The sequence below is a fragment of the Bradyrhizobium sp. S3.3.6 genome, from assembly GCF_040546905.1.
GTDB lineage: Bacteria > Pseudomonadota > Alphaproteobacteria > Rhizobiales > Xanthobacteraceae > Bradyrhizobium > Bradyrhizobium cytisi.
In genome coordinates this window covers 57516-172858 of record NZ_JBEPOT010000013.1, presented here as the reverse complement: position 1 = coordinate 172858, position 115343 = coordinate 57516, and the positions used below count along the sequence as shown (strand labels likewise).

General features: G+C 62.8%; 90 protein-coding genes (2 of these 90 cut by a window edge). 42 read left to right on the top strand and 48 right to left on the bottom strand.

Annotated elements, in window-relative coordinates; genetic code table 11:
- The 12 genes from ABID59_RS30340 to ABID59_RS30285 form a co-directional block, all read right to left on the bottom strand.
- Window positions 1-343: the 5' portion of a (2Fe-2S)-binding protein gene (locus ABID59_RS30340; RefSeq protein ID WP_354085800.1), read on the bottom strand. 134 nt of this gene lie to the left of the window's left edge; the window shows 343 of its 477 coding nt (coding positions 1-343); its start codon is at window positions 341-343; the stop codon falls past the left edge of the window.
- A gap of 6 nt (window positions 344-349) precedes the next feature.
- Entirely contained in the window at window positions 350-1168 is an 819-nt protein-coding gene (locus ABID59_RS30335) for an FAD binding domain-containing protein (RefSeq protein WP_354085799.1), read from the bottom strand.
- Window positions 1169-1612 (bottom strand): SRPBCC family protein, encoded by a 444-nt coding sequence (locus tag ABID59_RS30330; RefSeq protein WP_354032187.1) that lies wholly within the window; start codon window positions 1610-1612, stop codon window positions 1169-1171.
- 5 nt (window positions 1613-1617) lie between these two features.
- A complete protein-coding gene (locus tag ABID59_RS30325; protein ID WP_015686997.1) occupies window positions 1618-2055 on the bottom strand; it encodes an SRPBCC family protein in 438 nt (145 codons plus the stop codon).
- A gap of 10 nt (window positions 2056-2065) precedes the next feature.
- Window positions 2066-4966 carry a flotillin family protein gene (locus tag ABID59_RS30320; protein ID WP_354032041.1) on the bottom strand — a complete coding sequence of 967 codons (2901 nt, stop codon included), beginning with the start codon at window positions 4964-4966 and terminating at the stop codon, window positions 2066-2068.
- 26 nt (window positions 4967-4992) lie between these two features.
- Complete coding sequence (locus tag ABID59_RS30315) at window positions 4993-5826, bottom strand: phosphoenolpyruvate hydrolase family protein (RefSeq protein ID WP_148755464.1); 834 nt, start codon at window positions 5824-5826, stop codon at window positions 4993-4995.
- A 3-nt stretch (window positions 5827-5829) separates the two neighbouring features.
- Window positions 5830-8046 carry an ABC transporter permease gene (locus ABID59_RS30310; protein WP_354085798.1) on the bottom strand — a complete coding sequence of 739 codons (2217 nt, stop codon included), beginning with the start codon at window positions 8044-8046 and terminating at the stop codon, window positions 5830-5832.
- Complete coding sequence (locus ABID59_RS30305) at window positions 8039-8821, bottom strand: ABC transporter ATP-binding protein (RefSeq protein WP_354085797.1); 783 nt, start codon at window positions 8819-8821, stop codon at window positions 8039-8041. Before ABID59_RS30305 ends, ABID59_RS30310 begins: the two co-directional genes overlap by 8 nt.
- Complete coding sequence (locus ABID59_RS30300; protein WP_354085796.1) at window positions 8814-9902, bottom strand: branched-chain amino acid ABC transporter permease; 1089 nt, start codon at window positions 9900-9902, stop codon at window positions 8814-8816. The genes ABID59_RS30305 and ABID59_RS30300 overlap by 8 nt, the downstream gene beginning before the upstream one ends.
- A gap of 1 nt (window position 9903) precedes the next feature.
- A complete protein-coding gene (locus ABID59_RS30295; protein ID WP_148755460.1) occupies window positions 9904-10914 on the bottom strand; it encodes a branched-chain amino acid ABC transporter permease in 1011 nt (336 codons plus the stop codon).
- 201 nt (window positions 10915-11115) lie between these two features.
- On the bottom strand, window positions 11116-11943 hold the full coding sequence (locus ABID59_RS30290; protein WP_148755459.1) for an AraC family transcriptional regulator: 828 nt from the start codon (window positions 11941-11943) through the stop codon (window positions 11116-11118).
- 131 nt (window positions 11944-12074) lie between these two features.
- Window positions 12075-13325: an ABC transporter substrate-binding protein gene (locus tag ABID59_RS30285; RefSeq protein ID WP_148755458.1), complete on the bottom strand. Its 1251-nt coding sequence runs from the start codon at window positions 13323-13325 to the stop codon at window positions 12075-12077.
- A gap of 371 nt (window positions 13326-13696) precedes the next feature.
- On the opposite strand from ABID59_RS30285, the gene ABID59_RS30280 reads away from it, so the two are divergent.
- The 3 genes from ABID59_RS30280 (at window position 13697) to ABID59_RS30270 (ending at window position 17525) form a co-directional block, all read left to right on the top strand.
- Window positions 13697-15277 (top strand): sugar ABC transporter ATP-binding protein, encoded by a 1581-nt coding sequence (locus tag ABID59_RS30280; RefSeq protein WP_354085795.1) that lies wholly within the window; start codon window positions 13697-13699, stop codon window positions 15275-15277.
- Window positions 15274-16266, top strand: coding sequence for an ABC transporter permease (locus ABID59_RS30275; RefSeq protein WP_354085794.1), 993 nt, complete (start codon window positions 15274-15276; stop codon window positions 16264-16266). Before ABID59_RS30280 ends, ABID59_RS30275 begins: the two co-directional genes overlap by 4 nt.
- 104 nt (window positions 16267-16370) lie before the next feature.
- On the top strand, window positions 16371-17525 hold the full coding sequence (locus ABID59_RS30270; protein WP_354085793.1) for a substrate-binding domain-containing protein: 1155 nt from the start codon (window positions 16371-16373) through the stop codon (window positions 17523-17525).
- 80 nt (window positions 17526-17605) lie between these two features.
- Here the strand turns inward: ABID59_RS30270 and ABID59_RS30265 are convergent, their stop codons facing one another.
- A complete protein-coding gene (locus tag ABID59_RS30265) occupies window positions 17606-18400 on the bottom strand; it encodes a DeoR/GlpR family DNA-binding transcription regulator (RefSeq protein WP_354032048.1) in 795 nt (264 codons plus the stop codon).
- A gap of 230 nt (window positions 18401-18630) precedes the next feature.
- On the opposite strand from ABID59_RS30265, the gene deoC reads away from it, so the two are divergent.
- The 13 genes from deoC (at window position 18631) to ABID59_RS30200 (ending at window position 33582) form a co-directional block, all read left to right on the top strand.
- A complete protein-coding gene (deoC, locus tag ABID59_RS30260; protein ID WP_354085792.1) occupies window positions 18631-19659 on the top strand; it encodes a deoxyribose-phosphate aldolase in 1029 nt (342 codons plus the stop codon).
- Window positions 19660-19661: 2 nt separating this feature from the next.
- Complete coding sequence (locus tag ABID59_RS30255) at window positions 19662-22052, top strand: aldehyde dehydrogenase family protein (RefSeq protein WP_354085791.1); 2391 nt, start codon at window positions 19662-19664, stop codon at window positions 22050-22052.
- A gap of 81 nt (window positions 22053-22133) precedes the next feature.
- Window positions 22134-22589 (top strand): RbsD/FucU family protein, encoded by a 456-nt coding sequence (locus ABID59_RS30250; RefSeq protein WP_354085790.1) that lies wholly within the window; start codon window positions 22134-22136, stop codon window positions 22587-22589.
- 5 nt (window positions 22590-22594) lie between these two features.
- On the top strand, window positions 22595-23518 hold the full coding sequence (gene rbsK, locus ABID59_RS30245) for a ribokinase (RefSeq protein ID WP_354085789.1): 924 nt from the start codon (window positions 22595-22597) through the stop codon (window positions 23516-23518).
- Between the two features lie 7 nt (window positions 23519-23525).
- Entirely contained in the window at window positions 23526-24401 is an 876-nt protein-coding gene (locus ABID59_RS30240; RefSeq protein WP_148755450.1) for a carbohydrate ABC transporter permease, read from the top strand.
- A complete protein-coding gene (locus ABID59_RS30235; protein ID WP_148755449.1) occupies window positions 24398-25435 on the top strand; it encodes a carbohydrate ABC transporter permease in 1038 nt (345 codons plus the stop codon). The genes ABID59_RS30240 and ABID59_RS30235 overlap by 4 nt, the downstream gene beginning before the upstream one ends.
- Before the next feature lie 49 nt (window positions 25436-25484).
- Window positions 25485-26924: an extracellular solute-binding protein gene (locus ABID59_RS30230; protein ID WP_246230370.1), complete on the top strand. Its 1440-nt coding sequence runs from the start codon at window positions 25485-25487 to the stop codon at window positions 26922-26924.
- Between the two features lie 86 nt (window positions 26925-27010).
- Complete coding sequence (locus ABID59_RS30225; protein ID WP_354085788.1) at window positions 27011-28102, top strand: ABC transporter ATP-binding protein; 1092 nt, start codon at window positions 27011-27013, stop codon at window positions 28100-28102.
- 348 nt (window positions 28103-28450) lie between these two features.
- Window positions 28451-29401 (top strand): PDR/VanB family oxidoreductase, encoded by a 951-nt coding sequence (locus ABID59_RS30220; protein ID WP_354085787.1) that lies wholly within the window; start codon window positions 28451-28453, stop codon window positions 29399-29401.
- 17 nt (window positions 29402-29418) lie between these two features.
- On the top strand, window positions 29419-30759 hold the full coding sequence (locus ABID59_RS30215; RefSeq protein ID WP_354085786.1) for an aromatic ring-hydroxylating dioxygenase subunit alpha: 1341 nt from the start codon (window positions 29419-29421) through the stop codon (window positions 30757-30759).
- Complete coding sequence (locus ABID59_RS30210) at window positions 30756-31232, top strand: aromatic-ring-hydroxylating dioxygenase subunit beta (protein ID WP_354085785.1); 477 nt, start codon at window positions 30756-30758, stop codon at window positions 31230-31232. Before ABID59_RS30215 ends, ABID59_RS30210 begins: the two co-directional genes overlap by 4 nt.
- Before the next feature lie 8 nt (window positions 31233-31240).
- Window positions 31241-32851 (top strand): ATP-dependent acyl-CoA ligase, encoded by a 1611-nt coding sequence (locus ABID59_RS30205; protein ID WP_354085784.1) that lies wholly within the window; start codon window positions 31241-31243, stop codon window positions 32849-32851.
- Between the two features lie 2 nt (window positions 32852-32853).
- A complete protein-coding gene (locus ABID59_RS30200) occupies window positions 32854-33582 on the top strand; it encodes an SDR family NAD(P)-dependent oxidoreductase (protein ID WP_354085783.1) in 729 nt (242 codons plus the stop codon).
- Between the two features lie 4 nt (window positions 33583-33586).
- Here ABID59_RS30200 and ABID59_RS30195 read toward each other — a convergent pair whose 3' ends face one another.
- Genes ABID59_RS30195 through ABID59_RS30180 form a run of 4 tightly spaced genes read right to left on the bottom strand, consistent with a single transcriptional unit; the run spans window position 33587 to window position 38278 of the window.
- The gene (locus tag ABID59_RS30195; RefSeq protein ID WP_354085782.1) at window positions 33587-34069 is read right to left on the bottom strand and encodes a MarR family winged helix-turn-helix transcriptional regulator; all 483 of its coding nucleotides are present in this window, start codon (window positions 34067-34069) and stop codon (window positions 33587-33589) included.
- Window positions 34069-34560: a MarR family winged helix-turn-helix transcriptional regulator gene (locus tag ABID59_RS30190; RefSeq protein WP_354032060.1), complete on the bottom strand. Its 492-nt coding sequence runs from the start codon at window positions 34558-34560 to the stop codon at window positions 34069-34071. The genes ABID59_RS30195 and ABID59_RS30190 overlap by 1 nt, the downstream gene beginning before the upstream one ends.
- Window positions 34557-36122, bottom strand: coding sequence for an indolepyruvate oxidoreductase subunit beta family protein (locus ABID59_RS30185; protein ID WP_354085781.1), 1566 nt, complete (start codon window positions 36120-36122; stop codon window positions 34557-34559). The genes ABID59_RS30190 and ABID59_RS30185 overlap by 4 nt, the downstream gene beginning before the upstream one ends.
- Entirely contained in the window at window positions 36119-38278 is a 2160-nt protein-coding gene (locus ABID59_RS30180) for a thiamine pyrophosphate-dependent enzyme (protein WP_354085780.1), read from the bottom strand. The genes ABID59_RS30185 and ABID59_RS30180 overlap by 4 nt, the downstream gene beginning before the upstream one ends.
- A gap of 127 nt (window positions 38279-38405) precedes the next feature.
- Here ABID59_RS30180 and ABID59_RS30175 point away from each other — a divergent pair, with 127 nt between their 5' ends.
- From ABID59_RS30175 to ABID59_RS30155, 5 genes are all read left to right on the top strand, one after another.
- Window positions 38406-39419, top strand: coding sequence for a carbon-nitrogen hydrolase family protein (locus ABID59_RS30175; RefSeq protein ID WP_354085779.1), 1014 nt, complete (start codon window positions 38406-38408; stop codon window positions 39417-39419).
- A gap of 190 nt (window positions 39420-39609) precedes the next feature.
- Complete coding sequence (locus ABID59_RS30170) at window positions 39610-40716, top strand: cupin domain-containing protein (RefSeq protein WP_354085778.1); 1107 nt, start codon at window positions 39610-39612, stop codon at window positions 40714-40716.
- A gap of 45 nt (window positions 40717-40761) precedes the next feature.
- The gene (locus ABID59_RS30165; protein WP_354085777.1) at window positions 40762-41670 is read left to right on the top strand and encodes a fumarylacetoacetate hydrolase family protein; all 909 of its coding nucleotides are present in this window, start codon (window positions 40762-40764) and stop codon (window positions 41668-41670) included.
- Window positions 41670-42107 (top strand): acyl-CoA thioesterase, encoded by a 438-nt coding sequence (locus ABID59_RS30160; RefSeq protein ID WP_354085776.1) that lies wholly within the window; start codon window positions 41670-41672, stop codon window positions 42105-42107. Before ABID59_RS30165 ends, ABID59_RS30160 begins: the two co-directional genes overlap by 1 nt.
- The gene (locus ABID59_RS30155) at window positions 42104-42811 is read left to right on the top strand and encodes a hypothetical protein (RefSeq protein ID WP_354085775.1); all 708 of its coding nucleotides are present in this window, start codon (window positions 42104-42106) and stop codon (window positions 42809-42811) included. Before ABID59_RS30160 ends, ABID59_RS30155 begins: the two co-directional genes overlap by 4 nt.
- Before the next feature lie 266 nt (window positions 42812-43077).
- On the opposite strand, the gene ABID59_RS30150 is transcribed toward ABID59_RS30155, so the two are convergent.
- Window positions 43078-43359 carry a hypothetical protein gene (locus ABID59_RS30150; protein ID WP_354085774.1) on the bottom strand — a complete coding sequence of 94 codons (282 nt, stop codon included), beginning with the start codon at window positions 43357-43359 and terminating at the stop codon, window positions 43078-43080.
- 237 nt (window positions 43360-43596) lie between these two features.
- Here ABID59_RS30150 and ABID59_RS30145 point away from each other — a divergent pair, with 237 nt between their 5' ends.
- Window positions 43597-43785 carry a hypothetical protein gene (locus ABID59_RS30145; RefSeq protein ID WP_148755431.1) on the top strand — a complete coding sequence of 63 codons (189 nt, stop codon included), beginning with the start codon at window positions 43597-43599 and terminating at the stop codon, window positions 43783-43785.
- A gap of 1438 nt (window positions 43786-45223) precedes the next feature.
- On the opposite strand, the gene ABID59_RS30140 is transcribed toward ABID59_RS30145, so the two are convergent.
- From ABID59_RS30140 to ABID59_RS30120, 5 genes are all read right to left on the bottom strand, one after another.
- Entirely contained in the window at window positions 45224-46390 is a 1167-nt protein-coding gene (locus ABID59_RS30140; protein ID WP_354085773.1) for a beta-propeller fold lactonase family protein, read from the bottom strand.
- A gap of 348 nt (window positions 46391-46738) precedes the next feature.
- Window positions 46739-47452 carry an ABC transporter ATP-binding protein gene (locus tag ABID59_RS30135; protein ID WP_354085772.1) on the bottom strand — a complete coding sequence of 238 codons (714 nt, stop codon included), beginning with the start codon at window positions 47450-47452 and terminating at the stop codon, window positions 46739-46741.
- Window positions 47449-49218, bottom strand: coding sequence for a branched-chain amino acid ABC transporter ATP-binding protein/permease (locus ABID59_RS30130; protein ID WP_354085771.1), 1770 nt, complete (start codon window positions 49216-49218; stop codon window positions 47449-47451). Before ABID59_RS30130 ends, ABID59_RS30135 begins: the two co-directional genes overlap by 4 nt.
- Window positions 49215-50258, bottom strand: coding sequence for a branched-chain amino acid ABC transporter permease (locus ABID59_RS30125; protein WP_354085770.1), 1044 nt, complete (start codon window positions 50256-50258; stop codon window positions 49215-49217). The genes ABID59_RS30130 and ABID59_RS30125 overlap by 4 nt, the downstream gene beginning before the upstream one ends.
- Before the next feature lie 42 nt (window positions 50259-50300).
- Window positions 50301-51449, bottom strand: a complete 1149-nt coding sequence (locus tag ABID59_RS30120) for an ABC transporter substrate-binding protein (protein ID WP_354085769.1) — start codon at window positions 51447-51449, stop codon at window positions 50301-50303.
- A gap of 635 nt (window positions 51450-52084) precedes the next feature.
- Here ABID59_RS30120 and ABID59_RS30115 point away from each other — a divergent pair.
- The 7 genes from ABID59_RS30115 to ABID59_RS30085 are packed head-to-tail and all read left to right on the top strand — an operon-like array spanning window position 52085 to window position 59471.
- The gene (locus ABID59_RS30115; protein WP_354032070.1) at window positions 52085-52894 is read left to right on the top strand and encodes an aspartate/glutamate racemase family protein; all 810 of its coding nucleotides are present in this window, start codon (window positions 52085-52087) and stop codon (window positions 52892-52894) included.
- Window positions 52895-52897: 3 nt separating this feature from the next.
- On the top strand, window positions 52898-53326 hold the full coding sequence (locus ABID59_RS30110) for an organic hydroperoxide resistance protein (protein WP_354085768.1): 429 nt from the start codon (window positions 52898-52900) through the stop codon (window positions 53324-53326).
- A 22-nt stretch (window positions 53327-53348) separates the two neighbouring features.
- Entirely contained in the window at window positions 53349-54527 is a 1179-nt protein-coding gene (locus tag ABID59_RS30105; RefSeq protein WP_354085767.1) for a thiolase family protein, read from the top strand.
- A complete protein-coding gene (locus ABID59_RS30100) occupies window positions 54524-55765 on the top strand; it encodes an SDR family NAD(P)-dependent oxidoreductase (RefSeq protein ID WP_354085766.1) in 1242 nt (413 codons plus the stop codon). Before ABID59_RS30105 ends, ABID59_RS30100 begins: the two co-directional genes overlap by 4 nt.
- 34 nt (window positions 55766-55799) lie before the next feature.
- Window positions 55800-56582, top strand: a complete 783-nt coding sequence (locus ABID59_RS30095; RefSeq protein WP_354085765.1) for a cyclase family protein — start codon at window positions 55800-55802, stop codon at window positions 56580-56582.
- 57 nt (window positions 56583-56639) lie between these two features.
- Window positions 56640-57797, top strand: coding sequence for an ABC transporter substrate-binding protein (locus ABID59_RS30090; protein WP_354085764.1), 1158 nt, complete (start codon window positions 56640-56642; stop codon window positions 57795-57797).
- 9 nt (window positions 57798-57806) lie between these two features.
- The gene (locus tag ABID59_RS30085) at window positions 57807-59471 is read left to right on the top strand and encodes an ATP-dependent acyl-CoA ligase (RefSeq protein WP_354085763.1); all 1665 of its coding nucleotides are present in this window, start codon (window positions 57807-57809) and stop codon (window positions 59469-59471) included.
- A 13-nt stretch (window positions 59472-59484) separates the two neighbouring features.
- Here ABID59_RS30085 and ABID59_RS30080 read toward each other — a convergent pair whose 3' ends face one another.
- Entirely contained in the window at window positions 59485-59991 is a 507-nt protein-coding gene (locus ABID59_RS30080) for a MarR family winged helix-turn-helix transcriptional regulator (protein WP_354085762.1), read from the bottom strand.
- A 357-nt stretch (window positions 59992-60348) separates the two neighbouring features.
- Between ABID59_RS30080 and ABID59_RS30075 the strand changes: the two genes are divergently transcribed.
- Window positions 60349-61527 carry an acyl-CoA dehydrogenase family protein gene (locus tag ABID59_RS30075; protein ID WP_354085761.1) on the top strand — a complete coding sequence of 393 codons (1179 nt, stop codon included), beginning with the start codon at window positions 60349-60351 and terminating at the stop codon, window positions 61525-61527.
- Window positions 61528-61545: 18 nt separating this feature from the next.
- Window positions 61546-61977, top strand: a complete 432-nt coding sequence (locus ABID59_RS30070) for a RidA family protein (protein WP_354085760.1) — start codon at window positions 61546-61548, stop codon at window positions 61975-61977.
- 108 nt (window positions 61978-62085) lie between these two features.
- Here the strand turns inward: ABID59_RS30070 and ABID59_RS30065 are convergent, their stop codons facing one another.
- The 6 genes from ABID59_RS30065 to ABID59_RS30040 all read right to left on the bottom strand — a co-directional run bounded on the left by ABID59_RS30065 (window position 62086) and on the right by ABID59_RS30040 (window position 69096).
- Complete coding sequence (locus ABID59_RS30065; RefSeq protein ID WP_354085759.1) at window positions 62086-63465, bottom strand: FGGY-family carbohydrate kinase; 1380 nt, start codon at window positions 63463-63465, stop codon at window positions 62086-62088.
- 136 nt (window positions 63466-63601) lie between these two features.
- Window positions 63602-64717 (bottom strand): autoinducer 2 ABC transporter substrate-binding protein, encoded by a 1116-nt coding sequence (locus tag ABID59_RS30060; RefSeq protein ID WP_148749197.1) that lies wholly within the window; start codon window positions 64715-64717, stop codon window positions 63602-63604.
- A gap of 51 nt (window positions 64718-64768) precedes the next feature.
- Complete coding sequence (locus tag ABID59_RS30055) at window positions 64769-65758, bottom strand: ABC transporter permease (RefSeq protein ID WP_354085758.1); 990 nt, start codon at window positions 65756-65758, stop codon at window positions 64769-64771.
- Window positions 65755-66741, bottom strand: a complete 987-nt coding sequence (locus ABID59_RS30050) for an ABC transporter permease (protein WP_354085757.1) — start codon at window positions 66739-66741, stop codon at window positions 65755-65757. The genes ABID59_RS30055 and ABID59_RS30050 overlap by 4 nt, the downstream gene beginning before the upstream one ends.
- A complete protein-coding gene (locus ABID59_RS30045; protein ID WP_354085756.1) occupies window positions 66738-68282 on the bottom strand; it encodes a sugar ABC transporter ATP-binding protein in 1545 nt (514 codons plus the stop codon). The genes ABID59_RS30050 and ABID59_RS30045 overlap by 4 nt, the downstream gene beginning before the upstream one ends.
- Window positions 68283-68286: 4 nt before the next feature.
- The gene (locus ABID59_RS30040) at window positions 68287-69096 is read right to left on the bottom strand and encodes a DeoR/GlpR family DNA-binding transcription regulator (RefSeq protein ID WP_148749193.1); all 810 of its coding nucleotides are present in this window, start codon (window positions 69094-69096) and stop codon (window positions 68287-68289) included.
- A 186-nt stretch (window positions 69097-69282) separates the two neighbouring features.
- Here ABID59_RS30040 and ABID59_RS30035 point away from each other — a divergent pair, with 186 nt between their 5' ends.
- The 5 genes from ABID59_RS30035 to ABID59_RS30015 all read left to right on the top strand — a co-directional run bounded on the left by ABID59_RS30035 (window position 69283) and on the right by ABID59_RS30015 (window position 78488).
- Window positions 69283-71379: a bifunctional rhamnulose-1-phosphate aldolase/short-chain dehydrogenase gene (locus ABID59_RS30035; protein ID WP_354085755.1), complete on the top strand. Its 2097-nt coding sequence runs from the start codon at window positions 69283-69285 to the stop codon at window positions 71377-71379.
- Window positions 71376-72674 (top strand): L-rhamnose catabolism isomerase, encoded by a 1299-nt coding sequence (gene rhaI / locus ABID59_RS30030; RefSeq protein WP_354085754.1) that lies wholly within the window; start codon window positions 71376-71378, stop codon window positions 72672-72674. The genes ABID59_RS30035 and rhaI overlap by 4 nt, the downstream gene beginning before the upstream one ends.
- A 1228-nt stretch (window positions 72675-73902) precedes the next feature.
- On the top strand, window positions 73903-74961 hold the full coding sequence (locus ABID59_RS30025; protein WP_502916840.1) for a calcium-binding protein: 1059 nt from the start codon (window positions 73903-73905) through the stop codon (window positions 74959-74961).
- 204 nt (window positions 74962-75165) lie between these two features.
- Window positions 75166-76992 carry a type I secretion system permease/ATPase gene (locus tag ABID59_RS30020; RefSeq protein ID WP_354085753.1) on the top strand — a complete coding sequence of 609 codons (1827 nt, stop codon included), beginning with the start codon at window positions 75166-75168 and terminating at the stop codon, window positions 76990-76992.
- A 5-nt stretch (window positions 76993-76997) separates the two neighbouring features.
- Entirely contained in the window at window positions 76998-78488 is a 1491-nt protein-coding gene (locus tag ABID59_RS30015; protein WP_354085845.1) for an HlyD family type I secretion periplasmic adaptor subunit, read from the top strand.
- A gap of 57 nt (window positions 78489-78545) precedes the next feature.
- Here the strand turns inward: ABID59_RS30015 and ABID59_RS30010 are convergent, their stop codons facing one another.
- Genes ABID59_RS30010 through ABID59_RS30000 form a run of 3 tightly spaced genes read right to left on the bottom strand, consistent with a single transcriptional unit; the run spans window position 78546 to window position 82215 of the window.
- Entirely contained in the window at window positions 78546-79166 is a 621-nt protein-coding gene (locus tag ABID59_RS30010) for a hypothetical protein (protein WP_354085752.1), read from the bottom strand.
- Window positions 79163-80185, bottom strand: a complete 1023-nt coding sequence (locus ABID59_RS30005; protein WP_354085751.1) for a TAXI family TRAP transporter solute-binding subunit — start codon at window positions 80183-80185, stop codon at window positions 79163-79165. The genes ABID59_RS30010 and ABID59_RS30005 overlap by 4 nt, the downstream gene beginning before the upstream one ends.
- Window positions 80186-80229: 44 nt before the next feature.
- Window positions 80230-82215 carry a coiled-coil domain-containing protein gene (locus ABID59_RS30000; protein WP_354085750.1) on the bottom strand — a complete coding sequence of 662 codons (1986 nt, stop codon included), beginning with the start codon at window positions 82213-82215 and terminating at the stop codon, window positions 80230-80232.
- A gap of 242 nt (window positions 82216-82457) precedes the next feature.
- Here ABID59_RS30000 and ABID59_RS29995 point away from each other — a divergent pair, with 242 nt between their 5' ends.
- Window positions 82458-82970 (top strand): DsrE family protein, encoded by a 513-nt coding sequence (locus ABID59_RS29995; RefSeq protein WP_148749185.1) that lies wholly within the window; start codon window positions 82458-82460, stop codon window positions 82968-82970.
- Window positions 82971-83020: 50 nt separating this feature from the next.
- Here ABID59_RS29995 and ABID59_RS29990 read toward each other — a convergent pair whose 3' ends face one another.
- The 7 genes from ABID59_RS29990 to ABID59_RS29960 all read right to left on the bottom strand — a co-directional run bounded on the left by ABID59_RS29990 (window position 83021) and on the right by ABID59_RS29960 (window position 92684).
- Window positions 83021-84403 (bottom strand): oligosaccharide flippase family protein, encoded by a 1383-nt coding sequence (locus ABID59_RS29990; protein WP_354032090.1) that lies wholly within the window; start codon window positions 84401-84403, stop codon window positions 83021-83023.
- A 59-nt stretch (window positions 84404-84462) separates the two neighbouring features.
- A complete protein-coding gene (locus tag ABID59_RS29985; protein WP_354032091.1) occupies window positions 84463-85287 on the bottom strand; it encodes a hypothetical protein in 825 nt (274 codons plus the stop codon).
- A gap of 53 nt (window positions 85288-85340) precedes the next feature.
- Entirely contained in the window at window positions 85341-86867 is a 1527-nt protein-coding gene (locus ABID59_RS29980; protein WP_354085749.1) for a hypothetical protein, read from the bottom strand.
- The gene (locus ABID59_RS29975) at window positions 86864-88840 is read right to left on the bottom strand and encodes a tyrosine-protein kinase domain-containing protein (RefSeq protein WP_354085748.1); all 1977 of its coding nucleotides are present in this window, start codon (window positions 88838-88840) and stop codon (window positions 86864-86866) included. Before ABID59_RS29975 ends, ABID59_RS29980 begins: the two co-directional genes overlap by 4 nt.
- Before the next feature lie 33 nt (window positions 88841-88873).
- Window positions 88874-90280, bottom strand: a complete 1407-nt coding sequence (locus tag ABID59_RS29970; protein WP_354032094.1) for an O-antigen ligase family protein — start codon at window positions 90278-90280, stop codon at window positions 88874-88876.
- Window positions 90281-90495: 215 nt separating this feature from the next.
- Entirely contained in the window at window positions 90496-91401 is a 906-nt protein-coding gene (locus ABID59_RS29965; RefSeq protein WP_246229610.1) for a hypothetical protein, read from the bottom strand.
- A complete protein-coding gene (locus tag ABID59_RS29960; RefSeq protein ID WP_354032095.1) occupies window positions 91386-92684 on the bottom strand; it encodes a glycosyltransferase in 1299 nt (432 codons plus the stop codon). Before ABID59_RS29960 ends, ABID59_RS29965 begins: the two co-directional genes overlap by 16 nt.
- An 816-nt stretch (window positions 92685-93500) precedes the next feature.
- On the opposite strand from ABID59_RS29960, the gene ABID59_RS29955 reads away from it, so the two are divergent.
- Both ABID59_RS29955 and ABID59_RS29950 read left to right on the top strand, forming a co-directional pair.
- Window positions 93501-95642 (top strand): type I secretion system permease/ATPase, encoded by a 2142-nt coding sequence (locus tag ABID59_RS29955; RefSeq protein ID WP_502916387.1) that lies wholly within the window; start codon window positions 93501-93503, stop codon window positions 95640-95642.
- Complete coding sequence (locus ABID59_RS29950) at window positions 95629-97053, top strand: HlyD family type I secretion periplasmic adaptor subunit (protein ID WP_354085747.1); 1425 nt, start codon at window positions 95629-95631, stop codon at window positions 97051-97053. The genes ABID59_RS29955 and ABID59_RS29950 overlap by 14 nt, the downstream gene beginning before the upstream one ends.
- A gap of 159 nt (window positions 97054-97212) precedes the next feature.
- Here the strand turns inward: ABID59_RS29950 and ABID59_RS29945 are convergent, their stop codons facing one another.
- The 7 genes from ABID59_RS29945 to ABID59_RS29915 form a co-directional block, all read right to left on the bottom strand.
- A complete protein-coding gene (locus ABID59_RS29945; RefSeq protein ID WP_354085746.1) occupies window positions 97213-97869 on the bottom strand; it encodes a helix-turn-helix transcriptional regulator in 657 nt (218 codons plus the stop codon).
- 233 nt (window positions 97870-98102) lie between these two features.
- On the bottom strand, window positions 98103-99362 hold the full coding sequence (locus ABID59_RS29940; RefSeq protein ID WP_354085745.1) for a polysaccharide biosynthesis/export family protein: 1260 nt from the start codon (window positions 99360-99362) through the stop codon (window positions 98103-98105).
- Window positions 99363-99404: 42 nt separating this feature from the next.
- Window positions 99405-100412, bottom strand: a complete 1008-nt coding sequence (locus ABID59_RS29935) for an SDR family NAD(P)-dependent oxidoreductase (protein WP_354085844.1) — start codon at window positions 100410-100412, stop codon at window positions 99405-99407.
- Window positions 100413-100431: 19 nt separating this feature from the next.
- On the bottom strand, window positions 100432-101118 hold the full coding sequence (locus tag ABID59_RS29930) for a sugar transferase (RefSeq protein WP_148749176.1): 687 nt from the start codon (window positions 101116-101118) through the stop codon (window positions 100432-100434).
- Complete coding sequence (locus ABID59_RS29925; protein WP_354085843.1) at window positions 101115-102251, bottom strand: DegT/DnrJ/EryC1/StrS family aminotransferase; 1137 nt, start codon at window positions 102249-102251, stop codon at window positions 101115-101117. Before ABID59_RS29925 ends, ABID59_RS29930 begins: the two co-directional genes overlap by 4 nt.
- 78 nt (window positions 102252-102329) lie before the next feature.
- Complete coding sequence (locus ABID59_RS29920) at window positions 102330-103049, bottom strand: nucleotidyltransferase family protein (RefSeq protein WP_148749175.1); 720 nt, start codon at window positions 103047-103049, stop codon at window positions 102330-102332.
- Window positions 103050-103526: 477 nt separating this feature from the next.
- On the bottom strand, window positions 103527-104333 hold the full coding sequence (locus ABID59_RS29915; RefSeq protein WP_148749174.1) for a LuxR C-terminal-related transcriptional regulator: 807 nt from the start codon (window positions 104331-104333) through the stop codon (window positions 103527-103529).
- Between the two features lie 677 nt (window positions 104334-105010).
- On the opposite strand from ABID59_RS29915, the gene ABID59_RS29910 reads away from it, so the two are divergent.
- Entirely contained in the window at window positions 105011-105664 is a 654-nt protein-coding gene (locus ABID59_RS29910) for a LuxR C-terminal-related transcriptional regulator (protein WP_354085744.1), read from the top strand.
- Window positions 105665-105797: 133 nt separating this feature from the next.
- On the opposite strand, the gene ABID59_RS29905 is transcribed toward ABID59_RS29910, so the two are convergent.
- On the bottom strand, window positions 105798-106037 hold the full coding sequence (locus ABID59_RS29905; protein ID WP_148749172.1) for a DUF6894 family protein: 240 nt from the start codon (window positions 106035-106037) through the stop codon (window positions 105798-105800).
- A gap of 628 nt (window positions 106038-106665) precedes the next feature.
- On the opposite strand from ABID59_RS29905, the gene glmS reads away from it, so the two are divergent.
- Entirely contained in the window at window positions 106666-108492 is a 1827-nt protein-coding gene (glmS, locus tag ABID59_RS29900; RefSeq protein WP_354085743.1) for a glutamine--fructose-6-phosphate transaminase (isomerizing), read from the top strand.
- Between the two features lie 390 nt (window positions 108493-108882).
- A protein-coding gene (locus ABID59_RS29895) for an alkaline phosphatase family protein (protein WP_354085742.1) crosses the window boundary here: on the top strand, window positions 108883-115343 show its 5' portion. The gene runs 1942 nt beyond the window's last position; 6461 of the gene's 8403 nt are visible here — the first part of the coding sequence; it begins with the start codon at window positions 108883-108885; its stop codon lies beyond the right edge, outside the window.

Below are 115343 nucleotides of genomic sequence, written 5' to 3'. Positions count from 1 at the left end.
GGGCCTTTGCGGCCATCAGCATGCCCGGGGTGCAATAGCCGCACTGGGCGGCAAAATTGTCGGCGAAGGCGCGCTGGAGCGGATGCAGGTTCGGGCCCTGCTTCATGCCGTCAAGCGTCTCCACCGAACGGCCGGCGACGGTTTCCGCCAGCGTCAGGCAGGAGAGGTGAAGCTCACCGTCGATCAGCACGCTGCAGGTGCCGCAGCCGCCCTGGCCGCAGCCGAATTTGGGCGTCATGTCGCCGACCAGCTCGCGCAGCGCGACCAGCAGATTGGTGCCGCCGTCGACGAAGATCGCGACGTCGCGGCCATTGTGACGAAATTGCAGGGGGATCTTGGACATGACCGTTTATTCCTGTCCTGACAGCAGACGGCGCAGATGGACGCCAACGATCTCGCGGCGATACCAGGCGCTGCCAAGCGCATTGTCGGATGGCGATGTTCCTTCAGTGACGGCGGATGCGGCCGCCGCTATGGTTGCGGCATCCAGCGAGTGGCCCTCCAGCGCCCGCTCGGCGGCGCGGGCCCGGATCTGGGTCGGTGCCATCGAGCCCAACGCGATCCGCGCGCCAGCGATCCGGCCGCCGCTGATCGGCAGATGCGCGGCCAGCGTGATGACAGAGCCGCCCTTCGGCTTGATGCGCGCGATCTTGCGATACCGAAACGCTTCGGTGCTTGCGGGACGGGTGCAGGAGACCGACAGGACCAGCGTGCCGGCTTGACGGTCGCGGGCCTGCAAAAACTCCTCAATCGGAATGTCGCGCGCGCCAAAGCCGCCTTGCACGGCGACGGTGGCATCGAGCGCCAGCAGCGCGACGGTGAAATCGCCATACGGGTTCGGGGCGAAGAGATTGCCGCCGACAGTCCCCATGTTGCGCACGGCCGGGCCACCAATCGAACGGGCAGGGGCGTGAAGGAAGCCGAGATCTCGCTCGGCAAGGACGCGCGCGAAAGTGACGCCGGCGCCCAGCGTGATGCGCGGGCCGGAGGCATCGATCCGGGTCAGCGCCTGGTCCTGGGCGCGAACGACGGTCGAGATTGTGACGTCGCCCTCGTTCAGCGCGCGCATCACCAGCGTGCCGCCGCCGAGATAGCGCGCGCTGCGGTCGGTGGACAGCGCGCCCGCCGCCTCACTGGCGCTGGTGAAAGTCTTCACTGTCACGCCCATTTATGCGGCCTCCTTCAGATGGCGGCGGATTGCCTCGAACCCGGCCTGATAAATGTCTTCGGCAACCATGTGGGTGATGCGGTCGCGGTCCTCGGGCTTGGTCGTGAAGCGCGACTCCCAATGCCAGAAGGTGCGATCGCCGTCGGTGACCGGCAGCAGGCGGACATGGGCGACGTAGTTGAACATCGGGATCGGGGTATCGAGCAGACAGTAGCTGAAGCTCTGTTCGAGGTCGGACAGCGCCAGCAATTGCTCGCGCAGCTCTGCGCCGTCCTTGAGCTTGAACCGCCTGACGCAGCCGATCTTGTCCGGGGAATGTGCGCGCTCGATCGAGGAGGTCGCAACCGCCGGATGCCAGCGGTCGTGCCCGTTGAAATCGCGCAGCAACGACCACGCCGCATCGGTCGGCGCGTCCAGGATCGTGCTTTTGACGATATGCGGCACCGCCATCACCCTCCGAACACGCGCTTGAGGGCATCGAAGCCGCCCTGGAACACGCCGCCGCCGATGTTGCCGACGAGCTCCGTCTCCCGCTCCGGCGCGCAGTCGAACTCGGCGGTCCATTCCACAAAGGTCTGGTCGCCGTCGGTGACGGGCGTCAGCCGCAAGGTCGCGACGTAGTTCTCGACGCCCATCGGGGATTCCAGGATCGAGTAGGTGCAGAACATGTCGTAGTCGGAGAGGCCGAGAAGCTTCTCGCGGATGCGGTCGCCGTTGCGCAGGCGAAAATCCCTGACGCAGCCGATCTTGTCGGAGGGCTCGCCGCCCTCGATGCGGCTCTCGGCGATCGCCGGGTGCCAGTTCGGTAGGCCATTGAAGTCGCGCACGCGCGCCCAGACGCGGTCATTGCGCGCATTGACGACGGTGGAGACGTAGACGCGGGGCATGGGTCAGACCTCAGCTCTTCTTCCGCGGACCACGCTCGGCCGGCGGTTCGCCGCCCTCAGCTGCAGGCGGAGGGGCTGCGGTCTTGTCGCCGCCACCGCCCTTGCGCGCGGACTCCTTGATGCCCTGCATGTCGCGGGCCTCGCGGATCAGGCCGGGCATTTTTGCGAGGCTGCCACCCTCGACGCCGATGTCCGCCAGCAGCGAATCGATCAGCGGCGCCTGCACGCGGTAGCGCAGCGCCGAGTCGATCACCTCGTCGGTGGCGCTGCGGCCGCCATTGCCGCCATGGCCATTGCCATTGAGCCCGTCGACCTGGAGGATGCGGATGCCCTCGATCTTCTCCATCGGCTTGACGCTCTCGCGCACGATGCCCTCGATCCGGTCGAGCAGTTTTCTGCGGAACAGCGAGTAGCGGGCCTGGTCGGTGAGGACGTTCTCGGCCTCGTTGAGCATGCGCTGGGCTTCGGCTTCGACGGTGGCACGGACACGCTCGGCGTCCGCGGCAATCCGGGTCTCCTCGGCCTGCTTCTCGGCAATCATGATTTCGACGGTCTTGCGGCGTTTGGCGATCTCGCTCTCGCGCGCGGTGATGACGCGCTCGGTTGCCTCGGTGGCCCGCATCCGCGCTTCCTCGGCCATCGCCTTGGCAGCGGATTCTTCCAGCGACTTCTGATGGATCGCGATTGCCTTCTCCATCAGGACGGTTTCGACCTCCTTCTCGCGGTTGACCTCGAGCTTGCGCAGCTCGCGCTCGCGACCGACGCGGGCTTCGTCCAGGCCGCGGTCGGAGGAGATGCGCGCGCGCTCGACCTCCTCGCGGGAGGCGATCTCGGCCTCCTGCAACGACTGGACCCGGGCGACCTCGAGCTGCTCGATAGCGCGCCGGCGCTCGAGGCGGGCAGCTTCCAGCGCCTGCTCGCGCGAGACGTCGGTGGTCTCGACCTCCTTGCGGGCGACGATCTCTGCCTGCCGGACCTGGCGGTCGGCATCGATCCGCTCCGATTTCTTCGCGGAGAGGGCGATGACGCGGTCCTCGTCAGCGATCTCGATCGCCTTCTTCTGCTCGATATTGAGCACCTCGCGCTTCTTGGAGGAGTTTATCCGTTCGGCTTCCAGGGCAAGATCGACCACGATACGCTGGCGCTCGATGGCGTCGCGCCGTTTCAGTTCGGCGGCCTCCAGTACGCCTGTGCGCTCGATTTCCAGCGAGCGGGTATCGCGCTCGGCCTGGATGCGTTCGGCCGCAACGGCCTTCTCCTGCGCGATGCGGGCCGCCTCGATCGCTTCGCGGGAGGCGATGTCGGCTTCCTCGACGGCGCGATTGCGCGCGATCTCCAGCGAACGCACGCGCTCCTCCTGAGCGATGCGGCTCGCTTCGGTCGTCTCGCGTGCGGAGATGCCGGCAACTTCAAGGGCCTGGTTGCGCTCGATCTCCAGCTGCCTCGTGTTCTGCTCGGCAGCGATGCGCTCGGCGGCGAGCATCCGCTCGCGGGCGATGCGGGCCGCCTCGACCGCGCGCTGTGCCTCGATCTCGGCCTCCTGGATGGTGCGGACCTGCTGGATCTCCAGCGCGCGGGTGCGCTCGTCTGACGCGATACGCTCGACATTGACGATCAGCGTCTGCGCGATGCGCGCTTTCTCGGTGGCTTCGCGGGCGGCGATCTCGGCTTCGTCGATGGCGCGGGTGCGCTCGATCTCGCGGCGGCGCGTTTCCTCTTCGTTGGCGATGCGGGCATCGGTGACGACGCGGTCCTGCTGGATCCGGGCCTTCTCGATCGCCTCGCGCGCGGCGATCTCGGCTTCCTCGACGGTCCGCATCCGCTCGATCTCGCGCTGGCGGACCTCGCGTTCCGACGCAATGCGCGTCGTGTCGATCGAGCGCTGGTTGGCGATCCGCGTCTTCTCGATCTCCTCGCGCGCCAGCAGCTCTTTCTCCTCGATGGTGCGGGTGCGCTCGATCTCCTTCTGGCGGGTCTCGCGCTCGGAGGCGATACGGGCCTCGGCAATCGCCTGTTCATTGGCGATCCGCGAGCGCTCGATCGCCTCGCGTGCGGAAATCTGCGCCTGCTCGGCCTCGGTCTCGCGCAGGGCGCGTTCGCGGGCGACTTCCGTGCGCTGGAGCGCGCGGCGCATCTCGATGTCGCGTTCCTGCTCCAGCCGCGCCGTCTCGCTCTCGCGCTCGATTTCGAGTGCCTGTCGCTCGGCCTCCAGATTGCGGGTGCGGATCTTGATCATCGAGTCCTGCTCGATGTCGTTGCGCAGCTTGCGCCTCGCCTCGATGTCCTCCATCAGCTTGGTCAAGCCTTCGGCGTCGAAGCGGTTCGAGGGGTTGAAGAATTCGAGGTCGGTCTGGTCGAGATCGGTGATGGCGACGGATTCGAGCTCGAGCCCGTTCTGGGCGAGCGCCTCGGCCGCATTGGTCTTGACCCGCGCGACGTAGTCGCCGCGACGTTCATGCATCTCTTCGAGGGTCATTTCGGAAGCGACCGAGCGGATCGCGGAAATGAACTTGCCGGCCAGCAGCGCGTGGAGCTGTTCCGGCTCCATGGTGCGGCGACCGAGCGTTGCGGCGGCGATCGAGACGGCTTCGCGAGTGGCCTGGACCCTGACATAGAAATCGGCCTCGATATCGACGCGCATGCGATCGCGCGTGATCACGGCGTCCTGCCGCGAACGCACGATCCCCATCGGCAGCACGTTCATGTTGACCGACGTGTAATCGTGAATGAAGGGCAGCACGAAGGCACCGCCGTTGATCACGACGCGTTCGCCGAGGAAACCGGTCCGGACGAACGACACCTCCTTGGAGGAGCGGTGGTAGAGCCAGTTGACGATGTAGACGCCAACCACGATCACGATGATCGCGACGATCAGCCAGAGAATAAGCTCGCCGACCAGGATCCCTGACATGTTTCCCTCCCTCAATCTTACAGGCGTTATCGCGCGCCGATCGCCTTGAATTTGCGTACCTGCTCCGTCAACGCCCGCTCCACCGGCAGCCGCTCCATCGAGGAGGCACCGTAGAAGCCGTGGCAGTAGCGGGTGTTCTTCATGATGAAATCGGCATCCGCCGGATCCGCGATCGGGCCGCCATGGGCAAGCACGAGAATGTCCGGATTGACGCTGAGCGCGGCGGACGCCCAGGTGTCGATGCGCGCCGGGCAGTCCTTCAGCTTCGGTGCGGTCTGCGCGCCGATGGTGCCACCGGTGGTGAGCCCGAGATGGCAGACGATGATGTCGGCGCCGGCGATCGCCATCGCGGCGGCTTCCTTCTCGCTGAAGACGTAAGGCGTCGTCAGCAGGTCCTTCTCGCGCGCCTTGGCGATCATGTCGATCTCCAGCGCGTAGGACATGCCGGTCTCTTCGAGATTGGCGCGGAAGACGCCGTCGATAAGGCCTACGGTCGGGAAGTTCTGCACGCCGGCAAAGCCGAGCGCCTTGAGCTGGTCGAGAAACACATCCATGTCGCGGAACGGATCGGTGCCGTTGACGCCGGCGAGCACCGGCGTCTTGCTGACCACAGGCAACACTTCGCCGGCCATCTCCAGCACGATGGCGTTGGCGTCGCCATAGGGCATCAGCCCGGCAAGCGAGCCGCGGCCGGCCATGCGGTAGCGGCCGGAATTGTAGATCACGATGAGATCGACGCCGCCGGCTTCCTCGCATTTGGCCGACAGGCCGGTGCCAGCGCCGCCGCCGACGATCGGCTCGCCGCGTTTCGCCATCTCGTGAAACCGTCTCAACAATGGTGCGCGTTCAAACCGGGCCATCGGTCACCTCGCTAGTCTCCGGCGTGCCCCGGCGCGGCCGAACAATGTTCGGAACGCAGCTGTGATGGTCGAGGCGAACTCGGGATCGTTGATGTTCTGCTTGACGCGGATCAGTTGGCGGTTGCCCGTCGAACGCACCGTGCGCTCCAGCGTGCGGAACAGGGCGGCGTCGGCCTCGCCATCCCAGAACGGCTGGCCGCGGGCATCGAGCGCGGAGACGCCCCCCTCGGGCAGGAAGAAACGCACCGGCCCGTCCATCTGGTTGAGCCGCTCGCCGATCCAGCGGCCCATGCGCTCGTTCTCCTCCACCGTCGTCCGCATTAGCGTTACCTGCGGATTGTGGACGTGGAATTTGCGGCCGCGATAGCGTTCGGGGATGGTGTCGGGCGCGCCGAAATTGACCATGTCGAGCGCGCCGACCGAGCCGATATAGGGCAGGCGGGTGCGGATGATCGCGCCGAAGCGATCCTCGGTCGCCGGAAACACGCCGCCCATCAGGAGGTCGCAGATTTCGGTGGTGGTGAGGTCGATCACGCCGGCGAGCTGGCCAGAGTCGACCAGCTTCTCCATCGAGCGGCCGCCGACGCCGGTGGCGTGGAAGACGAGGCATTCGAAATCCTCGCGCAGATCGGCCGCGATCTTCTGTACCGCCGGCGTCGTGACGCCGAACATGGTGATACCGACCGACGGCAGCGCGGCGCTGGCAGCCCGTTCCCTGTTCTCGCGCTGGTCGAGCCGCGCCTTGACCATGCCGGCGATGGCGTTGGCGCCGTTCGACAGCACCGCGCGCGAGATCGAGTTGAGGCCCTGCACGTCGGTGACCGAATGCATCATGGTGATGTCGGCGGGCCCCACATAAGGCCCGACGTCGCCGGAGGCGACCGAGGAGATGATCAGCTTCGGCACGCCGACGGGGAGGGTGCGCATGCCGGGTGCGACGAGAGATGCCGCACCCGAGCCGCCGGCCGAGATCACGCCGGCAACATTGCCCTGCCGCTTGATCCAATTGGCGAACGCGTCAGCCATCGCGGTGACTGCAGCACCGCGATCCGGGCCGAACACGGCCGAGCCGCCGCGACCGTGGTTCAGCGCGATCTCCTGGGCGGAGACATCGCAGGTTGCGTGCTTGCCGCTGGTGGAGACGTCGACCAGCCGCGTACGCAGGCCGCCTTCCACGATGATGTCGCGGATGAAGCGAAGTTCCGTGCCCTTGGTGTCGAGCGTGCCGACGACCAATACGACCGGAGGGCCGGAGGTCTGCGCCGTCACCGGCTCACGCTTGCGCCGCGCGGTCTCGTCGAGGCGGGGAACCTGCGTCGAGAGCGTGCGTGCGGCGGCCTCGATGCGCCCGATCGGGACCGGCTGCGACCACCGTGTCGGCGGCGTCGGATTGGAGATGTAGATCCGGATCGGTCCGCTGGCGCGCGTCGGTTGCGGGAGCGGCTTCGTTTCACTACCGGCAGCCGGCACATCGATTTCGGGTTCGAGCTCGGCGTGCAGTCCGACGCCGAGCAGGCGCCGCTGCAGCTCGCGGTCGGCGGACAGCCGGCCAGAGTCGATGATGCGGTTGATGCGGCCGTTGACCATGATCGCGACATTGCGCGAGATCGCAGTCGCAACCCCAATGTTCTGCTCGATCACAAGCACGGACATGTCGCCGTCCTCGCCGAGCTGCTGCAGCATTTCCTCGACCTGGGCGACGATGACGGGCGCGAGCCCCTCGGTCGGCTCGTCCATGATCAGCAGCTGCGGATTTGTCAGCAGCGCGCGCGAGATTGCGAGCATCTGCTGCTCGCCACCGGAGAGCTGGCCGCCGCCATGATCCCGGCGTTCGGCGAGCCGCGGAAAGGTCTCGTAGATGCGTTCGACGGTCCAGGCACCGGACCGCATGCCGCCGGCGAGCCGCAGATGCTCGTCGACGCTGAGCGAGCGCCAGAGCCGCCGGCCCTGCGGCACATAGCCGACGCCGAGCCGCGCGATATGCGCGGGTGGCCGCCGTGTGATGTCCTCGCCGCGGATTCGGATCGAGCCGCCGCTCACCTGCACCAGGCCCATGATCGCCTTGCACAGCGTGGTCTTGCCCATGCCGTTGCGGCCGACCACGGAAAAAACGCCGGCATCGAGCGAGAGGTCGACACCCTGCAACGCGTGCGAATGGCCGTAATAGACGTCGAGGCCGCGGACCTCGAGCGCTGCGGCGGAGCGGCGGACCTCATTCATGGCCGCCTCCGAGATAAAGTTCCTGCACCTCGGGGTCGGACTGGATCTCCTCGGGCACGCCTTCCTTGAAGATGCGGCCGTTGTGCATCATCGTCACGCTCTCGACGACGCGCAGCGCCACGTCCATATCGTGCTCGATGATGATGTAGCCGATATGCGCCGGCAGCGAGATCAGGATCTCGACCAATTCGGCCCGCTCGGTCGGTGAGAGGCCGGCGGCGGGCTCATCGAACAGCACGAACCGCGGGGCGCCCGCCAGCGCCAGCGCGATTTCGAGCTGGCGCTGCTGGCCGTGTGCGAGCTCGGCGACGCGCTGATCCTTCACCGCGGCGAGGTGCACGGCTTGCACCAGGCTGTCAGCGGCGTGCATCAGCGCATCGGTCTGGCCCGGACGCAGGAACGAGAAGCGCCCGCGCGAGACGCCACGGCAGGCGAGATAGACGTTGTCCTGGACGGTGAGGCCGGGGAACAGCGCGGAGATCTGATAGGTCCGCCTCAGCCCGCGGCGGATGCGCTCATAGGGCGGGAAGTGCGTGACGTCCTCACCGAAGAAGCGGATCGTGCCCGATGTCGGCAGGAAGTCGCCGGTGATGCAGTTGAACAGTGTGGTCTTGCCGGCGCCGTTGGAGCCGAGCACGGCGCGCCGCTCGCCGGGGCGCACGGTGATGGTGACGTCGGTCAGCGCCGCCAGCGCGCCGAACAGCCGGGTGACGCCGCGCAGCTCGAGTGCTGCACCGGCACCGACCGCGGAGAGACGCCGGGCGACGCTATCCATGGCCGCGCCCTCCGCCCGGGTGATCTGGCTGCGGACGTTGGCTCTGGCGCCAGCGTTGCCATAGGCCGATCACGCCGTCTGACGACCAGAACACGATGGCGAGGAAGCCGAGGCCAATCAGCAGCCGGAACCGGTTGCCGTCGAGCCCGATCCTGACCAGGAAATCGAGCGCAAACGTGCGCAGGAGGACGAAGACCAGTGCGCCGATATAGGGACCGATCGGCCGGGTAATGCCGCCGACGACGGCGATGATGAGAATGTCGATGCAGGCGCCGACGCTGACCGAGCCGGGCGAGATCTGGCGGTAGTTCCAGACCTGGAGCACGCCGGCAAGGCCTGCGATGAAGGACGCTACCGCATAGGCCGCGACGCGGTGCGCATTGACGTTGAAGCCGAGCGCTGCCATGCGGCGCGGATTGTCGCGCACGCCCTGCAGCGCCAGGCCGAACGGTGCGCGAGAGATGTAGTCGACGGCGAAGTAGCAGATCGCGGCGACCGCGAGCACGACATAGTAGAAGGGAATATCGCGGCGCCAGTCGACGCCCCAGAAATGCGGCGTCGAGACATTGTTGATGCCGGTGTGGCCGTTGAAGATCGCCCAGTTCTGGTTGGTGAAGTAATAGAAAGCAGCGCCGATCGCGAGCGTGATCATGATGGTGTAGATGCCCTCGGTCCGCACCGCGAGCGCGCCGCCGAGCGTGCCGAAGATGGTCGCGAGCGTCAGCGCCATCGGCACCGCCAGCCACCACGGCCAGCCCAGGCTGATATTGGCATTGCCGCTGACGCCGAACACCGCGACCATGTAGGCGCAAAAGCCGGCGATGGTGAGCTGCATCAGGCTGACCATGCCGCCATAACCGGCCAGGAACATCAGGCTGAGCGCGATGGTGCCGAGGATCAGCGTCGTCGCAAAAATTTCGATCAGGAAGAAGCCGTTGGCGATCAGTGGCATGATCAGGAGGATGGCCGCCACGATCCAGACCGCGGGATTGTTGGCGTCGGGCCAGCTTCGCGCGGCCGGCCGCTGTGCCGCGGCGGCGGGGTTGTGGATCTGGACGCGAGCGTCGTGGGTGACGGACATGTCAGCGCCTCGCGAGCAGGCCCTGCGGCCGAAGCGCCAGCACCAGCACCATGATCAGGAACGTCACGACGATGGCGTAGGTCGGGATGTAGACCGAGCCGAGTTGCTCGGCGAGGCCGATGATCAGCGCGCCGAGCGCGGCACCCGGGATCGAGCCCATGCCGCCGACGATCACGACCACGAGGGACGCGAGCAGGAAACGGATGTCCTCACCGGGGGAGAGTGACTGGAAGGTGCCGCCGACCACGCCCGCGATGCCGGCAAGCCCGGCACCGAGCGCGAAGACGAGCACGAAGACGATCTGGATGCGCACGCCGGTTGCGGCGAGGATGTCACGATCGTCGACGCCGGCGCGAATGATCATGCCGATCCGTGTGCGGTTGAGCGCGAGCCACATTGCGATGCCGATGATCACGGATGCCAGGAAGATCACAAGCCGCACCAGCGGATAGCGCAGGTAGACCGGTTCGCCCGAGGATTTCACTGCGGTGATCAGCGGCAGCTCAATCGGACCGATCAGCCAGTTCGGTGTCTGGACTTGATAGAAGTCGCCACCGCAGGCCCACAGCATGAGATCGGCGAACACGATCGAAAGCCCGATCGTCACCATGGTCTGGCGCAGATCCTGGCCCTCCATGCGGCGGAACACAAGGAGCTGAAGCAGGACGCCGACCAGCGCCGTCAGGATGAAGGCAACGATGAACGAAAGAATCCAGGAGCCGGTCGAGGCACTGATGGCGTAACCGACATAGCCGCCGAACAGGTAGAGCGAGCCATGGGCGAGGTTGACGTTGCGCATCAGGCCGAAGATCAGCGTGAAGCCGCTGGCGACGAGGAAATAGAGACCGCCGAGCGTGATGCCGTTGAAGAGCGCGTTGAGGAACACCCGTTTGCGGCCGATCGCCTCTTCAAGCCCCGGTGGCCATACCGCGAAGATCAGCCACAGCGCCACTGCGACAGCGATGATGATGATCAGCGCCCATGCAGGATGGCGCTCGACAAAGCGGGTCATGATCGCCGCTCCGTCGTCACGTCCCTCCAGCCCTCTGCTTTCAAGCGAGGCGAGGTCGCACGCAGACCGTTGGCGGCCGCAAGCCCTGCCATGAACGTACGCTCCCTATCGACCGCGATCCTCTTGTCGGGATCGCGTTCCGCACATCCTAATGGGACGCACGGGAGCGCGTTTGATCGTGAGTATCTTTTCGCGTGCTCGTCAGCCGCGCAAAACCTTGGCCGCGCGGCGATAATCGGTCGGCGCCATCCCGACATTGGCGGCGAAGAAACGGGTGAAACCGCTCTGCGAGGAGAAGCCGAGATCGAAGCCGATATCGGCGATCGGCGCTTCGCTCGCCACCAGCGCCTCCAGCGCCTGCTCCATCATCAGCGTGTTGAGATAGAGGTGAGGGGTAACGCCGGTCTGGGTGCGGAACAGCCGGTAGAAATGGGGGCGCGACAGGCCGGATTCGCGCGCGATGGTGTCGAGCTCGATCTCGGCGCCGGGGCTCTCCGACATCATCTTGATGCATTTGCGCACGCGAAAATCGGTGACGGAGCCGCTCGCGCGTGGATCCCGCGTGAGCTCGGCCTGCTGCCAGCTTTCGTCGTAGCAGATGTCGATCAGGCTTCTCAGCTCGCCATCGAGGCTATTCAGCGAGGGTGCGCCGCACACAAGGGCGGCTGCGTGCCTGATATGCTTGTCCAGCGCAACCGACCGCGTGAGCTGGGTGCGGCCAAACCGCAGGCGGTCGGCGCCCGGCGCGTCGGGCGCGAACCACTCTGCATTGACATAGAGCACGAAGAACACGGCGCCGCCGTCGAGATCGGACGGCAGGAAATTATGCGGCTCCCATGGATTGACTGCGACCACGGAACCTTCGGTGAGCTCGTAGCGTCCATCGTTGACATCGATGCATGCGGGACGCCCCCCGACATGGAAGATCAAATGACCTTCGCGATGTGCGTGGATGTTGAAAGGGCGGTTCAACTGATAGACCGTCGCCCGGCCAAAGCGGCCGTGGAAGACGGCGAGCGCCCGGCTCATGCCTTCTCTCCCAGAAGCTCTCGTCTTTTTTTGATAGCGTTCAACAACCAAGGAGAGAATGCAAGGGCGCACGTATCGCGCACTTTGCAAATCTCTCCCCGGTCAGTCATGGCGTTGCTGATAAGACTACGTCAGTACTTCTTACATTCCGGTACCGTACGGCTTGGCAAACCGATCTTGGCGAACACGGCGGGGTCGTAGCCCAGCGTCTGGTTCACGTTCGGGATCACCTTCACGACCTTCGAGAACAGCGCGCCCTTGCCGTCGTCGACGACTTCGGTGACGAAGTTGGTGCCGATCGCCTGGCGGTTGGCGTCGAGCTTGATCTTGCCGTTGGGCGCATCGAGCTCGATCTTGGCCAGTGCAGCCTTGTACTTGGACTGGTTGTCGCTGAGATCGCCATTGACCTGACGCAACGCCAGGACCAGCGCCATGGTCGATCCGTAATAGTTGGTGGCGAGCAGCGACGGGCTCGGGAAGCGCTTGTTTGGCGGGAAGGCGTCCTGATAGTCCTTCACGAACTTCTGCCAACCCGGATCTTCCCAGGTGTCGGCCTGGCCGCTCGCGGCCAGCGTGCCGACCAGCGCGTTCTTGGCATTGCCCTTGGACGACAGGATGGTCTGATCGATCATGATCGACCCGCCCATTAGATGCGCCTTGCCGCCGGCCTGCTGGTACTGGTTGAGGAAGTTGACGGCGTCAGCGCCGCCGAGGCCGAGATAGATCGCATCGACGTCGTCGGGCAGGGCGGCGATGACCGAGGCAAAGTCCTTGGTGCCGAGCGGCACCCATTGCCGGTTGGTGACCTGTCCGCCGGCGCCGCAGAACTCCAGCACGAGGCCGAACACCTGGGTATAGATGAAGGAATAGTCCTCACCGACGGTCGCGATCTTGCGATACTTCTTCTCGTCATAGGCGTATTTGCCGAGGCCCACCTGCCACTGCGCGCCGTCCATATTGTAGCGGAAGAAGTTCGGGGCCGGATCGACATAGGTCGTTTCCTGGGCCCCGGAGGCCGCGTTGATGAAGGTCAGCTCGGGATGGGTCTTTGCAAAATTCTTGACCGCGATGCCCTCGTCGCCTGACAGCGGCGACAGCAGGATCTGCACTTTGTCCTGCTCGATCAGCTTTCGCACCGCACGGACCGCAGAGTCCGGCGTTGCGTCAGTCGAGGCGATGACGAATTCGAGCTCCTTGTCGCCAACCTTCTTGCCGAGCACGTTGAGCGCGGTCTGGAAGCCGCGGATGCCGTCCTCGCCGAGCACGGTATAGGTGCCTTCGAGCGTCGCGGTGACGCCGACCTTGATCTTCTCCTGCGCGAAGGCGGTGCCCGACAACAACAGGCTGCTCAACGCGATCAGTCCTAGACTGCCTTTCAACATTGCTCTCCTCCCTGGGGCGTTCTTGTCGTTGTTTTTCACTCGTTGTTTTTCACCGCATCCTCGCGCGTCCGCCGCGCGGTGCGACGTTTTGCAAGGCCAACGGTTCTTGAGGTGGAGGCTAACCGAACTCGGATGCGGCGCACGCGTCGGAGCCATGCGCGGCTTAACGGGCAGTCTCATTTTGAATGGTGCGTCGCAAATCGTTCCTCACCGCCCGAAGCCCGATCGGGGCGGCAGTCATTCAGTCGGCTTCAATACGCGATCTACCATTGACAGGCCGCCCGAGGTGATAGAATTATAACAAGATAAGTTGTAAAAATAACAATATGTCACCATCGTACCAGCATCTCGCAGGGCGACGGGAGGAAGGTTTGGAATTGTCCGGTTCGGGTACGGCAGAGCCAGGGACGTCGACCTCGCTTGTGATGGTCAGTGCCATCAACAAGCGTTTTGGCGGCGTGCGAGCGCTGCGCGACGTCAACCTCGAGGTTCGCGCCGGCGAAGTGCACGCGCTGCTGGGCGAGAATGGCGCGGGAAAATCCACGCTGATCAAGATCCTCAGCGGTGTTCATGCCCTCGACAGCGGCACGATCGAGATCGCCGGCAGGCCGGTGGAATTTGACAGCCCGGCGAAGTCGCGCGAGGCGGGGATCGCTGTCGTCTATCAGGACCTCAGCCTCGTCGAATCCTTGAGCGTCGCGGACAATCTGTTGCTCGGCCGTGAGCCGCGTGCGCGTTTCGGCTTCGTCCGGCAGCGCGCGCTGATGGCCAGGGCCGAGGCGTTCCTGAACGAGCTCGGCATTCCCCTGGATACGAGAGCGACTGTCGGCTCGCTGCCTTTCGCCTATCGCCAGATGACGGAAATCGCCAAGGCCCTGATGGGCGAGGTTCGGCTTCTGATCCTCGATGAGCCGACCTCTTCGCTGACATCGGATGAGGTCCGGATCCTGTTCGATGCGATCGGGAAGGCAACGCGTCGTGGAGTTGGCGTGATCTATGTGACCCATCGGCTCAATGAGGTCTTCGAGATCTCGCAGCGCGTGACGGTGCTCCGCGATGGCGCTAACGCCGGCACGTTCGTCACCACCGAGACCGACATGAAGCGGCTGGTGAACGCGATCGTCGGAGCCGATCGATCGGCGCCCACGGGCCCGCGCACCGAACCCGCCGCGAAGCGTGAATTGGATCCGTTGCCGGTCTTGTCGCTGTCGGATGTGTCCAACGACCGGCTTCGCGCTGTCGATCTGTCCGTGCTGAAGGGCGAGATCCACGGCCTCGCCGGGCTGATCGGCAGCGGACGCACGGAGATTCTGGAGACAGTGTTCGGTCTCCGGCCGCTCGAGAGCGGCGCAATCGAGATCGAGGGCCGGCGATGGCTGCCGGGAGGAGCTGCCGATGCGATAGAGCAGGGCATCGCGCTGGTGCCGGAAGACCGGCACGTGCAGGGTCTGGTCCTGGACCATTCGATCGAACGAAATGTCACTTTGCCGCGGATTCCCCATTTCTCGCGCTGGGGCTGGATGCAGCAACGCGCCGCTGCCAGGCGGGCCGAAACCGCTGTCGCCAGGCTTTCGGTGAAAGCGCCAGGCGCGTTCAGCCTGGTCAGGACACTCTCCGGCGGCAACCAGCAAAAGGTCGTGTTCGGAAAATGGAATGATCCGCGGCCGCGCGTGCTGCTCCTGGACGAACCGACGGTCGGCGTCGACGTGGGCGCACGCGAGGAGATCTATGCCGTGATCCGGAATGCCGTCCGCGACGGCAGCGGGGTCCTGGTCGTCTCGTCCGATCTCGTCGAGTTGATCGAGCTCTGCGACCGCATCTCCGTGATCGTCAACGGGCGCGTGGCTCGTACGCTTTCGCGCGGCGAGATCGATGATGCCGAAGAGCTGCATCATCTCCTCCAGATCTACCAGGCCTCCGGGCCAGGCCACTTGCAAGAGCTTCCCGCATGACAGAACTGACTGCTCCCAACGTGGTCGCCTCGTCGACCCGATCCGATCGCCGCCGCAAGATTCTCCAGAATCTGCTGCGGGGCGAGCGGCCGTACATGCTGTACATCGCCTTCGTGATCCTGCTGGTCGTGTTCAGCCTGTCCTCGCCCTGGTTCCTCTCGGTCGACAATTTCCTGAACATCGGGCGCCAGACCACGCTGGTGTCGATCATCGCGGTCGGCATGACCTTCATTATCATCGCGCGTCAGATCGATCTGTCGGTTGCCTCGACATTGGCGCTATCAGGCATGGCGGCCGCTCTCGCGATGAGCCAGATCGACAACAGCTGGATCGTGGGCGCCGTGGCCGGGCTCGGCACCGGTGCGCTGGTCGGGTTGCTCAATGGCATCCTGACTACGCAGCTGTCGATCCCGTCGTTCCTGGTGACGCTGGGCTCGCTGAGCATGGCGCGGGGACTGGCGATGATGGTGACCAACACCAAGCCGGTGATCATCACCAACGAGACTTATTTTGCGATCTTTGGGGAAGGTACGTTCCTCGGCATACCGGTTCCGATCGCCTGGACGTTGGCGGCGATGATCATCGGCATCCTGCTGCTGCACTACAACGTGTTCGGCCGGCGCATCTATGCCGTTGGCGGCAATCCGACCGCGGCGCTCTATTCCGGCATCAACACCAAACGGATCACGACTTCGGCCTTTGTCCTGACCGGCACGCTGGCCGGATTAGCGGCGCTGGTGCTGTCGGCGCGTTCACACGCCGCGCGGCCAGATGTCGTGCAGGGCATGGAGCTCGACGTCATCGCCGCGGTGATCCTCGGGGGCTGCAGCCTGTTCGGCGGGCGCGGCTACATCCTGGGAACGCTGTTCGGCAGCTTGATCATTGGCACGCTCAACAACGGCCTTGTTCTGCTCGGCGTGAGCTCGCCGATGCAGCTCGTGATCAAGGGCGCGATCATCGTTGCCGCCGTTGCTTTCACGAAACGCTAGTCGAAGTCAGGCGCGGCGCATGAGCCACAAGTTCATCACGCTGCGTGGGTAGGGGCAAGGTCGCTGGCCCTCTGGTGAATCGGCGACCAAAAATGGAGGAAACAATGAAACCAATCTTGCGACAGACCTTGCCTTTGACTGTGTTGATGGCCGCTGCTGCGGTCGTCTCGATTGTCCCCTCGGCCCGCGCCGAAGTGCCCGCGACCTGCGTCAAGGGCGTCGATCTCGCTACGCTCGGGCCGAAATCGATCGTCGGCCAGGGCCCCCACGGCGAGAAGGCGGCTTCCCCCGAGGTGCTTGCGCTGTCGGAGGCCGACGCCGCCAAGGTCAAGGAGAAGCACTTCAAGGTCGGCATCTCCATGCAGACGGTCAACCTCGACTGGTCGCAGCTGCAGATCCAGGGCATCACCGATACGCTGAAGAAGTACGGCGTGACGGTGACGGGTGTCGCATCCGCCGAATATCAGGTGGACAAGCAGATCGCTGATATCGAGAACACCATACAGCAGCATCCTGACGGCATCATTTCGATCCCGGTCGATTTCACCGCGACCGCGCCGACCTACAAGAAGATCGCCAAAGCCGGCATCAAGCTTGTGCTGATGGACAGCATCCCGACCGGACTGAAGCATCCCGAGGAATATGCGACGATGGTCTCGGCCGATAGCCAGGGCAATGGCCAGATCGCGGCACAGATCCTGGCGTCCTGCGTGGCGCAGGGCGGCACCATCGGTCTCGTCAATTTCGGCGTCGATTATTTCAGCACCAACGAGCGCACCAAGGGCGTGCGGGAGTGGATGAAAGCAAACCGGCCCGACATCAAGATGAAGCAGGTCGATTTCACCGATCCGCCGAAGGTCTCGCAGATCGCCGGCGACTTCCTGACCGGCAATCCCGACGTCAAAGGACTGTACGCGGTGTGGGATCAACCGGCGCTCGACACGTTGAGCTCGATGCGGGCCCAGGGCATCGACATTCCCATGACGACGGTCGACCTCGGCCTGCAATCGGCCATCGAGATCGCCAAGGGCGGGCCGCTGAAGGCGACCGGCTCGCAGCGTCCCTACGACCAGGGTGTCGCCGAGGCGATGGCGATGATGAACGCGCTGCTGGGTAAGGAAACGCCTGGCTGGATCGGTGTGCAGTCGCTGCCGGTGACGCAGTCGAATGTGCTGGAGTCCTACAAGACCGTGTTCAAGAAAGATCCGCCGGCCGAGCTGGCGGATGCCTGCAACAAGGCGAAGCCTGCCTGCAACTGAGCCTGTCATACAATGCGTGGTCCCGCGGGACCGCGCATTGTTCGGCGGACCTGATCCGGGCGAACCAGCCCCCGTCCGGATCAGGCTGCGCTGGTGACGTATTCGACCGGATGGCTGCGGAAGTGCTTGCGCGTGTCTGCCGGCACGGAGCCGCCGACGATGATCCGCGAGAACGAGCTGACGTCGGAGAAGAACGCGGGCTTGAGGCTGCCGAGCTTGCTGGCGTCGACCACGAGGATGCTCTCCATCGCGGTCGCGATGACGGCCTGCTTGATGGCGACTTCGTGAAAATTCGAGCAGCTGGCGCCGCGGGTCCAGTGCAGGCCGCCGGCCGAGACGAAAGCCTTGTTGACGCCGAGCCGCCGCAGATAGGACAGGCCGTCATCCGACGAGAACGACTGCGACGACGGATGGTAGAGCCCGCCCATCAACATCACCTGCGTCGCCGCACGGTGGGTGACGATCGAGGCGACGTTCAGCGAATAGCAGATCACCGAAAGAGGCATGTCCTCGGGCAGGCAATCCGCGAGCGACTGCATCGTGGTGCCGCAGTCGATGAAGATGGTATCACCTTCCTTGATCGAGGCGGCTGCGGATCGGCAGGCGAGGAGCTTGTCCTGCGTATGCTGGTCGATTTCCTGCTCGAACGTGTACTTGATCCCGGTCGGCGACGCCGCGTTGACGACGTAACCGCCGAGCAGGGCGAGCACCGCCTCGGGCCCGGCTAGGTCGCGCCTGACCGTCATCTCCGACACCTTCAGCAGTCCTGCGGCGTCCTTTAGATGCAGTGCGCCGCTCGTCTCGACGGCGCGGCGCAGCCGCTGCAGCCGCTGGACGCGGGTCTCGCTGGGGCGTGCGGTCGGCGTTTCAGTCATTTTCGTCACCGAGCTTGCTTATCCGGTTGACAATGATCTTACAATGATGTGAGTTTAGCAACGTCAATTTGTTACAATAATAACATCTGGCCCGAAGGGTGTTGCCGCTGTCCGCGATGGCAGGCAGCAGAAGCTCCAGCGGGCAAGGGATGGGAGGATCGCATGTCGCAATCGGTACATTCAGTCTATCTGCCGTTTCAGCCGATTCGCTAGCATCGCGCGGCGTACCGATGGCGCAGGGCGTCTTGATATCAAATCCATCCGCGGTGCTGGCGCAGCCCCATGCGCGGGATCACAATCGTCCGCATCCGATCGCGCGCAACAGCGGCCGCGCCCTCGAGATGGACTGGGTCGATGAGATCAGGATCAATCTGTCCGCCGCCGAGCGCCGGGTTGCCAGCCTGCCGGGCCGACGCACCGTCAAGAAGGACGCGCAGGCGGCATGGTTGCTCAAGGCGATCACCTGCATCGACCTGACGACGCTCAACGGCGACGATACGACTGAGCGGGTGAAGCGCCTCTGCGCCAAGGCGAGGGCGCCGATACGAAGCGACCTTCTCGAGGCACTCGGCTTTGCCGGGCGCGGGCTGCACACGGGCGCGATCTGCGTCTATCACCGCTTCGTCGCAACCGCGGTCGAAGCGCTCGAGGGGTATGACATTCCGGTTGCTGCGGTCTCGACCGGATTCCCTGCTGGCCTCGTGCCCCATGATCTGAAGCTTAAGGAGATCGAGGCGTCCGTCAGGGACGGGGCGCATGAGATCGACATCGTCATCACGCGTGAGCATGTGCTGACCGGAGACTGGCGCGCTCTTTACGCCGAGGTCCGGGATTTCCGCGCCGCCTGCGGCGATGCGCATCTGAAGACGATCCTGGCAACGGGCGATCTCAAAACGCTGCGCAACGTCGCCAAGGCGTCGATGGTCTGCATGATGGCGGGCGCCGACTTCATCAAGACCTCCACCGGCAAGGAAGGCGTCAATGCCACGTTGCCGGTGACGCTCGCGATGCTGCGCATGATCAGGGTCTATGAGGAGCGCACCGGCTTCAAGATCGGCTTCAAGCCGGCCGGCGGAATCTCGACGGCGAAGGACGTGCTCAACTACCAGTTCCTGATGAAGGAGGAGTTGGGACGCGATTGGCTCGAGCCGGATCTGTTCCGCGTCGGCGCCTCGAGCCTGCTCGCCGACATCGAGCGTCAGCTTGAGCATCACGTCACCGGCCGCTACTCGGCCTTCAACCGTCATCCCGTGGGCTGAGCATGAGTATCGCACATTACTACGAGACCATGGATTATGGTCCCGCCCCCGAGGCGGACGGCGAGGCGCGCGCCTGGCTGAAGCGGCACGAGGCGACGTTTGGGCATTTCATTGCCGGCAAATTCGCAGCGCCGGCGTCGGGCAAGCATCTGACGACGATCGAGCCGGCCACCGGCAAGACGCTGGCCAGGATCGCGCAAGGCATCGCTGCGGATGTCGAGGCTGCCGTCGGCGCCGCGCGATCGGCGCAGTCGCCATGGGCAAAGCTCGGTGGTCACGGTCGTGCCCGTCATCTCTATGCGCTGGCGCGCATGCTGCAGCGTCATGCTCGCCTGTTCGCGGTGCTGGAAGCGATCGACAATGGCAAGCCGATCAGGGAAACCCGCGATCTCGACGTGCCACTTGCCGCGCGCCACTTCCTGTATCACGCCGGCTGGGCGCAGTTGCAGGAGCGCGAATTCGTCGACCATGTCCCGGTCGGTGTGATCGGCCAGATCATCCCCTGGAACTTTCCGCTGCTGATGCTGGCCTGGAAGATCGCGCCCGCGCTGGCGACCGGCAATACCGTGGTGCTGAAACCGGCAGAATTCACGTCACTCACCGCGCTGCTGTTCGCCGAGCTCGCGGCGGAAGCCGGCCTGCCGCCCGGCGTGTTGAATGTGGTGACGGGCGATGGCGCCACCGGCGCGTTGCTCGTCGAAAATCCCGGTGTCGACAAGATCGCCTTCACCGGATCGACCGAGGTCGGGCGGTTGATCCGTCAGTCGACCGCCGGGAGCGGCAAATCGCTGACGCTCGAGCTTGGCGGCAAGTCGCCATTCATCGTGTTCGACGACGCCGACCTCGATGGCGCCGTGGAAGGCGTGGTCGACGCGATCTGGTTCAACCAGGGCCAGGTCTGCTGCGCCGGATCGCGGCTGCTGTTGCAGGAGGGCATTGCAGAGACATTCCGCAAGCGCCTGATCCGCCGCATGGAGACGCTGCGCGTGGGTCCGCCGCTCGACAAGGCGATCGACATGGGCGCGGTGGTCGCACCAGTGCAGCTCGAGCGGATCAAGGCGCTGGTCGAAACGGGAGTGAAGGAGGGCGCCGAGAAATATCAGGCGCCGGGGCCGATCCCCGCCGAGGGATGCTTCTATCCCCCGACCTTGCTCTGGAACGTGCATCCATCATCGACCGTGGCGATCGAGGAGATCTTTGGCCCGGTGCTGGTCGCGATGACGTTCCGGACGCCGGACGAGGCGGTGATGCTCGCCAACAACACGCGCTATGGCCTTGCCGCCAGCGTGTGGAGCGAGACCATCGGCCTGGCGCTCGATATCGCGCCAAAACTTCAGGCCGGCGTGGTCTGGGTCAATGCGACCAATTTGTTTGATGCCAGCGTCGGCTTCGGCGGCTATCGCGAGTCCGGCTTCGGCCGCGAGGGTGGCCGGGAAGGCCTCTACGAATATCTCAAGCCGAAGGCCTGGAGCGGGCGGAAGGCGCGGGCGAAGGTGCCGCCGCCATCCCCGGCGGCTCCTGCCGACGGCGCCGGATTTGGCACGCCGTCGATCGATCGGACCGCCAAGCTGTTTGTCGGCGGCAAGCAGGTCCGTCCTGACGGAAATTATTCGCGCGCAGTGCTGTCGCCGAAGGGGCGGCAGCTCGGCGAAGCCGGCGAGGGCAATCGCAAGGATATCCGTAACGCCGTGGCCGCCGCGCGCTCGGCCGAAGGGTGGGCGCGGGCGACGACGCATAATCGCGCCCAAATCCTCTATTACCTTGCCGAGAATCTGTCCGCGCGCGGCGACGAGTTCGCCAAGCGCATCGGTGATATGACCGGCGTTTCGCCCGCAAAGGCGCGCGCGGAGGTCGAGGCGAGTATCGAGCGGCTGTTCAGCTATGGGGCGTGGGCCGATAAATACGAGGGGACGATCCATGCGCCGCCGTTGCGCGGCGTGGCGCTTGCCATGCACGAGCCGATCGGCGTGGTCGGGGTGGCCTGTCCGGACGAGGCCCCGTTGCTGGGCTTCATCAGCCTGGTGGCACCGTTGATCGCGATGGGCAACCGGGTCGTCGCCGTCCCGAGCGAGCGGCATCCGCTTGCAGCGACCGATTTCTACCAGGTGCTGGAGACGTCGGACGTGTCGCCAGGCGTCGTCAATATCGTCACCGGCGAGCGCGATGTGCTGGCAAAGGTCCTTGCCGAGCATGACGACGTCGATGCGCTCTGGGTGTTCGGCTCGCAAGAGGCCTCGACGGCCGCCGAGCGGCTGTCGGTCGGCAACCTCAAGCGCACGCTGGTCGACCACGGGCTGGCGCTCGATTGGTACGACCGGGCGGCGAGCGAAGGTCCGATCCTGCTCCGTCATGCGGTGCAGGTGAAGAACATCTGGATTCCCTACGGGGACTGAAGACGTCACCTTGCGGTGATACTGGTTGGCATCCGAACCATCAGAGTTCGGGCGATTTTGACGACAAGGGAGGAACGCAACATGCTCAAGGGCATCAATCCGCTGCTCAATGCCGACGTGCTCTATGCCTTGCGCGCGATGGGGCACGGAGATCGCCTCGTGGTGTGCGATACCAATTTTCCTGCTGACTCGATCGCTCGCCAGACCGTGTTCGGCGAGCTGCTTCGCATCGACAACGTCAGCACGGCAAAGGCGATCGAAGCCATCCTCTCGGTGCTGCCGCTCGATACGTTCGTCGACGATGCCGCGATCCGCATGGAGATCGTTGGCCAGCCCCAGGAGGTGCCGCCGGTGCAGCGCGAGGTGCAGGCCGCGATCGACCGCGCCGAGGGACGCTCCTGGCCGCTGGTCGGGGTCGAGCGCCACGCCTTCTATGAAAAGGCCAAGGCGGCCTATTGCGTGATCGCCACCGGTGAGCGGCGCTTCTATGGCTGCTTCCTGTTCTCCAAGGGCGTCATCGCGCCGGACGAAGAGTGACGACCATGAGCAAGACTGGCGTCGCAGTGCTCGGCATCTTCGTTGTCGATCTGGCCTTTCGGGCCGGCAACATGCCTGCGATCGGCGAGACGATCGCTGGCTCGGGATTTGCCATGGGACCAGGCGGCAAGGGATCGAACCAGGCCGTGGCCGCTGCGCGCGCGGGCGCGGACGTGACCTTCATCTCCCGGATTGGCCGCGACGCCTTCGGCGATCTTGCCATCAAGACGTGGGAGGCCGAGGGAATTCGCCCGTGCGTGGCCAGGACTGCGGAGGCGCCAACCGGCGCCGCCTTCATCTATGTCCACGAGACACGCGGCGACAACGCCATCATCGTGGTGAGCGGAGCGGCCGACGGTCTCGGCCCTGCCGACGTCGACGCGGCCGCGGATGCGATCCGCACCAGCCGCGTCTTCGTGACCCAGCTCGAGCAACCGGTCGCCGCCGCGCAGCGCGGCCTCGAGATCGCGCGCGCTGCGGGCAGCGTCACCGTGTTCAACCCGGCACCCGCGGGCGCATTCGACGACAGCCTGTTTGCATTGTGCGACTACGTCGTTCCCAACGAGACCGAGGCGGAAGCGCTGACGGGGATCGCGGTGAGCGATCTCGCCGGCGCGCGCCGCGCCGGAGACGCGTTGCTGGCCAAGGGAGCGGGTACCGCGCTGATCACGCTCGGCGAACGCGGGGCGCTGTTTCACGGCCGAGATCGCTCGCTGCACGTGCCCCCGTTCGCCGCCGGCAAGGTGGTCGAAACTGCGGGCGCGGGCGATGCATTCGTCGGTGGCTTCGCAGCAGCGCTTGCGGGCGGCGCCGATCCACTGGAAGCGGCGCGGTTCGGGTCGGCCACGGCGGGGATTTCCGTGACGCGTGCGGGGACTGCGCCTGCCATGCCGCGGCGTGCCGAGATTGAAGCCCTGTTGAAGCGATGATCTGCTCATGATGCGGAACGATCCGATCAAGCATGTCTTCATCTGGCCGGCGGTGCTCGTCGTGCTGGCGATCTCGATCTTTCCGCTGATCTATTCGTTCACCACGAGCTTCCTCAGCTATCGCCTGATTCCGCCGATCCCGCCGCGCGTCGTGTGGCTCGGCAACTATGTTTCGCTCCTGCAAGAGCCGCGCTTCTGGAATGCGATCTTCACGACGACGATGATCGCGTTCATCGCGGTCGGTTTGCAGTACGTGATCGGGTTTGGCGTTGCGCTCGCGCTGAACGCGCGCATTCCGGGCGAACGGCTGTTTCGCGTGGCCTTGCTGCTGCCCATGCTGCTGGCCCCGGTTGCCGTCGCGCTCGTTGCTCGCATGATCTTCAATCCGACCATGGGGCCGCTCAACCAGCTTTTGTCCATGTTCGGACTGGCGAACCTGCCGTTCCTCACCAACGGACATTGGGCGCTCGCCTGCATCATTGCGGTTGAGATCTGGCAGTGGACGCCGTTCATCATCCTGATGATGCTGGCTGGCCTGCAAACACTCCCTGAAGATGTCTACGAGGCGGCCGAGCTCGAGAACGCCAGCGCCTGGCAGCAATTCTGGGGCATCACGTTCCCGATGATGCTGCCGATCTCCGCTGCGGTCGTCTTCATCCGCCTGATCGAGAGCTACAAGATCATGGACACCGTGTTCGTGATGACGGGCGGTGGACCCGGCGTGGACACCGAGACCCTGACCTTGTTCGCCTATCAGGAGGGCTTCAAGAAGTTCAATCTCGGCTATACCTCCGCGCTCAGCTTCCTGTTCCTGATCGCGATCACGATCATCGGCGTGACCTATCTGGCGCTGCTGCGGCCGCATCTGGAGAAACGCCGATGAGCGGGCAGGGCCTGACCGGACTGTCGAGCTGGAGTCGCCGCCTGGTCACGGCCGGCGTGCTCGTCTGGTGCCTGATCACGGCGTTTCCGCTCTATTGGGTGGTGGTGACGGCGTTCAAGACCCCGCCGGGCGTGGTCGGCGGCCCGACCTATATTCCGTTCGTCGACTTCACGCCGACCCTGCAGCCCTTCATCGATCTCTACCAGGGTATCCGTGGCGAGTTCTTCCGAACCTTCCTGAACTCTACGATCGTCGGTATGTCGGCGGCGGCGATCGCGACCGCGGTCGGCGCGATGGCAGCCTATGCGCTGGTGCGGTTCGAGTTCAGGGTGCGCTTCGGCGCCGGCCTGATCTTCTTCCTGCTCGCGCTCGGCGGCTATCTGCTGTTCAACAATTCGTTCGGATTCACCCGCCCGCAGGCGCTGCTGCTGGCGTTCCCGATCGCGCTTGCCGCTGCAATTTTGGCCAACCGCCTGCCGCTGCCGGGGCCGATCCTCGGCAATGAGGACATCCTGTTCTGGTTCGTCAGCCAGCGCATGTTTCCGCCGATCGTCACGGCTTTCGCGCTGTATCTGCTCTACAGCGAAATCGGCCGGCTCGGCTTCCAGCTCATCGACAGCTATGTCGGCCTGACGCTGTGCTACGTCGCGTTCTCGCTGCCGATCGTGGTCTGGCTGATGCGTGACTTCTTCGAGGCCATTCCGATCGAGGTCGAAGAAGCCGCGATGGTCGACAATGTGCCGAGCTGGCGCATCTTCCTTGGCATCGTGGTGCCGATGTCGATGAACGGGCTGCTGGCGACTTTCATGATCACGCTCGCCTTCGTCTGGAACGAGTTCCTGTTCGCGCTGTTCCTGACCAATTCCAGATGGCAGACGCTGCCTATCTTGGTGGCGGGACAGAACAGCCAGCGCGGCGACGAATGGTGGGCGATCTCGGCCGCGGCGCTCGTCGCCATCATTCCGATGATGATCATGGCGGGTCTGCTCAGCCGCATGATGCGGTCGGGCCTGCTGCTCGGAGCAATCAAATAGCAAAAACTTATGTAGGGAGGACTGGACGATGTTGCGACGGACGTTTCTGATGCTGACCACCTCGCTCGCGATGGCTTGCACCGTGAGCCAGGCGAACGCTGCCTGTAGCCCGGATTACTCCGGCGTCACCTTGACGGTGGCGTCGCAGACCGGACCGTATATCGCCTCCGCGCTCAAGCTCGGCGCGGACGAATGGACCAAGAAGACCTGCGGCAAAGTCAATGTCGTCGAGTTTCCATGGTCGGAGCTCTACCCGAAGATCGTTACATCGCTTACCGGGTCGGACGCGACGTTCGATCTGGTTAGCTTTGCGCCGGCCTGGTTGCCGGACTTTGTCTCCTTTCTCAGCGAGATGCCGAAGGAGATGCAGTCCGGCAAGGATTGGGACGATGTCGAGCCGGCCTATCGCGAGCGCCTGATGGTGTGGGAAGGCAAGATCTATTCGCAGTCGATGGACGGCGACGTCCACACCTACACCTATCGCACCGACCTGTTCAGCGATCCCAAGGAGAAGGACGCCTTCAAGGCCAAGTACGGCTATGATCTGGCACCGCCAAAGACCTGGAAGCAGTATCTCGACATCGCGGAGTTCTTCCAGCGCCCGGACAAGGGACTCTGGGGCACGGCCGAAGCCTTCCGTCGCGGCGGCCAGCAGTTCTGGTTCTTCTTCAGCCACGCGGCGGCCTATACCAACAACCCGAACTATCCGGGCGCGATGTTCTTCGATCCCGAGACGATGGATGCCCAGATCAACAATCCTGGCTGGGTGAAGGGACTCGAGGAATACATCCGGGCTTCAAAGCTTGGCCCGCCCAATGCGCTGAACTTCTCGTTCGGCGAGGTCAATGCCGCCGTGGCCGGTGGCCAAGTGGCCGAGTCGATCGGCTGGGGTGATACCGGCGTGATCGCCGCCGATCCCAAGCAATCGAAGATTTCGGGCAAGGTCGGTTCGGCGATCCTGCCGGGATCGGATGAGATCTGGAATGCCAAGACCAAGAAGTGGGACAAGTTCGCAAGCGTGTTGCCGACGCCATTCATGGCGTTCGGTGGATGGCAGATCGCGGTACCGAAGGTCGGCAAGAACCAGCAGGCGGCGTGGGATTTCGTCAAGACGCTGACGAGCCCCGAAGTGTCGGGGCAGGCGGCGATCACCGGCGGCACCGGGGTCAATCCTTACCGCAAATCGCACACGGCCAATCTGCAATTGTGGAGCAAGAATTTCTCGCCGGAAGAGGCCAAGGAATATCTCGGCGCGCAAGCGGATTCGATCAATGCCAAGAATGTCGCGCTCGACATGCGTCTGCCCGGCTATTTCTCCTACACCGAGGTCGTCGAGATCGAGCTCGGCAAGGCGCTGGCCGGCCAGACCACGCCGCAGGCCGCGCTGGACGCGGTCGCGAAGGAATGGAATCGCCTGACCGATGAGTTCGGCCGCGCGAAGCAACTGGCGGCCTATCGCGCCGCGATGGGTCTTCCACCCAAGAACTAGCTTCCCGCGGAGACTGCCCCCGGATGATGCGTAAGCATCATCCGGGCTTTGTTGGCCGTCGATATAAGGGACGGAAAAAGGAATCCATGGCGCACGTCGAGATCGAAAACGTCAGCAAGGCATATGGGCCCTACAAGATCATCGAGGGGCTCGATCTGAACGTAGCCGACGAGGAATTCGTCGTGCTTGTCGGCCCGTCCGGCTGCGGCAAGACCACGACGTTACGCATGATTGCAGGGCTGGAGGCGGTCACCAGCGGAAACATCCGCATCGGCAGCCGCGACGTGACGCAGTTGCGCCCGGGCTTGCGCAATTGTGCGATGGTGTTCCAGAACTATGCGCTCTATCCACATATGACGGTCGGGGAGAACATCGGCTACGGCATGAAGGTGCGGGGCGACTCACGCGCCAGCATCGCGAAAGCAGTCCAGGACGTGGCACGGGTTCTCGAGCTCGAGCAATATCTGGACCGCCGGCCCAAGCAGCTCTCCGGCGGACAGCGTCAGCGCGTGGCGATCGGCCGTGCCATCGTGCGCAGCCCGGACGTGTTTCTGTTCGACGAGCCATTGTCAAACCTCGACGCCAAGCTCCGCATCGAGATGCGGACCGAGATCAAGGCACTGCACCGCCGTCTCGCCAAGACGATCGTCTATGTCACGCACGACCAGGTCGAGGCGATGACCATGGCGGATCGCGTCGTGGTGATGAATCGCGGCCGGATCGAGCAGGCGGCCGACCCGATCACGATCTACGAGAAGCCCAGTAATCTCTTCGTCGCGGGATTCATGGGCGCACCCAGCATGAATTTCATCCATGGCGAGATTGCCGCTCGCGACGGCGCGCTGGTCTTCAGCGAGCCGTCGGGTACGGTGCTGAAATTGCCGAAGTCCCGCGAGGCGGCCTATGCCGGGAGCGTCGGCAAGCCGGTTGTGCTCGGCGTGCGGCCCGACCATGTGCTGCGGCAAGATGCGCCGATGGGCTCATCGATCCGCTTGATGGTGAAAGACGTGGAGCCGCTCGGGCCGCATACGCTGGTGATCGGAACCGTAGGCGCATTTCCGTTCACGGCTCAGATGCCGGTCGGTGTCGCTGCGGCGCCGGATCGCTTCATAGACGTTGCTCTTGATCTGGAGCGAACGCACCTTTTCGACAAGGTTTCAGGGAAGGCCATTTCTTAGCCTGCGGCTTTCGCGGGCGTTGCGGGTCAGGCTCCCGGTCGACACCACCAATCTGGACAGCGTCTATCCGACCAATGTGGTGCGTCGAAAAGATCTGGTTTCGATGCGCATGGCGCACAGCTGTCATGGGCTGATCAGGGGTGCCGCAAGCAACTACTGAACCAGGAAAAGGAATCCGACCAGGGATTTAGGACTGAAGGGCTCCAGGCTTTTCAATCGCTTAGGGGCAACGTGTGCAGGAACGTGTGCACCGGACTGCAATCCGGACCTGCACCCGTACTGACGATTGACAGGCAATTATTACATGTCTAAAAATATGCAAATACATATAATTTGTGAGATGCCTGAATGGACGCGCATCCGCTTAAGCTCAAGGTGAGATCGTATGCCGCGGAGACGCTGTTCATACGGAGCCTTGTGTTTGACGTGGAGGACGGCGTCGTGCCGCGATGGCAGGCGGGCGCACATATCCGCGTGGCGCTCCCGAATGGAGGAGACCGGCCGTACTCGTTGATGGCTTTGCCCGGCCGCCCTGAGGGTACGCTGGCGCTCGGGGTGCTGCGCGAGGAGGCTTCAAGCGGCGGTTCGCAATTCATGCATGCGCTGAAGATCGGCGATGTCGTGCAGGCGAGTGCGCCGGTCAACAATTTTCGTCTGCATGAGAACGCGGCGCCCGCGCTGCTGTTTGCCGGCGGCATCGGTGTCACGCCGATCCTGTCGATGGCGGCGGAGCTAACCGCCCGCGCAACTCCGTTTCGCCTGCACTATTCGGGACGCACGCAAGGGCTGTTGGCGTTCGTGCCGCATCTCCAGGAGATTTGCGCCAAGAGTCTGTCCATTCACTACGACGGTGACGAGTCCCGCCTGGACATCGCAATCGCGCTCGGCGATGCAGCCGCAAGCTCCCACATCTACGTCTGCGGTCCGGCGGGCATGATCGAAGCGGTGAGAGCGGCTGCGCTTGCCGCGAGCATTCCGGCCGACCGCATCCACTACGAGCTCTTCAAGGCGGAGCAGCCGTCCTCGCCAGACAGGCCGTTCGAGGTCGAGCTCAAATCGTCGGGGCAGGTGGTCAGCGTCGCGGCCGGTCAGACCATCATCCAGGCGCTGCAGGCGGCGGGTCTCGACGTGCTCTACGACTGCCAGCGCGGCGATTGCGGCATCTGCCAGTGCGGCGTGATCGAAGGGGTGCCCGACCATCGCGACGTCATCCTCAGCGATGACGAGAAGGCCTCCAACAAGGTCATGCAGATCTGCGTGTCACGCGCGAAATCGGAACGTCTGGTGCTGGATCTATGAGGGAGGCGAGGGACGCCATGGCGAAATACGGACGGAATGCCCACGCGGTTGCGGCGCTGGTGCGCGACGCAGAGGTGCACCGCGACGTCTATGTCGACCCCGAGGTCTTCGAGCTCGAGATGGAGCACCTGTTCCCGAACAGCTGGGTCTATGTCGGGCATGCGAGCCAGCTTGCAAAGCCCGGCGATTTCATCACCGCCAATATCGGCCGGCAGCCGGTGCTGGCGAGCCGCCACAGCGACGGCTCCATCCACGTCTTCTACAACCGCTGTCCGCACAAGGGCGTGAAGATCGCGTCCGAGCCCTGCGGCAACACCGGAAAGTTCTTCCGCTGCCCCTATCACGCCTGGTCCTTCAAGACCGATGGGTCGCTGCTCGCGATCCCGCTCAAGAAGGGCTACGAGGGCACCGGCTTTGGCGACACCCAGGCAAATGGGGGGCTGTCGAAAGTCAGGAACGTCGTGATCTATCGCGATTTCATCTTCGCGCGACTGAGCGACAACGGCGTGTCCTTCGAGGACTATTTCGGCGAGAGCCTTTCGACCATCGACAATATGGTCGACCGCTCCCCGGAGGGCAAGCTCGCCGTAGTGGCCACGCCGATCCGCTACATGCATACCTGCAATTGGAAGATGCTGGTCGAGAACCAGACTGATACCTGCCATCCGATGGTCGCGCATGAGAGCTCGGCCGGCACCGCGGTCAAGGTCTGGAAGCGCGAACAGGGCTGCTCCACGGAAACGCCGATGGCGGTCCAGCTCTACGGTCCCTTCATGAGCCCGTACGAGTTCTACGAGCAGAGCGGCATCAGGATCTGGCCGAACGGCCATGGCCACACCGGCGTCGCCAACTCCATCCATTCGAACTATTCGGATATCCCGGGCTATCTCGACCAGATGGTCGCGGCCTACGGCGACAAGCGCGCGCAAGAGATCCTCGGCGAGGTCAGGCACAACACCGTGTATTTCCCGAACATCATGGTCAAAGGCGCCGTCCAGATCCTGCGCAACTTCATCCCGATCGCGGTCGACAGGACGCTGGTCGAGAGCTGGGTCTATCGCCTGGTCGGCGCGCCCGACAAGCTCTACGAGCGCGCGCTGATGTACAACCGTTTCATCAATGCGCCGACCTCGATCGTCGGCCACGACGATCTGGAGATGTACGAGCGGGCGCAGGAAGGCCTGAAGTCCAACGGCAATCAATGGGTCAATCTCCGCCGCCTCTATGACAGCAGCGAAGAGCACGACGTCACCGCCGTCATCAACGGCACCTCCGAGCGCCAGATGCGGAACCAGTTTCATGCCTGGGCCAAGTTCATGACCATGGACATGGACAAGCACATCGAGGCCGCCGAATGATCACCGAGAAGGCGATCGCCGACCTGATCTACCGGGAGGCCGAATTTCTCGACACGATGCAATGGCAGGCCTGGCTCGATCTGTTTCACCCCCAGGGGCGTTACTGGATGCCGCTGGAATGGCAGCAGCAGGATCCAGTGCTCCAGCCGTCGCTGATGTACGAGGACCTGCTGCTGCTCAAGGTGCGGGTCGAGCGTCTCACCGGCGAGCGAACCTTCAGCCAGAAGCCGAAGAGCCGCTGCCACCATCTGCTCCAGGCGCCGCAGATCGTGGCCTGCGACACCGCTGCCGGCGTGTTCAAGGCGCGGACGTCCTACATCTACACCGAGACCCGCGGCGACATGCTGGAGCGCTATTCGGGCTGGGCGTCGCACGAATTCGTAGAGGTCGGTGACGCCCTGAAGATCAAGCTCAAGCGCGTCGATCTCGTCAATTTTGATGCGCCGTTCGGCAACATCCAGCTCTTCATGTGAGTAATGCCTTGACCGCTACAGTCTACGCCCGCTTCCGTGAAACCGCGCTGCGCCGAGGCGAGGCGGGCTTCCTCAACGTGCTGCCTGAGACGGCCGACATCTACGGCATCGCGGCAGGCGAGATCTCCTATCGCGCCATGCTCGATCGGGTCGAGCACTGGCGGTCGGCATTTGCGAGCCGAGGCTATGGCGATGGCCACCGGGTCGGGTTGCTGCTCCAGAACAGGCCTGTTTTCATCGAGCTGTGGTTTGCGCTGAACGCGCTCGGCGTCTCCGTGGTGCCGATCAATCCGGATCTGCGGCTGAGCGAGCTCGAATACATCGTCGCGCATTCCGAGATGAATGCGGCGTTCGTCCTCGCCGAGCGGCGCGGCGAGGTCGAGACCGCGGCGCATCAGGCGGGTCGACCGATCCCGGTGGTGACGGATCATGACGAGGTTCCCGTCCCCTTCGGTGGGGCGCGACCTTCGACCGTGGGAGGCGAGGCGAGCGAATGCGCGCTGCTCTACACGTCGGGGACAACAGGCCAGCCCAAGGGCTGCGTGCTCACCAACACCTATTTCCTGCATTCCGGAAACTGGTATCGCGATGTCGGTGGGCTGATTGACCTCAAGGCAGACGGCGAGCGCATGATCACGCCGCTGCCGCTGTTTCACATGAACGCGATGGCAGTGTCGCTGATGGCGATGCTGTCGGTCGGCGGCAGCCTGACCATGCTCGATCGCTTCCACCCGCGCACCTGGTGGGCTTCCGTCCGCGACAGCCGCGCCACCTGCCTGCATTATCTCGGGGTGATGCCCTCGATGCTCATGAGTGCGCCGCCTTCGGAGCAGGACCGCGCACACACCGTGCGCTTCGGCTTCGGCGCCGGCGTCGACAAGCTTCTGCATGCGCCATTCGAGCAGCGCTTCGGCTTTCCGCTGTTGGAGGCCTGGGCGATGACGGAGACCGGAAGCGGCGGCGTCATCGCGGCCAATGTCGAGCCGCGCAAGATCGGCACCAGTTGCTTCGGCCGCCCGGCGCCCGAAATCGACGTTCGTATCGTCGACGACAGCGGCAACGATGCGCCCGTGGGAATGCCGGGCGAGCTGCTGGTGCGGCGGGCCGGCGCGGATCCGCGCTACGGCTTCTTCCGCGAGTACCTGAAGAACCCGGAAGCGACCGCCGAGGCGTGGGACGGCGGCTGGTTGCATACCGGCGATATCGTGTCGCGCGATGCGGACGGCGATCTCCATTTCGTCGATCGCAAGAAGAACGTCATCCGCCGTTCCGGCGAGAACATTGCAGCAGTCGAGGTCGAGTCCGTTCTCAACCGTCATCCCGCGATCCGGCAGGCCGCGGTCGCGGCCACGCCCGATCAGGTGCGCGGCGACGAAGTTGCAGCGGTCATCATCACCGAGCAGGCCGGCGCTGATCGTGCGGTCGCCGAGGACATAGTCCGCTGGAGCCTGGAGCAGATGGCCTATTACAAGGCGCCGGGCTGGATCTGCTTCGTCGACAGCCTGCCGCTGACCGCAACCGAGAAGATCCAGCGCGCCGGGCTGAAGGATGTTGTCGCAAGGCTAATGCGCGATGGCGCCTTCTTCGACCTTCGCGACCTCAAGAAGCGGCAGGTTTGACCATGAGCGAGACCCGCACGACACTCGTCACCGGCGGCAATTCGGGGATCGGCGAGGCGCTGGCGAAAAAGCTCCTCGAGCGCGGGCAGCGCGTGGTCTCGGTCGGGCTGGAGAAGCCAACCTGGACGCATGATCTGCTCGCGGCCTATTGCGCTGATCTCTCCTCCATCGAGGCGACACGCGAGATCGCGCAAGAAATCTGCCGGGATCACGCCGTCGATCGCCTCGTGCACAATGCCGGCGTGATCCTGCCGAACCTGCTGCCGGACGCCAAGCCGGAAGACATTCTGATGCTGGCGCAGCTGCACCTGGGCGCACCGATGCTGCTGACCCAGGCCGCGCTGGAGGGGATGCGTGCGCGCCGCTTCGGACGCATCGTATTCGTCAGCTCGCGTGCTGCGATGGGCGCGGCGACGCGCTCGGCCTATTCGGCGACCAAGGCCGGCGTGCATGGCATGGCGCGGACCTGGGCGCTGGAGCTTGCCGCGAGCGGCATCACCGTGAATGTCGTCGCACCGGGGCCGATCCTGACCGACAATTTCTGGGGCATCATCCCGAAGGGCTCCGAGCAGCAGGAGCGGATGGCGCGCAATGTCCCGGTCGGGCGGCTCGGTTCGCGCGAGGATGTCGCGCACGCGATCGAGTTCTTCCTCGACGACCGCTCCGATTTCGTCACCGGCCAGGTGCTCTATGTCTGCGGCGGCACCAGCCTTGTCGGTCTCGGTCCGTAGTTCTTCAGATCTGGTTCTGGCGGATATTCTCGACCATCTTGGCCAGCACCCGCGCACAGACCTCGATGTCATCAGGCTCGATGCCTTCGATCAGCTTGTCGTAGTTGTTCGCCATGATCGGCCAGATCTTGCGCAGCAGCGCTTCGCCGTCCGGCGTCAGCCCCACGACGCGGCGGCGCTGGTCTTCCTCGGCGATCTCGCGCTTGACGAGGCCCGACGACACCATGGACTCGACCATGCGGCTCGCGGTCGACTGCTCGGTCACCGCGAGAACGGCGACCTCGTTGACCGTGAGGGTCTTGTAGATGAACAGGACCGACAGCGTCCGGAACACGACATTGTTGACGCTGTGCTCGCTCAGGTCGCGGTTCTGATCGAGGTTCCAGCGATTGGCGAGCCGGTTGAACAGATACGGGATGTAGGTTTGCAGCTGGTCCCTTGTCCTGGGCGGACCCGACTTCCATCTGCTCTTGGATTCTCTGGCCATTATCTCTTGCGACTTTGCTTCTTGGTCTCGGTATGAAGTTTTGAAGAAAGCGATTTCAGCACGGACAGCGCGCCGTCCAGCTCCCGGGCCGAAACGTTCTCGAGCCGTTTGCCGAGATGCTTCTTGTGGACGTCGGCGGCCTTCCTGAACAGCGCTTCGCCTTTCGGCGTCAGGCGCACGATGAAGGACCGCCGGTCCTCGCTCGACATCTCCCTGCTGATGAGGCCGTCGGCGAGCAGACGCTGCACCAGCCCCGAGACATTGCCGCCAGTGACCTTCAGGTTTTGCGACAATTGCCCGAGCGCGAGGCCGTCCCTGCAACGATCGAGCTGGGCCAGCACGTCGAATTTTGCGAGCGACAAGCCGAACTCGGAGTTCAGCATCGCACTCAGCGACGCGAACAGTTCGCCATGCAGCGACAGCAATTGCAGCCAGAGCCGGGTTTCAATCTGCCCAGGGACGGGAACAATGTTCTCTTTGAGTGCTGTCATGCAAAAGTCTTGATGGTCTGGATCACGCCGTCGAGCTCCTTGCCGGCGCTGTCCTTCAGCGCGGCCTCCCGCAGGCGGCGCGCCCAATCGGCGGCATCGTCGCGTCGCTCGACCAGCTTGATGGCCGCGAGCGTCCGGTCGAATTTCGACAGGCCTCTGGCGTGGGTATCGGAATAGCCTTTCACCAGGCGTCGGCATTGCAGGATCTCGACGCCGAGCTGGTAATTGGTACCGACCGCGTCGGTTGCGGCCTTGAGCCATCCGTCCCGGTGCGCCGTCTCGATGGCGTGACGCAGCGAGCGGCGGCGCAGGCCGCGCAGTCCGCCCACGACATAGAGCGCCAGGAACCAGGGCAGCGAGTAGGTCCGCACCCGGCGCCCCCGGTTGACGCGTCGATCGAGCCAGCCGAGCAGGCGCGGCCTGGTGCCAAGCCAGCGGCCAAAACCCGCGGGCAGCATGCCCATGACCTCCTCCATGCGGGGATGCATGAACTCGGTGGTCTGGAGCACTTGGCCCTGCGACATCTCGAGCTCGTTCTCGATGCGCGCGCGGCGACCGGCGCGCGTCTTGAGGTCGGCGACGCGGATGACGTCGTCATAGCTCATGGCGTTGGCAAGGTACTTTGCCGCGGCCTGCGTGAAGGCATAAGCGTGCGCGCCACCGCCGGCCTTTCGGTCGGCCGCGTGCAACGTCCTGAGGATGTCGAGATATTCGCCGCCATAGGCGACGTCCTGGAAATCGACCACCTTCCGCAAGCCCGCGCGCGCCATGGCGAGCACTGGTTCGGGCAGCTCCTGATTCAATCTTGCGACGAGACCGGCGAGATCCGGATCAGGCGTTGCGGGAGAAGCGGCGTTGTCGGCTTGTTTGGTTTGCGCCGGCGCGGCAACGTCTGCAGCGCCGGTCTTGACCCGGTCAAAGGCGGCCTCAAAAGTCTCGATGCTGGCCTTCGCGCCTTTCCCACCTGCGCGGATCACGTCGAGATAGCTGTCGCGGCTGAACGGCAGCACACCGGCCGCCGCGAGCGCGCCGAACATCGCGGCCGAAATGACGCTGCCATGCGCGATCGCCAGCGCGTTCAAGTCGAAGATGATCTCGGTCTTGGCGGCAACCCCGATGGCACCGGTGACGGCGCCATCATCGGCGATGCCGTTGCCCGGCGCGATCTTCTCGCCGATCGCAAACGACCGGTGGTTGGAGGCGATCAGCGTGGTGCGATCCGGCGTCACCAGGCCGCGCAGGATGGATCGGCCGGCCTCCATGAACTCCGCGGCCATCACCACGTCGACGTCGCCGGGTGTCGGCATCAGCGACAGGATCGGCTTGCGGCCATCGAGCGGCGGCATCGCCTCGATGTAGTAGATCGTGGCGCCGGTGCGCTGGGCGACGCCGGGCACCGAGGTCGATTGCGCGACCCAGCCGTGGTTCTCGGCGAGCTGAACGATCCAGTCGGTCAGCACGCCGCCGCCCTGGCCGCCCATCGCGACGATCGCGAGCGAGATCGGCCGCTCGGTCGCTTCACCGGCGGCAGGCAGCGCGAGCCGGACCGTCTCGTCTCTCATGCCAGCGCCTCGAGCGCGGGACGACGCCGGTCGCGCCGCCGCTGCAGCCAGCCGATCACAGTCATGGCGATCTTCGATTTGAAGCTGTCCCAGCGCGTCGGATTATGAATGACGTCGGCACGGTAGAACGAGGGGCAGAGCACGGCGGCTTCCGCGACCTCGCCGCAATTGCCGCAGCCGACGCAGGAATTGTCGATCGCCGCAACCGGATCGTCGCGCAGGGGATCGTCGAGCTGCTTCACCGACAGCGACGGGCAGCCGGAGAGCCGGATGCAGGCGTGATCGCCGGTGCAGACGTCCTCGTCGACGCCGAAGCGCTCCTTGACGGTGCGCAATCCGTCCTTGATCGCCTTGTTGATCTGCGGCTTCACGCGGCGCTGCTTGTTCAGCATGCATTCGGAGGAGGCGACGATGACCTTGGGGCCTTCGTCCTTGGTCGTCAGCGCCTCCTTCAGCGTGTCGCGCATCTTGCCGACGTCGTAGGTGCGGTCGAGCTGGCGCACCCATTGGCCGCCGATGCCCTTCACGGCCTTGACGATGGAGTTATTGGTGTCGCGCCGCTTGTTGGTCGCGCGCGACGACAGGATGTCCTGACCGCCGGTGGCCGAGGTGTAGAAATTATCGACGATGACGAACACGCCGTCATGCTTGTTGAACACGGCATTGCCGATGCCGCTGGTCAATCCGTTGTGCCAGAAGCCGCCGTCGCCCATCACCGCGATCGAGCGCTTGTCGGCCTTGACGTTGAAGGCCGAGGTCGAGGCCGGACCGAGGCCAAATCCCATGGTCGTGGCGCCGATGTTGAACGGCGGCAGGATCGAGAACAGATGACAGCCGATGTCGGCCGAGACGTGGTGCTGACCAAGCTCTTCCTCGACGAGCTTCATCGCGGCGAAGATCGGCCGCTCCGGGCAGCCGGTGCAGAGTCCGGGCGGTCGCGCCGGCACCACCTTCTTCAGCCTCTCGACCGCGGGGTGATTGAGCACGGGCGACGCATCCGGCGCCGGCGGCCGGTTGCCGAGCAGCCGCGGCTCGGTCTTCTCCAGAAACTCCCTGACGCCGCCGAGCAGGACCTGCGCGGTGTAGTCGCCGCCCATCGGCAGCACGTCCTTGCCATGGACGCGCGCCTGGATGTCCTTGCGCCGCAGCACCGTGTTGATGGCCTGCTCCAGATATTCGGGCTGGCCTTCCTCGACGATCAGGACGGCCTCCTTGCCGGCACAGAACTCCGCGACCTCGGTGTCGATCACGGGGTAGGTGACATTCATGACGTAGAGCGGGACTTGCGTGTTGCCATAGGCATCCGACAGCCCGAGATATTGCAGCGCGCGGATGACATTGTTGTACATCCCGCCCTGCATGATGATGCCGACCTTGCCCTGCGTCGGCCCCATCCACTCGTTCAGTTTATTGTCGCGGACGAATCCAACCGCCGCGGGCATCCGCGTCTTGATCTTCTCCTGCTCGTGCTCATAGGCCGCCGGCGGCAGCACGATGCGGTTGACGTCGCGCCTGGGATTGTTGAGCGCATCCTTGATCGTGTGCGCCGGCTTGACGTTGTCCTTGCAGGCGAAGCTCCCATGCATGTGACAGGCGCGGACGCGGACCTCGAGCATGACAGGCGTGTTCGAGAATTCGGAGAGCTCAAAACCCTTCTCGATCAGATTGACGATGCACTCATGATCGGGGCGGGGATCGAGCAGCCAGATCTGCGATTTCATCGCAAACGCATGCGTGCGCTCCTGCATGATCGAGGAGCCTTCGCCATAATCCTCGCCGACGATGATCATGGTGCCGCCGGTGACGCCGCCAGAGGCGAGATTGGCGAGCGCGTCCGAGGCGACGTTGGTGCCGACGGTGGATTTCCACGCCACCGCGCCGCGCAGGGGATACATCACCGACGCCGACAGCATCGCCGCCGCGGCCGCCTCGTTGGCGGAGCTCTGGAACACGACGCCGAGATCGTCGAGCACGTCCTTGGCGTCGGCGAGCACGTCCATCAGGTGCGAGATCGGCGAGCCCTGATAGCCGCCGACATAGGCGACGCCGGATTGCAGCAGCGCCTTGGTGATGGCGAGGATGCCTTCGCCGCGGAACGTGTCGCCATCGCCGAGCCGGAGATCCTCGACCTCGCGAGCAAAAGACCGTTCAGCCATTGCACCCTCCAGAAATATGCGATAGCATACGTTTACATGTGAAGTAAGTCAACGCCGCGCCATGCTATCACGCTTGCGGGCTTCTGCTCCGACAAGGCGGTCATGAGCCGGCGACAGGGTAGGGCCAATGCTGAAGCTGCCTCGCTTTAGAGCTGCTGCCGTCCAGGCTTCACCTGTCTATCTCAACCCGGGTGCGACAGCCGACAAGGCGGCATCACTGGTCCGTGAAGCCGCAACCAATGGCGCGAAGCTCGTCGCGTTCCCCGAGGTGTTCGTTCCCGGCTATCCCTACTGGAACTGGATCACCGATCCCGTCACCGGCAGCGCATGGTTCGAGAAGCTCGCCAAGGCATCGGTGCTGGTGCCGGGTCCGGAGATCGATGTCGTCCGCAAAGCGGCGCGCGATTGCGCCTGCTACGTCGTGCTCGGCGTCAACGAGCGCAGCCCGTTGTCGCTGGGCGCGATCTACAATACAATGGTGTTCATCGGGCCGGATGGCGCGTTGCTTGGCAAGCACCGCAAGCTGGTCCCGACCTGGGCAGAGAAGCTGACCTGGACCGGCGGTGATGGATCGAGCCTGCGCGTCTATGATACCGAGATCGGGCGACTGGGAGGCCTTGCCTGCGGCGAGAACACCAACACGCTCGCGCGCTTTGCGCTGTTGGGTCAGGGTGAGCTCGTGCATGTCGCCAGCTACATCTCGCTTCCCGTCGCGCCTCCCGACTACGACATGGCGGAGGCGATCAAGTTGCGCGCGATTGCGCATTCCTTTGAAGGCAAGATTTTTACGATCGTCTCCTGCTCGACCGTGTCGGAGGAGATCATCAAGGCGATGGAGACCGTTGTCCCCGACGCACGTGCGCGTTTGCAGCGGAAGTCGAGTGCCTTCTCCGGCATCATCGGGCCGGATGGCCGCGTGGTCGGCGATGCCCTGATCGACGACGAAGGCATCATCTATGCCGACATCGACTTGGAGCGCTGTATCCAGCCGAAGCAGATGCATGACATCGTCGGGCACTACAACCGGTTCGACATTTTTGACCTGCGGGTCAACCGGCGTCCGCTGGCGCCGCTGGACCTCGCCGATGGTGATGCCATCGAGCAGGCGAGCTTCGCGTCGATACCACCCAAATCGGAATGATGGGGATGGTTGTTGGGAATGGTAGCACCACAAACTCGTCATGCCCGGGCTTGTCCCGGGCATCCACGTTCTTTGTGCCGCGCGAAAGGTCGTGGATGGCCGGGACAAGCCCGGCCATGACGATGTGGAGACATTCGCGTTCAAATTCATCTTGCTTGGTTGAAGCCACTTGACGGACTTGGAGGACAGGATGCGCGAGAACGTCGTCGGCCGGGCCAATGTCGAGGACACGCCCGAGCTCAAGGCTTACTACAAGGACCTCGAAAAATACGAAGCCGGCGCGCTGTGGACGGTCGCCAACAAGATCGAACCGTGGGCGCCGCAATCGACCTCCGTTCCCGTGCTCTGGCGCTACAACGATCTGCGCGAGCACGTGCTGCGCTCGGTCGAGCTGGTCTCGCCGGAAAAGGCGGGGCGGCGGGTGATCTATCTCAACAATCCCGGCCGCCGCGACGTCTCGGCCGCGGTCGGCTGGCTCTATTCGGGATTGCAGGTGATGCATCCCGGTGAGGTCGCGACCGCGCACGCGCATTCTGCTTCAGCCCTGCGCTTCATCATGGAAGGATCCGGTGCCTACACCATCGTCGACGGTCACAAGATGACGCTGGGGGCGCGGGATTTCGTGCTGACGCCGAACGGCACCTGGCACGAGCATGGCGTCGAAGCCAACGGCTCGGTCTGCATCTGGCAGGATGGGCTCGATATCCCGCTGGTCAACGCGCTGGAAGCCAACTTCTTCGCGGTCCATCCCAAGGTTCAGCAGGAAGAGTCCGGCTATCCCGTCGACGACACGACCAAAACCTGGGGCAATCCCGGTCTTTGCCCGGCCGGCTCGAAATGGTCGAAGGGCTATTCGCCCATGTTCAAATACGAGTGGGAGCCGACCTACGAATCCTTGCGCAAATATGCGGACGCGAGCGACGGATCGCCCTATGACGGCATTCTCATGAACTACGTCAACCCGGTCACCGGCGGGCACGTGATGCAGACGATCGGCGCCAGCATGCAGTTGCTGCGGCCGGGCGAACGAACGAAGTCGCACCGCCACACCGGCAGCTTTATCTATCAGGTCGCCAAGGGCCGCGGCTATTCGGTGATCGGCGGCAAGCGTTTCGAGTGGCAGGAGCGCGACATCTTCTGTGTTCCGTCCTGGGCGTGGCACGAGCACGGCAACGCCTCGGAGAGCGAGGATGCCTGCCTGTTCTGCTTCAACGATCTGCCTGTCATCGAAGGCCTCGGCTTCTACCGGGAAGAGGCCTATGGCGACAATGCCGGTCACCAGCCGGTCGCTGCCTGACGTACCTCCAGCAGAATTCAACCGAAACAGCCGGATAGAGATTCGATGCGCCTTGTTACCTACACCTTGGGCTCCAGCGGTGCCCGCCTCGGGGTCCTCGTTGATGGATTGGTTGTGGACGTCGAACGCCTCGGTGCGTCGCATGGCCTTGCATGGCCGAGCGACATGCTGTCGTTGATCGACAACAGCGTGACGCTGCTGCCGGCGTTGAGGGATAAGCTCGACAGTGCCGATGGGCGCCTGCCGGCCGGCGCCGCCGTTCCGGTCGAGGATGTGAAGCTGCAGGCTCCGATCCCGCGGCCGCGCAAGAACATCTTCGGCATCGGGCTGAACTACCGCGCGCATGTGGCGGAATCCGCCAAGAGCCTCGACACGGACAAGGATCTGCCGAAGCGGCCGGTCGTCTTCTCCAAGCCGCCGACCTCGGTGATCGGTCCGGGCGGCGCGATCCAGCACAACGCGAAGATGACGCAGCAGCTCGACTGGGAGGTCGAGCTCGCCGTCATCATCGGCAAGACCGCGACGCGCGTCGCGACCGGGAAGGCGATGGACCACGTCTTCGGCTATTCGGTGATGATCGACATTTCCGCGCGCGACAATCGCCGCGCCGGCCAGTGGATCTTCTCCAAGGGCATGGACACCTATGCGCCGTTCGGCCCCTGCATCGTGACCGCGGACGAGATTCCCGACCCGCATGACCTGCGGCTCTGGCTGACCAAGAACGGGATCATGAAGCAGGACTCCAATACCAAATACATGGTCTTCGACATTCCGGTTCTGATATCGGACATTTCATCGGGCATGACGCTGGAGCCGGGCGACATCATCGCGACGGGAACGCCGGAAGGCGTCGGCGCCGGCATGAGCCCGCAGGAATGGCTGTGGCCGGGTGATGTGGTGGAGGCAGGGGTCGACGGCGTCGGTGTCATCAGGCACCCGGTCGTTGCGATCTGATGGCGTCGTTCTCGTTCGATCGCGAGCTCAGGTTCGGAGACTGCGATCCCTCGGGCATCGCGTACTTCCCCTCCTACCTGAACATCCTCAACGGCGTCGTCGAAGATTTCTGGGCGGGAATCGGTTTTCCATGGCCGGAATTGATCACGGTCCGGAAGATCGGAACGCCCACGGTGCACCTGACCTGCGACTTTTCCCGGCCGTCCAGGTTCGGCGATCTCCTGACGTTCAAGTTGCAGATCGGCCGGGTCGGTGGGGCCTCTCTCCAATTGAGCCACGTCGTCTCGGGTGTCGATGGCATACGCTGGCGCGCCCGCCAGATCCTTGCCGCGACCTCGCTTGTCGATCATCATGCAATTCCATGGCCCGATGACGTACGCACAGCGCTTGTGGCGCATCTGCACGTCGATGAGGAAGCTGAAGCAACGCCATCATGATCTCCTTGTTCATGACATTCTCCGATCCGGCAGGCGAACGGCGGGTTAGACCGGACGCACTGGACGCCGCCGCCGTGCTGGTCGGGGCGGTCCCACAGATGACCGAGGGCCTGCTATTCACGCCGCTGGATCAATCGGTCGATCATCCCTACAAGGCTGACGGTTTTGGACCAGCCTTCGCGCTCCAATTGCGGTTTCCGGACCTGCTCGCTTGCGAAGCCGCGCTGGATCGCGGCGGAGCGCTCGCCAGCCTCGCGACCGGCGGCGGATTATCGAGCTTCACCGGATTGGACGTCACGCACCAGGTGATGCTGACGCGCGCGTTTCCCGTCGATGTCGCCGAACATCCGGCGGGAACGACAACTCCGTGCAGTTACCTCGTCCACTATCCCGGGCCAGCCGAGGACATGAACGCCTGGAACCTGCATTATCTGGAGCACCATCCGTCGATCATGCGGACCTTCCCGAACGTCCGCCAGATCGAGATCTACACCCGCATCGATTGGGTCGACCGGCTGCCGTCGCAGCGCGTCGAGCACATGCAACGCAACAAGCTGGTGTTCGACGGCCCGCAAGCGCTTGCGCATGCGCTCGGCTCCGACGTGATCCAGCGCATGCGCGCGGACTTCGTGAAATTCCCGCCGTTCGCGGGCGGCAACAAGCATTTTCCGATGCTGACGCGGGTGGTGCGGCCGAAGCCCTAGAGAACTGAGAGCGTAGAAAAAGGGACCGCGAGTGACAAATTCAGATTGATCGCCAAATGTCCGCTTTGGCGCCGATTTCGGACTCAAGTGGAGCGTCACGGCCCTTCCGAAACGGCCCAAACGGTCCTGACGCCACTTGGGCGGCCTCCCACGCTCTTTCAACACCTCGACGATATCACCGATTTCCCAAAGCCGCTCGGTCCGTTGCGGCCATGCCATTGGGTCATGGACACTATGTGGGGATGCCAACGAACCCCTGATCCAACTTACATCTCTTCCGAATTGTTGTCCTCTTTGAAGATCGTTTGCAGCAAGCGCCATAGCTCGCGGTGACCAGCAGTTTGACCGCCCTGCTTGAGGTAGTCGGCGATATCCATCGTTGATGATTGGATCTGAATCGTGCCAACAACGCTGGCATCAAAATCCGCCACCTCGCGCTCGACGTATAACTTCTTTGCGTCGGTATCGAAAACGAGTGTGCAACGATCCGCGTGGGTGACCTCAGGGCCTGTCACATGACGATATAATTCGCGCTTTAGGAGAGCCATCTTGTGCTCCTGTCAGAATCGCTGACCAATCAACCCGGCTCAATCATACCAATCTTAACGATCACGCGGCAGCGTCCTGGCCTCCTCGAACAACTTTCCCTCGCGCATAACCCATCGAGACCGCTGCGTTTAGTTTCTCCAGATCGGTTTCGAGGTAGTGGTTGGCGACGATCAGCGCCTTGTCTCACGGGTTGAAATCGGCGCAATATGCACCGGGGTGGGGATAAGGAGGCCAACATGCCAGAGTCCCATGGCGATGTTGATTATACGGTCCATGTGAATCAAGGAGAGACGACCTTCCGCGCCAATACTCCTCAGGGAGAGGAGTTTCTTGGTGGTCCCGAGCTGACCTTGTCGAATGAGGAAGCGCATACCTTCATTCAGGACGCCCGAGCGAAGGGCCTAACGGTCAAGCCGTTTTTCTAATGGATCGCGCCGAGTTGAACGGCGATATCGTCCCAGCCAAGTCACCAGACTATGGGATTTGCGGATTTACATCGCGCAGGGATCGAACTCTGTAGCCACTGACAGAATGCGAGGCCAACCACCTAAACGCCCCCCAAGACCAAGGCCGAGCTTCGCGAGATGTTGACCGGAGGCTGTCCGCAAAACGCAACTTGAGCCAAAGCGCCCGGCGTAGGCCAAGAGAGATGGCAAGAAATGGCGCCTAACTCGCATCTGAGTGCAAGACCACAGTTGCCGTTCCTTGCATATCTGGCCACACGCAAAAGCCGCCAAGGTCTCCCTCGGCGGTTCGTGCCGTTGCATTTGCGTAGAGGTACTGCGTCGAGCGGTGCTCGAACGCAGCCCGTGCTCGCTCTTGTTTGGACGCAAGCGACCTTCAATGAGGCGGTGGGTGCGTTGCCAGTGTATCGGGCCAACGATCCCCGATCCTCTCAACATGTGACTGGCGGCGATGCTCTTCAAGCCAGCACTGCTGTCCCGTTCGATGAAATGGCAATGCAGGTTTTCGATTGAGCGCCCTTCACCGATTAAGGTCAGCAACTGATCCACCACAACCCGGATACGCGTTTCGAAATTCGTATCGGTGATGATTTCGCCGCGCTCGACGGGCCATTGCCAGATCACCGACAAGCAGGATTGTGCGGCGAGCTCCGGACGCTGCCTGCGGCAGGTACCTTCGAGGGCGAGTTCTCCGACGTCACCCGCTCCTAGAGGCGCGGGCTAAGATGGTCGAAACCGATGCTCGTCGAGTTGGATCGACTCCGCAGTTAGGTCGGCGCTTTCAATCCTGGGGAGCCAATCCATTGCTGAAGCTGGAGGGCGGTTTCGCTTATACGCGCCGCTTTCAGGAGAGCTTCGCGTTTCGCTCCGGGCGGTGCTGCCTCGGCGCGCCGGCGGGCTTCGTCCGCCAACTGGGCAAGTCGAACGGTTACGGGAATGGTTTGTTTGGTTCGCATGGGGTGGCTCCGCGTGATAGCGGGAGCACGAGCAGCTCTCAGTCACCGATAGATACCGTGATGGGCCGGTGATGGAATGACTAGGCGCTTGTTCTGCCCGAATAGATACTAAATTCCGCAGTGCAAAGTAGGCCAGCGAGATTCAAATTAGACCATTGAGGTCGGAAGCGTGAACCTTCAGAAGAGGCCGCCAACTGGGGCGGCCTTACTTCAACGGAATTACGGGAATTACGGGAATTACGGTGACAGTGCACTTAATTGGACGCGAGCGCGATTGAGCGCACTGTCGCTGTAATTCCGGTTCAGGCGTTCCTGGACGAAGGCCGCAAAGAGTAAGAGCCGCACGCGGGCTGCCGGGCTCGTCTGGCCCGTAACCATCGGCGCGGCTCGGCGGCGGCAGCGCTCTTCCATGCTTCCGAGCCGGCGCAGGGGTGACGGATGGTCTACCGGGCCGGCGCGCGCATGGATGCGGGCTGGCCTGGCAGCTTTAGCCTTGAACCTCCGACTTCGGTGAGCTTCCCGCCGGCGAGCTGAAACACCTGCAGGTCCTTTTCGAAATAGTTGGCCACGTACAGGTAATCGCTGTTCGCGCTGTAGACGACGCCTTCCGGGAGGCCGCCGAGCGGCGCGCGCGCCGTCACCGTCAGCTTACCATCGGTTCCGATGGACATCAGCACGAGTTCGCCGGCCTTGGTCTTGAACCAGTCGCTGTCCTTGGCCGCAGTGCCGAGCAGGAGCGGGGTGGCCGCGGTCTTTCCATCGGGCGCGATCGCGAAGCCTTCCGGTCCGGTCCCAGGGCTCATCACATCGACCACGTGGGGATGTGGGCCGGTCGCATCGATAATCACCTCGGCGTCAGCGTTGTTCTTCTGTGCGCCGGTGTTCGAGGCGATGACGTATTTGCCGTCCGGGGTGATGTCGATGTTGTAGGGATTGAGGGCCGATGGAATGTCCATCGACTTGTCGTACGTCACCTTTTCTCCATCGATCGCCAGCACGCCGATCTTGTTGACGAGATTCATGCAGACGAAAGCGCGCTTGCCGTCGGGTGCGATGACAACGGCGGCAGCCTGCTGCTCCAGCGAGACCTCGCCGACTGGTTTGACCGTCGAGCCCTGAATCGAGACGACGGAAACACTCTTGCCGTCCCGGTTGGCGATCAACGCGAGGTCGCCCTTCCTGGAAATCGAGAGGCCGGACGGCTGCCGTCCTACGGTCACCGTGTCGATCAGTTTCGGCGGCTCGGCGGCGAGATCAATGACGTACAGCTTGTCGTCGGGGACTGATTTCCAGGCGTCGCCGTCCTGGACGTGGACCACCGAATTGGCGACCAGGCCGAGCTTGCCGTCCGGTGTGATCTGCAGGTTGGTTGGCGGCCCGAGCAGGGAATTCGTGAGCGGCAGGCTGGCGCGGATCCTGGGTTTGGCGGGGTCGGAGACGTCCACGACAATGACGGCGTCATTGCCTGGAGCGCCGTTGGTCGGGCCATCGGGACCATAGGTAATCTTGTTGTCGAGTCCGATCAGGATATCGTTGATTCCGGCGATTGCCGAACTGTTGGCGACAAGGCCAACCAGGCACGTGGCACAAAGAGCACTGCGCAAGTTCATGGCGATTTCCCTCCGCCCGGTCCATTCTGAAAGCCGGTTGCTCTACCTTACCGTGCGCCGCTTACGGCTGCTAATTATTCACGCGCCGAGACGAAATGTAATCGCCAGAATTCAATACGTGGAAGAGCAAGTTCGGCGGGCAGACGCACCTTCACTTGGCGGTGCAAGCCACCTCCACGTGCGGCGATGATGGCATTGTGCCACTGTTTTGCCCGACGGATCAAGTGGATTTCGTAAAATCCGCATGTCAGCGATTAAGCCATTGATATCGCTGTCGCCGGCTACTGTGCATGGGGTTGTTTTCGATTGTTTTGTTGCGCGGGCCGCCGGGTGTGATCCCGGCCCGCTCTAATGTCCGCCGAGATAGGCCGTGATCAGCCTGGGATCGTGGATCAGATCCTTGGCGGGGCCGGACTGCACGACCTCGCCGGTCTCGAGCACGTAGCCGTAGTCGGCCGTCTCCAGCGCGGCGCGGGCGTTCTGCTCGACCAAGAGGATCGAGACGCCGAGATCGCGCAGCGATGCGATGGTGCGGAAGATCTCGCGCACGATCAGCGGCGCAAGGCCAAGGCTCGGCTCGTCCAGCATCAGCAGTTTCGGCTTGGCCATCAGCGCGCGTCCCAGTGCGAGCATCTGGCGCTCGCCGCCGGAAAGAGTGCCGGCGGCCTGGCGCTGTCGCTCCTTCAGGCGCGGGAAGCGATCATAGACTTCATCCAGGGTTTTCCGGACACCCGTGCGGTCGCGCAGGCTGTAGGAGCCGAGCAGGAGATTGTCCGCGACCGACATGTCGGAGAACAGCTCGCGCTTCTCCGGCACCAGGCACAGCCGGCGCTCGACGCGGTCCTCGACCGACATCCTGCCGATGTCGTTGCCCTGGAAGACGAGGCGGCCGCGCGAGGCGAGCAGCCCGATGGCGGCCATCAAGAGCGTGGTCTTGCCGGCGCCGTTCGGGCCGATGACGGTGACGATCTGGCCTTCCTCGATCGACAGCGACACATTACGAACCGCTTCGACATTGTCGTAGCAGACGGTCACGTCCGTCATGGAAAACATTCCGCTCACGCGACGCCTCCGAGATAGGCCTCTTGAACCCGCTCGTCGCTGCGGATCGCCGCTGGTGCGCCTTCGCAGAGCTTTGAGCCGAAATCGAGCACCACGATGCGGTCGACCAGCGACATCACGAACTCCATGTCGTGCTCGACGATCAGGATGGTCAGGTGATCCGCTCGCAGCGACCTGAGCAGCTCCGCAAGCCGCAGCTTCTCCTGGCGGCGAAGTCCCGCCGCAGGCTCGTCCAGCACCAGCAGCGCCGGGTCGGCGGCCAGCGCACGCGCGATCTCGAGGATGCGCTGGTTGCCGAGCGGCAAATTGCCCGCGAGCTCGAACGGCTTTTCGCCGAGCCCGACGCGTTCGAGCTGCATCAGCGCCTCGTGCCGCGCACTGGCCTCCTCACGCTGGTTGAGGCGGAAGGCGCCGGCGAGCAGGCCGCTGCGGGTGCGGGCGTAGGTGCCGAGCATCACGTTTTCCAGCAGGCTCATGCGCGGCCTCAGCTTCACATGCTGGAAGGTCCGCGCGACACCGGCTTTGGCGATGCGGGATTGTGCATCATGCGTGATGGGGCGCCCCGCAAAGACGATCTCGCCCTTGTTGACCCTGAGCGCGCCGGTCAGGCAGTTGAACATCGTGCTCTTGCCCGCGCCATTCGGGCCGATGACGGCAAGGATCTCGCCGGACCGGACCTCGAAGCTGACATTGTTGACAGCGACCAGGCCGCCGAACCGGCGCTCGGCGCCGTCCACCTTCAGAAGCATCTCGCCCGGCGTCGGTTGCGCGCGGCGGGGCAGCGGCGGCGCCGGCTGCGGCCGCTCGCGCTTGATCTTCGGCAGGTAGCGCGCAACGAACGGCACGATGCCCTGCCGCGCCCATTGCAGGAACAGGATGAACAATGCGGAGAAGGCGACGATCTCGAGCTGTCCGGAAGCGCCCTTGGCGATCAGCGGCAGATAATCCTGCACGCTGTTCTTGAGCAGGGTGACGACGGCGGCACCAACGACACCGCCGAGCAGGCTGCCGGCGCCGCCGACCATCGACATCATCAGATATTCGATGCCCATGCCGGCATCGAACGGGCCCGGGCTGATGAAGCGGCTCATATGAGCGTAGAGCCACCCCGAGAGCGAGGCCAGGAAGGCTGCGATCACGAAGGTCACGAGCTTGATCCGGAAGGCGTTGATGCCGAGGCTCTCGACCAGCGTGTTGCCGCCGCGGAGCGCGCGCATGGCACGACCAAGCCGCGAGTCCAGCAAATTGTATCCGAGCAGGAGGACCGCGGCGACGATGCCCCAGATCAGGAAATAGATCTGCGAGCTCGAGACAAGCGCGAACGCCCCGATGCTGATCGGCGGAATCGACGAGATGCCGTTGAAGCGGCCGAGCCCCTCGACGTTGCCGAACAGGAAGCCGATCGCAAGGCCCCATGCGACGGTCGAGAGCGACAGGAAATGCCCCTGAAGCCGCAAGGTGACGACGCCGAGGATGGCCGCGACAGCGCAGGTCATCGCAACGCCAAAGACGAGGCCGAGCCACGGCGAATACCCGTTCAATGCGGAGACCCAGGCGGTGGCATAGGCCGCGATGCCCACGAAGGCGGCCTGTCCGAACGACACGATGCCGCCGACGCCGGTGAGGAGCGCGAGCCCGATCGCGACCAGCGAATAGATCCCGATATAGTTCATCAGCGTGATGCTGAACGGGCTGAGGACGAAGGGCGCGAGTGCGAGGCACACCACGGCCGCCATCGCGGTAAGCTGAATATGGAACCGCGTCATTCCTCGATCTCCTCGTCGGAATGCAGCGAGGCGAGGGATCGCCAGATCAGGATCGGGATCAGCAGCGAGAACACGATGACGTCCTTCAGCGCGCTGCTCTCGAAGGACGCAAAGCTTTCGAGGAGGCCGACGCCGACGGCGCCGATCGCCGCACCGGGATAGCTGGTCATGCCGCCGACGATCGCGCCGACGAAGGCCTTGAGGCCGATCAGAAAGCCGGAATCGTAGAACACAGTGTTCACAGGCGCGATCAGGATTCCGGAGACGCCCGCCATCAGCGACCCCAGCAGATAGGCGATGGTACCGGCGCGGGCGGGCCGGATCCCCATCAGGCGGGAGCCGGTCCGGTTCACGGCGGTGGCGCGCAGCGATTTTCCGACCAGCGTGAAGTCGAAGAAGAGATAGAGCAGGCCAGAGAAGACGAGGGCCGCGATCACGATCAGCATGGTCTGGCCCGAGACCAGGACGCCGGCGAACTCGGTCGAGAGCGACGTGAGCGGTTCGGTTCTGACACCTTCAGGTCCGAAGAACAGCAGCCCCAGGCCGACCAGCGCGAAATGCAGAGCGACGGAGACCGTCAGCAGCAACAGCACCGTTCCGTCTGCGATCGGGCGGAAGACGATCCGATCCAGCAGCGGGGCGATCGGCGTGATCAGCATCAAGGCAAGCACGAGCCTGACGGCGAGCGGCGGCTCGGCGCGCATCGCGAGCCAAGCGAGGCCGGCCACGGCGAGCGGAAGCGCGAGATAGAACAAGAGCGCGCGTGGCAGCAAGCGAAGCTCGCCGGAGCGTACCATCGAGATGATCTCGATCAGCGTCGCAAGGCAGGCCAGGATGACGACCAGCGCTCCCGTGCCCGGAAAGCGCTTCGCGTCGAGGGCGGCCAGCGTCAGCGCGGTGAACGCGGCGATGTCGCCAAAGGGAATGAAGATGACCCGTGTCACCGTGAAGATGAGGACGGTCCCGATCGCCACCAGCGCATAGACTGCTCCGCTGGCGATCCCGTCGATCGCAAGGATGGCTGCGATGTCGCTCGTCATTGAGACGCCGTTCCTCCGTTCTGACTGCCTGCCGCCTTCAGACTACGGCGCATACTTCCAGGCGCCGCCGCTCAGGCGCACCACGACGAGCGAGCGCTCGTCGACGCCGGTCACCGAGCCCGGCTTGAAGTTATAGACGGCATGTACGCCCGGCAGCTCCTTGGTGCTGAGGATCGCGTCCCGCAGCGCCGTGCGGAACTCCGCGGTTCCGGGCTTCGCGATCTTGAGCGCGCGCTCTGCGGCGTTGGCGAAAATCAGCCAGGCATCGAAGGAGTAGGCGGAGAAGCCGTCGGTGGTCGGGATGTTATGGGTCTTCTGGTAGACGCTGCGGAAATCCAGCGCGATCTTCTTGGCGAAGTGCTCATCGGGAAGTTGCTCGGCGACGATCACGGGGCCTGCGGAGACCTGGATGCCGTCAGCGGCCTTGCCGCCGACGTTGACGAAGTCCGGATTGACCAGCGCCACCGTGCCGTAAGTGTTGCCCTTGAAGCCGCGGTCGGCGAGGCTGAGGAGAGGCAGCGCGCCTTGCGTCCCCGAGCCGCCGTCCAGCACGGCGTCCGGCCGGGCGGCAAGCACCTTCAGGATCTGTGCAGTGACGGAGGTGTCGGTACGGGCGTATCGCTCGTTGGTCTGGATCTTGATGTCACCGGCGGCTTCGGCTGCCTTGGCGCCGTTGTAGACGAGGTCGCCCCATGCGTCGGAGAAGCCGATATAGCCGATATTCTTTATGCCATCGCGCTTCATGCGGTCGGCGACGATCTTGACGAGCAGGGAGGCCGGCTGCGGCACCGACACCACCCACTGCTCGGGAGTTTCCGGCAGCTTGCCGATCGGCGAGACCGCGATCATCGGCACTTTCAGCTCGCTCGCCACCGCCGCCATCGCGATGGTCGAGGGCGCCGTCGCCGTGCCGATCAGCAGGTCTACCTTCTCTTCTTCCACGAGCTTGCGCGCATTGCGGGTCGCGGCCGACGGGTCGGAGCCGTCGTCGAGCTGGATCAGGCGAATGGTCTCGCCGTTGATGGTCTTCTTGTATTCATAGGCCGCATTGATGCCGCGCCCATAGGGGATTCCGATCGACGATCCGTTGCCGCTGAGCGAGGTGACGAAACCGATGGTGATGTCGGCCTGCGCGGCCGGAGCTGCGAAGACGCCGGCGACAAGTGCAAATAGGCTCAGAGTCTTGCGCATTTGCGTTCTCCTCCGTTGATGCTGGATAGGAATGCTTCAAAGCTGCCGTGCGGGGAGCTTGAACGACGAATGAACCGATTGAAAGCATTGCTGTTTGCGCCGAAATCCGGGCGCGACAGAAGTGAGTTTGTCGGCCGGGCGTCAGCTGCCATGATGTTGCTTGCCGCTCGAACAACGGGCCCACCGGCAAATGCGGGCGGGACTTTTCCGGAGCGATGAAAGGTCGTTGCCGCGGCCGCGATGCGCAACCGGCGACGCTGCTGCCACTGCCGGCTGCTTGAGCACGGCGACTGTCCACACGATTGAGTCTCTCAAAATCGGTGCCCTGCAACATCATTGTCATGGCCACCGGTCCCTGACCGGCGAGGAATTACTTAAAGCCTAAAGTATTGCCGGTGGCGCCGTCAACACGTGTCACGGGGCTGTCAGAAAAAAATGTTGCTGCATACAATTTCGTCAGTGTGCGGCGTTTCTTTGCTGCTCGACGGGACAATAAAGGCCGTGCTCGCCTTGCCGTGACGGCGCGAGCCGCCGGCGCTGCCGCGCGCATTTGACGCGTGAATTAGTTTATGGTTGAAATATATTCATCGGCAGCCGACGACCGATCCTCCGACCACCGCTTGAGGAGAAGGACGATGCGCATCTTCTGGCAGAGCTTCGTTGATGCGAGCGTCAACGCGCCCTACATGGCGCGGCTGTCGGAATACCTCAACAACATCGCTGCATCAGGCACGACGGTTCACGTCGAGGGCATTACGCCGCCGGACCGGGAGTTCGGACGGCTTGCCGAACTGCGCTGCGCCGTCCAGGCGATCGATAACGGCATCGCGGCGGAGGAGGGCGGGTTCGACGCCTTCGTCATGGGGCATTTCCAGGATCCCGGACTCTACGAGCTGCGCTCGGCGCTCGACATTCCCGTGATCGGGACCGGCGAGGCGACGCTGCTCGCGGCCTCGCAGCTCGGTCGGCGGCTCGGCCTTGTGACGCTCGATCCCGTCTTCGAGGTCTGGCACTACGAGCAGGCAGAGCGTTACGGCCTCCGTGATCGGGTGGTCCACGTGACCGGTCTTGGCTGCAAGCCGGAGGATTTCGCCGATGCGTTCGCCGGAGACGCTGCCGCGCAAGCTCGCATGATCGAGGATTTTGTCGCCTGCGCACGTCCGCTGATCGAGCGCGGCGCGGACGTCGTGATCCCGGCCGGCGTCTTGCCAGGCCTTTTGATCGGGAAAGAGCATGGCCTGAAGGTCGGCCACGCGCCGGTGGTCAACTGCGCGGCGGTGGCGCTGAAGAGTGCCGAGATGTGGGTGCAGCTTCGGCAGCTCAACGGCACCGAGCCCAGCCGCGGGCCGAGCTTCAAGCGGGCCAATGCCCAGGCGCGCGCCGATTTCCGCGCGTTGCTCGCGCGTAACAGTCGCTCGTCCTCGAAAACTATTCCTGGAGAATAAGGCATGATGACTCCCGAAAAGATCCTGTACGAGACCGAGGTGACGGCGACCGGAGGACGGGATGGCAAGGCCGCCAGCGCCGACGGTCTTTTGTCGGTGTCGCTGTCCTTGCCGAAATCGATGGGCGGCCCCGGCGGCGAGGGCACAAATCCCGAGCAGCTCTTTGCGGCCGGCTACGCCGCGTGCTTTCTCGGTGCGGTCAAGCTCGTCGCGCGGACGCGGAAGGTTGTGCCCTCTGCCGAGCCTTCCGTGACTGCGAAGGTCGCGATGGGGCCGGTTCTCGTCGGATACGCGCTGGCTGTCGAGCTGAAAGTCAATTTGCCAGGTGTCGAAAAACCGGTGGCCGAAGATGTCGTCGCCGGCGCGCACGAGCGCTGCCCCTATTCGAACGCAACCCGAGGCAATATTCACGTGAAACTGACGGTGGTCTGAGGATGAACGAGGCGGGCGGTCGGTGACCAATACCTTACGCACACCGTATGATGGCGTCGTGATTGCGGCGCCCGTCACGATTCCCTATGTGCGCTACTCCATCGAAAGCGCGCAGTGGTGGATCGGCCGAGCGCTCAGCGCGCTTGTTGCACAGGCCGGCATCAAGGCCTCCGACATCGACGGCCTGTGCGTTTCCAGCTTCACCATGGGCACCGACAGCGGGGTGGGACTGACGCAGCATTTCGGACTCTGCGTGCGATGGCTGGATACGATTCCGCTCGGTGGCGCCAGCGCCATCGCTGGGTTGCGAAAGGCGGCGCGCGCGGTTCAGGCCCATGACGCTGACATTGTGGCCTGCGTGGCGGGCGACACCAACTATGTCGATTCCTTCCGGCTGACGCTCGAGAACTTCTCGCGCTTCAACCAGGATGCGGTCTATCCTTACGGCGCCGGCGGCGCCAATGCGAGTTTCGCACTGATCGCACGCAACTACATGCGGACCTTCGGCGTCACGCGCGAGGACGTCGGAAGGATCGCCGTCGCCCAGCGCACTAATGCCTTGCGCAACCCGTATGCGTTGATGAAGACGCCGTTGACGCTCGAACAATATCTCGCGGCCCGGCCGATTTCTGATCCGATCCACCTATTCGACTGCGTGATGCCCTGCGCCGGTGCGGAAGCGTTCCTCGTCATGCGCGACGAGACAGCGGCATCGTTGGGCCTGCCGGCCGCACGACTGCTCTCGACGATCGAGCGGCACAATGCCTTCGCCGACGATCCGATGCAGGTGCGCGGCGGCTGGGCGATGGACATCGGCGAGCTCTACGCGATGGCTGGCGTGAAGCCTGACGATCTCGATGTCGTGCAGACCTATGACGACTATCCCGTCATAACCATGATGCAGTTCGAGGATCTTGGCTTCTGCAAGAAGGGCGAGGGGGCCGAGTTCGTGCGCCAGCACGACCTCACCATCGATGGTGACTTTCCGCACAATACGTCGGGCGGACAGCTCTCGGTCGGGCAGGCCGGTGCGGCCGGCGCCTACCTCGGTCTCGTCGAGGGACTGCGGCAGGTTGTGGGGACTGCAGGCCCCACCCAGGTCAGCAATGCGAGCCTCGCCCTGGCCTCGGGGTTCGGTATGATCAACTATGACCGCGGTCTCGCCTCGGGCGCCGCTATCCTTGCAGGGCCTTCGCGATGATAGAACCGATCAAGCCGCCCCCGCGCAAGAATCCGCTGCTGCGGACGCGGTTGCCTGCTTCGCCACCGCGGCCGCGCAGCAGGATCTCGCATGGGTTCACGCGGGCGGCAGCCGAAGGCCGCTTTATGCTGCAATGCTGCGCGGCTTGCGGTTCCTTTGCTTATCCGGCGCGGGAGGCATGTCCGTCTTGCCTGTCGGCCGGCCTTGCATTCGTCGATGCGCCGCGTCGGGGTATGCTGCTCGCCGAGACGACGGCACGGGTGCCGAGCGACGTCTATTTCCGCGAACGGGCGCCGTGGCGGATCGGCCTCGTCAAGATGGATTGCGGTCCGACGATCGTGGCCCATCTCCATGCCGACTGCGCGGAGGGCGCAGCCGTTCGCATGTCGTTGCATCTCGACAAGAGCGGCCAGGCGGTGGCCTTTGCCCATCCCGAGGGGGAGACTCCCAACATGGCAGACGACAAGCAGTGGCGGGAAATGACGGCCGATCCGAAATTCCGGCGCGTGCTGGTCACCAACGGCCGCAGCGTGATCGGCCAGGAAGTCGTCGCCGCCTTGAAGGCCGCAGGCGCCAAGACGGTGTTCGTCGGCGTTGCCGAACCGTGGCGGCCGTTCGCCGGCGAGAAGCTGCTGCGCGGTCAGGACGGGATCGAGATCGTGACGCTTGACGCGGCCGACGAAAAATCTGCCGCTGATCTCGCAGCCGACATCGGCGGCAAGGTCGATATCCTCGTCAACACAACGGAATATGTTCGGCCTGGCGGCCTGCTTGACCGCAGGGGCACGAGCACCGCACGCGACGAGATCGACCAGGCCTATCTCGGCTTCATCAACTTGGCGCAGGCCTTCGGCCCCGCCATGCGGATGCGCGGCGCCGACGGCATCAGTAACAGCGCCGCGTGGGTCAACATCCTGTCGATCTACGCGCTGGCGAACTGGCCTGCCTTTGGCGCTTACTCGGCCTCGCAGGCAGCGTGCCTGTCGCTCTCGCACTGCCTTCGCGCCGAGCTCCGGCCCGGCGGGGTCAGGGTGATGAATCTGTTCACCGGGCCGGTCGACACCGAATGGTTCCAGACCGTACCGCCGCCGAAGGTCGCGCCGCGCGCGATCGCGCAGGCAATCGTGTCGGGGCTGAAAGGCGGGCTCGAGGAGATGTATGTCGGAGATGTCGCCGAAGAGATCCGGCAACGTCTGGCGGCCAATCCGAAAGCGCTCGAGCGCGAGCTCGACAGGTGACATCGGGATTTCAACCAAGCCGGAGGACGTGACGATGCAAAGCAACAATCTCCTGGAGCTGGCGAGTGCGATTTCTTCCGGCGCGGTGCGCGTCGTCGATCTGACCTTCACACTCAGTCCGGATTTTCCGGTCATCGTGCTACCGCCGGAGTTCGGCCAGGCAGCGCCGGTCCGCATCCAGGAAATCTCGCGATACGATGGTCGTGGCCCGGCCTGGTACTGGAACAATGTCACGTTCGGCGAACATACCGGCACGCATTTCGACGCGCCGATTCACTGGTTCACCGGCAAGAACCTGCCGAACAATGCCGTCGACACCATGCCGGCCAAGGACATGATCGCGCCGGCCTGTGTCATCGACTGCTCCGCGCAGGCGGCTCAGGATCCCGATTTCCTGCTGACGGTCCCGCTCGTCGAAGCCTGGGAAGCCAAGCATGGACGAATCCCGGAGCGGAACTGGGTGGTGCTGCGGACCGACTGGTCGAAGAAGGGTTGGCGCGACTACGCCAATCTCGGGGATGACGGCGCACACACGCCGGGCCCCAACCCGGCCGTCATGAAGTGGCTGGTGGAGGAGCGTGGCGTCATCGGGTTTGGCACCGAGACCATCGGTACGGATGCGGGGCAGGCCGGGCATTTCGAGCCGCCTTATCCGGCGCATCACTATCTGCACGGCGCGGGCCGCTACGGCCTGCAATGCCTGTGCAATCTGGATCAGCTTCCGGCCACCGGCGCCATCATCGTGGCCTCGCCGCTGAAGATCCAGAACGGCTCCGGCAGTCCACTTCGCGTCATCGCGCTGGTATCGTCAATCTGAACCCAATCCATGGCGCTTGCCAATCAGAACAAGAAACTCCCACGAAAGACAGGTGCCATGAACTTGATCAAGAGCTTGCTGGCCTCGACCGCATTGCTTCTTGCGGTCCCGCAACTTGCGCACGCCGAGATCCTCGTCGGATTCGTCACCGGCCTCAGCGGACCGGTGTCGTCGATCGGAATTCCGAACGCGAAGGGGATCGCGGCGGGCCAGACCTATATCGGCGAGGTCGGCGGCGAGAAGATCCGGGTCATCCAGCTTGATGACGGTTCCGATCCGACCGCGTCGGCGCGCAACGCACGCAAGCTCGTCGAGCAGGAGAAGGTCGATGTGCTCATCGGCACGTCCGGCGCACCCCAGACGCTCGCGATGGCGACTGCGGCCATCGAGATGAAGATTCCGATGATCGCGGTGTCTCCGATCGCGCCGGTGCCGGCCGGTGATGGCGGCCCCTGGGTCGTCCAGACGCCGCAACCAACGCCGCTTCTCGTACAAGGCATCGTCGACCACATGAAGGCACGGGGCCTGAAGACCGTCGCATTCATTGGTTTCTCCGATGCGTTCGGCGATCTCATGTACAATTCGCTCGAGCAAAGTGCGAAGACCGCCGATATCAAGGTCATTGCCAACGAACGCTACGCCAGATCAGACTCCTCGGTCACGGCCCAGGTGCTGCGCGCTCTCGCTGCACGTCCCGACGCCATCATGCTCGGCGGCACCGGGACGCCCGGCGCGCTGCCGGTCATCGCCTTGTCCGACCGCGGATATAAGGGGCCGCTCTACGGCAATCACGGGCTGATCAGCGCCGATTTCCTCCGTCTCGCCGGCAAGGCCGCCAACGGCATCATCTGCCCGACCGGACCTGTGACCGCGGCGGAGCAGCTTCCGGCCAGCAATCCGATCCAGAAGGTTGCCCTGGATTTCCGTGCGGCCTTTGAGAAGGCGAACGGCGAGGCACCGACGGATTCGTTCTCGTCCTATTCCTTCGACGGCTGGCTGGTCTTCGCCGATGCGGGCAAGCGCGCGATGGCGACCGGCGCCAAGCCCGGCTCGCCGGAATTCCGTACCGCGCTTCGTCAGGCGCTGTTCACGACCAAGGAGGTCGTGGGAACGCAGGGCGTCTACACCTATACGCCGGCGGATCGGCATGGCGTCGACGATCGCTCACGCATCATGGTCCAGATCGAGGACGGCAAATACAAGCTGTTGCCCTGAGGCGGGAGCATGATCGTGACGGAGAACGAGGCGCCGGCGAATATCAGCAAAGCGATCGGCGGGGAGAACGTGACGCCGGCCTGGGCGCGCGCGGTGACGTCGTTTCCGCCGTCGGACCGGATTCTTTCCACCATCCTCACGCGGCAGGCGGAACGCTACGGTGAGCGGATATTGCTGGTTGCGGGTGAGGCACGCTGGACCTTTGCGCAGACCGCGGCGATCGCGGCCGCGTCGGCCCAGGCGCTCATCGACGCGGGGATCAAGCCGGGCGATCGGGTCGCGCTGATGTGCTCGAACCGTCCGGAGTTCTTGCAGGTCTATCTCGGCTGTGCTTGGCTCGGCGCCATCGCGGTCCCGATCAACACCGCGCTCCGCGGCTTCCAGCTCTCCCACATCTTTCGCAATTCGCGTCCCGCGCTCCTCGTCGTCGAGGCCCAGTTCGCTAGCGCGATCGAGAGTGTCGAGGCGGGTGTCGAGCTGCCGCCTCGGACCTGGATCATCGGAGCTGCTGCCGGGGCCAGCGATGCCAGGCTTTCCGCGGTAGCGTTGCCGGCGCTGGGAGCCGCGGCCCCGGCGGGTGCCGTGCGGCCCGGCGACACCGTTGCGATTCTCTATACGTCGGGCACGACGGGGCCTGCAAAGGGTGTGTGTTGTCCGCAGGCACAACTGTTCTGGTGGGGCATCTATTCGGCGCGAGCGCTCGGAATCCGCGAGGGCGATGTGCTGTTCACGACGCTGCCGCTGTTCCACACCAACGCGCTGAATGCGTTCTATCAGGCGCTGCTGAACGGATGCACCTACGTGCTCGAGTCGAAATTCTCCGCTTCCGGCTTCTGGGCTGCCGCGCGGCGGCACGATGCGACGGTCGGCTATCTGCTCGGCGCGATGGCGTCAATGCTTCTGGCGCAGCCGCAGAGCGCGGAGGATTCGACGCATCGCCTTCGCGTTGCGCTTGGCGGCGGCGTGCCGCCGCAGATCCACGGTCCGTTCCGCGAACGCTTTGGCGTGCCGTTGGTCGACGGCTATGGGTCGACCGAGACGAACTTCGTATTTGCAGGCGCGATCCCGTCCGATCGTCCGGGGACGATGGGCTATCTGGCCGACGGCATCGAGGCGCGGATCGTCGACGAGAATGATACAGCGCTTCCTGATGGAGAGGCCGGCGAGCTCGTGCTTCGCGCCGGAGAGCCCTTTGCTTTCGCCACCGGCTATTTCGGCTTGCCGGAGAAGACGGTCGAGGCCTGGCGAAATCTGTGGTTTCACTCGGGCGATCGTGTGGTTCGAGATCCTGGCGGACACTATCGCTTCATCGACCGCATGAAGGATTCGATCCGCAGGCGCGGCGAGAACGTGTCCTCGTGGGAGGTCGAGCAGACCATCCAGTCCCACCCCGCGGTCGCCGCTTGCGCGATCTACCCGCTGCCGTCGGAGTTGGGCGAGGACGAGGTTGCGGCGGCGATCCTGCTGGAGCCGGGCCAATCGCTCGACCCGGTCGACATCGTCAGGCATTGCGAAGGACAGATCGCTTATTTCGCTATCCCGCGTTACGTGCGCATTTTGAGCCAGATGCCGCTGACGGAGAACGGCAAGATCAAGAAGGGCGTGCTGCGCGACGCGGGCGTCACTGCGGATACATGGGATCGCGAAGCGGCCGGAGTGAAAGTGCGACGCTGACAGTTGCGCCCGCTCAAGGTTTTTGCAGAGCGTCCCTCACAGCGCCCTTGAGCTCGTCGAGCTCGCCGATCAAGCCGTCGAACCGGTCCGCGGGGAAATCCGCCAGCAGCTCAGCGAGCCACGCGCCGTGGCTCTTAGCCATTCGCCTGAAGGTCTTGCGGCCTTCGACCGTCATGCAGACAATCTGCACGCGGCGGTCGAGGTTCGACGGCGTGCGGGTGATGTATCCATCCGCGACCAGGCGGTCCACGATCGGCGTGAGGTTCCCGGCCGAGACCATCAGACGCTTGGGCAGCTCTCCCAGCACAAGCCCGCTCGGCTCGCGGTCGAGCTGAGCCAGAACATCGAAGCGGGGCATCGTGAAATCGAACTCATCGCGAAACCGGCGCCGCAGCTCGCCTTCGATCAGGGTCGTACAGGCGAGCAGCCGGAGCCAAACTCGCGTTTGAGCCCTGTACTCGGCCTCCTGATCCACCCCATTCCTGGCTGAAACAGGCGTCGGCTCTTTCGCGAATGCCAATCGAATCTCCCGGGCTTCGTGGCTTGTTGAAAGCTGGCGCAGCTCTCATGGGTCGCTAGCAAGATAGTTCGTGCCAAAAGTAAATTCAAGGCTTAGCCCGGGCGTCTCGGAACCGGCGCTGCTCTGTATCCAATTGGCACTGTATCTCAAGGTCGACACTGCGGAGCCGAACCCGTCGCCCGAGCTCTTTGCAGAACCCACCTTGACAAGGCATGCACCGACAAAATATTTTAGGCTTAAACTAATTGAGGTGAAGGTTCACCACATGGCGTGACCCCGCGAAAGCTAGGGGATCACGCGCATAGTCTGTATCGGCGGCGGCCCGGCCGGCTGCTCAGTGAGCGGAGGAGGGATCAGATGAGCTCCGTGGCAAAGGTGATCCGGCGCGAATGGCTTGACTGGCCGTTTTTCGAGCCGCGTCATCATGCGATTGGCGATGTACTCGACCGCTTCGTGCAGTCGGGGGCCCTCGACAAGATCGATCACAGCGACATCGATGGCGCCTGCCGCAGGCTCGTGCGCGCGATGGGTGAGGCCGGGCTGCTCGATTGCGCGGTCGCGGCTCCCGATGGCGATGCGGCGACGATCGATTCTCGCTCGATCTGCCTGTCGCGCGAGTCGCTTGCCTATGCCGATGGCCTCGCCGATTTCGCCTTCGCCATGCAGGGGCTCGGTTCAGGAGCGATTGCGCTCGGCGGTGCTGCGGAGCTGCGCAAGGCAGTACTGCCAAAGGTCCGCTCCGGCGAATGGCTTGCGGCCTTCGCGCTGTCCGAGAAGGAGGCGGGGTCGGACGTCGCGGCGATGTCCTGCACCGCGCGCGCCGACGGCAACGACTATGTCATCGACGGCGAGAAGACCTGGATCTCCAACGGCGGCATTGCCGACGTCTACACGCTGTTTGCGCGAACCGGCGAGGCGCCGGGCGCCCGCGGCATCTCGGCCTTTGTCGTCTTTCCCGATGATCCTGGCTTCGGCATCGCCGAGCGCATCGACGTCATCGCGCCGCATCCGTTGGCCACGTTGCGCTTTATCAATTGCCGGATCCCGGCGAGCCGCCGCCTTGGCACGCCGGGCAGCGGGTTCAAGCTCGCGATGCAGACGCTGGATATTTTCCGCGCATCGGTCGCGGCCGCTGCCCTGGGCTTCGCCCGGCGGGCACTCGAGGAGGCGCTATCGCACGCGCGCAGCCGGCACATGTTCGGTGCGACACTGGGAGATCTGCAACTGACCCAGGCCGCGCTCGGCGACATGGCGACCGACACCGACGCTGCCGCGCTCCTGACCTACCGCGCGGCCTGGCGCCGCGATGTCCGGAAGCTTCCGACGACGCGCGAAGCTGCAATGGCAAAGCTGACCGCAACCGAGACCGCGCAGCGCGTCATCGACCGCGCCGTCCAGATGTTCGGCGGTCGCGGTGTGCGCAAGGGCGAGATCGTCGAAAGCCTCTATCGCGAAATCCGCGCGCTACGCATCTACGAGGGCGCGACCGAGGTCCAGAAACTGATTGTCGCGCGCGACCTCTTAAAGCCGCGCTGAGAGAATTGAGAATTCCGCATGAGGACGATGAGAAAGCCGGAAGCCGGCGCGACCAGCGGTTTGCAGGTGCTTCAGCCCGGCGGCTGGCCGCAGCCGAAAGGCTATTCTAACGGTATGATGGCCGAGGGACGCCTTGTCGTGACGGGTGGTGTCGTCGGTTGGGACGTTGCGTGCCGATTTGCCGACGGGTTTGTCGCGCAGGTCCGGCTGGCACTCGAAAACATTGTCGCGATCCTGGCCGAGGGCGGCGCAGAGCCCCAACATCTCGTGCGCCTGACCTGGTATGTCGTGGACATGGACGAATACGCGTCCAATCTCAAGGCGCTCGGCAAAGTCTATCGCGAGGTCATCGGCACCCACTACCCGAGCATGGCGCTCGTGCAGGTCGTGCGCCTTGTCGAGCCCTCCGCGCGCCTCGAGATCGAAGCGACGGCCGTCGTGCCGCGCTGAAGAGCGCGCCTCCTCGGTGCGCGCGAATTCGCGATTTGGATTGGCTTACGGCTTCCGTGAGAATTATTGCCCGTCGCAGCTCCCGCCGGAAGGCGACGGTTCGCGAAATCAAGCATTCGTAGCTCGGCGAGCGATCGAGTTGATGGCCGCGGTCCAGGCATCGCGATACGCATCGAGGCCCGCGATCGAAGCTGCAGGGACGGGCGCCGGCGCCGCAATGGGATAGCTTGGCGGCCAGTGCGCCAGCATTGCGGCGCCGCGCGCCGTGCCCGCCACGTCCTCCGCCGCAAAGACGCGCTGCTTCGGCCGCAATGCCCCGAGCGTCTGACAGAAGGCGAGATTGCCGGCGAAGGTCCCTTCGATGATCAGATCGCCGCTGGTCGCTCCCATGCGCGTCAGCATGAGATCGCCAACCAGGGCGCAATACAGCGTCGCCAGTGCGGTCTGATCGTGCGCCGCAACCTCGCCGCGAATTATGCCCTTGGTCGCCGCATAAGGTCCGCCCTGGCCGGAGAAGCAGGGCAGTGCCATCGCGCCGGAGCCAATGACGCGCTCAACCGCGTCGAGATCCGGATTGCCGCCGCCGCCCGCGATGACGGCGAATTCGCGTCCTCCCATGAAACGCCCGCAGGCGATGGGACGGCCGAGCGCGTCGACGTTGGCGAGCGTGTCGTCGCGAGGATCGAGCTGATCAAGCGAAAGGCCCACACACATCAGGATCACCCAGGTGCCGGTCGACAACACGGTGAACGGCGCCTGGCGCGCGATGAGGTAGGGCAGAAGTGAAGCGTTGGAATCGTGGATACCGCAAAAGACTTGCGTTTCAGGCGCGAGCCCGGTTAGGGCAGCGATGTCCGGCTGAATCGGACCGAGCGGGTCGAAGGCGCGGCGCAGCGGCGGCAGCAAGTGGTGGACGCCAAGAGCTTTGACGAGGCTCGAGACCTGTCCCTGCCGCGGCGCCCAGAGATCCGTATGGGCGCCGAGCGAGGTGACTTCCGAGGCCGCGACGCCGGTCAGGCGCCAAGCCCAATATTGCGGATAGCCAACGAAATACCTTGCTTTGGCGAAAAGATCCGGACGGCGCCACTTCTGATAGGCGAGCTGCCGGCCGAGATTGAGGCCGGCCGGTACTTTCGGCGACAGGCTCTCCGAAAAGGGCGGCCTCAGCCTAGCATAATCGGATTCGATCACTTCTACGCCCGCGAATTCGTAGTCCATGACGGGAGCGGCGAGCTTGCTCTCGCCGATCAAAGCGCCGGCTGCGCCATGCGCGGTCGGAACGATCGCGCTGATCTGATGCGTGAGTGCGACCTCACGAAGCGCGTCGAGGAAGAAGTTCCAAGCGCTCTCAACATCTTCATTCGGATAGGGCGGGCCCGGCAGGACGCGGTTGGGCGCCGACTTTTCCCAGAGAAGCCGGCCCTCGTCGAACAACGCAAGCTTTACGTTGGTCTTGCCGATGTCAAAAACTGCGACCGTCTGGCTCATCGTGAAGCTCAAGGCACATGGAACATCTCGGCAAGCAACGTCGCCATCGCGTTATAGCCGGCTTGTCGCGGCAATGACAACGAAGGCCAAGAGTGTGTCGCCCGGCCGCGTTCGACGGCCGGGCGACGAGCCCAAATCAGAAGTCGAAATCCTTGATGTTCTGTTTCGTGAAGATGAAGGGCGCCCCAAGCAGAATTTCGCTGCCGTTGACGACGTTCAGCTTGCCGAGCTTGCCGGCTTCGACCGAGGTCGCGCCGGGTTTCAGCTTGCCGTCGACCACAGCGCGCATCACGTAGGTTGCCGCATAGCCAAGATCGACCGGGTTCCACAGCACGACGGACTTGACGCAGTCGGCGTTGACATAGGGCTTCATCGCGTTGGGCGTGGCGAGGCCGACCACCGCGACCTTGCCGCATAGCTTAGCTTTGGTCACGGCTTCCGCCGAAGCGGGCGTCGCGACCGAGGTCATGCCGAAAAGACCGGAGAGCTTGTCGCCATATTTGTTGATCAGTGTCGTCGCCTGGTTGAAGGAGAGATTGTTGTCCTCCTGCGCTTCGACCGTCTCGAGCCATTTCAGCTTGGGATGGCACTTCTGCGCGTAGGCCCACATTTCGGCGATCCAGCGCGCCTGATTTGGAGTCGTGAAGGTCGAGGTGACGATCGCGAAGCTCTTGTCCTCGCCGGCCTCGTTGGCCATCGAGTCGATCATCGCCTTGGCGATGCCGTTGAACTCGGCCTGGTTGACGAACCATTCGCGCGCATTCGGTGTCGAGTTGGCGTCATAGCCGACGACATGAATACCCTTCGAGAGTGCTTTCTTCAGAACCGGCGCGATCGCTACCGGATCGTTGGCTGCGAAGAGAATGCCGTCGACGCCGCTGGTGATGTAATTGTCGATGAACTTGATCTGCTCGTCGATCTTGGCTTCGGTCGGGCCGTCGGTCTTCGCTGCGACGTTGCCGAGCGCCTTGGCGGCGTCCTGCATGCCTTTCGTGGTCGCATTGAAATAGCCGATGCCGATCAGCTTCGGCACGTCGACCAGCGAGATCGGCTTGCCGGCCTTGTCGGGCGCATTGGTGGGTTGGCCACCATCGTAAGGTTTGGCCGCAGGCGCGGCGCTGGCCTCGCCAGCCGAACAGGCAAGCGGATTGACCGGTAGATCGTCCGCGCCGTCCCATCTCTTCTCCGCCGCATAGGCCGTCCCGGCCAGCAGCGTCGCGCTCATCAGCGCTATGGCTAATCCGAGTTTCATGCTCTTCCTCCCACGTTGCAGCCGCCTTGTGCGGCCTTAAGAAACAGAACGTCAGACGCCGCGGCGTCGCTGGAGCAAGCTCGCAACAAGCGTCGACAGGATCAGCACCGTGCCGATCACGACAATCGTAGCATCGCCCTTGACGCCGGTCAGCGCGAGCCCATTTTTCAGAAGCTGGATCATTGCGAGGCCGACGACGGTGCCCCAGATCGTGCCGACGCCACCGAATATGCTGGTGCCTCCGAGCACCACCGTCGCGATCACGTCGAGCTCATAGCCAATACCCATGTCGGAGCGCGTCGTCGTCACGCGCGAGACGAGGACGACGGCTGAGAGTCCCGCCATCAAGCCGGACAAAGTGTAGATGATTAGCTTGGCGCGATCGACCGGCAAGCCGGAAAAGCGAGCGGCAGTTTCATTGTTGCCGATCGCATAGAGTGTGCGGCCGAAAGTCGTGCGGTCGAGCGCAATCCCGGCGACGACGATCGCGATCAACAGCAGCCAGAGCTGCGCCGGCACGCCGAAGAGATCAGACTGGCCGATGAAATAGAACCATTCCGGATACCCGCGCACCGAGCGAGCCTGGCTTATGCCCTCGGCAAGGCCGCGATAGAGCGCGAGCGTCGCGATTGTCATGATCAACGGCGGCACTCTGAGCCTGGTGATACCAAGGCCGTTGAAGAAGCCGGCGGTAGCGCCGACGACGAGCGTGAAGGCGATTGCCAGGGGCAATGGAAAACCGAAGGTCTTCCATGAATAGCCAAGCAAGATAGCGCAGAGCCCGACGATCGAGCCGACCGAAAGATCGATGCCGCCGGTGATGATGATGAAGGTCATAGGCAGGGCGATGAGCCCGACTTCGGTCGTCAGCCGGCCCTGATTGAGCAGATTGTCGAGCGTCAGAAAGCGATTGTTCAGGGCGCCGAGAATGATCAGCGCGACGAAGAGGATCAGCGCCAGCATGGTCTCGTGTCGCAGGAGCCACCAGGGGGCGACGCGCTTCGCGATCTGGGGAAGGGGGATTTCGCTCATCGCGCTCATGCTCTGGCCATGCGCCGGCGCCGCAAGATATCGGCGATGACGGTTATAAGAATGAGCACGCCCTGCACTGCGCGGATCCAGTACGGCGAGACGTCGGTGAACACCAGCGCGCTGGCGATCTCGGCGATCAGAATCGCGGCGAGAGTAGAGCCGATCACAGTGCCGACGCCGCCGAGAATGCTGACGCCGCCGACGACCGACGCAGTGATGATCGTCAATTCGAGATTCGGCGGCACGGTCGATTGTATGACGCGGAGTTGCGTCGCATAGAGCAGGGCCGCGACGCCGGCGAAGAAGCCGTGCAGCGCGAAAACCATCACCGTGGCCCGCGGCGGCGAGATACCACAGAGACGCGCCGCCTCCGCGTTGCCGCCTACTGCGTAGATCGCACGGCCCGGCGCCGAATAGCGCATCCACCAGGCGGCTAGGATCGTCGCGACGATCATGAGAAACACCGGCATCGGCACGGCGTCGAAAAGCTCGATGTTGGCGAGATGGAAGCTGTCGGGCAGATCGGTGATCCACTTGCCGCCAGTGACGCCGATCAACCCGCCTTTGAGGATGGAGAGCATGCCGAGCGTCACGACGATGGCTGGAATGCGCAGATACGCGATGATGGCGCCCTGAAAGGCCATCACGAGGATGCCGACGACGAGCGGCGCCAGCCAGGTGATGATGATCGGCGCGCCTTCCACCGCCAAAGTGCCGCTGACGGTCGCCAGGACGCCGATCAGCGAGCCGACGGAAATGTCGATGTTGCCGGAGATGATCACCATCGACATACCGACCGCGGCGACCGCGATATAGGCGTTGCCGAGCAGAACGTCCGAAAGATTGCGCATCGCCAGAAAGCGCGGATTGTAAAGGCCGACGATGATCGCGAGGCCGATCACTGCGATGGCCAGCAAGGCCTCCTGCGAGGCCAGCGCCTTGAGTAGCCGCCGTGGGCTGGCTTCGGCGTGGATTAATGTCGTCGCGGTCATGCCACTTTCTCCGCGCTCTCGTGGCTGCCCATCATCGCCGCGCCGACCGTTTCCTGCGTTGCGTCTTCGCGCAAGAACTCCGCGACGATACGACCTTCACGCATGACGAGCACGCGGTCGCTCATCCCGAGCACTTCGGGCAACTCGCTCGAAATCATCAGGATCGCGAGCCCCTGTGCCGCGAGCTCGCCCATCAGGCGATGGATCTCCGCTTTAGCCCCGACATCGATGCCGCGTGTAGGCTCGTCAAGAATTAGCAGCTTCGGCTTATTGGCGAGCCATTTTCCGAGCACGATCTTCTGCTGATTACCGCCAGAGAGCTTGCCCGCAATCTGCTCGAGCGAGCTCGTCTTGACCGCAAAGCACTTGACGCCGTCGCTGGCCAGCTTGCGCTCAGCGGCGCGATCGATAAAGCCGCCGAATGCGACCTTGCCTAGCGCGGCGAGGCTGAAGTTCTCGCGCACCGTCATCGGCCTCACCAGCCCCTGCGTGCCGCGGTCTTCCGGCACATAAGCGATGCCGAGCGTGCGGGCCTGCGCGGGGGAACGGATGTAGACTGCCTGGCCGCGGATTTTGATTTCGCCACCTTCGGCAGGCGTCACACCGAAGATCGTCTGCGCCAGCTCGCTTCGGCCCGAGCCAACAAGGCCGGCAAGGCCGACGATTTCGCCGGCGCGCACGGTAAGGCTGATCCTTTTGGTGAGCGGCCGCCGCTCGAGATCTTTGACCTCCAGCACCGGTCCGCCGATCGGAAGCGTGATCTTCGGAAACAGGCTTTCGATCTTGCGGCCAACCATCAATTGCACGAGTTCGGCTGCCGCCGTGTCAGCGACGCGCTTGGTGGCGATATGCGCCCCGTCACGCAGCACGGTGACACGATCGGCGATCGCGAAAATCTCGTCGAGCCGGTGGCTGATATAGATCACCGCGACGCCGCGCGCCTTCAGCTTGCGCACAATATCGAAGAGCCGGGTGACGTCGTATTCGGTCAGGGCCGCGGTCGGCTCGTCCATGATCAAGATGCGGGCATCTTGCGACAGAGCGCGCAGGATTTCGACGCGCTGGCGATTGCCGACGCTGAGCGAGCCGACGACGCGGTCGGCGTGCAGGTCGTGAATCTCCAGTGCAGCGAGCAGATGTCTCGTCTTTTCGCGCATTGCGCGCCAGTCGAGCCGGCCGAGCCCCGCACGCGGCGCATGGCCCATGAAAACGTTTTCGGCGACGCTGAGCTCAGGAAACAGCAGCAGCTCTTGATAGATCGTCGCAATGCCAGCGCGCCTGGCGTCGTCCGGCCGCGCGAGATTGACTGGCTTGCCGTCGACGATCACCTCGCCGCGGTCGGGCGGGAACACGCCGGAGACAATCTTGATCAAGGTCGATTTGCCGGCGCCGTTCTCGCCAAGCAAGGCGTGGACCTCGCCCTTTGCGACGTTGAACGAGACGCCCGAAAGCGCGTTCACACCCGGAAAGGACTTCTCGATGTTGTACACCGAAAGGCGAGGCGGCGCGGCGGTTTCGCGAAGGGCTTGATCGTTCGCCATCGCTTCAAGCCGCCGCGATAGCGTCGGCGCCGGTCGCGACGACGACATGAATGCCCTGTTCGCGCAACATGTCGAGCGCGGCGCCCGGTGCGTCGGCGTCGGTGATCAGCGTGTGGATGCGCGACAGCGGGCAAACGACAAGGCTGCCGCGCTGGTTGAATTTTGAGGAATCGGCGAGGACGGTCAACTTGTTGGCGCGCTTCAACAGCTTGGACTCGGCACGAGCGAGCAGGGGATCGCCCTCGATGACGCCGAGCGGCCCGATCGAGATCGCGCTCATGAACATGCGCGTAGCCGAATAATGCTGGATCGCGTCCTCCTCGAAGGGTGAGACGATCATGCCCTGCTCGCGATAGACCTCGCCGCCCGGCAGAGCGACGCGGCATTTCGATTTGTGGATCAGCACTTCGGCGAGCGGATAAGAATTGGTCAGCACTTTCAGGTGCCGCTCGCGCAGATATTCACCCATTTGGTAGGTGGTCGTGCCGCCATTGATGATGATCGTCTCGCCGTCGGCGCAGAGCGCGACGGCCGCCTTGGCGATCGCCCGCTTGGCATCGATGTTGAGCGTCTGGCTGACATCGAAAGAGCGGGTCGCAAGGGAGAGGACGTCGCCCTGCGCATTGGTTGCGTCGGACAATGTCTCAAGCCCGCCATGCACCCTGATCGCGACGCCCTGCCCGGCGAGACTGGCGAAGTCCCGCCGGATGGATGCTTCGGAGGCGCCCGTCGCGCGGCAGGCATCGGCGATGCGCACTAGCGACCGCTCTCGCAAGAGCGCCTTGATGACCTGCCAGCGTTCTCGCTCGTGCACGTCGATCTTCCTCCCCTTGCCCGTAAATTGGTCATGCTCCCGAGGACGGGTCAACTCCAAACTTTCAAGATCGATCATTATCGCGCTGCATCAATCATGTTGCATCGCGATGACGGGCATCCATGATTGACCGTGATCGATTGTCGGACATAAGCTGGCTTCAAACGAAGCACAGGAGAACGTCCAATGAGCGAGGCTGCGGGCATGCCGTTGCCCAATCTATGGGACGACGCCGTCGCCGCCGGGCTCGATGAGCCGGGCCAGTTGCTGTATCGCTCGAATTTGCTCGGGGTCGATCTGCGCATCACCAATTTCGGCGGCGGCAACACTTCGGCGAAGGTCGACGCGCGGGATCCGCTGACCCGCGCGAACGTTCGCGTCCTCTGGGTCAAGGGCTCGGGCGGCGACCTCGGCTCGATGAAGCGCGACGGCTTCGCGACGTTGTACCTCGACAAGCTCGAGAGCCTGAAAGGTCTCTATCGGGGTCTCGCCGAAGAGGACGAGATGGTCGCTTTGTTCAATCACTGCACCTTCGATCTCAATCCGCGCGCGACCTCGATCGATACGCCCTTGCACGCCTTCGTGCCGCATCGCCATGTCGATCACGTCCATGCGGACGCGGTGATCGCCGTCGCCGCCTCGGCCGATGCTGAGCGGCTGACCAGAGAGGTTTTCGGCGGGAAGCTCGGTTTCTTGCCGTGGCAGCGGCCGGGCTTCGATCTCGGCTTGAAACTCGGCGAGATGGCCTCGCGGCATCCAGAGTATGTCGGCGTGATCCTCGGAGGCCACGGGCTCTTTACGTGGGCCGAGACGTCGAAAGCCTGCTACGAGACGACCTTGCGTATCATTCAGCAGGCCGCCGACTGGCTTGCGGCGCATGAGCAGAAGCCTTCCTTCGGGGGCACCAAGGTCGAAACGGCCGCGCCGGAAAAGCGCTGCGACGTCGCGGCCATACTGATGCCGCTGATCCGCGGCAAGATTTCCGCCGACGAGCGCAAGATCGGTCATTTCACCGACGCGCCGGAAGTGCTGGAATTCGTCAACTCCAATTCGCTGACGAAGCTGGCGCCGCTCGGCACGTCGTGCCCGGATCACTTTCTGCGCACCAAGATCAGGCCGCTGGTTCTCCCTTACGATCCGGGCCGCGACAACCTCGACGAGGTGATCGCCGGTCTCGACGATCTGCTCGCCGCCTACAGGCGCGATTACGCCGCCTATTACGAGCGCTGCAAACATCCGGATTCGCCGGCTATGCGCGATCCCAACGCGGTCGTGTATCTTGCGCCGGGGATCGGCATGTTCACCTTCGCCAAGGACAAGGCTACGGCCCGCATCGCCGGCGAGTTCTATGTCAACGCGATCAACGTCATGCGCGGTGCCTCGGGTGTCAGCGCCTATGTCGGCCTTGCCGAACAAGAGGCCTTCAACATCGAATATTGGCTGCTTGAAGAAGCCAAGCTCCAGCGTTTGCCCAAGCCGAAGCCGCTGGCCGGACGGATCGCCTACGTAACGGGTGGCGCCGGCGGCATTGGCGGGGCAACCGCGCAGCGGTTGCTCGACGAAGGCGCCTGCGTCGTCGTCGCCGATATCGACGAGGAGGCGTTGAAAGAGCGCGTCGCGGCGATCGCGAAACGCTATGGCCGCGACGCGGCGGTCGGCGTGAAGCTTGACGTGACCGACGAGGCGGCGGTGATCGCCTCGTTCGAAGAGACCGCGCTCGCCTTTGGCGGCGTCGACATCGTCGTCTCGAATGCCGGCATTGCGTCGGCGTCGCCGGTCGAGGACACAAGTCTTGCACTTTGGCAGAAGAACATGGACATTCTCGCGACGGGCTATTTCCTTGTGTCGCGCGAGGCGTTCCGGCTGCTGCAGCGCCAGAAGACCGGCGGTACTATCATCTTCGTTGCCTCGAAAAATGGCCTCGCCGCTTCGGCGGGCGCTTCGGCCTATTGCGCTGCCAAGGCGTCCGAGATCCATCTCGCCCGCTGCCTGGCGCTGGAGGGCGCGGCGCACGGCATCCGCGTCAACACGGTCAATCCCGACGCGGTATTGCGCGGCTCAAAAATTTGGGAAGGCGAGTGGCGCCAACAACGCGCGGCGTCCAACAAGGTCGGGGAAGACCAGCTCGAAGAAGTCTATCGCCAACGCTCGATGTTGAAATTGTCGGTCTTCCCCGGGGACATTGCCGAGGGCATCTACTTTTTCGCTTCCGATCTTTCGGCCAAATCGACCGGCAACATCCTCAACATCGATGCTGGCAATGCCCAGGCGTTCACGCGATGAGCGCGCCATTCTCGATCAGCGCCGATTTCATTGCCGACCACAACGCGCGGCTCGACGGCGCGACGACGGAGGACTATCACGCGCTTGAGCGCACGCTGGCGCGGCGCGGGATCGATGCCGAAGCGCTGGTCCGGAAGGTGACGGACTTCGGCGTTGCCATTCCGACCTGGGGGGTCGGTACCGGTGGCACGCGCTTCGCCCGTTTTCCGGGCCCGGGCGAACCGCGCAACGTCTTTGAGAAGATCGATGATTGCGCCGTCATCCATCAATTGGCGCGGGCGACGCCGGCCGTTTCGCCGCATCTTCCGTGGGACAAGGTCGATGACAATGCGGCGTTGCGCGAAAAAGCTGCGGCGCATGGCCTTGCCTTCGACGCGGTCAACTCCAACACGTTCCAGGATCAGCCCGGGCAAGCGCTCTCTTACAAGTTCGGGTCGTTGTCGCATACGGACAAGGCGGTGCGCGACCAGGCCGTTGCGCACAACATCGAATGCATCGAGATCGGCCGCAAACTCGGTTCAAAGGCGTTGACCGTCTGGATCGCTGACGGCTCGAACTTTGCCGGCCAGTCTAGTCTGACCAAGACCCTTGACCGCTATATCGACGCAATGCGTGAGATCGTTGCGGCGCTGCCCGCCGACTGGCGCGTGTTCCTCGAGCACAAGTTCTACGAGCCGGCCTTCTATTCCACGGTGATCCCGGACTGGGGCACGAGCTTCGCGGCCGCGCAGGAGCTCGGGCCCAAGGCCTATTGCCTCGTCGATCTCGGCCATCATGCGCCGAACGTGAATATCGAGCAAATCGTCTCTCGGCTGGTTCGCTTCAAGAAGCTCGCGGGCTTCCATTTCAACGATTCAAGATATGGCGACGACGATCTCGATACCGGCTCGGTCGATCCGTTTCGGCTGTTTCTGGTCTTCAACGAGCTGATCGACGCCGAGCGCCGCAAAGCGGAAGGCTTCGCGCCCGCTTATATGATTGACCAGTCGCATAACGTCACGGATCCGATCGAGAGCCTGATGCAATCGGCAATCGAATTGCAGCGCGCCTATGCGCAGGCTCTGATCGTCGATCGCGCGGCGCTCGAAGCTGCGCAAGAGACGAATGACGCGCTCGGCGCGCATCTCGAATTGAAACGCGCCTTCACGACAGATGTCTCGCCGCTCCTCGCCGCCGCTCGCCTGCGCACAGGCGGAGCGATCGCGCCCATAGCGGCGTATCGCGCCTCCGGTTATCGGGCGCAAAGAGCGAAGGAGCGCCCCGCCGTCGCCGGGACTTCGGCGGGCATCGTCTAAATTAGGCGCGGCGGCTTTGTGCTCGGACGAGAGCGTGGCGCCTGTTTCACGTGTCGATCATGGCCACGTAGTCCATATGAAGAGTGATTGGTCCCTTCGATCCATCCAGAATCACGCGGAGACTCTTCGGATAGTATCCAGTCCTGATCACGGTCCCCGTCCTTGCAGCCAAGCGAGGACCGGCTCCCGGCTTCACCTGAATCCGTGAGCCCGGTGGAAACTTGAGTTCGGCTTGGACCGATCCTGCCATGACATCCTCGGCAGCGAATGAGCTAGTTCTACTCGAAGAGTTCGCGAACGCGTGCGCTGTGAACGAGGGGTACGCAGGCAGGCGGGAAGTTCGATCGCGGGCGAGACAGAAATGGCAGCTGTCGTACTTCGGCGATAAAAAGAGGTCTCGGACAACAGTGCTGAAAAGACCAAATCATCCGATGCCCAACTGCAGTTCCTAATTCTCTCCGCGTGCTCAACTTCAGCGCCACAATACCTGCTCAACACCAAATCCGCGCCATGAACTCGCATCCGGCCCCCGACGTCCCGGACTGAATCACGGAAACGCTTCGGTGAAAACATCCTTCGTCGGGAGTAATCCGGAGCCATAAATCCAGCCGGTTCGCTTCAACCAACTGCGCGCGATCGCCGGCACCCGAAACGGGCAACGTATTGTCGGCTGTCGTCTTCGCGAGCGCTTTAAACCGTGTGCGGTCTTCGCTCGCCCCCGGAGCGTTAGGTCGAACGGTATGATCGTAGATGCGAATGCTCCATTAGAGGTACCTCGCCTGGCCGTTCTGCTGGTCTGCTCCCGGTGTGATTCGAGCAGCTCAATCAGGTTGTGAACGTCGGCCATGCACGGAGACTGGGTGCATCTCGCGTGCGCGTTGCACCTCAGACCACTGACGCTGTTGGCGAAACGCCTGGAAAGGATGCATCGGGCAAATTGCGGCGCAATTGAGCGCCCAACTTTTCGGCACAATAATCCCTTGGTTCCGCCCAATCGAACCGAGATTCCTGCCTCAAACGTAAACATACGTTCACCCGCAATGAGAGGCCGGTTGCACTCAGACTTGGAGGTGCTGGGGGCACTCACCACGATAGGGGAAGCGATTTGACACTACACTATACCGCAGGTAACAACATCAATGCGCAAGGTACCTACGCGCCAGCCGCGGCTGGCTTCAACCTGGCCGATGTTTCGTCGGTAGACGAGTTGAATGCATTGCCGTCTGGCGTGCGCGGCATGGTCTACCTTGACCAGGGGGACGGCGTCACCCAGAGCTTCATGGATGCAGTGAAGCCCTACATCGGAAATCCGAAAGTCTACGGCTTCTATCTCAAGGATGAGCCGGATCCGACGGGACAGTACAATACGCTGGTGACGGCGGCCAACCTCAAGGCTGAGTCGGACTACATCCACGCCAACGTTCCCGGCGCAAAGACCTTCATCACCATGATGAACATGGGGTCTTCGGAAAATCCGACGTTCGCGAACACCTACAACCCGACCAACACCCACATCGATCTATTCGGCATCGATCCGTATCCGGTCCGGTCGGACATGAGCACGGTCGATTACAGCATGATCGATAAGGCCGTGACCGCCGCCGAATCCGCGGGGATTTCGGCGGACCACATCGTCCCGGTGTTCCAGACCTTCGGCGGCGGCAACTGGGCCGATGACAGCGGAGGCCACTACGTGATGCCGACAGCCGCGCAGGAACAGACGATGCTCGCTCATTGGGCGGCGGCCGTGCCAAATCCGGCCTTCGACTACGCCTATGCGTGGGGTTCGCAGAACGGCGATACGGCACTCGAGGGCTCGTCCGCGTTGCAGAGCGTATTTCTGCAGCACAACACCGCCACGAGCACGACGCCGGCCGGAGGCACCAGCGGAAGCTCGACGGGCAGTTCGGGCGGTAGCACGACACCCGTGACCGGTTCGAGCGGTGGCACAACCACTGGCTCGAGCGGCGGCACAGGTACCGCGGCGGGCGGCGGTACGACCACCGGTGGCACGACCACGGGCTCGACCAGCGGCAGTTCGTCCGGTGGTTCGACATCGACGACGACCGATGGTCAGCACCATCATCACCATCACGGGCTCGATTTTTCGCAGCTTGCGACGAGCGCACCGACAGCCTCGTCGGCAATCGCTCCGACGTCCACAACGCCGATTGCGACTGCGAGCGGAAGCGGTGCAACGGATGCCACTTCGACCCACACGGATGCCGCGACTCATATGGCAGATCTGATCAGTCATCACACTGACCATCACGCGTGGCACTTCTGATCTGAGAGACTGTTTTCGTCAACGGAGACATACGCGGGGCACGCCCCGCGTATGAGAATTGCCTAGGGGATCGCTTGCGGCCGCAGTGGTCGCGAGCCGGGGTGCCATTCTGCGCAAGGCGGAATGTTGGAATGCGAGCGCTCGCGCTCGATCACATGCAAAATTTCAACTGCTTGCCGCTGCCCGTCCAAGGGCCGCCCGGATATGCACATGTACGCTTCGGCAAAGGTTTCCGCGCTCGCGGATGGATTCCGTCAGATACGTCCCGGCCTGCTTGCGGCTGGTGGACTATCTATCTTCATAAACCTGCTGGTGTTCGTTTCGCCGCTCTACACGATGCAGATCTACGACCGCGTGCTGACCAGCCGGAACGGAATGACCCTCCTGCTGCTCTCGCTGATCGCGCTCGCGGTATTTGTCAGCTATGCGGCACTCGAGCATTTTCGCAGCCGGGTCCTGGTGCAAGTCGGCCTGCAGTTCGACCAGCTCCTTTCCGGGGAAGTCTTCGAGACCGCGCTCGGCCATTCCCTGAGCACGAGCAGCTCGCATCACGTCCAACTGCTTCGTGACGTGGACACTCTGCGCGAGGTCCTGTCGGGTGGTGTGATCACGTCGTTGATGGACGTGCCGTGGACACCGATATTCCTGGCAATATGCTTCCTGCTTCATCCTTTGATTGGCTTGGTCGCTTTGACCGGTGCGGTTGCCATTCTCTTTCTGGCCTTCCTCAATGAGCGTGCCACCAAGGCGCCGCTCATTGCGGCCGCGTCGAAAAACCTTCATGCCCTGGACCGATTGACATCCTCGCTACGCAACGCCGAGGCCATCCGTGCGTTGGGAATGGGACCCGCCGTGCGCAACGCCTGGAGCTCGACACATGGCGAGGCGCTTCTCGACGGCGCCCGCGCGGGCGAACGCGGTGGCACGCTCCTTGCGATCTCCAAATTCCTGCGGATGGCACTCCAGGTGTCGATCATGGGAGTAGGAGCCTATCTCGCAATTCAGCAGGAGATCTCGGGAGGCGTTCTGTTCGCGGCTTCGCTCATCATGGGGCGCGCGCTTGCACCGGTGGAAGCGGCCGTATCGCAATGGAAGGCTCTCGTCGTCGCGCGTACGTCGTATGCGCGGCTCGACGCCGCGCTTCGAACTCGGGCTTCAGAGCGCCCGCCAACCAAGTTGCCGCCACTGGCTGGTGAGGTTTCGGTCGAAGCCGTCACAGTGCTCGTACCCGGATCCCAAATGCCGGCGGTCGCAGATGTTTCTTTCCACTTGGCCCCCGGTGAGATCGTTGCAGTAGTCGGACAGTCTGGCTCCGGGAAATCGTCGCTGGCACGGGCTCTTGTCGGCTCTTGGCCCGTCGTCCGCGGTTGCGTGCGCATCGATGGGAACGACACAAGGCATTTCGATCCTAATTTCCTTGGGCAACGCCTAGGGTATCTTCCGCAGGACGTCGAGCTGTTCGCCGGCACGGTGCGCGACAATATCGCTCGCTTTCGCGACGACGCGACGGATGAATCGGTCATCGAGGCTGCGCAACTGGCGTCCGCGCATGCCATGATTCAGCGGCTTCCGAAGGGCTATGACACCGTCGTCGGCGATAACGGGGCCGGTCTTTCGGGCGGTCAGCGGCAGCGCATCGGGTTGGCGCGCGCGCTGTTCGGCAGGCCCGTGCTGGTCGTGCTCGACGAGCCGAATGCCAATTTGGACGGCGATGGCGACCGCGCTCTCGCAGATGCGATCCAGACGCTCCGGAAGCACCGCGTAACGGTCGTGATCATCAATCACCGCCCCAACCTGCTCGCCCTGGTCGACAAGATCGTCTTCATGCACGAAGGACGCCTCGGGCGGGTCGGAACACGCGACGAACTTCTTCCCGTGCTGCTGGGGCAGGCGGTCACGCCGATGCATCGCGATGCGCGAGCGCCGGGTGAGCACCGTCACCAAGTCGAAGCTCATCATCGCGCCGACGGCGCTCCCCTCAACGTGCCTCTTTCTAAGCCGGCGCGCCCAGCCCATGCGACGAGGCAATAGTGGACATGATGTCGGTCAAAGAGAATACGCCCCAAAGTGAATTCGCAGAGCTTCTGAAGCGCTTGAGCGCGAGCGGCAGGCCTCGGGCGCGCCACATCCTGTCCGACGCCATAGCCAATTGGCAGTCACTGGCAAGGCGGCTTTCCCGTCTTGCGATGGCCATTGGGCCGTTGCTTTCGCTGCGGGGCTCGGGGCAAGCCGCTGGTGGCCCGTCCGGCGATTGGCACACTCCAGCGAGGCGGGGCTTCGCCATCGTGTTCTTCACATTCGTCGTGTTTGGCGGTTGGGCCGCCCTGGCCTCGATCGATGGCGCCGTGGTGGCGACGGGCTCGGTCGTGGTCGAGAGCGACAAGAAGGCGGTGCAGCACCTTGAGGGCGGCATCGTTCAAAGTCTGATGGTGACCGGCGACGCTCATGTCGCAGAAGGGCAGGTCCTGTTGCGACTCGATTCAACCCAGGAACGGGCGAAGGAGGGGATCGCGCGCTCGGCCGTCTATTCGGCGATTGGCGAGGAGGCGCGCCTACAGGCTGAAGCCGAAGGACGCGATAAGATCACGTTTCCCGCCGAACTGACTCAGAATGCTTCCGATCCATCGGCGCAACGCGCGATGGGCGACCAGAAGCGGCGTTTTGACGAACGCCGCGCCGCGCGAAAAATCGAGGTATCGATTCTTGAAGAGCGCATAGCGCAGGCGCAGCGGCAGATTCAGGGAAATGATGCGCAAAGCAAGGCGACACGGGCGCAGTTCGATAGCGTGAGCCAGGAATATGCCAAGCTCAAGCCGCTCGCCGATCAGGGGATCGTCGCGTTCGCCCGTGTCGCCACCCTCGAGCGCAGCAAGTCCGAGCTCGATGGCAAGATCGGCGCCTACGAGGCCGATATCGCCCGCTACGGGCGCGTGATCGACGAGTCGAGGTTGCAGATCGAGCAGGTCGGACAGAAAGTCCTGGAGGAAGCGACCGGAAAGCTGACCGAGACGAGGGCGCAACTTGCCGACGCGCGCGAGAAGCTGCGGGCCGCTGACGACGTTCTGGCTCGGATGGAGGTGCGAGCACCGCGTTCCGGACGCATTGTGAATTTGAAAGTCCATACGGTGGGAGCGGTGATCAGGGCCGGCGAGGTCCTGATGGAGGTCGTGCCCGATAACGACGTGCTCGTGGTCGCGGCGAAAGTGTCGTCCCTCGATATCAATCATGTACAGGTCGGGTTGCCCACGGAAATCCGGCTTCCTTCGTTCAAGGCGCGCTCCACCCCGATCGCCGTCGGCGAAGTTCTCTCGATCGCAGCCGATGCGGTTCGCGATGAAGCGACGCATCAACCCTATTACGAGGTCAAGGTCTCGGTGCAGGTGGCAAAATTCCCCGAGACGATCCGGGAAAAGCTCAAGCCGGGGATGATGGCCGACGTTCTCATCGCGACCGGGGAACGCACCGTGCTGGCCTATCTCACACAACCGATGACGGACGCGATACGTCGCGGCATGCGCGAGAACTAATGCGCCGGAGGGAGGAGCGAGGGAGAGAACCGATCTCCGATCAGGTGGGGCGCTTCGTCACGAACCCGACCAATTGCAGGCCGTCGCGAGCTTGCGTCGGACGGAATCCAGGCCGACCAGGTCAAACGTGTTTTCGTATGGGAGAGTCTTTCCCGCGTAGACCTTGATCAGGAGCCGGCCGCCCTCCGGCATCGCGCGCAACAGGCGAACGGCGTCACCCTGAAAGATAAGACTTCTGCCTCCCTCCGTCGCGCGCCAGCGCTCTTCGACGGATGGCTCGTCATTGATCTGGTACACGACCTTCACCTCGGTCTCGGGAGGCTGCTTCCAGGATGGCGAGGTGGGTATTGTCAGCTCGGTCCGACTGCTGCGACAGCGGATCGCGATCGAGGAGGGGGCATCCTTCGTGGCTCGACGTCCCATGGTCTGCGCCGAGATCTGCGGCTTGTAGTCCACCGGCGAGGTCGTCTCGCTGATGATCCAGTCCAGCCCTCGAGGTGGTGCCGTTGTGGTCGGTTCTGCCGCCTCACTCAGCAAATTGTCGACGCATTTCAGCCGTTCCATTCCTTGGAACCGGGCACATTCCTTCAACCGCTCGGTAGCATCGCCCGCCTGTGCGCGGGTCGGCAGGCTTAGACTTGCGAGTGTAATCAAAGCCACGGCAACCGTGCCCTTCATCGTGACAGTCCCACCGTCGCGCCCGGTGAGCGATCGAGCCATTCCTGTGCGGGGCCGAACCGGGCGAGGCCGGGCACGTTGGCGCGGAGGCTCACATCCTTCCATTTCGGATCGAAGCCGGGCGACTGCAGGCGGTCGAGCCGGCCGAACAACTGATCCACGAAGCGGGCCATGCGCACGTAGCGGTCGGATTGTTTCGGCCAGTTGTAGCCTGCCAAAATGGTGGGGACCGCGATGGTTGAGATGCGTTCTCCTTTCGACACGAGGCTCGGATAGTCCGTCGAGTCGATCGCTGACGGGAGATAGTAGTCCTCGAATCGTGAATCGTATTCCACCGGCAGGAACTTGAATCCCGGCTCCCAACGCCCCTTCAGAAACGCATCGACCGGCTTCGACGTGATGAACACAACCGCCGCGATTTCCCCGCTCTTCATCTGCTGCAATGCGACCTGATGGGGAATGAACATCTTCTCGACATTCAACCCCAGCCGGCTGAAGATCAACGGACCGGAATAAGCGGCTGCTGTGCCTTGCGTGTTGAAGTTGACCTTCTTACCCTTGAGGTCATCGAGTGACTTGATCTCGGGGCGCACGAAGACGTGCAGTTCAGCTGGAAAAAGGTTGAGAATGTAGACGATGCGCCGGTCGATCGACGGGACTTGGGCCTTGTACTCGTCGAGGGCGTCCGTATTGATGATCGCCGCATCCACCCCCCGCAGATAGAGCAGCGAATTGACGTTCTCCGTCGCGCCGGTCGTCACGATCGGGATGACGTGGAGCTTGTCTTCCTCGTTGACGACGCGGGCGATCTCCGCCGCAAGTCGAAGCGGAGCACCCTCGATGAGACCGCCTGCGAGCCCGACGGTCCAAGCATTAATGCGCTCTTTTGCGATCATGTCGGCGTTCTTTGCCGGCGCCGCGGCTGGCGCTGCAGGAGTCCTGACAGACTGGGCGCTCGCCGCCATTTGCAGCCCGACCAGCGCCGATAAAATTGCGGACGCGAACTTGATCATGCCCATGTGTCGTTCTCCGTCGTCTGGCTGCTTCGAGATCTGGTGCGACGCTACTTCAGCGCCTTGATGCGCTCCTCTGCATCGTCAATGCCGCCGGCCTTTGCTCTTTGATACAAGTCGCGCGCTTTGGTCCGATCGCCCGCAACTCCGCGCGCACGCCACGATTCCAGCACGGGCGGATCATAGGTCTCCGCAAGCATGAAGGCGGCCTGCGCGCTGCCGCGTGCAAGAGCCAACTCCAGCAACTGGCGAGCGCTGCTGATGTCGACCTGCCGGAGCAACGCAGTCGCCCGTGCAAGCAGCCTCTGCTCGTCTGCGGGGGCGCGGGGCGTCGCGCTCGCTCGAGCAGAGCGCTCCGATGCCGCAGCGACTTTCGAGCCCGGATCCGCGGGCGGGGCGCGATTTGTCGTTTGCGTCTGCAATGTCGATGAGCCAGGTTTCGAGGTAGGTTGTGGGTTGGAGGCGACCGTCCGGGCGGTGTCCTGCTCGCGCGAGCGGCCTCCTCCCTCGCCGTTAGGAGCGAGATCGGGCGTACGCTCAAGTGCGGTCCGCTCCGGCGGCCGATTTGCGGAGGAAGCCGCTGCGGCCAATTTTCCGTTCGCATCCGCGAGCTGGACCTTGGCCGATGCAAGCTCTCGTGCGAGATAGTCGGCGCGCTTGCGCTCACCGGCGAGGGCATCGTTCTGCTTCGCAGCCGTCGCGTTGAGGTCCGTGACCCTGAGGATCTCGGCATAGGCAGCGGCGAGGCCTGCAGAACGTTCCTCGACCTCTTTCCGCGCGGAGGTCAGTTCGCGAAGGAGAGCTTCGCTCTTGTCCCTCTGTCTGACTGCTGCCTTCTTGTTCTCGGCCTGGGCGGCATCGGTGACCCTAGCGGCCTCTCCGGCGGCGGAACGCGCGTCATCACGTTGGTTCGTCAGCGATACCGTTTCGCGTGCGAGCGCGTCTGCTCTATCTCGCTGCTGGCCTAGCTCGCGTTCCAGCGCCTCCCTCTGCTCGGTCTCGGTTTTGCGGGTCTTCATAACAGCGGTTTGCGCGGCCTCGAACTCAGCCTGGACGGAGGCGAGCCGCTTCACGGCGGCATCTGCTCGGTCTCGCTGTTGCGCCAGTTCTTTCTCCAGGGCGACACTCCGCTCCGACTTTGCAGCGGCCGCCTTCGCAACGTCGGAGGTCTCGGCTCGAGCTGTGCTGGCCGCCGTCCGCAGGGTGACCAGTTCCGTTGCGGCGGCATCCGACCTGTCGCGTTGCAGCTTCAGTTCCTGCTCAATGGCCTGCTTTTGCGTGGCTTCGGCAGCGGCGGCTTTGGAAGAGTCGGTGGCGGCGGTCCGTGCGGTTTCGAGCTCGGCCCTGACGGAAGTCAGTTCGGTGGCGGCCCCCTCGGATCTGTCGCGTTGCTGCTTCAGCTCGACTTCGAGCGCTTGCTTCCCTGCAACCTCGGCGGCGAGGGCCGTTGTTGCTTCAGTCGCCGCGCTCCGCGCGACGTCGAGGTCCGATCGGAGCGATGCAAGCTCGGCCGTAGTGCTCTCTGTGCCGCTTCCAGGTGCGACTATCGGCTCTTGCTTGGGTTCTGCTGAGGAGATCTGCATCGCTTTTGAGGCTGCGATCCGGGCCGCCGCGAGCTCCGCCCCGAGGAATGAGAGGTCTCGCGCGAGATTGTTCACCTTGTCCCGTTCCAGCTCAAGGGCGTGGGTCTGGCTGATCCCCAGCTCAATGGCTCCCATCGCGTGCGCCCGCTCGAGCTGGGCAGCGTTAAGCTCTGCTCGGACACTTGCCAGTTCACGTGCGAGCCTGTCGGCTCGATCACGCTCCTGTTCGAGTGCCTCGTGCTGCCTGATCCGTTCGGCTTCAATCGCCGGGACGCCGAACTCGATAGCGTCGCGCGGGCCGCCATGCGCGAATCCGACAAGGAGTGCCAGGAGGAATGCCGCCGCAGCGGCTGTCCACACGACATCTCCGCCAAGCGATCGGCCCTGTCGGAAAGAACGGGGAATGCCGCTCAGCGAGTCGATCATTTCGTGCGCAATTGCCTGTAACTCCATCGTGACAGCTCAGACTAGCCTTAGGCACCTTGTCATTCGGCGTCATCAATGACACCGCCTTGGTCGGTGCTCTGTCGATGTGGCAGTATAGGTAGCCACAAGGAGGTAGAGGCGCGCCGTACCGGGAATAAAGTAGATCGTCGGCGCTGCTGCTGTGCCTTCCTTGACCAACGCAGCCGCTCGCAACAGATTGGACGGGCCAGCCCAGGCTGCGCGTTCCGCACAATTCAGGGGAAAACAGCATGAACAAGACAATCGTCGTTTTCGCCAGTCTGACCTTTACTGGCGCGTTTCTGGTGAGCGCGGTCCAGACAACTCATGCCTCTCAAGCTGGAAGCCCTAAGCTCAACGCCAATGCCAAGATGATCGTCAGTCCCAAGCGTGTGCAGTCGCACCGGCTCGTCGTCCAGGTGGACGTCAATGATCCGGCGCTCATGAACCTCGCGTTGAACAACGTCAGCAACACGGTTCAGCACTATTCGGAAATCGGTCAGAAGGTCGAGGTCGAACTGGTGGCATTCGGACCAGGGTTGCACATGTTGCGAGACGACACCTCGCCTGTGAAAGCGCGCATCAGGTCCATGAGCGAGACCATGCCCGAAGTCTCGTTCTCCGCATGCGGAAACACCAAGGAGAACATGGCGAGGACCGAAGCCAAGGAGATACCCCTGATCTCGCAGGCGAAGGTCACCAAATCCGGCGTGGTTCGGCTGATGGAGCTGCAGGAGCAGGGCTGGAGCTACCTGCGCCCCTGAAACGCGGCCGGCCGGCGCGTCGTTGTGGCGCGCCGGCGAGGTACGAAATCTCAAACGGACGGCGCCTCTACACGGACATCGGGGCGCGCCGTGGCTTTTTCCTTGCGGTTCGGCACGAATACCCCGAGGACGCCGGGCAGCAGCCGCAGGTACCGGAAAATGAAGAAGGCCATGGCGATGTGCCAGATGATCAGCGCGGTTGCGCTGGCGATCGCAGCGCCGGTCAATCCAAGCCAGTAGATGAATGCGATGCTGGCGAGGATGTTGATGGCGGCGCTCAGGGTCAGCAGTACGGCAGCCCCCCGTTCGTGCTCGGTCATCGTCATGATGAGCAGCAGAGATCCGAAGGCGGCTGCGATCACCTGCCCCAGGAGCAAGATGCGCAGGGCGGCGGCGCCAGCCACAAAATCCCCTCCGAACCAGGAGAGAAGTGGCTCGGCCATGATCGCCAATCCGAGCGCGATGCCCACCGAGGTACAGAGCGTCCACAAAGCGGCCTTAGTCACGAGTGCCTGCAAGGTCGCCCGATCGTTCCTTGTGAACAGGCTTGAGATGGTCGGCGCGAACAGGGTATTGATCGCAGTGCGGGGCAATGCCACGAGGAATGCGATATTGAAGACCAGGCTATATATTCCGGCCTCTCTGGTTTCCCCGAACCATCCGAGCAGCACCACGCCGGCGCGGTTGAGCAGAGCTTCTGCGCCCGCGATGATCATGAACGGGACGGCAGTCTGCCGCCAACTTGTGGGCGCATATTGAGGCTCTGCCGCCCTGATTGCGTCTGGACACAATCTCCGAACAGCCTGGCTGGCGAGCACGAGTCCGACGACGGCGCCGGCGACGGTCGCCATCATGATCCCCTGTGCCTCGATGCGCGATCCGAGGAAAAGACCGGCCATGACGACGATGATCACAAGTAATCCGTCCCGCACCACGCGGTCGGGCAACAGTGCCGGCACAACGCCGCCAAAAGCGCGGACGATCGAGCAGCGTATCCATAACAGCGCCAGAATGGGAATGAGAACGAAGCCGACCAGAAAGGTGTTCGTCAACTCCGTTGAGAACGGCCGGGGCCAGATCTCGATAATGCCCGCCCCGATGAACGCGACTAGAAGGCTTATGCCAAGTGAACGTCGCTCCGCGTATTGGATGACGCCTCGCGCAAGGCCGCTGGCTCCCGTGGTTTGATACGCGGACACGAAGCGCAGCAGTGCGATGTCGAAGCCGAGCGCGCAGAAATATGCGAGGATGGTTATCCAGGCGATGACATAGGCGTAGACGCCGTAAGTGTGAGCGCCGACAATTCTGGCTATCAGGAGTTGCGCGCAGGCAGTTACGCCGGCGCTGGCAACGTAGATTGAGAATGCGGCAGCTCCTCCGATCACCACTCGTCTGATCCGCGCGTGGCCAACGCTCCGGTCGTGCATTTCCATTTTCTGTCCTTGCAGTACTGGCTCTATCGAGCGCCCAAAAATCCGGGTCGAAAAACGATTCAAGGAAAATGATTCAACAGGGAATGGTCTGAGAGTTCCGCTTCAACATGTGCTGGTTTGGTCGTGGCGTGCTTCTGTTGCTCGACGATGCTCACGATCTGACGTTCCATTTGTTCGACGGCCGTGGCGAGAGACGCCTGATCGAGCGACGATATGGTCACGACGTTCCGGCCTTTCCTGCGCAGCAATTCGTGCAGGAGGTCGGCGATGCTGCGTGAGCTGAGGCTGGTTTCCACGTCCAGCTCGAGCAGCTGTTCGATCTTGCCCCCGAGATGATGTCGGTCGCGAAGCCGCTCCTCGAGGAGCGTGGTCGGCGCGTCGAGGCGTATCAGAAGGTCCGGTGCGGGAACAAGATCCAGCGCGTACGAGATCAATGCTTCGTCGGCGATGCCGCAAAGCAGTGTCAGAGAGCAAATCGCCTGGACGAACGCCTGATCGAACAAGACGATGTGCGCGATCGCGGATCTGTGAAACCATGCGTGCGACAATCTGGACATGTATTGCAGCAGCCTGAGCGAAGAGAGCGGGTTGGACGGTGGAAGGACCTTGATCAGATTCAATGCTGTCCCGAGATCGCGTGAAATCCCCCGCGGTCGGAATATCATGGACACCAATTCCGCCAGCGGACGCGTCAAGCGCCGCGTCGTGAAGGAGATCTTCCGAAGGGGCGTTGACGGCGTGACGGTCTCGCTTGGCGAGCGTTCCGCCGGCCGATGGCTGAGTACGAGGTCCACGGTGTAGTCACGCTCGCGCAGACGTGCGGCAAGAGTACGAGCAAGAGTGGTCTTGCCGGCGCCTGGAGGACCGAAAAGCTCGATGATCATATCCGAACTCAGACAAATGAAATGATTGAAATTGGACAGTTCTGTCGTTTGCTCTAGAGTATCCGCCACACCTCCTTCTTCACCGCGCGAATGACATCGGCTAGAGGCTGTTGGGCGTCGATCGAGACGACGCGCGCGCCGGAAAACGCTAGTCGCGGGATAGCTGCGATACGCTGCGTGATCACGGCAGGATCCATGTCGGGTTCGCGTTTGGCGCAAACCTCCGGCGGAACGACCAGCTTGATGACGATGTCCGGTGGAAGGCGCTCGGCAAGTGAATAGGCTTTGGCTTCAAACCGACGTAGCCAGAGCGGAATCCCGATCAGGCGTGGCATCAGCGGACCTTCGTTGAAGCCGGCGATCTCGTTCTGCGGGTATCGGTCCGTGACCACGACAAGGCCCCGGCGGGCCCCGCGATGCGCGGCCGACAGCTTGGAGCGCTTTTCGATGGCCGTGGCCGTCGCCCAGATCGCCATGAGAGCGCTGTACACTCGGCTCGGAGGGCGGTCCGAGATTTTGCCATGCGATGAGCCTCTGGGCTTGGTCTTGAACAACGGCGTGACCAGAGGCACCATCAGCTTGAGTGGCCATAAGACGAGGGAGGGGCGTCCTGCCCCGGTACCGAAATAGATGGGAATGACATCCATTTCCTCGCCGAGCCACTGCCGGATTGTCGCGACGATGGTTGATTTCCCACTGCCGTCGACGCCGATGACGGCCACGACGTGCCCACCACCTGGGGCTCGTCGGCTCCATGGTCGGGGTGCCCAGAGAAAGCGCTTGTTCAGGTAACCGGCGACGAGGTGTGTGGCGCGTGTCAGGCTCCGCAGTCCTGCCTCAAGATCGTTGTAGATACGATGCGGCGCGAAGTGCATTCGGATACGCCGCCGCAGATGATGCTGATGTTCCAGCGCGGGTTGGCAATACAGGGCATCGGCGACCATGTCGGCCAGATCGCCGCCCAGAAGTTCAGCCGCTCGCCTTCTGAGTGCCGCGCGAGGAATTCGGCCGGCGAGTTCCGTGCGATCAAGTGCAAATTTGCGCGTCATTGCCTGCCAGTTGCGGAGCACGACCGGATCCGATCGCCTTAGCTCGAGGCAGCCGCGTACGATTAACAGCAATGCCTCGTCCACAGGCTCCAGGATACGGATCGGCAGCTCCGGATGAGCAATCGCTCGCTTCGCCAGGGCCTCTTCCCACGGCAGGTGGTAGTTCTTGAGCAGGCTGGCGCCGGCGACCAGTCGGACATGCAGATGGAGATGCACGATCCGCCCACTCGGTTCGTCATGGCCAAGATAGCTCAGGACCGACGGATGGTCACGATAGGCGACGGCGGGAAAGAGCTTGAGACCGCGCTCGAGGAGAATCGCCTGAGCGCGGTGCTGATCCTGTTTTGCGACAAGCAGATCGAGATCGCCGTCGCCGGTCAGCCCGCGGTAAATTCGATTGCTGCTCTTCCAGTAGAAGTAGGTGATGTCGCGCCGATCAAAGTCGTTCAAGACCATAAGATTCAGCGGCAAGATCGCGCTCTCGGCGGTCGAGCCGGTCAGGTCTGTCCTGTGCAGGGCATCCTGTCTCATCTTTCTTGCCCTTTTCGGCCGAATGATCTTGCAGCTTGAAGTCCGATCTCCTGCATCCACTGAAACAGGGAGGAGGTGATTGCGAGGAAGCGTTGGCGTATGCCGGCGCGAGGCGCGTCTGCCGCCCGGGCGGCAAATTCGCTCGCATCGCCATAACCGTATTGCGCCTGTTTCTTGAGATCGACCTGTGTCGCGATGGCCGCTGCAAAATCGCCGAGCTCGTTGTCGAAACGCCCGCAGTTGCGAAGGAGGCCCAAGGCGTTCTGAGCGACCTCCCGCCTCGTGCTCCCCCATTTGACGACGAAGAGAAGCTTGTCGGCGATCGGTGGGAGCAATCGGGCCTCGATGGCTGCAAGGGCGGGCGGACCATCGATGATCACGCAATCGTAGCGTTCGCGCAGTTGGCGAATGAGTTCTGCCATCTGTTCGATGGCACTTATTGGGTCGAGCCGATAGCCGGGTATCCGGAGGTAGTCGAAGCCGGCCTGCGGAATGTGCCGGATCGAGTCCGCCAGCGATCGGTTCTGTAGACCGACGATTCGTCGCTCGCCGGCGTTGTCGAACTCGGTAACGCGCATGCCTCTGTGAAGGTCGATGCCGATCACGAGCGCACGCCGCCCGAGAAGGCCGACATAAGCTGCAAGGCCCCTGGCGAGCGTGGTTTTCCCTTCGCCTGCGATACTGGAGCTGATCAGGACCGTTTTCGCATGGCCTGGCTCGGCCAGACGTAACGTCGCAGCCGTTGACCGAAGCGCTTCCGCGTACGGAGAGAATGGCTCGACCCGAACATAGTCTCCTGCGTCAGTCAGATGGCCCGCGGGCATTTGCGGGACCAAACCGATGCAGGAGAGTCCGAGCGCATCGGTGATTTCCTTCTCGCTGCGCAGCGATTTGTCGAGGCGCTCCTGGATGAGCGCGACGAAGCTCCCGCAGATGAGCGAGACGATCAGGGCAGGGAGCATGAACAGGATTGGATTCGGAGAACTCGGTCGCGACGGCGGAGAGGCAAGTGAAAGAATGCTGACGTCCGGGTTGACGAGCTCTTCCTGTTCGCGGATCTCCTTCTGGCGCTGGAGAAGACTTGCATAAAGCTGTGCGTTGGCGGCGGTTCGGCGTTCGAGTTCGCGTGGGTCGGCGCTAGCTCCCTGTTCTTCGCCGCCGGCGTTGCGGCCCACATCGGCGCGCCGCTGGATTGCCTGGTGCAGAGCTGCGCTGGTCCGCTCGATGTCGGCCTTGACCGTCGCCATTCGTTCGTCAAGCCGGGCCAGTTCGCCGGCGGTGTAGGCTCGCTGCTGCTCGGCATTGCTCTGAACGTACAGCGCGACGATCCGGTTGACGATGTCGGCGGCTTTCTCGGGACTCGTCCACTGGAAGGTGACGTTGATGATGCGTGAGCGGCGTTCCTGGAGGACCTGCAGACGACGCTGGAGATCGTCGAATTGCAGGCCTGCGTCGGTTCGCCTGTGATGGAATAGCGGTCCAATCCAGACACCCAGCCGTCGCTTGAGCTCATTCAGGCCTAGCGGGCCGGCCTCGCTCGTCTCGGCCTGAGCAGGTTTCGGCACGATGGCCGGATCCACTGCGACGTCGGGCGCCAGTCCGCGAAACTTTGGGTCGTTTCGAAAGCTGTCGAGAACGTGGCGCAGGTGATAGGGAGATGTCAGCATGGTCACCTGAGTGTCGACGGCCTGCTGGAGCGCCTCGGGACTTAGGGAAGTGCCGCCCTGAACCTGGACGACCTGCGCGGTCGCCGTATATTTGGGTGTGATGACCAGGCCGGCGATGCCGGCAAGCATCGCTCCTACGCCGGCGATGGTGAGGATGAACTTGCTCCTCCGACGCAGGATCCCAATCACCTGCTGGAAGCCCGGTTCGAGCGCGATCGTGGTCGGGTCGTCTTGCCGCATGCCTTCGTAATCGGGCCTCAATGGTATGCTGTCGGCGATGAGACCCGTCTTATCCATCAACTGCATCCGTACCTCCCTGCCATCGGTCCATCCTCGCAGCTAGCTCGACCTCGAGCCCAGTTGGCTCGCGCCATATGCCGGTCGCGGACGTGTAAGAGATCGACCCCATGCGTTCGCGAGGCGAGCATGGCAACGCAGTGCGTTGCCTCTGGCGATCGATCGTAGTTGGCCCGCCGGCATCGGCTCTGCGGTCAGGCAGACAGCGATTGCAAACCAGAAGATAGGATGCCGAAGCAGGAAGGTGGCGATGGCGTAAATGCAGAGACCGCACAGTAACGTCGGCAAGCCTGCTTGACCGGTCGCGTAGGCGGACTTGAAAGCCATTACAACGAGCCAGACGAAGCTTAAGACGACCAGGAGCCCGCCCTGGGTAAATAGGTCGAGCATCGTATTGTGCGCCTCGAAGTTCGGCACGAACGAGGGCTTGGGGTGCTCGACAAACTGGGGGTGGATCGTATCCAGGTTCCTTGCCGAGACGATGGAACTCGGAATTTCGAGATGCGGACCAGGGCCTAGGCCGAGCATGCCGGATTGGACTCCCCGCCTGACGGCCTGGCTCCAAAGCTCAAATCGCAATTCCGTCTTCTCTCTAGTTTGCTCGGGGTTTTCCCGTGCCATCGATTTGGCGAGGTCGCTGGCTTCGACTGCAATCGAATAGGCCAGCGGCGCGATCGAAATCACGAGCCCGGGCAAGGCCAGCACAATCACCCAGGCGAACGCCGAACGGAAGCTGATCTGCCGCGCTCGCGAGAACAGCCAGATTCGGCACTTGAACGCCAAGAAGATCGGGCCGGCGAGCACAAGAATGAGGGTAAACGAGTCGCTCCCGGTGATCCGGCCCGTGTAGACTGGGATGATGGCGCAGGCGAGAGCGCCAATCCTCGAGCCGAGCGTGGTGGACGTTTCGGCAAGATGGAGCGATAGAATTCCAAGCACCATGCAGAGAACTGCAAGTTGATGCGGATTCGACGACCAGCCTCGGAATTGATCCCACCACATTGGATCGACCGAAGGTAAATCGTAGAGACCCCAGGCGTCGGCCAGTTGTGCGACGATAACCGGCGTGCCGAGTCCACACAGAAGCCAGGTGATGCGGCGCAACCTGGCTCGGGGGTGCGACCCGACCACGCTCAGGCAACTGATGGCGGCCAACAGGGGATAGGCCATGACATCGTGCATGAACCATTCGGAATCGTGCTCGTCGCCGATGAGCTTTGCCATCAGCGTTCCGAGGCTCTGCGCAAGGACAAACAGCGACCAGAATACCAGTAGCCGCGACAGAGCCGGCGTCAGGAGCAAGCGAAGGCGAGCTGCTTCGCGACCGAGTACGAGGATCACCCAGATAAATAGACAAAGTTCGCCCGGTCCGACTGGCAAGCCTGCAAGCCGCAATTGGGAGGCGGGCGTCAGCAGCAGTCCGAATGCGAACAGGAAGTCCAGGATCATCGACGTACCTCGCGCTGCGTCGATCGATTCCGTAACCGCCGCTCGATCGAAGAGGGCAGTCTTTGAGTGACGATCTGAAAAATCGCGAAGGTCTGCGGTGCAGCAGGCAGGAGTCCAGACCTCCTGTCCGCCCTTCTTATCTTGAGGCGCACATAAGTCTCGCCCGGCTGGCATGTCTTGCGGTTGCGACGCGTTCGGGCGGTTTCCATCGGCCTTCAATTCATTCGGTTCAAAGCGATTGGGTTTCGATTGCGGCTCAAGAACGCTGCCTGCAATTCCGGTGAACCGGCGAGGGCCCAGTCTCCATTCTGCGGTCCCCAGCTGTAGGCGAAGTCGAAAACGGGAGCCGGCAGGAGCGCGTCCCAGCGAGCCAACATCAGCTGCATCTGACTTGCGGTCGGCAGCACGTATCGGCCTCCGCCGTCGTTGATCCAGCGGCCGCCGCCAAAGGTTTGGTAGACCGGGACCATCTTGTCGCGCGGCACTCCCGCGGCCTCGGCCGCCGCGACGTAGCGGTCGATCTGGTGGTAATCGCAGCCGTTCAACTCCGTCCGGCAAGGGTAGGGATCGATGCCGAACAGGTCGACATGCGAGTTGGCAGGGTCGTAGGCGTTCTTGAAGGACGGCGTTCGTGACGACGTCATCGTCATGAGCAGGATGAAAGCCTTTGCGCCTGGCACGTTGGCATGGATCCAGTCCGATTCCGCCTTCAGATTGTCAGCCGTACAAAGCGGGAAGTGCTGTCCGGTCGGATCCGGATCGTCCATCAAATAGAAGCCGAACAGTTTCGCATGGCCGATGAACGGGCGGACGGTATCCACGAATTTAGTGTCCGCGCCGTTGCATTGACCGACCCACACCAGGCCCCTCACACCCTCCGGCAGAGCCTCCATCTGCGCCAGGCTGCTGACGTCCGCCAAATTGAAGCCGGCAGCACCGGGAAGATAGTTGCCGGCCGGGTCGAAATTTCCGTTGGAGGCGAAATGCAACGTGGTTGTGGCCTGCGCGTGCGTGGGCGTATCGAACACGAGCGCCTGCAGGAGCAATGCGCCGGCCCCCAGCAGCACTGCTACCGCGGCCCACGTAACGCACGCGGCACGTTTCCCTACAGGGCGCTGCATGTATCCTCCCTCGCCGCCGCGAGGCTGCGGTCCTTGAACCGGGCTGGGGACGCACGATCGATCAACTGCCTGTAGAGATTGGCATGCTGAGCGACAACGGTCGCGAGCGAGAACTCCCTCCTGACATACTCGGCGGCGCGATCTGCCATGGCCAGGCCCTTCTCTCGATTGGCGAGCAAGTGGAGAATCTTTGCGGCCAATACGGGCGGCGCTCCCGGGGGCACCAGCAAGCCATTCCATCCGTCGCGGATGACTTCAGCGCAACCCGGCATGGTCGTGGTCACGGTTGGCAGGCCGGCGAGTGCGGCCTCGAGGAGAACCCGAGGCACGCCTTCACGATACTCAGTCGGAAACGCGAATACATTTGCGAGCCTGAGCAGGGCCGGGATGTCCGATCTCGGCCCGATCGCCTTCACATAGGGTGCATGCCGATCAATCTCGGCTTGCGTGATGGCGAGGGGGCCTTCGGATTCGCGCGGTCCGACCAGCAGGAAGCGTACATCGGGACGCACCTCGTGCACCCGGGCTGCCGCGTCGAGTAGCGCCGGAATGCCCTTCTGCCTGGTCATCCGCGTCACCGTAATCACGACTTCGGCGTCGCCAAGCCCGAGTTCTTGGCGAAGCTGAGCTGGCGAGGGTCCTGAGCTCAGTGCTCGATCGAACCCCTCGACATCGACGCCCGCACCTCGAATCAGAACGGGCATCTTGCCGGCGATCCCGTGACGCTCGAAGAATGCGCGGTCGTCACCGATTTCGAATACCGTAGCGGCAGCGGTGCGAGCCGCGAGCTTGTGGAGCGCGCGATAAACCGGACGTAGTGTCAGGGCGAGAGGGGAGCGAGATGAATAGAGAAAGGCGCGTCCATTAATCGTACGAATGGCCAGCACACCAGGAGCGCTCCGCGCAGCCAAAGGCAGAAATATCGAGGGTTTGGTGTCAAAGCTTTGCGCGAGATCAGGCTGCTCCTCGACCAGGATTTTCGTAAGGCTTTTGATCGCCGCCCAGTCGGCCCGCGGGTTTACGAACCGGTTGAACTGGAAGTCTCGATAGCGGATGCCTGCTTGCGCAAATGGAGCTGGGTCGCCGCTCGCCACGGCTGTTATGCGGAAGCCGTGGTCGCGCAGCGCGCACATCGCCGGAATGCGCAGATGATGATCTTCGCCCCCGATATAAAGAAGATGAGGCTGCAGCGGATCGCGTCGGGCCCTCGACGTCCCACTTGGGTGGTTATCAGGGAGGTGAGAGCCGTATCTTTGATCGCCGCTCAGCCCTAGCTTCAACATTCGCAAAGCTCCTTATTCGATATCGCCCACGTCTCAATCGCCCACGTCTCAATCGCCCACTCTCAATCGCCCACGTCTTGGCAAATGCCGGCAGCCCGTCCGCCGAGACAGGATCTCGTCAATTCATCCATTGGATCGCAGCCCACTTGAACGGCGCCGCGGCCCATCCATCAATCGGAAACCGAAAAATGGTATCCGCTCGAAAGCGCCGACACGCTCAGGGAAGCGTGAATTTAGCCACTCAACCGAGAGGGTTGTCGGGAATCCACTATTATCACGGCACATTTGCGATCGTATCTGAATAAAGGGGTAACCACACGATCCACTCGCGCAATCGGCGGCGGCGCGTTGCGATGCTGCGTCAGGACGATCGCGCGCTTGCGGCGGGAATGGATTTGATAAGGCTGTACTCGATTGATGCCCGGCCGGCAGGTGAGGCTATATGATGCGGCCATCGGTTCGGTACCCCCTTTGGATTACCTCACAGTTCGCCTCTCTGGCCGGACAATTGTTCGCCACAGAGTCTCCCGCTGCGCCACCGAGCGGCGGCCTGTCGATGACGCCGTCCCGGTGCCGGCGCTTGACCTTCTGGGCTACCTATTAGGGCCTAATGAAACTGCACATGTACCGCGTTTTTGCCGCGCGGGTATCCCGTGAGCACGGTTAGAGTCGCGACCGCAGGAGCCGACTTCACTGCAAGACGTGCTTCACGAGCAACCAGCGCTCGCCGGATCGAGCGCGAGACGAGGACCTTAAATGGCCACTCGGGTTGCTGCCGGATCTGATGTTATTGATCGCGAGATGTTGGCGAACCACATGCGGGATATCCAAGAAATGGCGTCTCCAGAGAAGTCGGCGCCCTTTGCCCTCGTCTTGTTGCTTAGGTTGCACGGCATTGCAGCCGACAAGGAGCAACTCTGTCACCGATTGGGTACACGTAACATCGGCGTGACGGAGATGGTGCGCTGTGCGAAGGCTTTCGGCCTCAAGGCGCGCACGATTAAGACCGATTGGGCACGGCTTGTGCGCTTACCCTTGCCGGGGATCGCCGTGCTTAATCAAGGCGGCTTCCTCCTGGTCGGCAAGGCGGACGGGGACGAGGTGTTGGTTCAGTGTCCCTCGGACCCCCGTCCGCGCAAACTCAGTCGTGCCGAATTCGAGGCGCTCTGGGATGGCCGCATGGTCTTGATGGCGCGCAGGGCGTCGCTTTCCGATCTGTCTCGCCGATTCGACTTTACCTGGTTTCTCGGTGCAATTCGGAAATATCGGCACCTGCTCGGGGAGGTTCTGCTCGCGTCCTTCTTCCTCCAGGTATTCGCCCTCGTCAGCCCGCTTTTCTTTCAGGTGGTCATCGACAAGGTGCTCGTCCACCGCGGGATCAGTACGCTGGAAGTCTTGGTGATCGGTCTGGCCGTGATCGCCGTGTTCGAAGCAGTGCTGGGCGCGTTACGCACTTACCTCTTTTCTCATACTACCAACCGCATCGACGTCGAGTTAGGCGCCCGCCTCTACCGCCATCTGGCGTCATTACCACTCATGTATTTTCAAACCCGAAGGGTCGGCGACTCGGTCGCGCGCGTTCAGGAGCTGGAAAATGTCCGCAACTTTCTGACGAGTTCCGCGCTGACTTTCATTATCGATTTCATGTTCACCGCAGTTTTCATTGCGGTGATGTTCGTTTACTCGCCAATGCTCACGCTGATCGTTCTGGGAGGGTTTCCGTTCTACATCGGCATTTCGGCCATTGCGACGCCGCTGTTCCGTCAGCGGTTGGATGAAAAATTCCGTCGCGGCGCAGAAAATCAGGCCTTCCTGGTCGAGAGCATAACGGGCGTGCAGACGTTGAAGGCCCTGGCCGTTGAGCCCCAGATGAACAGGCGCTGGGAGGAACAGCTCGCTGCCTATGTTTCCGCGAGCTTTCGCGTTGTGAGTCTTGGAAATGTCGCAAGTCAGGCGGTGCAATTGGTGAGCCATCTGGTTACGGTTGCGATCCTGTTCTTCGGCGCGAAGTTGGTGATCGAAGGTCGCCTGACCGTCGGTGAATTGGTGGCCTTCAATATGCTGGCAAACCGCGTGAACATGCCTGTCTTGCGCATCGCCCAGATCTGGCAGGACTTCCACCAGGTTCGTCTCTCGATCGATCGGTTGGGCGATATCCTTAATACGCGGCCGGAGCCGACTGTCGGCATAGGGCGCGCCGTGCTCCCGCCGATCACGGGCGCCGTCACATTCGATCACGTTACATTTCGCTATCGCACCGACGGTCCTGAGACGCTGCACGACATTGGATTCCATGTTCCGGCAGGTCAAGTCGTCGGCATTGTTGGTCCGTCCGGCTCGGGCAAGAGCACGCTGACCAAGCTCCTCGAGCGGCTGTACGTGCCGGAAAGTGGCCGTGTCCTCGTCGATGGTGTTGATCTCGCCTTGACCGATGCCGCCTGGCTGCGACGGCAGGTGGGCGTCGTTCTGCAGGAGGACGTGCTTTTTAACCGAACCGTGGCCGAGAACATCGCGCTTGCCGATTCTGCCATGCCGATGCAGCGGATCATCGATGCGGCCATCCTTGCTGGAGCACACGAGTTCATACTCGAGCTACCTGAGGGCTACGATACCATCGTCGGTGAGCGCGGCTGCAGCCTTTCGGGTGGCCAGCGGCAGCGGATCGCGATTGCCCGCGCGCTGGTCAATGATCCTCGTATTTTAATTTTCGATGAGGCCACCAGCGCCCTCGACTATGAGAGCGAACGCATCATCCAGGACAACATGCGACGCATTTGCGAGAGGCGCACCGTCTTTATCATTGCCCATCGGCTCTCCACGGTACGACGAGCAAATCGGATCATCACCATCGATCGCGGGCGGATCGTCGAGGACGGCACCCATGATGAGTTGATCCGCTCGAACGGGCGCTATGCAAACTTGCACTTGCTCCAGGCGGGGATCAATGACCATCGCTAGAAGCATCGTTCCGTTCCCGGATCGCCGCCGGCGCCGCGAAGAGGAGACCGCCTTTCTCCCAGCCGCGCTGGAGGTTCTCGAGAGGCCGCCGTCGCCGGTCGGCCGCGCCACCGGCATGGTCATTATCTTGCTGTTTTGCGTCACAATGGTCTGGGCGACGCTTTCCAAGGTCGATGTTGTCGCGACCGCGCCGGGCAAGATCGTGGTGAATGGCCGAACCAAAGTAATCCAGCCGGCGGAAACGGGGGTGGTGCGCGCGATTCACGTCAGGGACGGCGCGATGGTCAAGGCGGGTGACGTGTTGATCGAACTGGATCCAACTATCACTGCCGCCGAACTTGATCACGTGAAGAGCGACCTGGTTGCTACGCAGCTTGACAGTGCCAGGTTGCGCGCGGCGCTGGCACCCGGCGATCCGATGGCGGCGTTCGCCCCTCCGATAGGAGCCAGCCAGCAGGCGATCGAGCTGCATCGTCAGTTCCTGGCCAGCCAGATGGCAGAGCACAGCACAAGGCTGTCGGAGCTCGACAGGCAGTTGGGACAGAAAAAGGCTGAGAGCGAGACCATCGCGGCGACGATATCCAAACTCGATGCAACCATCCCCCTCCTCGAGGAGCGTGTGAACGTTCGCAAATATCTCTACGACAAGGCGATCGGGTCCAAGATCACCTACCTGACCGAGGCTCAGGAACTGGTCGGCCAACAGCATGACGTTCTGGTCCAGCAGAGTCGGCTCCGCGAAGCGGAGGCCGCGACGGCGAGTCTCGCGCAGGCCAGATCCAAAGCGGAAGCGGAGTTCCGGCGAGCGCTCTATGACGATCTGTCCAAGGCCGAACAGCGGGCCGCCGGTCTCGCTCAGGACATGATCAAGGCGGAGCAAAAGGCGAAGCTGCAGATTCTCACCGCGCCGGTAGATGGCGTGGTGCAGCAGCTGGCGGTGCACACGATCGGTGGCGTGGTCACACCGGCGCAAACACTGGCGGCCGTAGTTTCGTTGAATCCGGATTTCGAGATTGAGGCGCTGGTATCGAACCGAGATATTGGCTTTGTCGTTCCGGGGCAGACTGTCGCAATCAAGATCGATACTTTCAATTTTACCCGCTATGGCCTGCTGAATGGTCGGGTGCTCAGCGTTTCACGGGATGCGATCATACGTGATCGGCGTGAGGACGGGGCGAGGGATCAGTCCGGCGGAACGGAGATCGCGTCCAGCGAGCCGAAAGGGCAGGAGCTGATCTATGCGGCCCGCGTCAGCCTCGACCGTACCTCGATGGAGATAGAGGGTCGGACCGTCCAGCTGTCGCCCGGAATGGCGGTGACCGTCGAGATCAGGACGGGTTCGCGACGCATCATCAGCTACCTGCTGTCACCGTTGACGCGCTACAATCAGGAAATATTACGGGAAAGATAGCGGCCAGGAGGCTCTGAGGATGGATGAGCAAGCCTCTTTGGCCGCCGGGCGGTGCCCCAGGGCCATGCCGGTGAAACTCGCCGGAGAGTGGCCTCACGACGATCATCGCTTGGATGCGCCCCTCGGCAGCAGAGTAGGTCGGAAACGGAAGTAATGTAGTTAAGGTATCAGGGCGATACGTCCCAAGAGAGAGACAAGCTCCACTTGGCGCCGCGTCTGTGTCTTGACGAACAGCGACGCGAGATGGGAGCGGATTGTCGTTCGGCTCAACTGTTGAGAACGGGCAATGTCGAGCAAATTGCCACCGCGTGCCAATTCGATGGCGACATGAATCTCAGCGGTCGTGAGGCCAAACAAGCGTTGCAGCGTTCGGGGCGACGGCTCCGGACGAGCATCGAGGTCGAGCAGGACGATGGCGCAGGTGTCGTCCGACCAGACATTGGCTATCTGATTGACCAGACTCGTTATGCCTTCGCGGGAGGACGTTGCCAGCCACGCCATCGAACCCGCAGGAACTTCGACGCCCGCGCATTTTACGAGTTCCCTTACAGCGCCGGACAGCGATCTCGTATCCAGAGCGGATCCACAACGGCGCTCCAGTATGGCCCGGCCCGTCGGACTCACCTCGACCACACGGCCGTGTTTGAGCAAGATGTGCGCGCAGCCGATACGGCCAAGGGCTGCGTACATTTCATCGCGCACGTCGGACCGACGGTCACTGGAGAGGATTGGAGGAGCACGGTTGGAAATGTTGAAAATGGACTCCCTGGATTGGTAACGCGATGCAACCGAGCTGCTCTGGGTCAGGTTCAGCATTCGATGCGCCCTTTTCGTCTACCGGCTCGTTCAAATGAACGATATCTGACGACCATTCTCCAATTGGCGGGCGCGTTGTAAACGTTGAATCGGAGTTAGGCGGTCAACTTGGGAGTAATCCAGCCGACGTTCTCGGGAAGCGGAGGAGGCTCACGCGGGGTAGGCGGAGATCGCTTGTTGATTGCCCCGGTGGAGGCTCTGCGGGTCAGTGCAATGCGTTTGAGCCGGCGGCGTTACGAGCCACCCGGGGCGTGCAACGCGATTTCGATGACGTCACCTGGTTCCAGGTCGAAATCTTCGGTTGCGACGATCTTTTCCCAACTCTGGCCGGACTTTCGTACGACGGTGACCTGGGGCTTTAGGTCACCTGTTCCCGCTGGTACCGCCGCGCTTCCGCTTACGGGCTGCAGCTTCTGCGCTAACGACCTCATTCTGATGCGCAGGTCGGTTATGTGGACGTTGGAGTCCCTCAGCTCATGAAGCAACGTGATCGAGCGCTGGCTTGCGGCGCGATCGATCTGCCGGGCGGAATCCTCGCGCTGGCGTTGGAGACGCATGAGCTCGACCATGGTTTGCAGACGGCGCGTCGATGAAAGCAGAAGGGCACGTCGACTTTCAGTGACGCGGGGACTCGGTAGGGAGCCCGAACCGAACAGCTTCACGACGCGATCGAGTTCTTCCTCATCCGCCTGCACGCCTTTTTCTTCGCCTTCCTGCTGCTTACTGAGCGCCGCGAACTGTCCGTCCGCTTGCTTTACGGCGTTTTCCAGAAACATCCGCTCCTTGCGATAGTCGCGTTGGGCGGTCTTTAGCGACTCTGCCTCAGCCTGCACGATCGGAACGATTGCAGATGACGGCAAAGAGATGTCCTGGGGCGGCGTCTGATCGAAGGTGTCCTTGTCTGCGAGTTCGGCATCGACACGAAGGATATGGAAGTACTCTTTCACGTACTCCGTGGAAAAGGACTGATAGTCGCGCAGAAGATCCGCTGGATCGTTGGCGCCGGGCTGATTGCGGGAACGCAACAGGCTGTAACCGCCGGAAACCGCGACAGCCTGGCGCACGGTCATCGAGGACCTGTATGCCAACTGTCCGGGCGTCAGAACGTCACCGGTAACGTAAATGGGACGATACTCCACCACGCTCGCGATCACGTCGCCAGGCACGACGACGATTGCCTGTTCGCGCCCGTCTGGCAGCCGTTGCCGCAATATCTTCGACTGCAGCAACGTTTCCATCCGGCTCTGTAACTCGGCCGTAGTCAGGCCCGCGACCTCGACCGTGCCGATTCCGGGAAGAGCTATCGTGCCGTCGATCTGGATTTGCGCCCGGTGACGTTGTTCCGACGCACCTCCGATCGACACTTCGACGGTATCACCCGCCGCCAGCCTATACTGTGCTGCGAAGCACGGGCTGCTGGCGAGCAGAACTATCGCCATCCAGCCGGCAATCGAGATGCGGCTGAACGTCCTGACGCCCTTGGTGTCGTCCATAGCGATCTCCTTGCATAATCGAGCATCGGTTGCGCGACCTCGTCATGTAATAAAATCCGTCTGCTGTCGGATTTTCTTAGTGGAGAGGCGACCGCGCCACCAATTGACGGTTCGCTCCAGTCCCTCGCGCAGCGTGACCTTCGGCGTCCAACCGGTCGCCCGTACGAACCGGGTGGAGTCGGCAAGGAGCGCGCGCACTTCCGAATTTGTCGGCCGCAGGCGCTTTTCGTCGCGAAGGACCGGCTTGTGACTGGACGTCAGCTCGAGAATGTTGTCGATCAGATCACCAATTGTGATGGCGCGCTGACTGCCGGCGTTGTAGGCATGACCATATTCGACGCCGTCCGCTAGCCCGGCCGCCATGAATGCCGCGGCTGTATCCGTGACGAATGTCAGATCGCGGACGGTGGTCGTATCACCGACCATGATCGCACCGCATTCCGGATCGAGGGCCTGCCGGATGATCGTGCCGATGATCGCGCGTTCGCTTTGCCGAGGTCCGAACGTGTTGAACGGTCTGAGGATTACGACGGGAACGCCGAACGAGCGCGCGAAGGCCTCGGCCATCATGTCTGCGCCGATCTTGGAGGCGGAGTAGGGCGATTGCCCTTGCAGCGGGTGAGATTCATCGATCGGCATCTTCATCGCCGTACCATAGACCTCGCTCGTCGACGTCACGACCAGCCGTTCGATGCCGTGTTGCCGTGCGGCCTCGAGGATGTTCAATGTACCGAGTATGTTGGTCTCCACGTAGGATTGCGGCGCGAGATAGGAATAGGGTATGGCGATCAGCGCCGCGAGGTGAAAGATATAGTGATGGCCCTGGACTAGCCGGCTGACGAAGGCCGCGTCGCGAATGTCGCCGCGCACGAGATTGAGCTTCTGTCGGGTTGTTTGGGGGATATCGTCGAGCCAGCCATGGCTATCGAAGGAGTTGTATTGCGCCAACGCAGTTACGTCAGCTCCTGCCGAAACGAGGTGCTCCGTCAGGTGCGATCCGATGAAGCCGTCGGCTCCTGTCACGAGAACTTTTGCTCCAAGATAGGTCATCATCGCCCCTCTCTTTCTCTCATCTTGATCGAAGCTTCCGCGTTAACGCGCCCCAGCATTCCACGGCGATGACGTGCCCGGCACGGGCGATCCAGCCGAAATCCGATACGAGAGTCCGTCGCGGAAAATAGGCAAGGTCGATCTTCGCCTTGGCTGGAAACAGCACTTTTCGATAGTACTCCGCTGCCGGCGCGTCGGTGGGGTACATCCTGTTTTCGTGTCTGAACAGGACCTGACACGGGCCGAACACACCTGGTTTGTAGTCGAGCAGCTTTTCGAAGCCGTCGCGAAAGCAATCGGAAAAGCTGAGAGACTCCGGTCGGGGGCCGACGAGAGACATGTCGCCTCGCAGGACGTTCCAGAGCTGCGGCAGCTCGTCCAGCTTGGTCGCGGCGAGGATTCGGCCGACGGCCGTCAAACGTTCATCCTCCTGCAGCGTCAGGGGCGAGCCGCCGCTGCCGCAGCTCGGTCCGAACTTGCGAAACTTGTACATGCGAAACGGTTCGCCGCTTTGTCCCAGGCGAAGTTGCGAGAACAGGAGTGGCCGCCCGCTCTCGAGCCAAATGACGAACGCGACAACGACGAAGACGGGTGAAAGCGATACCATCGCGGTGCCGGCACAGAGGACATCGATTGCGCGCCGTGCACTCAAGCGAGATGAACGAGATTGCGCGCCCCACCGGTTCGCTATCTCGGGCAGGGTCATGCTACCGCCCCCACTGGGAAATCGGTGGCGAGTGCAGTCGTCAGTGCAATCACGACTTTCTCGACATCCGCCGTCGTCATTCGTGGATGCAAAGGCAGCGTCAATTCGCGTCGAGCAAAATCCTCGGTGCGCGGGAGGAGAATCTCTGGATAGAGATCTCTGTAGAAAGTCAGGCGGTGAACGGGCGGATAGTGCACCGTGGTCTGAATGCCATGCTTGCGCAGGCGATCGATGACGCGCTGCCGGCTGGTTGCCGGCGGCAGCACCACCGGCATCAAATGGTGGGTCGACGGCCAGGGATCTTCAAAAGGTATCATCACCGATGGGCAATGTTCCGCCATGAGCTCACGGTATGTGGCCGACAACCGCCGCCTGATCTCGTTCCATTCCGGCAACTTCTTGAGCTGCACGAGGCCAAGCGCAGCCCGCAGCTCGTCCATCCGGTAGTTGAAGCCGAGAACAGTCACGTCGTAGTCGGGACGGCGGCTGGTGAGGCGCTGCCGTGTACCGCTTGTCATCCCATGAGCGCGGGCCTGCCGGATGGTCTCGCGCAGGGCCCGGCTGCGCGCAATGATCGCGCCTCCTTCGGCCGTGGTCATGTTCTTGTTTCCGTAGAAGCTGAAGGCGGCCGCCTCGCCATAGCTGCCGACCTCGGGCAATCCGGGTGCATGAGCGGCGTCCTCGATCAAGAGCAGCCCCTTCCGGCGCGCAAAGGATTGCCAGGCATCACGATGTGCAAGGTAGCCGGCAAAATGAACGAGGATGATGGCCTTGGTCCTGGAGGTGCACCTTGCTTCCGCTTCGTCCAGCGACATCAGTGGAACCTCTGCCGACCCGATATCGACGAAGACTGGTTTGGCGCCGACATAGAGGACGCTGTTGGCGGTCGCTACGAAGGTCAGCGAGGGGACGAGGACCTCGTCGCCGGGGCCAATGCCAAGGGCGTGCAGGATGAGGTGGAGGGCCGCCGTGCAGGAGCCGACGGCGACCGCATCCTCGGCCTCGTGCAGGCGGGCGAACGCCTGCTCGAAGTCGCGAACTCGATCTCCCATCGTCACCCAGCCGCTTTCAATGACCGCGGCGAGAGCGCCCTTCTCCTCTTCGCCCAGGACCGGCTCTGATACCAATAGCATGTTGTTCATCTCCAATTCTGGGCGCGAGCTCGCGCCGCGAGCGCGACTGTTGCGATCACTGCAGGATGAGAACCGGCCTCAGGCGGCGGCGAAACTTGCGAGTGCAGGGGACTGTTCGTCCCATGCGACATCCTGTGCTTTCAGGAAGTCCTCGACGCGTCCGATGTCGAGCCAGAGGCCGCTGTGCTTGAAGACGTTGACTGGCACGTCCTCGTTGAGCATCTGGAACATCAGATCGTCAAACCCGAAGGGAACGCCTGACGGGATCCGCTCGACGATAGACGGGTCCATGCAGTAGATCCCCATGCTGACGAGATGCGTGAGCTCGGGCTTTTCGCGGAAATCGCTCACGCGCCCTTCCATCTCTTCGATCACGCCAAAGTCCATCTTGGTCGGCCGGATCGACGTGGCGATCGAGAGCGGAGAGTTGCTGCGCCGATGGCAGTTCACGAACTGATTGAGATTCAGATCCGTCAGCACGTCGCCATTGAGTACGAGAAACGGCTCGTCGAGTTGGTCGCGCAGCAGCGACAGTGGGCCAATGGTTCCGAGCGGCTCCATTTCCTGCGTATAGTTGATGCGCATGTTCCACTGGTTGCCGTCTCCGCAGACGCTGCGGATAAGGTGGCCCAGATATCCGGTCGTGACGTAGACCTCCCTGATCCCGTTTCGCCTGAGCCACTTGAGAACGAGCTCAAGTACAGGACGCGCACCGATTGGCATAAGTGGTTTCGGCAAAATTGAGGTGTGGGGGCGTAAGCGAGTTCCTTTGCCGCCGCATTGAATAACCGCCTTCATAAGACCCTCCGCATTGCTAGAATTTGCAATCGTTCAACTATGTACTTTCGCCCGCATAAGTCCGATCTCAGCGTGCTGATCGGGCAGGAGCGTGTAAAGAACGTAAGCGCAATTCAGCTGACGCGTCTTCGTGCATTTGCATGAGACGATTTGGGTATGCGGACACGATCAGGTGCATTCAGTGCGACCGTGATCGATTTCGAATGCCGCGCGCAGAGGCGTGAGCGCGAAAGGCGATGGCCACGTAGCTGTGCTGGTTGGCGCGTTCAAGCACGCGGAAATCAAAGCACTATCAGTGCGCTGTGGGTGGACCGGGACGGTCGAGGTCTGCACGACAGACGAACGCCACAGCAGCGTGGCTGCTGTGGCGCGTCGAGAAGATTGCAGACCGCGTGATGGTTGCCGTGCCGCGGGATTAGTCCTTTATCGCATGTCGAGACGCCGTTGCGATGAGGTGGTAGACGCGGCCAGGATCCGCTAGTCGAGTTTGGTAACGCCCGGAGTCTGATTGGCGTGATTTCGGCGATCGGATCGTAACGCGCTGAAGCCTACGGGTTGAGGGATGATCGAGGGCAACGTGTGTCCATTTGCGGAGTGCACCAGTGACCCGTTGTTCATTCCCCAGATCGCAGCCTGGGTTCGGTTCTGGACCCGGATCTTGCGCAGGATCGCCTTAACATGAACTTTCACGGTCGCCTCGGCTATGTCGATCTTTCGGGCGATGGATTTGTTCGAACTGCCCTCGATCAAGCAAGACAAGATCGCCTTCTCACGTGGAGAAAGATGTGGCGCAACCGGCTCCCCCGCGGTGAGCACGATGCCATGTTCGACCTCTTCGGTCGGTGCCGCTTCGCGCTCAAGAATGCCGTCAAGCGCGAACGACAGGAATGCCGGAGGAAAGACGGCCTCTCCCATCGTCACGAGCTCAATGGATTTGATGAAGGCATCGCAAGAATTGACGTTCACGAAATAGCCGCTCGCACCAGCCCGATGGGCCGAGACAAGGTCGCTTGGGCAATAATGATCCGATACGACTGCGATCCGAGCATCAGGGCTTCGAGCTCTGACGAAACGGATTTGCTCCAAGGCGACATCGAAGCTATCGCCGTTGTGGATAATGAGAAACAGCAGCTGATGTGATTGGAGCTCGCTTGGTAGCTCATCAGCGCTCGAAGCAGAGAGCACGATCCTGAAATTTGCAGCATGTAGGATCCGTGAAATTCCCTCTCTGACTAAAATGTTCTTTCCAATAAGAATTGTTTCATAAGACTGACGCCTCGGCATTGTACCCTCCAGCACCTACGCTACGACTGCAACGAAACATTTTCGAAACATTTAGAAGTCAAAGTGAACTCCGCCGATCATTCCGCCTGCCTCCTTACAGGTCGCTCAGTTGATCGGTTTTGTTCGGCGGCTACTCTTTCGTGCTACCCCGGCTGTGTGCTTCCAGCCTTTGCCGTTATTTGGCAGGTTCTTGGCCCTTAATTTGTTTGTTAAGGTTTTATGAACGTTAAATCCGGATTTTCGATTTCCATATATACCGTTCGTTATAGGTGCACTTGCGGAATCCACTGGCGTCGCGGAGCGCGATTCACGCAATCTGCAGATGAGCCAACATCAAAATGTTTCCGCACATTGCGTGCATCCCTAGAGCCGCGGGTCGGACTGAAATATCGCCGACCGACGCAATCGCCGGGAGAGGTGTATTGATGAAGCTGCCAGAAGTAGGAAATATGAGTTTCTGGGGCGTCGTTACGGGAATTTCTCGTCGCGAGAACGCAATGTGGCGATCCGCACCGGGGTTCTACGGGCGAGGCGCCCCGGGACAATGATCGTAGTTCTGCGGTAAGATATCGCGCGGGGCCGTATGGCCGGCAGAGACGTGAAACAATGAGAGGTGGGTGAACGTTGACATCGGGGGCGACTGATTGAGAAGCGGGGGCGACTGATTGAGAAGCCCAATGAATTGCATAAGAATAGTGATTGCAGACCGGCATCCGGTGGTCTTGCGAGGTTTGACCAGCGTGCTCGGCTCGGAAGATGACTTCGAAATCGTTGCATCTTGTGGTGATGCTGCTAGCTGCGTGCAGGCGATCGACAGCCTTGCGCCCGATATCGCGATTCTCGATTCAACGATGTCCGAGCTGATCGCACTGGGCTCCTCTGCCCTCAATCCAGCCGATCGCCCGATCCGCCTGGTGTTTTTCATCCCCTCAGAAGTCTACGGGCTGATCTCGCCGGACGCGTTCGATGGCTGCAGCGTGATCCTGAAGGAGACCTTACCCGAAGCGCTGGTGCAATCTTTACGGCAAATCGCAAGCGGCGAAAGAATCGTACCGCAATCCTCAATTGATCAGGTTATGCCGGCGGGGCAGGAGGTGAATTCAGAGAGTGCGCTGGCTGTGCTGACGGACCGAGAGCGTCAGATCATGCGCTTGGTTTCGGAAGGACTATCAAACAAGCAAATTGGACGCCGCTTGAACATTGCCGACGGCACAATCAAAGTCCATCTTCACCACATCTTCCAGAAGCTGGAGATCAGCAACCGGACAGCGCTCGCGGCCTTGGCCATTTCGCGGATTGATCGGGGCACTCCGGCCAAGTCGACGGAATGAATGAGCGGAGAGCTCTGAAAGCCGTTCTTGCTTCCAGTCCTGTGGGCGAGCGATGGTCTGCCGGGGCCAACTGACGTTCGACCGGGATTAATCCGACGCCGGCGGGGTTCTATCAGCAGGTGCTTGCTGCAGGCTATTGCTCGACCGAAAAATGGAGGACAAACAGTGGCAGACTGGTCAGTTCAGGGCTGTCGCTCACCTCGATCCGCCAAGACGGATAGTCCTGAAATGGTCCGACGACGTCACTTCGCAAGATCTCGCGGCTCAACTCAATGGCCGCCGTCCGCGCGGCGTCGATGTCGGGGAGATCCAAGCCGAGGTCGTCTGGTACTGAGTCGCCGCCGTCGTGAACGTGGAAAAAATAGCGGGGCATTGGCGCTTCCGGAAAACGAGTGCATCCCCGGGACAAAACCAAGCGGACGTCGCAGTAGCGTCCCCGAGTGGACCTACGACGAGCTGCCATTCCACGTCCATGATCATTGTTGAGTACCTCAACGTCGAACCGGATTCTCGTGATTGACATGGATTATTGCTTCTTGCGCTCTAAGCTCACGTTGCGCCGCAATTGCCCAATTCGGCGTGTTCGGCGGCCCCGGCTTCCCTGCAAATCAGCCCCCCCGCCGGGGCCGCGATCTCTTCGAATCGAAGGTATAGCGACGGCGGAGAGCTTGCCCTGCTGATTCACTTGCAGGCGTTCGCGCCGACTCTCGGGCAGCAATCGTTGAACCGGCTCGCGTGAGGCGCCTGGCAGCACGGTCTGGGTCCGGGATCACGGATCCACCCGCCGTAATCGCATTCACAACATTGATCTGCGCCGCGCGAGCCCCTCCTCGAACAGAGGAGGGCGCTTGCCGCATTCGCTCGCTCGAGCGGAGTACCCCGCGTTTGTTGCTGCAATTCTCCCGATTCGACCGCCTCAATTTGTGCGAACCGTGTATTGGGCGACGATGATCATCGTGCGCGTGCATTTCTGATTGTCGGCGGGGCGAGGGATCTGACAAATGTGCGGAATTATCGGTATTCTAGGACGCACCGCGGTATCGGGGCGATTGATCGATTCACTCAGGCGGCTCGAATATCGGGGGTATGACTCAACGGGCCTGGCAACTCTCGATGACGGTCGTCTCGAACGCCGCCGGGCCGAAGGCAAGCTCAAGAACCTGGAGGCGCGGCTGCTTGCTGACCCACTGAGCGGTGATGCCGGAATTGGTCACACGCGCTGGGCCACGCACGGCAAGCCGACCGAGCACAATGCCCATCCACATGCGACCGAGCGCGTCGCCGTGGTACACAATGGCATCATCGAGAACTTCAGAAAACTGCGCCAGGCGCTGGAAGAGAAGGGCGCAACCTTCACGAGCGATACCGATACGGAAGTCGTCGTACATCTCGTTCATTCCTACCTGCTGATGGGCTATTCGCCTCAGGAAGCCGTGTGGGCGTCGTTGCCGCAGCTGCGTGGCGCCTTTGCCTTAGTGTTCCTTTTCAAGGGATATCGCGATCTTCTGATCGGAGCACGCAGGGGTTCGCCTCTGGCGGTGGGGTATGGCAAAGGCGAGACCTATCTCGGTTCAGATGCGATTGCACTCGCTCCCTTCGCCGACAGCATCAGCTATCTCGAGGACGGTGACTGGGTGGAGCTGTCCCGTGAGAAAGGAGTGATCCGGGACGCGAATGGTGCGGTCGTTGCCCGCGAGGTGCTGAATTCGGGCGGGGCATCGTTCGTCGCCGACAAGGCCAACTATCGCCATTTCATGGCCAAGGAGATTTGCGAGCAGCCGGACGTGGTCGGCCGCACGCTCGCCCACTATGTCGATATGAGAGTCGAGCGGGCAGCGTTGCCGATCAAGCTGCCGTTCCACTTCAGCGACGTGAGGCGCGCGACGATTACGGCCTGCGGCACCGCAAGCTATGCTGGCGCGATCGCGAAGTACTGGATCGAACAGCTGGCACATATCCCGGTTGATGTCGATATTGCCTCCGAATTCCGCTATCGCGAAGCGCCACTCCGCAGAGGCGACCTCGCGATCTTCATCTCGCAATCGGGCGAGACCGCCGACACGCTGGCGGCACTTCGCCATGCCAAGGAAAAAGGGGCGCACACCGTCTCCGTCGTGAATGTGCCGACTTCCACCATTGCGCGTGAGAGCGACATAGTGCTGCCGACGTTGGCTGGTCCGGAAATCGGCGTCGCCTCCACCAAGGCCTTCACGTGTCAACTGATGGCGCTCGCCGCCTTCGCGGTCGCTGCGGGAGCAGCGCGCGGCGAGATCTCCGCGGGCGAGGAGAAGAGGCTGGTCAGAGCGTTGATCGAAGTGCCGCGTTTGATGGCGGCAGCCCTCGCCAGCGAGCCGCAGATCGAGAAGCTGGCTCGCACCATCGCGAAAACGCGGGACGTGCTTTATCTTGGCCGCGGCACCAGCTATCCGCTGGCGCTCGAAGGTGCGCTGAAGCTGAAAGAGATCTCCTACATCCACGCCGAAGGCTATGCCGCAGGCGAACTCAAACATGGCCCGATTGCCCTGATCGATGAGAACATGCCTGTTGTGGTCATCGCGCCCTTCGACAGTCTGTTCGAAAAGACCATGTCGAACATGCAAGAGGTCGCCGCGCGCGGGGGCAGGATCATTCTGATGACTGATGCCAGGGGAGCGGCGGAGGCGGCCGTGGAGCCCGAAGCCACGGTACTGCTGCCGGACATGGTGCCGACCTTCGCGCCGATCGTCTACGCCGTTCCCATCCAGTTGCTCGCCTATCATACGGCCGTGATCATGGGCACCGATGTGGACCAGCCGCGCAATCTCGCCAAATCGGTGACGGTCGAGTAGAAGCAAATGTCCCTTGCGGCACAGTGTCTCGCGGTCGCCCGGCGTCGCCGGTAACGCAACGAAAGTGCGGGCAACACTCGGATCCGATGGGGGGAGTACTCCCTTTGGGTCGACAGAATAGTCCGTCGTCCTGCTACAAATTCCAGCTTACACGTCGTCCAATATCAAGCGACCCGCCAGAGACAGCGTTAGCTCCGAAGGCGGACAGAGATCATCTATCTGTGGGGCCGGCATGCGCATTGGCGCATCCGGAGGAAAACCTAGATTGCAAAGCTCCGCCAAACGTTGACTTGCGAACTTCACCGAATTTCGCCGCGGCCCGGCCGAATGTTACGCGGCAACGTGAATGTTCAAAAATGATGTGCAGACTCGGACAGAGGGAGCATTAAGGTGACCTATTCCTCGACCATCCAGACATCGTTTTCCGGGCCATCGACCACCAGCACCTATCCGCCGCACAACGGACTTGCCGTCGGGTCGAACTTCGTTGTGATGATCGAGGGATCGCTGATCGAATGGACGAACTTGACCGGCGGGTCGCCGACCCAGCAGTCGGTCTACAGCTTCTTCTCATCGCTGTCGCCGACCGGCGGCCTTTTCGATCAGCGCGTCGTCTACGACAGCGTCAATCAGCGCTTTGTCGCGATGATGGAGTACCTGGCGCCGGACGGCACCACCACCGCCATGGATATTGCCGTCTCCAAGGACTCAAATCCGAACGATGGCTGGACCTTCTCGCAGCTCAATACGACTGTCACGATCAACGGTCAGTCGACTGACTCTGACCGCCCGACATTGGCGGTCGACGGTTCGAACGTCTACATCTCGGCAGCACAGTACAACATCAACGTGTCCGGTTACGCCGGCACGGAAAACTGGGTGATCGGCGATACGGCCGGTGCGGGCGGTGGCATCTATGGCGGCGGCACGTTGAGCGTGACCACAAGCGAAGTCATGCCGTCGACGCAGGACATCTTTGCCGTTGCAGCCGGCAACAATGGCAAGACCTACTACGCGAGCGCCTTCTCCAGCGGAGGCCAGGTCGTCGTTGGCCTGCAGACCTACGACAAGACCACCAATAGTTTCAGCGCCACCAGCACGATCGCCCTTGGCAATATCGACCAGGGCGGCAGCTACACCGCCCAGCAGCAGGGGACGAGCCTCCTGCTCGATGCCGGCGATAACCGCATTGCCAACATGGTCTATGCCAACGGCTTCCTCTATGGAGTGGCCGAGATGAAGCCGAGCGGCTCGAGCGTGCCGCTGGTCCATTGGTTCAAGATCGACGTCAGCAATCCGAGTGCTCCGTCCCTCGTGGCACAGGGCGACATCTCCGGTGCCGCAATCGGAACCGGTGTGGCAACCTTCAATCCGTCCATCGCGGTGGACGCATCGGGCGATGTCGTCATCAATTTCACCGCCAGTGGTCCGAACATGTATCCGGCGGACTACTACGTCTTCCAGGGCGGCAGCGATCCCGCCGGTTCTTTCAGCGCGCCGGTCCTGTATCAGGCGAGTACCAGTTTCTTCAACTCGGGCGATGGAAGCAGCGTGCAGCCATGGGGCTCCAATTCATCAGCCACCGTCGACCCCAACAATCCGAATTCGTTCTGGATATCGAATGAATACGTCGCCAGCGGCTGGTGGCAGACGTCGGTCGCCCGGATCGCCATCCAGAACTCCGTGGCAACCGGCCCGACGATTGCCTCGATTGCCGCTTCCGGGACCGGGATCACCAACGGCGGCGGCGATCTCAATGCCGGCAAGCTGGTTACGCTGACGGTCAACTTCAGTGCGGCCGTGACGGTCAACACCACCGGCGGCGCACCGACGCTGACCCTCAACGATGGCGGCACGGCGAGCTATACCGGCGGTTCGGGCGGCACTGCGCTTACCTTCAGCTACACGGTGGCGGCAGGCCAGAACACCGCCGATCTCGTCATCTCGTCGTTCAACCTTAACGGCGCGAGCATCACCGATGGCGGCAGCCACGCCGCTAACCTGTCAGGCGCCACCAACTACAATCCGACCGGCACCCTTCAGATCGACACGACCGCGCCTACGATTGCCTCGATCGTTGCGACCGGCACCGGAATCACCAACGGCACCGGCAATGTGAACACCGGCGCGGTCGTCACCTTGACCGTCAATCTCAGCGAGGCCGTGACGGTCAACACCACCGTTGGCGCACCGACGCTGACCCTCAACGATGGCGGCACGGCGAGCTATACCGGCGGCTCGGGCAGCACCGCGCTCACCTTCAGCTACACGGTGGCGGCGGGCCAGGCCACGTCCGATCTCGCCATCTCGGCGTTCAACCTCAACGGCGCGGTCATCAGCGACGGCGCCGGCAACGGCGCCAACTTGGCCGGCGCGACCAACTACAATCCCGCCGGCATCCTGCAGGTCAACCCGACGGCACCGACGGTTGCTTCGATCGCGGCCTCGGGCACCGGCATTACCAGCGGCGCCGGCGATCTCAACGCGGGCAAGGCGGTCACGCTGACCGTGAACTTCAGTGCGGCCGTGACGGTCAACACCAGCGGCGGCGCACCGACGCTGACCCTCAACGATGGCGGCACGGCGAGCTACACCGGTGGCTCGGGCGGCACTGCGCTCACCTTCAGCTACACGGTGGCGGCAGGCCAGAACACCGCCGATCTCGTCATCTCGTCGTTCAACCTTAACGGCTCGAGCATCACAGATGGCGGCAGCAACGCCGCTAACCTGTCAGGTGCCACCAACTATAATCCGACCGGCACCCTGCAGATCGACACGACCGCGCCTACGATTGCCTCGATCGTTGCGACCGGCACCGGCATCACCAATGGCAGCGGCAATGTGAGCACCGGCCAGGTCGTCGCATTGACCGTCAATCTCAGCGAAGCGGTGACGGTCAACACCACCGGTGGCGCACCGACGCTGACCCTCAATGATGGTGGCACGGCGAGCTATACCGGCGGCTCAGGCAGCGCAGCGCTCACCTTCAGCTACACGGTGGCGGCGGGCCAGACCACGTCTGATCTCGCCATCTCGTCGCTCAACCTCAACGGCGCGGTCATCAGCGACGGCGCCGGCAACGGCGCCAACTTGGCCGGCGCGACCAACTACAATCCCGCCGGCACCCTGCAGGTCAACCCGGCCACCACCGCCAGACCTAGCCACATCGTCGTCCTTTCCCTGGAAAACGAGAACTACTCCGACATCGTAGGTAGTTCCCAGGCGCCTTACCTGAACTCGCTGATCGCTCAGGGGATGCTCCTCACCAATTACTACGGTGTGACCCATCCGAGCCAGCCCAACTACATTGCCCTGTTTTCCGGCTCGACGCAGGGCGTCACCAACAACGGCACCTTTCCCCAACTTCCGGCCAGCGTACCGACGCTGGCGAGCACGCTCGCCGCTAGCGGTTACACCTTCGGCGGTTATGCCGAAACCACGGCGGATCCCGAACGCCAACCGTGGATCCACTTCGCCAATTCGGCCAACGATGGTCACGATTTCAGCGCTTTCCCTCAGACCGCGGCCGGCTTCGCCAACCTTCCGACGGTTTCCTATGCTTCGCCCAACGACGCCGACAACATGACGCCGACAAGCGACAACGGCGGCGGGATTCCGGCGGGCGACGCCTGGGTCCAGGCCAATCTCTCTGCCTACGCGGCCTGGGCGCAGGCCAACAATTCGCTGCTGATCGTCACCTTCGACGAAAACAACACCAATCCGGCGGTGACCTACCCCAATCACGTTGCGGCAATCGTCGTCGGCGGAGGCGTTCCGGCAGGGGCCGTCAACGACTCGCCGGCTGACCCCTATTCCCTGCTTGCCACGATCGAAAGCCTTTACGGGGCTGCGCCGATCGGCGCCAGCGCCGGCGTACCGGCACTCAACTTCTATTCGTCGACGCCGGCGAGGGCGTCCGCCTCGGTCACTCGCTCATTTTCCGGATTGTCCGACCGGACCAACAATCCGCCCCAAAATGCGTTAGCGGTAGGGCCGAATTACATTTTCACCGCGGAGACCACGCACTACGAGATAACCGACCTTAGCGGCAATCCAATTGTATCCAACGGATCATTGTATAGCTTGTTCTCGTCGCTTGGCGGCACGCTTGACAACAGCCTCCTCGATGCGCGCGCCGTCTATGACAGTTCGACCGGCCGCTATGTGGTCACTGTGGATAATTTTCAACCAGGAGGCGGGAACTTCGCCACCAATATCGACGTCGCCGTGTCGGTCGATAGCAATCCGAGCGACGGCTGGTATTTGGCTTCGATCGACACGTCCAACGGCACCACGACCCAATCGGACATGCCCTATCTGTCGGTCAGCAACGGCAAAATCTATATCTCCACGCCCGAATTTCTAGACGCGGGAGGCGGCTACAACAATGGCGAATTCGTCGTCAACGAAAGCAGGGTAATAGCCGCTGGAAACGGCGCGATCACGCCTGACGCCAGCAGTAGCGTACCTGGGACCGCCGGCATCATGCGCAACGTCGCCGGCGACAACGGGGTGACCTACTATTTGAGCGCCCATTCGACCGCGAGGGAAACCGCGCTCGCATATCAAACGTACGATCCAACGCATGGCTTCAGCGGGACCCAAACGATCTTCCTCGGCGACGCCGATGTGGGAGGGGGCGGAAGCGACTACACCGCCGCGCAGTTGGGCACGACCAAGAGGATCGGCATTAACGACGGGCGCATCCAAAGCCTTGCCTACACTTCCTCGGGAGGACACAATTACGTCTATGGCGTGAGCGAAGCCATGCCGACCGCAGGGGGGGTCGCTCAAATCGAGTGGTTCAAGCTCGATGTCACCGATCCCACGAATCCGCAATTTGTCATCGGGAACGTCATTTCCGGCGCGTCCATCGGCACGGGTGTCGCCGTGTTCGATCCTTCGATTGCGGTCGACAAGAACGGCGACGTGCTCATCAATTTCTCGGCCTCGGGGCCGAACATGTATCCTTCCGACTACTACATGGTGCTCGGCGCCGGCGCTTCCGCTTTCAGCGGCCCGACGCTTTACCAGGCGAGCACCACGTTTCTTGATACCGGAAGTCTGAACGACCAGCGTTGGGGGACCTATTCGACCGCAATAGCCGATCCGAACAACGCAAACGGATTCTGGATATCGAACGAATACGTGGCCAACGGCTGGTGGCAGACTGTGGTCGCTCAGATCGCCGTCCAGGGTTCCGCGGCAACGGCGCCGACGGTTGCCTCGATCGCGTCCTCGGGCAGCGGCATCACCAGCGGCGCCGGCGATCTCAATGCCGGCAAGCTGGTTACGCTGACGGTCAACTTCAGTGCGGCCGTGACGGTCAACACCACCGGCGGTGCACCGACGCTGACCCTCAACGATGGCGGCACGGCGAGCTATACCGGCGGTTCGGGCGGCACTGCGCTCACCTTCAGCTACACGGTGGCGGCAGGCCAGAACACCGCCGATCTCGTCATCTCGTCGTTCAACCTTAACGGCGCGAGCATCACCGATGGCGGCAGCCACGCCGCTAACCTGTCAGGCGCCACCAACTACAATCCGACCGGCACCCTTCAGATCGACACGACGGCGCCGACGATTGCCTCGATCGTTGCGACCGGCACCGGCATCACCAACGGCAGCGGCAATGTGAATACCGGCGCGGTCGTTACCTTGACCGTCAATCTCAGCGAGGCCGTGACGGTCAACGCCACCGGTGGCGCACCGACGCTGACCCTCAATGATGGTGGCACGGCGAGCTATACCGGTGGCTCGGGCAGCACCGCACTCACCTTCAGCTACACAGTGGCGGCGGGCCAGACCACGTCCGATCTCGCCATCTCGGCGCTCAACCTCAACGGCGCCGTCGTCAACGACGGCGCCGGCAACGCCGCCAATCTGTCGGGCGCCACCAACTACAATCCCGCCGGCATCCTGCAGGTCAACCCGACGGCACCGACGGTTGCCTCGATCGCGGCCTCGGGCACCGGCATCACCAGCGGCGCCGGCGATCTCAACGCGGGAAAGGCGGTCACGCTGACCGTGAACTTCAGCGCGGCCGTGACGGTCAATACCACGGGGGGCACCCCGAGGCTCACCCTCAACGACGGCGGCACGGCAAGCTACACCGGCGGCTCGGGGAGCACGGCGCTCACCTTCAGCTACACGGTTGCGGCAGCCCAGAATACCGCCGATCTCATCGTCTCATCGCTCACCCTCAACGGCGCGACGATCACCGGTGGCAACGGCATTGCTGCCAATCTGACGGCGGCCACCAACTACAATCCGGCCGGCACGTTACAGATCGACACGACGGCGCCGACGATTGCCTCGATCGTTGCGACCGGCACCGGTATCACCAACGGCACCGGCAATGTGAATACTGGAGCGGTCGTCACCTTGACGGCCAATCTGAGCGAGGCGGTGACGGTCAACACCACCGGCGGCACGCCGACGCTCGCCCTCAACGATGGCGGCACGGCGAGCTATACCGGCGGCTCGGGCAGCACCGCGCTCACCTTCAGCTACACGGCCGCGGCGGGGCAGACCACAGCCGATCTCGCCATCTCGGCGTTCAACCTCAACGGCGCGGTCGTCAACGACGGAGCCGGCAATGTTCTCAATCTGGCGGGCGCCACCAATTACAATCCGACCGGCATCCTGCAGGTCAACAGGCCGCCCGCGACGATTGCCTCGATCGCGACCTCCGGCACTGGCATCACCAACGGCGTCGGCGATCTCAATGCCGGCAAGGTGGTCACGCTGACGGTCAACTTCAGTGCGGCCGTGACGGTGAATACCGCCGGGGGCGCCCCGAGGCTCACTCTCAACGATGGCGGCACGGCAACCTACACCGGCGGTTCGGG

Coding starts and splice junctions, on each gene's coding strand:
- ABID59_RS30100 (WP_354085766.1), top strand. CDS start 54,524: ATGATAGAACCGATCAAGCCGCCCCCGCGCAAGAATCCGCTGCTGCGG.
- ABID59_RS30250 (WP_354085790.1), top strand. CDS start 22,134: ATGCTCAAGGGCATCAATCCGCTGCTCAATGCCGACGTGCTCTATGCC.
- ABID59_RS30090 (WP_354085764.1), top strand. CDS start 56,640: ATGAACTTGATCAAGAGCTTGCTGGCCTCGACCGCATTGCTTCTTGCG.
- ABID59_RS30215 (WP_354085786.1), top strand. CDS start 29,419: ATGGCGAAATACGGACGGAATGCCCACGCGGTTGCGGCGCTGGTGCGC.
- ABID59_RS30110 (WP_354085768.1), top strand. CDS start 52,898: ATGATGACTCCCGAAAAGATCCTGTACGAGACCGAGGTGACGGCGACC.
- ABID59_RS30320 (WP_354032041.1), bottom strand. CDS start 4,966: ATGTCAGGGATCCTGGTCGGCGAGCTTATTCTCTGGCTGATCGTCGCG.
- ABID59_RS29975 (WP_354085748.1), bottom strand. CDS start 88,840: ATGCAGTTGATGGATAAGACGGGTCTCATCGCCGACAGCATACCATTG.
- ABID59_RS30335 (WP_354085799.1), bottom strand. CDS start 1,168: ATGGGCGTGACAGTGAAGACTTTCACCAGCGCCAGTGAGGCGGCGGGC.
- ABID59_RS30050 (WP_354085757.1), bottom strand. CDS start 66,741: ATGACCGCGACGACATTAATCCACGCCGAAGCCAGCCCACGGCGGCTA.
- ABID59_RS29970 (WP_354032094.1), bottom strand. CDS start 90,280: ATGATCCTGGACTTCCTGTTCGCATTCGGACTGCTGCTGACGCCCGCC.
- ABID59_RS30165 (WP_354085777.1), top strand. CDS start 40,762: ATGCGCCTTGTTACCTACACCTTGGGCTCCAGCGGTGCCCGCCTCGGG.
- ABID59_RS30180 (WP_354085780.1), bottom strand. CDS start 38,278: ATGGCTGAACGGTCTTTTGCTCGCGAGGTCGAGGATCTCCGGCTCGGC.
- ABID59_RS30140 (WP_354085773.1), bottom strand. CDS start 46,390: ATGAACTTGCGCAGTGCTCTTTGTGCCACGTGCCTGGTTGGCCTTGTC.
- ABID59_RS29930 (WP_148749176.1), bottom strand. CDS start 101,118: ATGACCCTGCCCGAGATAGCGAACCGGTGGGGCGCGCAATCTCGTTCA.
- ABID59_RS30045 (WP_354085756.1), bottom strand. CDS start 68,282: ATGGCGAACGATCAAGCCCTTCGCGAAACCGCCGCGCCGCCTCGCCTT.
- ABID59_RS29935 (WP_354085844.1), bottom strand. CDS start 100,412: ATGACCTATCTTGGAGCAAAAGTTCTCGTGACAGGAGCCGACGGCTTC.
- ABID59_RS30060 (WP_148749197.1), bottom strand. CDS start 64,717: ATGAAACTCGGATTAGCCATAGCGCTGATGAGCGCGACGCTGCTGGCC.
- ABID59_RS30150 (WP_354085774.1), bottom strand. CDS start 43,359: ATGGCTCTCCTAAAGCGCGAATTATATCGTCATGTGACAGGCCCTGAG.
- ABID59_RS30220 (WP_354085787.1), top strand. CDS start 28,451: ATGGACGCGCATCCGCTTAAGCTCAAGGTGAGATCGTATGCCGCGGAG.
- ABID59_RS29950 (WP_354085747.1), top strand. CDS start 95,629: ATGACCATCGCTAGAAGCATCGTTCCGTTCCCGGATCGCCGCCGGCGC.
- ABID59_RS30200 (WP_354085783.1), top strand. CDS start 32,854: ATGAGCGAGACCCGCACGACACTCGTCACCGGCGGCAATTCGGGGATC.
- ABID59_RS30195 (WP_354085782.1), bottom strand. CDS start 34,069: ATGGCCAGAGAATCCAAGAGCAGATGGAAGTCGGGTCCGCCCAGGACA.
- ABID59_RS30190 (WP_354032060.1), bottom strand. CDS start 34,560: ATGACAGCACTCAAAGAGAACATTGTTCCCGTCCCTGGGCAGATTGAA.
- rbsK (WP_354085789.1), top strand. CDS start 22,595: ATGAGCAAGACTGGCGTCGCAGTGCTCGGCATCTTCGTTGTCGATCTG.
- deoC (WP_354085792.1), top strand. CDS start 18,631: ATGGCGCAGGGCGTCTTGATATCAAATCCATCCGCGGTGCTGGCGCAG.
- ABID59_RS30175 (WP_354085779.1), top strand. CDS start 38,406: ATGCTGAAGCTGCCTCGCTTTAGAGCTGCTGCCGTCCAGGCTTCACCT.
- ABID59_RS30075 (WP_354085761.1), top strand. CDS start 60,349: ATGAGCTCCGTGGCAAAGGTGATCCGGCGCGAATGGCTTGACTGGCCG.
- ABID59_RS29920 (WP_148749175.1), bottom strand. CDS start 103,049: ATGAAGGCGGTTATTCAATGCGGCGGCAAAGGAACTCGCTTACGCCCC.
- ABID59_RS29905 (WP_148749172.1), bottom strand. CDS start 106,037: ATGCCCCGCTATTTTTTCCACGTTCACGACGGCGGCGACTCAGTACCA.
- ABID59_RS30290 (WP_148755459.1), bottom strand. CDS start 11,943: ATGAGCCGGGCGCTCGCCGTCTTCCACGGCCGCTTTGGCCGGGCGACG.
- ABID59_RS30085 (WP_354085763.1), top strand. CDS start 57,807: ATGATCGTGACGGAGAACGAGGCGCCGGCGAATATCAGCAAAGCGATC.
- ABID59_RS30160 (WP_354085776.1), top strand. CDS start 41,670: ATGGCGTCGTTCTCGTTCGATCGCGAGCTCAGGTTCGGAGACTGCGAT.
- ABID59_RS29990 (WP_354032090.1), bottom strand. CDS start 84,403: ATGGAAATGCACGACCGGAGCGTTGGCCACGCGCGGATCAGACGAGTG.
- ABID59_RS30095 (WP_354085765.1), top strand. CDS start 55,800: ATGCAAAGCAACAATCTCCTGGAGCTGGCGAGTGCGATTTCTTCCGGC.
- ABID59_RS30010 (WP_354085752.1), bottom strand. CDS start 79,166: ATGAAGGGCACGGTTGCCGTGGCTTTGATTACACTCGCAAGTCTAAGC.
- ABID59_RS29910 (WP_354085744.1), top strand. CDS start 105,011: ATGAATTGCATAAGAATAGTGATTGCAGACCGGCATCCGGTGGTCTTG.
- ABID59_RS29980 (WP_354085749.1), bottom strand. CDS start 86,867: ATGAGACAGGATGCCCTGCACAGGACAGACCTGACCGGCTCGACCGCC.
- ABID59_RS30070 (WP_354085760.1), top strand. CDS start 61,546: ATGAGGACGATGAGAAAGCCGGAAGCCGGCGCGACCAGCGGTTTGCAG.
- ABID59_RS29985 (WP_354032091.1), bottom strand. CDS start 85,287: ATGATCATCGAGCTTTTCGGTCCTCCAGGCGCCGGCAAGACCACTCTT.
- ABID59_RS30035 (WP_354085755.1), top strand. CDS start 69,283: ATGAGCGAGGCTGCGGGCATGCCGTTGCCCAATCTATGGGACGACGCC.
- ABID59_RS29995 (WP_148749185.1), top strand. CDS start 82,458: ATGAACAAGACAATCGTCGTTTTCGCCAGTCTGACCTTTACTGGCGCG.
- rhaI (WP_354085754.1), top strand. CDS start 71,376: ATGAGCGCGCCATTCTCGATCAGCGCCGATTTCATTGCCGACCACAAC.
- ABID59_RS30325 (WP_015686997.1), bottom strand. CDS start 2,055: ATGCCCCGCGTCTACGTCTCCACCGTCGTCAATGCGCGCAATGACCGC.
- ABID59_RS30310 (WP_354085798.1), bottom strand. CDS start 8,046: ATGAATGAGGTCCGCCGCTCCGCCGCAGCGCTCGAGGTCCGCGGCCTC.
- ABID59_RS29925 (WP_354085843.1), bottom strand. CDS start 102,251: ATGCTATTGGTATCAGAGCCGGTCCTGGGCGAAGAGGAGAAGGGCGCT.
- ABID59_RS30265 (WP_354032048.1), bottom strand. CDS start 18,400: ATGACTGAAACGCCGACCGCACGCCCCAGCGAGACCCGCGTCCAGCGG.
- ABID59_RS29960 (WP_354032095.1), bottom strand. CDS start 92,684: ATGTTGAAGCTAGGGCTGAGCGGCGATCAAAGATACGGCTCTCACCTC.
- ABID59_RS30295 (WP_148755460.1), bottom strand. CDS start 10,914: ATGACCCGCTTTGTCGAGCGCCATCCTGCATGGGCGCTGATCATCATC.
- ABID59_RS30065 (WP_354085759.1), bottom strand. CDS start 63,465: ATGAGCCAGACGGTCGCAGTTTTTGACATCGGCAAGACCAACGTAAAG.
- ABID59_RS30130 (WP_354085771.1), bottom strand. CDS start 49,218: ATGACGCGGTTCCATATTCAGCTTACCGCGATGGCGGCCGTGGTGTGC.
- ABID59_RS30015 (WP_354085845.1), top strand. CDS start 76,998: ATGATGTCGGTCAAAGAGAATACGCCCCAAAGTGAATTCGCAGAGCTT.
- ABID59_RS29915 (WP_148749174.1), bottom strand. CDS start 104,333: ATGCCGAGGCGTCAGTCTTATGAAACAATTCTTATTGGAAAGAACATT.
- ABID59_RS30275 (WP_354085794.1), top strand. CDS start 15,274: ATGACAGAACTGACTGCTCCCAACGTGGTCGCCTCGTCGACCCGATCC.
- ABID59_RS30305 (WP_354085797.1), bottom strand. CDS start 8,821: ATGGATAGCGTCGCCCGGCGTCTCTCCGCGGTCGGTGCCGGTGCAGCA.
- ABID59_RS30240 (WP_148755450.1), top strand. CDS start 23,526: ATGATGCGGAACGATCCGATCAAGCATGTCTTCATCTGGCCGGCGGTG.
- ABID59_RS30210 (WP_354085785.1), top strand. CDS start 30,756: ATGATCACCGAGAAGGCGATCGCCGACCTGATCTACCGGGAGGCCGAA.
- ABID59_RS30285 (WP_148755458.1), bottom strand. CDS start 13,325: ATGTTGAAAGGCAGTCTAGGACTGATCGCGTTGAGCAGCCTGTTGTTG.
- ABID59_RS29955 (WP_502916387.1), top strand. CDS start 93,501: ATGCGGGATATCCAAGAAATGGCGTCTCCAGAGAAGTCGGCGCCCTTT.
- ABID59_RS30170 (WP_354085778.1), top strand. CDS start 39,610: ATGCGCGAGAACGTCGTCGGCCGGGCCAATGTCGAGGACACGCCCGAG.
- ABID59_RS29945 (WP_354085746.1), bottom strand. CDS start 97,869: ATGCTGAACCTGACCCAGAGCAGCTCGGTTGCATCGCGTTACCAATCC.
- ABID59_RS30125 (WP_354085770.1), bottom strand. CDS start 50,258: ATGACGAGCGACATCGCAGCCATCCTTGCGATCGACGGGATCGCCAGC.
- ABID59_RS30115 (WP_354032070.1), top strand. CDS start 52,085: ATGCGCATCTTCTGGCAGAGCTTCGTTGATGCGAGCGTCAACGCGCCC.
- ABID59_RS29965 (WP_246229610.1), bottom strand. CDS start 91,401: ATGCAGCGCCCTGTAGGGAAACGTGCCGCGTGCGTTACGTGGGCCGCG.
- glmS (WP_354085743.1), top strand. CDS start 106,666: ATGTGCGGAATTATCGGTATTCTAGGACGCACCGCGGTATCGGGGCGA.
- ABID59_RS30020 (WP_354085753.1), top strand. CDS start 75,166: ATGCACATGTACGCTTCGGCAAAGGTTTCCGCGCTCGCGGATGGATTC.
- ABID59_RS30230 (WP_246230370.1), top strand. CDS start 25,485: ATGCTGACCACCTCGCTCGCGATGGCTTGCACCGTGAGCCAGGCGAAC.
- ABID59_RS30300 (WP_354085796.1), bottom strand. CDS start 9,902: ATGTCCGTCACCCACGACGCTCGCGTCCAGATCCACAACCCCGCCGCC.
- ABID59_RS30145 (WP_148755431.1), top strand. CDS start 43,597: ATGCCAGAGTCCCATGGCGATGTTGATTATACGGTCCATGTGAATCAA.
- ABID59_RS30315 (WP_148755464.1), bottom strand. CDS start 5,826: ATGGCCCGGTTTGAACGCGCACCATTGTTGAGACGGTTTCACGAGATG.
- ABID59_RS30005 (WP_354085751.1), bottom strand. CDS start 80,185: ATGGGCATGATCAAGTTCGCGTCCGCAATTTTATCGGCGCTGGTCGGG.
- ABID59_RS30235 (WP_148755449.1), top strand. CDS start 24,398: ATGAGCGGGCAGGGCCTGACCGGACTGTCGAGCTGGAGTCGCCGCCTG.
- ABID59_RS30255 (WP_354085791.1), top strand. CDS start 19,662: ATGAGTATCGCACATTACTACGAGACCATGGATTATGGTCCCGCCCCC.
- ABID59_RS30055 (WP_354085758.1), bottom strand. CDS start 65,758: ATGAGCGCGATGAGCGAAATCCCCCTTCCCCAGATCGCGAAGCGCGTC.
- ABID59_RS30120 (WP_354085769.1), bottom strand. CDS start 51,449: ATGCGCAAGACTCTGAGCCTATTTGCACTTGTCGCCGGCGTCTTCGCA.
- ABID59_RS30270 (WP_354085793.1), top strand. CDS start 16,371: ATGAAACCAATCTTGCGACAGACCTTGCCTTTGACTGTGTTGATGGCC.
- ABID59_RS30185 (WP_354085781.1), bottom strand. CDS start 36,122: ATGAGAGACGAGACGGTCCGGCTCGCGCTGCCTGCCGCCGGTGAAGCG.
- ABID59_RS29940 (WP_354085745.1), bottom strand. CDS start 99,362: ATGGACGACACCAAGGGCGTCAGGACGTTCAGCCGCATCTCGATTGCC.
- ABID59_RS30225 (WP_354085788.1), top strand. CDS start 27,011: ATGGCGCACGTCGAGATCGAAAACGTCAGCAAGGCATATGGGCCCTAC.
- ABID59_RS30155 (WP_354085775.1), top strand. CDS start 42,104: ATGATCTCCTTGTTCATGACATTCTCCGATCCGGCAGGCGAACGGCGG.
- ABID59_RS30000 (WP_354085750.1), bottom strand. CDS start 82,215: ATGGAGTTACAGGCAATTGCGCACGAAATGATCGACTCGCTGAGCGGC.